We start from the raw sequence: 89,296 nt of genomic DNA, 5'->3' as shown, positions 1-89,296 counted from the left end.
CCGGCTCGTCGAAGGTCAGGCCGTCACGAACTGGAAGCAGGCCCTCGCCCAGCTCGCCGCGGCCTACCCCGACCGGATCAACCCCTACCTGTGACCACCCCGCTTACACAGACAAGTTGACACGCCCCCGGGAGGCGTCGAGTGTGACGTGGCGGGCCTCGGCGGTCGCGAGCAAGGCCTTGGAGGGCACGCACCCGGTGTTCACGCAGGTACCGCCGACGGTGCCACGCTCGATCATCACCACCCATCTGCCGAGGTTGGTGGCGCGGATCGCGGCCGCGAACGCCGCCCCACCGAACCCGATCATTGCCAGGTCATACGACCTGCTGTTAGCCGTTGCCGTCATGAACTCCTCCTTCATCGCCCTCAGGATCGACCTTCCAGTGCACTGGAAGGTCAAGGGGGAGAATGAGTGGCATGCGGATCGGTGAGGTGGCTCGGGCGTCGGGCACGACGAGCAAGACCCTGCGGTACTACGAGGAGGTCGGGCTGCTACCCGCCGCGGACCGCACCCCGGCGGGCTACCGGGACTACGGCGCCGAGGTGCTCGACCGGCTGGACTTCATCCGCCGGGGGCAAGCGGCCGGGCTGACCCTGGCCCAGATCGGTCAGGTGCTGGACATCCGCGACCGGGGGCAGGCCCCCTGCCGGCACGTCACCGACCTGCTCGACACCCGCCTTGATGTGATCGACCGGCAACTCGCCGAGCTCGCGCAGCTACGCACCACGATCGCCGACCTGCGCGAGGACGCCGCCGCCGGCGACCCGGCCACGTGCTCCCCCGAGGATGTCTGCCGCTACCTGTGACACCGAAGTTCACGGGCCCGTGGCAGCGCATGGCGGCCCACTCTGTTGCGTTGGGGTGTTAGACCTTTCGCAACGGTTCTGTTGCGCGGGGTGCACCCTATCGCGACGCCTATTCCTCCGGCCTGCCGTCGGCCGCTGTCCCGGTGAAGGATCGGCTTGCGGAACGTGAGCCTCACTCGCAGCGCCCTCTTGCCCGCGTGCTTGGAGGCCGCCACTGAGCTCCGACAGAACCCCGCCATATAGCGGCGCAAGCCACACATGACACCGGGCGGCACACCGAGCAGCCGCCACAAACGACCGATTTAGCCGTTACACGCCCGTGAGTCGGAGCATGACTGAGCCCATTGAGGCCGGAATGGGGGGCGAGGCCACTGTGCCGATTCTGATTCTTTGTCCACACCACCGCGGGGGCCGTTTCAGCGGCCCCCGCGGTGGTGTTGCCGAGGTGTGGACTCAAGCCGCGCGGGGCAACACTCCGCGCAAGACGTCGGTGAGGGTGACGACCCCAGTGAACCGGTTGTCCTGGGTTACTGCGGCCAGCTGGCGGCTGTTGCGGCGCATGGAGGCAAGTGCTTCGTGCAACGGTGTGGTGGAGGGCAGCGTCAGAGCCTGCTGGATAAGCGGCTGGATTGGCGCAGAAGGCTCCATCGTGAGGGTGTCCCGCACGTGGACGACGCCCGGAACGCTCTCAGGGGTATGGTCCGGCTGGACCAGGATACGCAAGTGCCCTGAGCACGCAGCGGCATTCTGGACCGCCTCGACGTCGGCGTCGGGGGCGACCTTGACCGGGTGCTGACCCTGGGGGAGGAGGTCCCCGAGAGTGAGGGTCTGAAGGTCCAGGGCACCGGCCAAGGCTTCATGGTTCTGCCGGTCCAGGGTGCCGGCGGCGGCGGAGTGCTCAACCAGCTGACGAATGGCCGCTGCGTCGTAGCCGCCCACGGCGGCTTGGTCCACGGGGGTGACGCCGCTGAGGGTCACCAGGCGGTTGGCCAGCCGGTTGGCCAGCAGCAGCAGGGGGCGAACGGTCCAGACGAAGGCGCGTGCGGGCACGGCCACGGCTTTGGCTGCGGTCTCGGGGTGGGCAATGGCCCAGGACTTGGGGGCCATCTCCCCGATGACCAGGTGAAGGAAGGTCACGGCCAGCAAGGACAGGACGAAGGAGGCGGTTCCGGCTGCCGCTGCGGGGATGCCCCAGTCCTCCAGGACGGGGCCGAGCCATGCGTCGACGGCCGGCTTGGTGATCGCCCCCAGGGCGAAGGTGCACAAGGTGATGCCCAACTGGGCTGCGGCGAGCATGAGGGTCAGCTCGTCGACTCCCTTGAGAGCGGCCCGCGCGGCGCGGCTGCGTCCTGCCTCGGCCTCTAGCCGGTGCCGGCGGGCGCCCAGCAGGGAGAACTCCATGATGACGAAGATCGCGCTGAGCACGATCAGCGCTGTGGTCACGAGCATGACGATCAGTGGACCGTGCATCATCGCTCCTCGTCCGTGGTGGCGTCGGGCTGGGCCTCGTGGGCGGCATGGCTGCCGGCGGTGTCAGAGCGGGGCACCTCGATGAGGTGGATCCGCAGTCGAGCTGGGACCCTGCGTTGGATGGAGAGGACCTCGACCTGCAGGTGGCGGTCGTAGACCTCCTCAGCCCCGAAGTCTCGTGGGTCCTCGGGCAGGTCGATCGTGATGACCTCGCCTTCCCGGGGCAGACGGCCCAGAGCGTCGATGGTCAGACCGGCGGCGGACTCGGCCTCGGTCACGGGCAGGGGGTGCCCGACGAGGCGCTCGAGCTCGTCCAGGTGGGCCTCTGCGCTCAGGACCCAGGAGTGCAGGCCTGTGGCGGTGATCTCCTCCTGGGGGTGCAGGTCGTGCTCGTCCGTGAGCTCGCCCACGAGCTCCTCCGCGAGGTCTTCCACTGTGAGCACGCCGACGAAGCCGCCGAACTCGTCCACGATGCACGCCATCTGCTGCCCTGAGCCGTCGAGCTCCCGGGCTGCGTCGGGCAGGGACATCATCGTGGGCAGCACCAGTGCAGGGCGCATCAGGGCGGACACGGGGGTGTCCGGGGCCATCCGGGTCTCACCGAGCAGGTCGGTGAGGTGGACTACCCCGAGCGGTTCGTGTTCGTTCGAGATCACCGGGTAGCGGGTGTGGCCGGTGGCCATCAGGTCGCGCACCTGAGCCAGGGAGGTCTGGGGCTGAACCTCGTCCACACGCGAGCGGGGCACCATCGCGTGCTGCACGTCCTGGTCTGGGAAGTCCAGCACCCGGTCGATCAGGACGGAGACCTCCGCGGGCAAGGATCCGGAAGCTCTGGAGTCCAGGGCAATGCGGTCCAGGTCCTCGGCGGAGGCGGTGCTGTCGACGTCGTGCACTGGCTCGATGCGCAGGAGCTTGAGCAGCACCTCGGCCGCCTTGTCGAAGACCCAGATGAGCCAGCCGAACAGGCCGAGGTAGATCTGTGTGGGCCGGGCCAGAGCGCGGGCCAGGGGCTCGGGGTTGGCGATGGCCAAATTCTTGGGGTACAGCTCGCCGATGATCATCTGCACCAGGGTGGCCACCACCAATACGCCCAGCGTGGAGATGGCGATGACCACTTCAGAAGGCAGTGCGGTGCCGCCGAGCAACTCGGTCAGGGCCGCACCCACCATCGGCTCTGCCACGTAGCCCACCATGAGGCCTGTGACCGTGATCCCCAGCTGCGCGCCGGAGAGCATGAAGGAGGTGCGGCGAGTGACCTGCAGTGCGCGGGCGGCGGCGCGGTCGCCGGCCTTGGCGGCGGTCTGCAGGCGGACGCGGTCTACAGACATGTACGCGAATTCCTGGGCCACGAAGAAGCCGTTGGCGGCGATGATCGCCAGGATGATGAGGGATCCGAGGATCAGTGTCAGGACTGGATCCATGCCTGAGTCACCTCCCCACGAGGTGCAGGCGACCCCGCCAGCTGCGGGGTGGGGTGGGGGTGACGCTCGGACTGTCACCAGGGCAGGCGGCTGGGCCGTCGCTCATGTATTCAGGGGCTCCATAAGGGGTCGAATGAATAATGGCGGCACATTACCACCGGTAACCGGTCGCAGGGCAAGGTGGGGTGTGGCCTCGCCGCCGACATCGGGCATCTGCCCGCCAGGATGTCCAGCCGGGTATACCCCTTTACACGCCCCGTCCGCCCACGAGAGCATCACGTCAGAAACGGTCCCAAACCGAGCTGTTGGACAGAAGTGTCGGAGGGTTTGAGACGTGGTGGGACAGACCGTCGGGTGCGTGTGAGGCCACCCCCGTGGGAGTCGGCCGACGCCCCGCACCCACGAACGTCGGCTCACGTCAGGGCGAGCATGGCGACGCGCCGAGGGGACGGGCGCCGAAGCCTTCTCCCGATAGAACGAGCACGTGGCGAGCCGGTGGTTGAGGGGGCCCGGCACCAGGTCTGCGACGAAGGCCCATGAGGATCTCCAGCCCCGGAAGCCAGGCTCCAGCGCTGGGCAGCTCGGCACTGCTGGGCAGCCGAGCCATCTCCACGAGCTGCGCATCACCGGGATCCCGCTCCCATTCCATGCCTTCCACCGCATTGCCCGTGGCCACCCGCCAGCGGGAGAGGATCTTCTGCGCTCGCTGCAACCGGGCGCTCACTCGGTGTGCGGGACGGGATGGGTCGCCTTCATCGTGGTGGGTCATGCTCCAGTTCGCGGGTCCGAGCGCGGGGCTCTGCTCCTCGTCCGGGAAGGGGAGGAGGGCCACGACGGCTACCCCCAGATCCTCTCGCCGCATCATTCCTGTTCCCCGTCGGCGACGTGGGCGCGGCCGCGCCGCCCGCCGGTGACCTCCAGGGCCTGGACCCGAGGCCCGGACGCGTGGACAGTCGACGAGATGGATGTGTGCGTCGCGGAAGAGATCTGGTGCGGTGGGCCCGGGCGGGGTTCGGGGCAGTGATCGACCTGGTGGTGTCTCAGGTGTGCAAGGAGCGGTGTCGTCGCTGGGGTCAGAAACGAGCGTGTCGTGCCCACCTGTCGGAGGTCGCCCGGGCCATGCGTGCGGACCGGACGGGCACGTTCAGCCCGTCATCCCCACGTCCACGGCCGCCTCGCGCGCGTGCCCCGATGGGAGTGAAGGAACGTGCAGACATGGGAGGGGGAGGACGCTGAGCGGCCGGCACGTCCCACGTGGGCCCGTAGGTGCAGCGCGTGGCGAAGACCCCGCCGTCCCGTACGTCACAATGACCGACTCCGGTCTGGGCTGGAGGGGCAGGGTCGCTAGGGTGGTCACGTGAAGACCTTCGACGAGCTGTACGCGGAACTGACGCGCAAGGTGCAAGAGCGCCCCGAGGGCTCCGGCACCGTGGCCCAGATCGACGCCGGCGTCCATGCGATCGGCAAGAAGGTCGTCGAGGAGGCGGCCGAGGTCTGGATGGCCGCCGAGTACGAGTCGGATGAGGCCGCCGCCGAGGAGATCTCTCAGCTGCTGTACCACGTGCAGACCATGATGATCGCCCGCGGCATCAGCCTCGAGGACGTCTACCGCCACCTCTGAGGCCGCCGGCCCCGTTCCCCGCCCACCGCACCCCGAGGAGACCGACGCGTGCTGCGCATCGCCGTTCCGAACAAGGGCGCCCTCGCCGAGGCCGCCCGTGAGATCCTGCAGGAAGCCGGCTACCGCCAGCGCCGGGACTCCCGCGAGCTCGTCCTCGTGGACCCCGAGAACCAGGTGGAGTTCTTCTACCTGCGTCCCCGAGACATCGCGGTGTACGTGGGCAAGGGCACCCTCGACGTCGGCCTCACCGGGCGGGACCTGTTCCGCGACGCCCAGGTCGAGGGCACAGCGGAGGAGATCATGGCGCTCGGCTTCGGCCGGTCCGTGTTCCGACTGGCCGCGCCCGTGGGCACGTTCTCCTCCGAGTCCGAGCTGGCCGGCAGGCGCATCGCCACCAGCTACGACGGGCTGCTGCACGCCTACCTGGAGCGCACCGGCCTCGACGCGGAGGTGGTCCACCTCGACGGCGCCGTGGAGTCCTCCGTCAAGCTCGGCGTGGCGGACGCGATCGCCGACGTCGTGGAGACCGGCAGCACTCTGCGCGCCGCCGGCATGGAGGTCTTCGGCGAGCCCATCCTCGACTCGGAGGCCGTGCTGATCGGCCGCGCGGGGGAGCGCCCCGAGGGCCTCGACGTGCTGCTGCGCCGCCTCAAGGGCGTGCTCGTGGCCCGCCGCTGGGTCATGATCGACTACGACATCCGCCGTGACCTGCTGGAGGCGGCCACCGCGGTCACCCCGGGGCTGGAGTCACCGACGGTCTCCCCGCTGCGGGACGAGACGATGGTCGCCGTGCGCTCCATGGTCCGCAAACCGGACGCCAACCGCGTCATGGACGAGCTGTACGCCCTGGGCGCCCGCGGCATCCTGATCTCCGCGATCCACGCGATCCGCCTCTGACGGCCCGCGCCGTCCCGCCCGAGCCCCCCCCCGAGACGAAGGAGCCGACGTGAGCCTCGCCGTGCGTGTCATCCCCTGCCTGGACGTGGACGCCGGGCGCGTGGTCAAGGGCGTGAACTTCGAGAACCTGCGGGACGCGGGCGACCCGGTCGAGCTCGCCCGCCGCTACAACGCCGCGGGTGCCGACGAGATCACGTTCCTCGACGTCACCGCCTCCACCTCGGACCGCGCCACGACCTACGACGTCGTGACCCGCACGGCCGAGGAGGTCTTCATCCCGCTGACCGTGGGCGGCGGCGTACGCACCGTCGAGGACGTGGACCGGCTGCTGCGCACGGGGGCGGACAAGGTCTCCGTCAACACCGCCGCCGTGGCCCGGCCCGAGCTGATCACGGAGATCACCCGCCGCTTCGGGTCCCAGGTCCTCGTGCTCTCCCTCGACGCCCGGCGCACGGAGGACCCGGGCTGCGCCTCCGGCTATGAGGTCACCACCCACGGCGGACGCCGCGGCACCGGCATCGACGCCGTCGCCTGGTGCCGTGAGGCCTCCGAGCGCGGCGTGGGGGAGATCCTGCTCAACTCGATCGACGCGGACGGCACGCGCGAGGGCTTCGACCTGGAGATGATCCGGGACGTGCGCGCCGTGACGCGCGTGCCGCTGATCGCCTCCGGCGGCGCCGGCGAGCCCGAGCACTTCCCACCCGCCGTCGCGGCCGGTGCGGACGCGGTGCTCGCCGCCTCCCTGTTCCACTTCGGCCCGGACGACATGCTCACCCGCGTCAAGGACGCCCTGCGGCAGGCGGGGCACACCGTCCGCTGACCCCGTCGGCCACGCCCATCTCCGGCTCCCTAGACTGGACCTCCATGAGCATCTCCCCGCCCGATGACCTCGTGGCCTCCGTGACCTTCGACGACCGGGGCCTGGTGCCCGCCATCGCCCAGCAGGAGGGCACCGGCGAGGTGCTCATGATGGCGTGGATGAACGAGGAGTCCCTGCGCGCGACGCTCGAGACCGGCTGGGCCACCTACTGGTCCCGCTCGCGCGGCGAGCTGTGGCGCAAGGGGGAGACCTCGGGCCACCTGCAGCGGGTGCGCGCGGTCCACGCGGACTGCGACGCCGACACCCTGCTGCTCACCGTGGACCAGACCGGCCCCGCCTGCCACACGGGCACCCGCACCTGCTTCACCGGCCGCGAGCTCGTCATGCCGCCGGCCGCCGTCGACCCCGAGGAGGCCGCCCGATGACCGCCGCCACCACTCCCTCCCGTGCGGAGTTCCTGCGTCTGGCGGACACCGCCCGCGTGATCCCCGTGGTCCGCACGGTGCTGGCGGACGGCCTCACGCCGCTGGCGATCCATCGGCGCCTGGCCGGCTCCCGCCCCGGCACCTTCCTGATGGAGTCCGCCACCCCGGGCGCGGCCTGGTCCCGGTACAGCTTCATCGGGGCCGGCTCCGCCGTCACCCTGACCTCGCGAGACGGCGAGGCGCATTGGCAGGGCACCCCGCCCGAGGGGCTGCCCACGCAGGGCCGAGCCCTGGACGTGCTCGCGGCGTGCCTGCGCCTGCTGCGCACGGACGTGCGCGCCGAGGTCGGAGGCGTTCTGCCGCACCTCGTCTCCGGCATGGCCGGCTTCCTGGGGTGGAACACGGTCCGCGCGTGGGAGCGCCTGCCGCACCCGCCCGAGGACCACCTCGGCCTGCCCGACCTCGCGATGAACCTCGTCACCGACCTGGCCGTGCACGATGCCCTCGACGGCACCGTGACGCTGATCGCCAACGCGGTGAACGGCAACGGCCTGGCCACCGGCGCGGACCGCGCCTACGACGACGCGCTCGCCCGCCTGGACGCCATGGTGGAGCGCCTGGCCGCCCCGGCCGCGGACCCGGTCAGCGACGTCCCGCGCCGCTGGCTCGAGGCGGACGCGGACGGGGTCGCCGCCCAGGCCGAGGACCGGTGGGGTGCCGAAGGCTTCCGCGAGGCTGTCGCGAAGGCCCAGCGGGCGATCCGCGACGGCGACGTGTTCCAGGCCGTCGTCTCCCGCCGTCTCTCGGTCACCACGGACGCCACCGGTCTGGACGTGTACCGCGTCCTGCGCACGGTGAACCCGAGCCCCTACATGTACCTCTTCTCCTTCGAGACCCCGGACGGGGAGCCGTACGAGATCGTGGGCTCCTCGCCCGAGGCGCTCGTCACCGTGCGGGACCGCCGCGTGGTCACCCATCCGATCGCCGGCTCACGGCGGCGCGGGGCCACCGAGAAGGACGACCGCCTCCTCGGCAAGGACCTGCTGGAGGACGAGAAGGAGCGGGCCGAACACCTCATGCTCGTGGACCTCTCCCGCAACGACCTCTCGCGCGTGTGCCGCCCCGGCACCGTCGAGGTCACCCAGTTCATGGAGCTCGAGGCGTTCAGCCACATCCTCCACCTGGTCTCGCATGTGGAGGGCCGCATGCGCGACGACGTCGACGCGCTCGACGTCCTCCGCGCCGCCTTCCCCGCCGGCACGCTGTCCGGCGCCCCGAAGCCCCGCGCCCTGCAGCTGCTGGACGAGTGGGAGCCGACCGAGCGCGGGCCCTACGGCGGCGTCGTCGGCTACTTCGACCTGGCGGGCAACATGGACATGGCGATCAACATCCGCTCGGCCACGCTGCACCGCGGCCAGGCGCACGTGCAGGCCGGCGCCGGCATCGTCGCCGACTCCGATCCCGACGCCGAGACCGCCGAGACCGTCACCAAGGCGACGGCGCCGCTGCGGTCCGTGCTGACCGCGGGCGAACTGGGGCAGGCATGATGCGCCGCCGCACCGTGGTCCTCGCCGCGCTGGCCGCCGGCGCGCTCGTCCTGCTCACGGCGGGCCGCACCTGGGTGACCGCCACGGGCCTGTCCGGCGGGATCGCCTCCGAGGCGACGACGTCGGGCGGCGCCGCCGCGCCCGTCGCCACCGCCATGGCCCTGGTCGTGATGGCCGGTGCCCTCGCCCTGACCACCGCCCGGCGCCTCGGCGCCGTGATCGTCGGCGTGCTCATGGCGCTGGCCGGGGTCGTGATCGCCTCGACCTCGGTCACCGCCGCCCTGGATCCGGCGACGACGGCGGCCGCCGCGGTCGCCGACGCGACCGGGACCACCGCGCTCGCGCAGGACTACGCACTGACGGCGTGGCCGTGGGTCGCGGCGGCCGGCGGCGTGCTCGCGGCGCTGTGCGGCGTCGTGGCGGCACTGGCGGGCCGTGGCTGGCGTTCGTCCCGGCGCTACGAGAAGGCGCCTGCGGCCTCCGAGCCCGGCCCGGCCGCCGCCGGGGAGCAGCCCGCGCAGTCCGCCCGCGAGGCGGCCCAGCGCCGGCGCGTGGACCAGATGGACGCGTGGGACGAGCTGTCCCGCGGCAACGACCCCACGTGAGTGCCCGTCTCTCGGACCGCCCCGCACCGCCCGGGTCGTCCCGGGTCACGCGGGCCCGGCCCCGTGCCCGCATGGCACAATGAGGGACAGTCGTCATGTACACCACGCACCAGTGAGGGACAGCCATGAGCCACACCGCGAACACCGCGCACACCGAGCCCACCACCCGTCGCGCCGCCCGCCGCGGCGCCGTCGAGGACGTCGTCGTCACCGAGGACGGCCTGGTGCTCAACGACCCGACCCACCTCGAGCTGCCCGGCCACGGCAACTCGCCCGGCGCGTGGGCCATGGTGGCGCTCGTGCTCGTCGGCTTCGTGGCCGGCTGCGTCGGCCTGCTCGCCGACTGGAGCGTCGTCGTGTGGATCGGCGTGGCCCTGATGGCCGTGGGCGTCGTCGTGGGCATCGTCGCCGGCAAGGCCGGCGCGGGTCGCGGCCAGCACGGTCACTGATCCGCGTGTCCGTCCTCCAGGAGATCATCGACGGCGTCCGCGAGGACCTCGAGCCTCGTCGCCGTGCTGTGCCCGAGGCGCGCCTGGCCGAGCTGGTGGCCGCCGCCCCCGCGCCGCGTGACGCCCACGCGGCCCTGCTCGGCGGACGCACCGACCCCGCGGGGATCCGGGTGATCTCCGAGGTGAAGCGGGCGAGCCCCTCCAAGGGCGCGCTCGCCGAGATCCCCGAGCCGGCCACCCTGGCCCGCGCGTACGAGCGCGGCGGCGCCAGCGCCGTCTCCGTGCTCACCGAGGCCCGCCGCTTCGGCGGCAGCCTGGCCGACCTGGACGCCGTGCGCGCCGCCGTCGATCTGCCGGTCCTGCGCAAGGACTTCACCGTCACCGAGTACCAGATCCACGAGGCCCGCGCCCACGGGGCCGACCTCGTCCTGCTGATCGTGGCCGCCCTCGATGACGCCGAGCTGGCCGGCTTCCTGCAGCTCACCGAGTCCCTGGGCATGCACGCCCTCGTGGAGGCCCACACGCCCGAGGAGATCGAGCGCGGCGTCGCCGCCGGCGCCCGCATCCTCGGCGTCAACGTGCGCAACCTCAAGACCCTGGACGTCGACCCGGCCCGCTACGCCGCGCTGGCCGACGGGCTGCCCGAGGACGTCGTCCGGGTCGCCGAGTCGGGCGTCGAGTCCGAGGCGCAGATCAAGGCCTACGCCGCCGCGGGCGCCGACGTCGTGCTCGTGGGTGAGGCCCTCGTGCGCCACGGCGCCCCCGAGGAGGCGCTGCGCGCGTTCCGCGCCGCGTCCCTCACCGTCCGCTGACCGAACCAGACCCGAGGAGCGTGGTCGCCATGAGCACCGACCGTCCGAGCACCGAGCCCGCGATCGAGTTCGAGGGGCCCTATCAGGGTCAGGCCGGGCCCTACTTCGGCGACTACGGCGGGCAGTGGATGCCCGAGTCCCTCATGGCGGCGCTGCAGGAGCTCACCCGCACCTACGAGCAGGCGCGGCAGGACCCCGCCTTCGAGGCCGAGCTGCGGACCCTGTTCCGGGACTACGTGAACCGGCCCTCCCTGCTGAGCGAGGTGCCGCGGTTCGCCGCGGGCACCCCCGGCGTGCGCATCTTCCTCAAGCGCGAGGACCTCAACCACACCGGCTCGCACAAGATCAACAACGTGATCGGCCAGGCGCTGCTCGCCCGCCGCATGGGCAAGACGCGCCTGATCGCGGAGACCGGCGCCGGCCAGCACGGCGTGGCCACGGCGACGGCGGCCGCGCTGTTCGGCATGGAGTGCACCGTGTACATGGGGGAGGAGGACACCCGCCGCCAGGCCCTGAACGTGGCCCGGATGCAGATGCTCGGCGCCGAGGTGGTGCCCGTGGCGATCGGTGCCCGCACCCTCAAGGACGCGATCAACGAGGCCCTGCGGGACTGGGTCGCCTCCGTGGACACCACGCATTACCTGATGGGCACGGTCACGGGCCCGCACCCGTTCCCCGCCATGGTGCGCTACTTCCACTCCGTGATCGGCGAAGAGGCCCGCGAGCAGATCCTGGCCCAGGCCGGCCGCCTGCCCGACGCCGTCGCGGCGTGCGTGGGCGGCGGGTCCAACGCGATGGGCCTGTTCCACGGCTTCCTCGACGACCCTGGGGTGGAGCTCTACGGCTTCGAGGCCGGCGGCGAGGGCCTGGAGACCGGCCGCCACGCCGCGTCCATCACGCTCGGACGCACCGGCGTGTTGCACGGCGCCCGCACGTATCTGATGCAGGACGAGGACGGGCAGACCATCGACTCCCACTCGATCTCCGCCGGCCTGGACTACCCGGCCGTCGGCCCGGAGCACGCCTTCCTGCACGACACGGGCCGCGCCGCCTACGAGCCGGTCTCGGACACCGAGTGCATGGACGCCTTCCTCCGGCTCACGCGCACCGAGGGCATCACGCCCGCCATCGAGTCGGCCCACGCCCTGGCCGGCGCGCTGCGCCTGGCCCGCCGCTGGGCGGACGAGGGCCTCGTGGGGCCCGACGCCCCGGAGGGGGAGGAGCGGATCATCATCGTGAACCTCTCCGGCCGCGGGGACAAGGACGTCGCCACCGCGGCGGCCTGGTTCGGCCTCGGCACGGCCGCGGAGGAGAAGGACCCGCTCGAGGAGATGACCCCCGGAGAGGAGCAGTGACCGGCATGACCGTGCACTCCAAGACCGCCGCGGCCCTGGACGCCGCGAAGGCGGCCGGCCGCACCGGCCTCGTCGCCTTCCTGCCGGCCGGCTACCCGTCCGTGGACGAGTGCGTCGAGGCCGTCGTCGCCGTTGCGGAGAACGGCGCCGACGTCATCGAGCTGGGCCTGCCCTACACGGACCCCGTGATGGACGGCCCCGTGATCCAGGCCGCGACCCAGGCGGCGCTGCAGGCCGGTTTCCGCGTGGCCGACGTCTTCGACATCATCCGACGGGTGACGGAGCGCACCGACGCCGCGGTGCTGGTGATGACGTACTGGAACCTGGTGGACCGCATGGGCGTCGACGAGTTCGCGCGCCGTCTCGCCGAGGCCGGGGGCGCCGGTCTCGTCACCCCTGACCTCGTGCCCGAGGAGGCCGGTGCCTGGATGGAGGCCGCGGACCGTCACGGCCTGGACCGCGTGTTCCTCACCGCGCCCTCGTCCACGGACGAGCGGGTGCGCCTCACCGTCGAGTCCTCCCGCGGCTTCGTGTACGCCGTGTCGGTCATGGGTGTCACCGGCGCCCGCGACGCGGTGTCCACCGTCGCCGAGACCGTGGTCCGCCGGGCCCAGGATGCCGGGGCGGAGCACGTGTGCGTCGGCCTCGGCGTCTCCCAGGCCGCGCACGTCCGCGAGATCGGCGCCTACGCCGACGGCGCGATCGTCGGCACGGCCCTGGTGCGCGCGCTGACGGACGGCGGGCCGCAGGCCGTCGGCGCCCTCGCCCGCGAGCTGGCCGCCGGCGCCGTCCGGGAGGGCTGAGGGTGACCGCCGCCCTGGCCCCGCTCGCCGCCTTCCCCGCCCCCGGGTGGGACGGGTTCCAGCTGGGCCCGGTGAAGATCCACGCGTACGCGCTGTGCATCATCCTGGGCATCGTCCTGGCGCTGTGGCTCGCCGAGCGTCGGTGGCGCGCCCGCGGCGGCCCCGAGGACCGTGTGCTCGACATCGCCCTGTGGGCCATCCCGTTCGGCTTCGTGGGCGGTCGGCTCTACCACGTGTTCTCCTCACCGGACCGGTACTTCGGGCCCGGCTTCGACGGCACGGGCGACCCGATCCAGATCCTGTACGTGTGGAACGGTGGACTGGGCATCTGGGGCGCGATCGCCCTCGGCGCCGTGGGCGCGTGGATCGCGTGCCGCCGCTACGGGCTGCGGCTGACGGCCTTCGGCGACGTCGTCGCGCCGGGCATCCTGCTGGCCCAGGCCATCGGCCGGTGGGGCAACTGGTTCAACCAGGAGCTCTTCGGCGGCCCGACGACCCTGCCCTGGGGGCTCGAGGTCGACCCGGCCAGCCCGAACTTCCCGGCCGGCTACGCCCCGGACACGCTGTTCCACCCCACGTTCCTCTACGAGTGCCTGTGGAACCTGGCCGGGGTCGCGCTGCTGCTCCTCGTGGACCGCGCGCTGCACCTGCGCCACGGCCTCATGCTGTGGTCCTACGTCGCCTGGTACACTGCGGGCCGCACGTGGATCGAGATGCTGCGCATCGACGACGCCGAGATGGTCACGCTCTTCGGCGTCACCCAGCGGCTCAACGTGTGGACGTCCCTGCTGGTGTTCGTCATCGCCCTCGCGTTCATCGTCGGGATCCTGCTGCGCCATCGCGGCGCGGCCGCCGGCCCCCACGCCCACCAGAGCGTGTGGCGCGCCGGGCACGCCCCCGAGGGCGACGACGGCGCCGCCGTCGCCGCGGGCCGCTCCGGGTCCCACGCCGTGGGCGCGGCGGAGGACGACGCCGTCCGGCGCTGACCCGCTCCCCGGCGCGCCCGCGAGGGGCGCCCGGGGCCCCGGTGTCCCACATGGTGGACATTCGGCGTGTCACAGAACGTCCGGTTCCGCACAGTGGGACGTCGCGCCCGGTAGCGTCTCTTCCACCTCGGGGCCGTCGGCCCCGAGCGTCGGGGCCAGCGCCGTCCCCGTCCGAGCCCCTGCTCTCCGGAAAGGACGGCACCATGCCCGTGGCATCCTCGCCCGCCTCGGCCCCCCGCGCGGGGGGACCGGTGGATCCCTTCGTCCGCTATGCGGACGTCCCCGCCGCCCAGGGCCTCTACGACCCGTCCCGGGAGACCGAGAACTGCGGCCTCGCCGTCATCGCCACCCTGCGGGGCACCCCGGGCCACGACATCGTCCAGCACGCGCTGACCGCCCTGCGCGCGCTCGAGCACCGCGGGGCGGTGGGCGCCGACGAGGGCACCGGCGACGGCGCCGGCCTGCTGACCCAGATCCCCGACGAGCTGTTCCGTGCCGTCGTCGACGCCGAGCTGCCCCCCGTGGGCGAGTACGTCGCCGGCACCGCCTTCCTGCCGCCCGTCGACGGCGAGCGCGCCGAGGCGAAGGAGGCCGTCGAGCGGCTGGCCGAGGAGGAGGGGCTGCAGGTCCTGGCGTGGCGCGAGGTGCCCACCGACCCCTCGGCCCTGGGCGTCGGCTCCCGGGCGGCCATGCCCGCGTTCGAGCAGCTGTTCCTGTCCCTGGCGGACGGTCAGGACGGCACCGAGCCGGGGCAGTCGCTGGACGTGCGGGCGTGGCGGGTGCGCCGCCGCGCCCAGTCCCGCGCCGGCGTCTACTTCCCCTCGCTCTCGTCCCAGACGATCGTCTACAAGGGCATGCTGACGACGGCCCAGCTGGAGCCGTTCTACCCGGACCTCTCCGACGAGCGGTTCACCACCCGGCTGGGCGTGGTCCACTCGCGGTTCTCCACCAACACGTTCCCCTCGTGGCCGCTGGCCCAGCCGTTCCGCACCATCGCGCACAACGGCGAGATCAACACGGTCAAGGGCAACCGCAACTGGATGCGCGCCCGTCAGGGCCAGCTCAAGCACCCGATGCTCGGCGAGGTCCCCGAGGACCTGTTCCCGCTGATCAGCCCCATCGGCTCGGACTCGGCCTCCTTCGACGAGGTCGCGGAGCTGCTCATGCTCTCCGGGCGCCCGCTCACCCAGGCGATCATGATGATTATCCCGGAGGCGTGGGAGAACCACGCGACCATGGACCCGGCCCGCCGCGCCTTCTACCAGTACCACTCCATGCTCATGGAGCCCTGGGACGGACCGGCCGCCGTCGCCTTCTCCGACGGCACCCAGGTGGGCGCCGTGCTGGACCGCAACGGCCTGCGCCCCGCCCGCTGGTGGGTCACCGACGACGGCCTCGTCGTCCTGGCCTCCGAGGTCGGCGTCGTGCCGATCGAGCCCTCGGCGGTGGTGCGCAAGGGGCGCGTGGCCCCGGGGCGCATGTTCCTCGTGGACACCGAGCAGGGCCGGATCATCGGCGACGACGAGATCAAGGCCGAGGTCGCCTCCGCCCAGCCGTGGGAGGACTGGGTGCGCCAGAACCTCCTGGACCTGGAGTCGCTCCCCGAGCGCGAGCACGTCCGCCACACCTCCGAGTCGATCCTGCAGCGTCAGCGCATCTTCGGGTACACCTCGGAGGAGCTGCGCATCCTCGTCGGGCCGATGGCCCAGACGGGCGCCGAGCCGCTCGGTGCGATGGGCACGGACACGCCCATCGCCGTCCTCGCCAAGCGGCCCCGGCTGCTCTTCGACTACTTCGTGCAGTCCTTCGCCCAGGTGACGAACCCGCCGCTCGACGCGATCCGCGAGGAGCAGGTGACCTCGATGCGCACCGCGATCGGCCCGCAGGGCAACGTGCTCTCCCTCGAGCAGGTGCGCACCCGCCAGGTCGACGTCCCGTTCCCCGTGATCGACAACGACCAGCTGGCCCGCATCCAGCACCTGCGCGACGCCGACGGCACCCGCCTGACCCTCAAGGTGAACGGCGTGTACCGGGTGGCCGGAGGCGTCGAGGAGCTCCGCGCCCAGCTGAAGGCGATCTGCGAGCAGGTCTCGGCCGCCGTCAACCGCGGCGTGGAGTACGTGGTGCTGTCCGACCGCGGCGCCACCGCCCAGTGGGCGCCGATCCCGTCCCTGCTGCTGACCTCCGCCGTGCACCACCACCTGCTGGCCTCGGCCAACCGCACCAAGAGCTCGCTGATCGTCGAGGCGGGCGACGTGCGCGAGGTCCACCATGTGGCCGTCCTGCTCGGCTACGGGGCCTCCGCGGTCAACCCGTACCTGGCCATGGAGTCCGCCGAGGAGCTCGTGCGCACGGGGGAGGTCTCGGGCGTCACCGCCGAGCAGGCCGTGGCGAACCTGATCAAGGCGCTCGGCAAGGGCGTCCAGAAGATCATGTCCAAAATGGGCATCTCCACGGTCGCCTCCTACACCGGCGCCCAGACGTTCGAGGCGCTCGGCCTGTCCCGGCGCTTCGTGGACCGCTACTTCGTGGGCACCACGAGCCCGCTCGACGGCGTGGGCATCGACGTCGTCGCCGCCGAGATCCAGGCGCGCCACGAGTTCGCGTATCCGCCGGACGGCAACGACATCAACCCGTACCGCGAGCTCGAGGTGGGCGGCGAGTACCAGTGGCGGCGCGAGGGCGCGCCGCACCTGTTCAACCCCGAGACCGTGTTCCGCCTCCAGCACTCCACGCGGGAGCGGCGCTACGACGTCTTCAAGGACTACACGCGTCGCGTGGACGACCAGGCGGAGGAGCTCATGACCCTGCGCGGGCTCATGCGCCTGCGCACGGGCAAGCGGCCGCCGGTGCCCGTCTCCGAGGTGGAGCCCGTCGAGTCGATCGTGCGCCGCTTCTCCACCGGCGCGATGTCCTACGGCTCCATCTCGCAGGAGGCCCACGAGACGCTCGCGGTGGCCATGAACCGCCTCGGCGCCCGCTCGAACTCGGGCGAGGGCGGCGAGGACCCCGAGCGCCTGCTGGACCCGGAGCGCCGCTCGAAGATCAAGCAGATCGCCTCGGGCCGGTTCGGCGTCACCAGCCTGTACCTGGCCACCGCGACCGACCTGCAGATCAAGATGGCCCAGGGCGCCAAACCCGGCGAGGGCGGCCAGCTGATGGGGACCAAGGTGTACCCGTGGGTCGCCCGCACGCGGCACTCGACCCCGGGCGTCTCCCTGGTGTCGCCGCCGCCGCACCACGACATCTACTCGATCGAGGACCTGGCGCAGCTGATCCACGACCTCAAGCGGGCCAACCCGACCGCGCGGGTCCACGTCAAGCTCGTCTCCGAGTCCGGCGTGGGCACGGTGGCCGCGGGCGTCGCCAAGGCGCGCGCCGACGTCGTGCTCATCTCCGGCCACGACGGCGGAACGGGCGCCTCCCCGCTGAACTCCCTCAAGCACGCGGGCACCCCGTGGGAGATCGGCCTGGCCGAGGCGCAGCAGACGCTCATGCTCAACGGCCTGCGCGAGCGCGTCACCGTCCAGGTGGACGGGCAGCTCAAGACCGGCCGGGACGTCGTGATCGCCGCACTGCTCGGGGCCGAGGAGTTCGGCTTCGCGACCGCCCCGCTCGTGGTCTCCGGCTGCATCATGATGCGCGTGTGCCACCTGGACACGTGCCCCGTGGGCGTGGCCACCCAGAACCCCGAGCTGCGCGCGCGCTTCACGGGCAAGCCCGAGTTCGTCGTCAACTTCTTCGAGTTCATCGCGCAGGAGGTCCGCGAGCTGCTCTCGCAGCTGGGCTTCCGCACGCTCGACGAGGCGATCGGCCACCGCGAGCTGCTCGACGTGGACGCGGCCCTGCACCACTGGAAGTCCGAGGGCCTGGACCTCTCGGGCATCCTCGCGGACCCCTCCGTCGGCCGGCGTCCGGGCCACGAGGACGCGCCCATGCGCCGCACCACCGAGCAGGACCACGACCTCGCCTCCCATATCGACCACCGGTTCATCGCCCGGCTGGGGGACACGCTCACGACGGGCACGCCCGTCGTGATGGACGAGGCCGTCGTAAACACGGACCGGTCCGTGGGCACGCTGCTGGGCTACCACGTCACGAGCACGCGGCTCGCCGACGAGCTGGACGACGACACGATCACCGTGCGCCTGACGGGCGAGGCCGGCCAGTCCCTCGGCGCCTTCCTGCCCGCCGGCGTCACCCTGCGGCTCTCGGGCGACGCCAACGACTACGTCGGCAAGGGCCTGTCGGGGGGACGCGTGATCGTCCGCCCCGACGCCGAGGCCCCGTTCGTGGCCGAGGAGAACACCGTGGCCGGCAACGTGATCGGCTACGGCGCCACCTCGGGCCAGCTGTTCCTGCGCGGCCGCGTGGGGGAGCGGTTCCTCGTGCGCAACTCCGGCGCCACCGCGGTGGCCGAGGGCATCGGCGACCACGGCCTGGAGTACATGACCGGCGGTGAGGCGCTGATCCTCGGCGAGACCGGCCGCAACCTCGCCGCCGGCATGTCCGGCGGGCGGGCCTGGGTGCTGGACCTGGACCGGGAGGACCTGAACCCACTCGCCGTCCGCGAGGACGCCCTGATCCTCGAGGCGCCGTCCGCGCAGGACCGGCTGCGGATCGCCGAGCTGCTGGAGCTGCACCGCGCGGAGACGGGCTCCGCCGTCGCCGCCGCGCTGCTCGCCGACCTGCGGGCCGGCGGGGACGCCGCCGACGCCGCGTGGGACCGCTTCACGACCGTCCTGCCCCGGCAGTACGACCTCGTGCTGCGCACCCGTCAGGCCGCGACGGCCGAGGGACTCGACCCGGACGGGGAGGCCGTCTGGGACCGACTGCTGGAGGTGACCCGTGGCTGATCCGCGCGGATTCCTGAAGAACCGGGAGCGCGTCGAGCGCCCCACGCGTCCGGTGCCGGTGCGCATCATGGACTTCAAGGACGTGTACGTCCGCCAGGACGAGGCGATCGTGCGCACCCAGGCCGGCCGGTGCATGGACTGCGGCATCCCGTTCTGCCACTCCGGGTGCCCGCTGGGCAACCTCATCCCGGAGTGGAACGACCTGGTCCGGCGGGGACGCTGGGACGAGGCCGCCGCGCGACTGCACTCGACCAACAACTTCCCCGAGGTCACCGGGCGGATCTGCCCCGCCCCGTGCGAGGACTCCTGCACCCTGGGCATCAACCAGCCCGCGGTCACCATCAAGCAGACCGAGGTGGCGATCGCGGAGCAGATCTTCGACAACGACTGGCTCGAGCCGGTCGTGCCGGCCCGCCTGAACGGCCACACCGTGGCCGTCGTCGGCTCGGGCCCGGCGGGACTGGCCGCGGCGCAGCAGCTCACCCGCGCCGGCTTCACCGTGGTGGTCTACGAGCGCGACGAGCGCCTCGGCGGCCTGCTGCGGCTGGGCATCCCGGACTTCAAGCTGGAGAAGGACGTCCTGGACCGGCGCCTGGCGCAGATGGAGGCCGAGGGCACCCGGTTCCGCACCGGCGTGGAGATCGGCGTCGACCTGCCCTGGGACCAGCTCAAGGCCCGCTTCGACGCCGTGATCGTGGCGACCGGCGCCCCCGTGGCCCGCGAGCTGCCCGTCCCCGGCCGCGGCCTCGACGGGATCCACCTCGCCATGGACTACCTCGTGCAGTCCAACCGCGCGGTCGCCGGCGACGAGGTCCCGGACCAGATCTCCGCCGAGGGGCGCCACGTGGTGATCCTCGGCGGCGGCGACACTGGCGCGGACTGCATCGGCACCGCGCACCGCCAGGGGGCGGCGTCCGTGACGACGCTGGCGATCGGCCAGCAGCTGCCGGTCGAGCGCCCCGTCCACCAGCCGTGGCCCACGATCCCCAAGGTCCACCAGCAGACCACGGCCGACGCCGAGGGCGGCGCCCGCGCGCACCTTGCCTCCACGGTCGAGTTCCTCGGCGACGAGCACGGCCGCGTGCGCGCCCTGCGCGTGGCGGAGACCGAGTACCGCGAGGACGGCACGCGCGGGCCCAAGGCGGGCACCGAGCGCGAGGTCCAGGCGGACCTGGTGCTGCTGGCGCTGGGCTTCACCGGCATCGAGGAGGGGCTGCTCACGCAGCAGCTCGGCGTGCACGTGACACGCGGGCTCGTGGCCCGGAAGGACGGGTACGAGACCGACGAGCCGGGCGTGTTCGCGTGCGGCGACGCCGGGCGCGGCGCCTCCCTGGTGGTCTGGGCCATCGCCGAGGGGCGTGCGTGCGCGCAGGAGGTCGACGAGTCGCTCGAGCGCTGGTCCCGACTGCCGCACCCCGTGGACCCGGACGACCGCGGCCTCGTCCTCGGCTGAGTCCTCCGTCTCATCTTCCGACGCCACGCGGGCCCGCCCTCCACCGAGGGCGGGCCCGCCCCCTATCGTGGGTCGCATGCGACACGCCAAGATCATCGCCACCTTCGGGCCCGCCACCGACTCCGACGAGACCACCCGCTCGATCATCCGGGCGGGGGCGGACGTGGTCCGCCTCAACATGAGCCACGGGGACCACGAGGTGCACGCGGCCTCCTTCGAGCGGGTGCGCCGGCTCAGCGTGGAGGAGCGGCGCCCGGTCGCGATCTTCGCGGACCTCCAGGGCCCCAAGATCCGCCTCGGCCGCTTCACCGACGGCCCGCATCTGCTCGAGAGGGGCGATCGGATCACCATCACCACCCGGGACGTGCCCGGGACCCGCGAGCTGGTCGGCACCACCCACAAGGGGCTGCCCGGGGACGTCGCCCCCGGTGACGTGCTCCTGGTGGACGACGGCAAGGTGCGCCTGCGCGCCGTCGAGGTCACGGACACGGACGTGCTGGCCGAGGTCGAGGTGCCGGGCATGGTCTCGGACAACAAGGGGATCAACCTGCCCGGCGTGGCGGTGAACGTGCCCGCCCTGTCCGAGAAGGACGAGCGGGACCTGCGCTGGGCGCTGCGCACCGGCGTGGACATGGTGGCGCTGTCCTTCGTGCGGGACGCCGCGGACGTGGACCGGGTGCACGAGATCATGGACGAGGAGGAGCGCCGGGTCCCGGTCATCGCCAAGATCGAGAAGCCCCAGGCGGTGGAGAACCTCGAGGCCATCGTGGACGCGTTCGACGCCATCATGGTGGCCCGCGGCGACCTCGGTGTGGAGCTGCCGCTCGAGGACGTGCCCGTGGTGCAGAAGCGTGCGGTGGACCTCGCCCGCCGGTGGGCGAAGCCGGTCATCGTGGCCACCCAGGTGCTCGAGTCGATGATCGACAGCCCGCGCCCGACGCGCGCCGAGGCCTCGGACTGCGCCAACGCCGTGCTCGACGGCGCGGACGCCGTCATGCTCTCGGGCGAGACCTCAGTGGGCGCGTATCCGGTCGAGACGGTCCAGACGATGGCCCGGATCATCGAGTCCACCGAGACCCACGGCCTCGAACTCATCCACCCGCTCGGCTCGCGTCCCCGCACGCGCGGCGGCGCGATCACCCGGGCCGCCGTCGAGGTCGCGAACCAGCTCGAGATCCCGTTCCTCGCCACGTTCACCGAGTCCGGCGACTCGGCCCGTCGGCTCAGCCGCCTGCGGCCGCGTCAGCCGATCTACGCGTTCACCCACCACGAGCACACGCACAACATCCTGTGCCTGACGTGGGGCGTCTACCCGAAGATGGTCCCGTTCCAGGACTCCACGGACAAGATGACCCTCCAGGTCGAGCAGTCGCTCACGTCGGAGGGCATCGCCGAGCACGGCGACCTCGTGGTGATCGCCGCCGGGTCCCCTCCCGGGGCCGTGGGCTCCACGAACACGCTGCGTGTGCACCGCGTGGGCGACGACGCCGCGGGCGGCTCGTCCGCCGCCTCGCCGCAGACGCGCGAGCCGGTCGGCTTCTGGCCGGCCCGCTCCCCGCTCTGACGAGCGCGCGGGCGCCGCTCAGCCGACCTGGTCGATGACGGCCTGCGCGACCTCCCGCATGGTCAGGCGCCGGTCCATGGAGGTCTTCTGGATCCAGCGGAAGGACTCGGCCTCGGTCAGGCGCATCCGCTCCTGGAGCAGCGCCTTGGCCCGGTCCACGATCTTGCGGGTCTCCAGGCGGTCGCCCAGGTCCCGCACCTCGGCCTCGAGGCTGCGCAGCTCGTCGAAGCGGGCCACGGCCAGTTCGATGGCGGGGACCAGGTCGGCCTCGGTGAAGGGCTTGACCACGTAGGCCATGGCCCCGGCGGTCCGGGCGCGCTCCACCAGCTCGCGCTGGCTGAAGGCGGTCAGCATGACCACGGGGGCGAGCCGTTCCCCGGCGATCTCGCCCGCAGCCGCGATGCCGTCCATCACGGGCATCTTCACGTCCATCACCACGATGTCCGGGCGGTGCTCGCGCACGGCCTCGACGGCGGCGCGGCCGTCGCCGGCCTCGGCGACCACCCGGTAGCCCGCCCCGGTGAGCACCTCCACCAGGTCGAGGCGGATGAGGGTCTCGTCCTCGGCGACGACGGCCCGCAGGCCGGTCTCCTCGGGAGGCGTCAGCGTGGACACGGCAGCTCCTTCGCGCGGGCCGGGACGGCGTCGGTGCGGCGCCGCTGGTGGTCCACCAGGCTACCGTGCGCGATGAGTGCGGCGCGGGCGCGGCGGCGGTGACCCCCCGCCGGAAGGCCGGGGACGCCGGGTCGGGGCGCTGATAGGGTGATCGAGTCCCGCCTCCGGGCGGCACTGCCCGAATGGTGGAATCGGTAGACACGCCGCACTCAAAATGCGGTGCCGAGAGGCGTGTGGGTTCGAGTCCCACTTCGGGCACCGTCGGCGCGCGGCCACCCGCCGTGGGCGCCGTGTCCGTGACCGATCGACCCGAGATGAGTGGTGTCCTGTGCTCCTGACCAGCCTCCTGCTGACCCTCCTCTCGGTGGTGGCGGCCGTCCCGGCCTCCCGGGCGCTGGGCAGGGACGCGGGCTGGGTCCTGGCCGCACCCCTGCTGGCCGCGGCCGGCGTGCTGATCGCGGCGTGGACGGGCGACGTCCGGACGGAGCACCATCCGTGGATCCCCGCGGTCGGGGTGGACCTCGACCTCCGGCTGAACGGCCTGGCCCTGGTGTTCGCCATGATCGTCCTCGTCATCGGCGCCGCGATCCTCGCCTACTCCAGCCGGTACCTCAGTCGGGACCGCACGGAGAGCCGACCCGGCTCCTTCTACCTGCTGATGACCGCGTTCGCGGCGTCGATGCTGCTGCTGGTGCTCGCCGACAACATCGTGGTCCTCTTCGTCGCGTGGGAGTTCACCTCCTTCACCTCCTTCTTCCTCATCGGGCGCTCGGGGGACCATGCCCGCGACCCCGCGATCCGGACCCTGCTCGTGACCGTGGGCGGCGGCCTCGCGCTGCTGGCCGCCGTCGCCCTCATGGCCGTGCGGACCGGCACTGCCTCGCTGTCCGGGGTGTTGGCCTCGGACGTGTGGTCCGAGGCGGGCTTCACCACCACGGTCGCCGTCCTGCTGGCGGTGGCCGCGTTCACCAAGTCCGCCCAGTTCCCGTTCCAGGCGTGGCTGCCGGACTCCATGGTGGCCATCTCCCCGGTCTCCGCCTACCTGCACGCCGCGGCGATGGTCAAGGCCGGCATCTTCCTGCTGCTGGTGTTCAGCCCGGTCCTGGCCGGGAACCCGGTGTGGTCCGCGCTGTTGATCGGCTCGGGCCTCATCACGGCCCTGCTGGGCGCCGTCTCCGCGATCCGTCGCCACGACCTCAAGGGTCTGCTGGCCTACTCCACGATGAGCCAGTTGGGCCTGCTGGTGACCGCCATCGGCATCGGCACCCCCGTCGCGCTTACCGCGGCGATCGTGCACACCGTGGCGCACGCGCTGTTCAAGTCGGCGCTGTTCATGCTGATCGGCGTGGTCGACCACGAGGCCGGCACCCGCGACCTGCGAGAGCTCGCGGCCCGCCACGTGCGCATGCCGGTCACCGGCACGGCGATCGCCGTCGCCGCCCTGTCGATGGCGGGCATCCCGCCGCTGTTCGGCTTCATCTCCAAGGAGGGCCTGGTCGAGGCCGCTCTCGGGACCCCCGGTCCCGCATGGCTCCCCGTCCTCGTCACCGCCGGCATCGCCCTGACCTCCGTGTTCACCGTGGCCTACTCCGGCCGTCTCGTGCTCGGCGCCCTGGGCCTCTGGGGTCCAAGCCCGGACGGGGCCGCCCATTCGTGGCCGACCGGCCGGGAGGACGAGGTCCACGAGGCTCCTGCCACCTTCTGGGGCGTGCCCGTGCTGGCCGCGGCCGCGGGCGTGGCCCTGGGCCTGCTGCCCGGTGTGCTGGACACCCCCGTCTCCTACGCGGCCGAGGCCGCCTCCGGCGCGGAGGTGCACGCGCACCTGGCGCTGTGGCACGGCGTGAACACGGCCCTGCTCGTCTCCGCCGCCATCATCGTGCTCGGTCTGCTGCTGGTGGCCTTGCGCCGCCCGGTGGAGCGCGTGGCCTCCCACGCCGCCCTGCCGTTCTCCGCCCTGGATGCGGTGGACGAGGTTCGGCACCGGCTGATCGGCGTCGGCGCGGTCGTCTCGCGCGCCTCCGGCACCCTGGCTCCCCGCCCCCACCTCCTCATCCCCGCCCTGGTCCTGGGGCTCCTCGCCGTGGCCGGTGTCGCCACGATCGAGGATTTGCCCGCCGTCGTCGGCCAGCCCTCGCGCTGGCACGACTGGGTGCTGGTCGTCCTGGTGGGTGCCGGCGTGATCGCCACCATCCGCGCCAAGACGCGCATCGCCGCCATGGTGGTGGTCGGCGTCGTAGGGTTCGGCATGACCCTGTGGTTCCTCACCCTCGGCGCCGTGGACGTGGCCCTGACCCAGCTGATGGTCGAGGTGCTCACGGTGTGCGTCATGGTGCTGCTGCTGCGCCGCCTGCCCGCCCGCTTCAGCGACGAGCCGACCCCGCGCAGGATGCAGGCGGTCCTCGCCGCCTCCGTCGCCGGCGTCGCCGCGACCCTGGGCGTGCTCGCGTTCACCGGCCGCTCCAGCATGTCGGAGATCGCCCACTTCTACCTGACCCAGAGCTATGCCCAGGCTGGGGGGACCAACGTGGTGAACGTGATCCTCGTGGACTTCCGCGCCGTGGACACGTGGGGCGAGATGACCGTGCTCGGGGCGACGGCGCTGACCATCGCGGCCCTGTTGCTCAACCGTCGGCCGACGCCTCCACAGCCCTCCGCCGTGGACATGCGCTCCCCACTCGCCCACGTGCGCGAGAACCTCGTCCACATCCGGGTGTTCGGCCGTGTCTTCGGCGTGCTGATCATCCTGCTGTCCGCGTTCCTGCTGCTGCGCGGGCACTACGAGCCCGGCGGCGGCTTCATCGCCGCACTGGTCGCCGGTGCCGGCTACGCCCTGCTCTACCTGGCCGCCGACTCGGACACGGCCCCGGAGTTGCGGTGGCCGTACCTGGCCTTCATCGGCTCGGGCATCGCCGTCGGCACCGCGACGGGGATCGTCGGTTACCTCACCGGCAAGGGCTTCCTCGGAGCCGCGGGAGTGAAGGTCCTGGACTACGGGCTCTCCACCACGCTCGCGTTCGACATGGGCGTGTACCTGGCCGTGATCGGCCTGATCGTGGCCGCGTTCTCCCTGCTCGGCCCCGAGCGGCCGGGTGAGGACCCGCTCCGCGCCTCGAGCCGTGACCCCGGCGTCGCGCCGGCGGCCCCGTCCTCCGATCCCTCGGCCCCGACCACCACGACTGCACGAGAGGAGGTCACCCGATGACCGTCGCCCTTACCGTGGGACTTCTGACCTTCGGCGCGTTCTACCTGTTCTCCAAGCGCGAGCTGCTGCGCGTGATCCTCGGCATGGTCCTGCTGGGCCACGCCGCCAACCTGGCCATCATCGCCGCGGGCGGCACCGACCGCCGCGGGCTGCCCTTCGCGGGGACCTCAGACGTCGAGGTGCAGGCCGATGCCCTGCCGCAGGCCTTCGTCCTGACCGCTATCGTGATCGCCTTCGCGATCACCGTGCTGCTGCTCGCGCTGGCCGTCACCGGGCGCGCGGACGACGCGGTGGCCTCGCCGGGGGAGACCCGCGACTCCCTGGAGCAGGCCGCCGCCGACGCACGCTTCCCGCGCGAGGAGCGGCACGCCGCGGCCGGCCGGATCGCGCAGCACTACGCCGGCCAGGGCCCGGAGGTGCGTCGATGAGCGCCGTCCCGCTGGGCCAGCTGCTGCCCCTCTTCGCCGCCGTCCCGCTGCTGTCCGCCGGTCTGCTCGTGCTGGCGGGGGAGCGTCCCCGCCTCCACCGGGCAGTCCTGTTCGCGGTGCTCGGACTCGTCACCACCGGCGGGCTGGCCCTGGGCGTCCACGCCCTCGACGGGTCCGTGCTCGCCACCTCGCTGGGCGGCTGGCCCGGGGGCATCGGGATCGGCTTCGCAGCGGACATGCTGTCCGCCCTGATGCTCGTGCTCACGAGCGCCCTCACGATCGTGGGCGCGGCGTTCGCCTACGGCTCCCGCGTCGCTAACTCCCAGTTCTTCGCCCCGCTGCTCCTGATCCTCATCGGCGGAGTCAACGGCGCCCTGCTGACGGCGGACCTGTTCAACCTGTTCGTGTTCATCGAGGTCATGTTGGTGCCCAGCTACGGCCTCTACGTCCTCTCCGCCAACCGCCGTGAGCCCCTGCGCCGAGTGGACGGGGCGCGGCTGTACGTCACCCTCAACCTGCTAACCTCCACGATCCTCCTGGTCGGCGTCGGCTTCGTCTACGGGCTGACCGGCTCGGTGAACCTCGCGATGCTCGCCGGGTCCGCCGCGGCGGACCCACGCATCGCGATCGCCGCGGGCATGGTGCTGTTCGCACTGTCCATCAAGGCCTCGGTGGCCCCGCTGCACGGCTGGCTGGCCTGGGCGTACTCCTCGACCTCCCCGGCGGTGACGGCCCTCTTCGCCGCCCTGCACACCAAGGTCGCCGTGTACGGGCTCTACCGGATCTACTCCGTCATGTACGACGGCGATGCGCGTCTGCTGCCGCTCATCCTGGTCCTGTCCCTCGCCACCCTCGTGGTGGGTGCGCTCGCCTCGGTCGGTGAGCACGGTGTGCGCGCCGTGTTGTCGTGGCAGATGGTGAGCGGCATCGGCGGCATCCTCGTCGGACTCGGGCTCTCCACGCGCCTGGGTCTCGCGGCGGGCCTGTTCTACCTCGTGCACCACATGGTGGCGATGGGCTGCCTCCTGATGGCGGCCGGCGCGATCGAGGTGCGCTACGGCACCGGCCGTCTCGCGGACCTGCAGGGCCTGGCCCGGCGCGAGCCGCTGATCGCCGTCGCCTTCTTCGTGGGCCTGCTCTCCCTGGTCGGCATCCCGCCCTTCTCCGGGTTCGTGGGCAAGCTCATGCTCGTCAGCGCCGGCCTGGACGCCGGCCGCGGTGTCACCGCTGCGCTGGTGCTGGGCGCCTCCCTGGTGAGCCTGTGGGCTCTGCTGCGGGTGTGGGACGCCTGGTTCTGGGGCGCTCCGACGGCCCCACACGGGCACCGCGAGCGCCTGGCCACCGCGGCCATGCCCATCGTGGGCCGGGCGGGCTCCGTGCCGTCGCCCTCCGGCCGCGGCTCGAGCACCGACCACGAGCGCACCGAGTCGTGGGCCTCGCAGGAAACCCTCGATCCGCCCACGGGCGTGCTGCCGGTGACCGTGGATCCGGACGAGGACGTCACGCGCTCCCGCATCCCAGGCCGGCTGGCCGCCCCCGCCGTCGTCCTAGCTATGGCCACCCTCGCCCTCGGGCTCGGCGGTCAGGCCCTGTGGACCGTCACCGACCTCGCGGCTCAGGGCCTGATGGACCCCAGCAGGTACATCGAGGCGGTGCTCAACCCATGAGCACCGCACTCCCGCAGCCTCCGGAAGGAGACGCCCCCATGCACACCGTCGCCCCCGCCGACGGGACCGTCGACCTGGCGCCCGGCACGGCCTCCGCCGTGTCCTGGCCTTGGCGGTGGCTTGTGTTCTGGTGCTGGTACGCGTGGGCCCTGGTGACCTCTTCGAAGGCGGTCATCAAGGACCTCGTCACCCCCGGCGTCCAGGCGCGCTCGGGCATCGCCCGCGTGCGCAGCAACTGCCGCACGGACGCCGAGGTCACCCTGCTCTCGGCGCTGATCACCCTGACGCCCGGCACGTTGACGCTGGGCACCCGGCGTGCCGGCGCCGTCGGTGACGAGGACGGTGACCCGGACGCGCGGCGCCTGCTCTACGTGCACGGCCTGTACGCTGACGACGCCGACGCCCTGCGCGCGGAGATCCACGACATGGAGGCGCGCATGCTCCACGCGATGCGGAAGACGGGGGTGGCATGATGCCCTTCGCCTACGACTGGTCCCTGGTGGGGATCGACCTGGCCATCGCGCTGCTGACCGTGTCGGCGCTCGTGTCCGCGTACAGGATCGTGGTGGGCCCGCTCGACGCGGACCGCGCGGTCTCGGGCGACCTGCTCACGTTCAGCGTGCTCGGGATGCTCGTGCTGTTCGGCGTCCGGGCGGACAACCCGTGGACGTTCGACTTGGTCCTGATCGCCGCGGTCGTGGCCTTCCTGTCCGGCATGTCCCTGGCCCGCGCGCTCACGCGCGGCAAGCGTTGAGGAGGTCGCACCCGTGGACGTCGTCCTGACCGCCGCCGGCTCCGTGCTCGTGGTGATCGGAGCCCTTGCGTTCGTCACCGCGGGACTCGGTCTGATCCGGTTCCCCGACCCCTACACCCGCGTCTCCGCCGTGGGCACCGCCGGCGGCGTCGGGATGATCCTGATCGTGGTGGGCGCCCTGCTACTGGCCCCGGGGGTGGCCGCGTTCGTGAAGGTGGCCCTGATCGTGGTGCTGCAGCTGGGCTCGGCCTCGGTGGCCACCATGGCCCTGGGCCGCTCGGCCTACCTCACTGGGGTGCCCATGAATCCGGGGCACTACGACGAGCTCGCCGAGGATACCCCCGGCCGCGAGGGTGGCCGAGCGGCCCCGCGCCTTCCGGACATGGACTGAGGCACGGGCCGGCCCGCCCGGGCGGCGTGCCTCAGCGCGCGTCGAGGAGCATGTTCGTCATGCGCACGGTCGAGAGCCGCCGGCCCTGCTCGTCCGTCATCACCACCTCATGGGTGACGAGGGTGCCGCCCAGGTGGACGGCGGTCGCGGTGCCGGTCACGAGGCCCGAGCGGACGGCCCGGTGGTGCGTGGCGCTGATCTCGACCCCGACGACGTTGCGGTCCGGCCCGGCGTGGATCTTCGCGGCCATCGAGCCCAGGGACTCGGCGAGGACGAGGTGGGCGCCGCCGTGCAGCAGCCCGACGGGCTGCTCGTTGCCTGCCACGGGCAGGGTGGCGACGGCGCGCTCGGCCGTGAGCTCGAGGAAGCGCAGGCCCATCTTCTGGGCCAGGGGGCTGATCGCCGCGCCGCCGAGCGCGGCGACGAGCTCGGGCGTCAGACCGGCCTCGGCGCAGGCCGCCGCCAGCTCGGCGGGGCTCAGCTCGGGGGTGACGCCGGGGCGGTACACGCGGTCGGAGGCGGCGGGGGTGGTCGCGGTGTGCTCACTCATGAGCACTAGGCTGGCACACGCGACCGGTGCGCCCCGCGCCGCGCGCCGAGAGGAGACGTGAGCACCCATGGCGGCAGATCCGACCCCAGAGGCCCCACAGCGGCTGCTGGTCCTGGACGGGCACTCGATGGCGTTCCGCGCGTTCTACGCGCTGCCCGCCGAGAACTTCGCCACGGACACGGGCCAGCACACGAACGCCGTGTACGGCTTCACCGCCATGCTCCTGACCATGATCCGGCAGCAGCGGCCCACGCACGTGGCCGTGGCGTTCGACCTCTCCGGGCCCACGTTCCGCTCCGAGGAGTACGGTGAGTACAAGGCGGGCCGCTCCGAGACGCCCGCGGAGTTCGCGGGCCAGATCGAGCTGACCGTGAAGGTCATGGAGGCCCTGGGCATCCCCACGCTCACGCTGGAGGGCTACGAGGCCGACGACATCGTGGCCACGCTGTCCGCGCGCGCCGAGGAGGCGGGGTGGGAGGCCGTCGTCGTCTCCGGTGACAGGGACGCGTTCCAGCTCATCTCCGAGCGCACCACCGTGCTCTACCCCAAGAAGGGCGTCTCCGACATCCCGCCGATGGACGCGGACGCCGTCATGGCCAAGTACGGGGTCGCCCCCGCCCAGTACCCCGAGCTCGCGGCCCTCGTCGGCGAGGCCGCGGACAACCTGCCCGGCGTCCCCGGCGTCGGTCCCGGGTTCGCCGCGAAATGGCTGAAGCAGTACGGGGACCTCGACGGCGTGCTCGCACACGCGCACGAGATCACGGGCAAGAAGGGGGAGGCGCTGCGCGAGCATCTCGAGGACGTGCGCCGCAACCGCCGCCTCAACGCCCTCGTGCGCGACCTCGACCTGCCGATCGGGCTCGAGGCGATGCGGCTCGAGATGCCCGAGCGCGAGCCCGTGGAGGAGCTGTTCGACGCGCTGCAGTTCAACCGCATCCGGGAGCGCGTGTTCGAGGTGTTCGGCGAGCGGGTGGGCGAGGACGCGCCGCCCCCCGAGGTCGAGGCCGCCCCGGAGTTCACCGAGGCGACGACGGCCGAGGACGTGCGATCCTTCCTCGCCGCCGAGGCCGGCAACCTGCTCGGCGTCCACGTGGACGTCGAGGGCCCGGCCCTGCTGCCCCGCCGCAAGGTGCCCGTGCCCGGCACGTTCGGCACGCCCGTCGGCGTCGCGCTGGTGGGCGAGCACGCGGGCCTGCACGTCACCCTCGACGGCGACGCCCCGGACCCGGCGCTGGTCGGCGCCGTGCGCGAGGCCCTCGGCGAGGGCGGACTCGCCAAGGCCGTGCACGACCTCAAGCGCACGCTCAAGGCGCTGGCCGCGCCCACCGAGGGGGACGGGCTCGGCCGGGACGCGGCCCTGGACGGCGTGGTGGACGACGTGCTGCTTTCGGCCTACCTGATCCAGCCGGACCGGCGGGACACCTCGCTCGAGGCGCTGGCGGAGGCGCATCTGCACACCCCCCTCACCGCCCCGCGCGAGCCCGCTCAGCAGCGGGCGCAGGGGACGTTCGACCTCGACGGGGGTCAGGCCGCCGCCGAACGCGCGGACCGCGCCGCGGACGCCGTGCGGGCCGCCTGGGTGGTGCGCCGTCTCTCGACCCAGTTCACGCCCCAGGTGCTCGACCGCGGGGCCCAGCGGCTGCTGCAGGAGCTCGAGATCCCGCTCTCGCGGCTGCTCGCCCGCATGGAGCTGACCGGCATCGCCGTCGACGTCGACGCCCTGACCGGACTGCGCGAGGACTTCACCGTCGCCGCCGACGCCGCCAAGGAGTCCGCGTGGGCGTCCGTCGCGGAGGAGACCGGCGGGATGCAGGTCAACCTCGGCTCTCCCAAGCAGCTGCAGGAGGTGCTGTTCGAGCGGCTCAACATGCCGCGCACGCGCAAGACGAAGACCGGCTACTCCACGGACGTGGACTCGCTGCAGGACCTGCTCGAGCAGATCCGGCACCCGTTCCTCGAGAACCTGATGGCCCACCGCGACGCCACGAAGCTGCGGCAGACCGTGGAGGGGCTGCTCGAGACCGTCGCCCCGGACGGCCGCATCCACACCACCTACTCGCAGACCGCCGCCGCCACGGGCCGGCTGTCCTCGCTGCACCCGAACCTCCAGAACATCCCGGTGCGCACCGAGGCGGGCCGCCGCATCCGTGAGGTGTTCGTGGCGGACGAGGTGGCCGGCGAGCAGGCCGTGCTGCTCTCCGCGGACTACTCCCAGATCGAGATGCGCATCATGGCGCACCTGTCCGAGGACGAGGGGCTGATCCAGGCCTTCCGCGAGGGCGAGGACCTGCACTCGTTCGTCGGCTCGCAGGTGTTCGGCGTGGACCCGGACGACGTCACCGCCGAGCAGCGTGCCAAGGTGAAGGCGATGAGCTACGGCCTGGCCTACGGGCTGTCCTCCTTCGGGCTGTCCAAGCAGCTGAAGATCTCGGTGGATGAGGCGCGCGGCCTCATGAAGGGCTACTTCGACCGCTTCGGCGGCGTGCGCGACTACCTGCGCGACGTCGTCGCGCAGGCCCGGCAGGACGGGTACACCTCGACGATCGAGGGGCGCCGCCGCTACCTGCCGGACCTCAGCTCGGACAACCGTCAGCTGCGGGACATGGCCGAGCGCGCCGCGCTCAACGCCCCCATCCAGGGCTCGGCCGCGGACATCATCAAGCGCGCGATGCTCGACGTGCAGGCCGGCCTCGAGGAGCACGGGCTGGCCTCGCGGCTGCTGCTGCAGGTCCATGACGAGCTCATCCTCGAGGTCCCGGCCGCCGAGCTCGAGCAGGCCACGGCGCTCCTGAAGGAGCGGATGGGCCGGGCGGCCGAGCTCTCCGTGCCGCTCGACGTGCACGTCGGCCGGGGAAGGAGCTGGCATGACGCCGCACACTGACACACCGGAGGGTCCGTCGCTGCGGCGGCTGGCCGACGCCGCCGAGGCCCGGCTCGGCGAGCACGGCCTCGCGCTGCGCGACCTCGGGGTCCTCGGGCCCGAGGACCCTGCCGCATCGCACTTCGTGGCCGCGGTCGAACGGGGCTTCTACGAGACGGTGCCCACGGGCGCCGCGCTCCGCCAGCAGCTCGAGGCCCACGCGGCCGACGGACGGCGCCGGCTCGGCGTCTACGCGCCGGGGGACGACCCGGCGGCCCGCCGCCCCGCCGCCACCTTCGAGGACTTCGTGCAGCCGCTGACCACGTGGCCCGGCCGCACCGTCGACGCGTGGCTGATCACCGACGTGACCGTCTCGCCGGACGCCCGCCGGCGCGGCGTGCTGCGGGCCATGATGCTCAGGTCCCTCGCGGACGCCCGCGACGCCGGCCTGTGCGCGGCCGCCCTGACCGCGACCGAGGCCGCCATCTACGGCCGCTTCGGCTTCGGGGCCGCCACCCGGTGGCACGCCGTGCGGATCGACGTCTCGGGCGCCCCCGCGTTCACGGGCGCCCCGGCCGGCGGGCGGGTCACGGTCGAGGAGCCGCGCGAGATCCCCGGCCTCGTGGACGAGCTGTACGGGCGGGTGCTGCCGGCCACCCCGGGCTCGGTCCAGCGGACCTCGTTCAGCGTGCATCGCTGGGAGGACCGCGAGGCGAGTCGGAACGAGGGGCGCGGCTCGGGGCTGTACGCGGCGGTCCACCGCGACGACGACGGGCGGGTCCAGGGCGTCGCGCTGTATCGGTTCGAGGGCTGGGAGAAGGAGCCGCCCACGATCACCGTCACCGCGTTCCTCGCGGCGACCGCCGACGCGCGGCGCGGGCTCGTCCACCACCTGGCCCGACTGGACCTGGTCGAGCGGATCGAGTGGGGCCGCGCGCCCGAGCCCGGTTGGCTCGAGGCGCTCTTCGTCGACGAGCGGCGGGTGAGTCGGCACCGCGGCTCCGACGACCTGTACCTGCGGGTCCTGAACCTGCCCGCCGCCATGGCGGCCCGTGGCTGGGCGGGCGACGGGGAGGTCGTCGTCGCCGTCGAGGACGCGCTCGGCGCGATCGACGGGACGTGGCGGCTCACCGTCCGCCAGGGGCGCGGCGCCGCCGAGCGGTTGGGCCCCGCGGCCGACGCCGTGGGCCTGGGCGCGGGACTCCGGCTCGACGCGGCCCGGTTCTCCGCGCTCTGGCTCGGCGGGCACTCCCGCGGGGCCGGCGCCGCGGTGCTGGCGGAGGCCGGTGTCGTGGCGGAGCTGCGGGCCGGCGCGGCTGAGGCGTTCGACGGGCTTGTGCGACCCAGCCGACCCCTGCACACCCTCGTCGGCTTCTGATACGCTGGACGAGCACATTCGTGCGCATTTGATACATGTCCATCACGACCCACGCCGGGTGGGGCCCCTCTGGTGCCCGGATGCCGCCCACCGGCGGCATTGATCCCGACGTGACCCCCGATCCCAACGGAGTCCCTCCTACATGACCACCACTTCCAACGCCCCGCAGGTCGCCATCAACGACATCGGCTCTGCCGAGGACCTGCTCGCCGCCATCGACGCGACCATCAAGTACTTCAACGATGGCGACCTCGTCGAGGGCACCGTCGTCAAGGTGGACCGCGACGAGGTCCTGCTCGACATCGGCTACAAGACCGAGGGCGTCATCCCGTCCCGCGAGCTGTCCATCAAGCACGACGTGGACCCGGACGAGGTCGTGGCCGTGGGCGACACCGTCGAGGCCCTGGTCCTCACCAAGGAGGACAAGGAGGGTCGCCTGATCCTCTCGAAGAAGCGCGCCCAGTACGAGCGCGCCTGGGGCGACATCGAGAAGATCAAGGAGGAGGACGGCGTCGTCGAGGGCACCGTCATCGAGGTGGTCAAGGGCGGCCTCATCCTCGACATCGGCCTGCGCGGCTTCCTCCCGGCCTCCCTCGTGGAGATGCGCCGCGTGCGCGACCTGGCCCCCTACATCGGCCAGAAGCTCGAGGCGAAGATCATCGAGCTGGACAAGAACCGCAACAACGTGGTCCTGTCCCGCCGCGCCTGGCTCGAGCAGACCCAGTCCGAGGTCCGCTCCAACTTCCTCCACAAGCTGGAGAAGGGCCAGGTCCGCAACGGCACCGTGTCCTCCATCGTCAACTTCGGCGCCTTCGTGGACCTGGGCGGCGTGGACGGCCTCGTGCACGTCTCCGAGCTGTCCTGGAAGCACATCGACCACCCGTCCGAGGTCGTCGAGGTGGGCCAGGAGGTCACCGTCGAGGTCCTCGAGGTGGACATGGACCGCGAGCGTGTCTCCCTGTCGCTGAAGGCGACCCAGGAGGACCCGTGGCAGCTCTTCGCCCGCACCCACGCCCTCGGCCAGGTCGTGCCGGGCAAGGTCACCAAGCTCGTGCCGTTCGGTGCGTTCGTCCGCGTGGAGGACGGCATCGAGGGCCTCGTGCACATCTCGGAGCTGGCCTCGCGCCACATCGACACCGCCGAGCAGGTCGTGTCGGTCAACGACGAGCTGTTCGTCAAGGTCATCGACATCGACCTCGAGCGTCGCCGCATCTCCCTGTCCCTCAAGCAGGCCAACGAGGGCGTGGACCCCGAGGGCACCGAGTTCGACCCGGCGCTCTACGGCATGGCCGCGGAGTACGACGAGGAGGGCAACTACAAGTACCCCGAGGGCTTCGACGTCGAGACCAACGAGTGGATGGAGGGCTTCGAGACCGAGCGCGCCGCCTGGGAGCAGCAGTACGCCGACGCTCAGGCCCGCTGGGAGGCCCACAAGGAGCAGGTGCGCCGCTCCCTCCAGGAGGAGGCCACCGCCGGCGCCGACGCCGGTGCGGGCCTGGGCGGCTCGTCCTACTCCTCCGAGGCCCCGTCCTCGGACGGAGGCACCCTGGCCTCCGACGAGGCCCTCGCCGCCCTGCGCGAGAAGCTCACCGGCAACTGATCACCGCGGTGCGTGACCGTCCCTGACGGCCCGCGCCGAGCACCCGACGCCCCGTCCCTCCCTCCGGAGGGGCGGGGCGTCGTCGCGTCCCGGGGGGCTGGCCGTGGGGGAGCGGACGGGACCCGACGGCCGCGCTCAGCGGCGCTCGGAGACCGTCACGGTGAACGTGCGGTCGCGCGCCGTCTGCCGGGTCGGCCCGACGAGGTCCTCCAGCACCGGCCGGTACCGCAGGTGCGAGTTCCAGACGCACCACAGCCGGCCGCCCGGCTCCAGCACCCGCGCCGCGGCCGCCACCAGCCGGTGGGCCACGGAGGGGTCCACGGCGTTGCCGTCGTGGAACGGGGGATTCAGGAGCACGCACTCCTCCGTCCCGTCCGGCCACGTGGTCAGGGCGTCGTCGCGCACGGCCCGGACGCGGTCCGCCACGCGGTTCGCGCGGGCCGTGGCGAGCGTCGAGGCGACCGCCACGGCGGACTGGTCGGTGGCCAGCACGGTGACGTGCGGCCACAGCCGCGCCGCCCCGACCGAGAGCAACCCGTTGCCGCAGCCCAGGTCCACGAGGCGCCCCGGCGGGCGCGGGTCGTCGGCGAGCGAGGTGAGCAGCAGACGGGAGCCCGGGTCGGCGGCGGCTCCGCCGAAGGTGCCGGCGTGGGCTACCAGGTGCAGGCGCCCCACGCCGGGGACGTCGCGGTCGGCCCCCTCCGGCGGCCGGGGGGTCACGCCGGGACGCGGGCCCCGGGCCGTGAGCACGCGCGCCTTGCGGCGTCCCCGTCCGGCGACGACGTCCTCGAACGCCGCGCCGAGCACCGCGTTCATGCGCGGACTCATGTGCTTGTCGCGGCCGCCGGCCAGCAGGACCACGCCGGGGTCGGCCGCGCCCGCCGCGATCCGGGACAGCCGGTCGAGCTCGTCGAGCGAGCGGGGCAGCGGCAGCAGGACCGTCCGGGCGCCCCGGGCCGCCTCCTCGGGCGTGGCCGACCGCTCGAGCTCGCCCGTCTCCCCGCCGAGGCGACCGGCGGCGCGCCACGCGGCGAGGTTCGCGTCCAGCGAGCGCTCGGCGGAGGCGTCGTCCTGGTGGATCCGCACGTCGTGGCCGGCCGTGAGCAGGGGCAGGGTCAGCGCGCCGTGCCGGTCCTCCAGGACGGCCACCGGGCCGGGGACGTGCCCGCTCGCGATCCACCCGGCCAGGGTGTCGAGCAGGAGCAGGTCCGCCGCGTCGTGGGCCTGGCGGTCGGGCTCGGTCGGCAGCGGCCACCGATCCAGCGCCGCGAAGTCCACGCCCGCGGTGAGGTCGTCCGGCAGCCCGCCACGGGCGACATCGGAGGTGACCCCCCGGGGCAACGGTTCACTCATGGTCCACCCAGTCCTCTCCGATCCGCTCCGCATGCCCCGCGCCGGCCGTGACGTCCGCGAGCCGCGCCGCGAACGCCGCGCGGGCCTCCTCGGTGTCCGGCACGCCGACCGTCAGGCGGACCCCCGCGGCGCCGTAGCTCGCCTCCAGCACGGACACGCCCGCCGCGCGCAGCTCGTTCTCCCACCGGCCGGCGTCGGTGTGGGGCGCCTCCACCGCGAGCAGGGCCAGCCGGGAGCGGGTGCGCAGCGGGGCGGCGTCGAGTGCCCCGGACACCGAGTCCGAGTAGGCGCGCACCAGGCCCCCGGCGCCCAGCTTGATCCCCCCGAACCAGCGCACGACGACGGCGCACGCGTCCGTCAGGTCGGTCCGGCCCGGCGCGGTCTCGCGCTGGAGGACGGCCTCGAGCATGGGGACGCCGGCCGTGCCGGCGGGCTCGCCGTCGTCGCTGGAGCGCATCCGGTCCCGGGCGGGGCCGAGGACGAACGCGCTGCACACGTGCCGCGCGTCGTGGTGCCGGCGCCGCAGGACGGCGACCATCTCGCGGGCCTGCGCCTCGTCCTCGACGCGCCCGAGGTAGGTGAGGAAGCGGCTGCGGCGGATCTCCACCTCCCGTTCCAGCCAGCCGTCGGGGTCGCGGGCGGACGCCGGCAGGACCGTGCAGCGCGCGGTCGGGGCGGGGGCGGGATCGGGCATGACCCCACCCTAGGGGCTGGCCGAGGACGGGCACGCCGTCGAGCCCGGACGTGAGCTTCGGTACAGTGGAAGACCGTGCCACCCGGCACCGGCCCACCGGTGAGCGTGCACGCGTGCCGCCGCGGGCCTCCCACGACCCTGTCCCGGGAGACTCATGACTTCCCCGCTCACTCGCCTGCACGACACGTTGGGGCTCCGCACGAGTCCGGCGATCTTCTTCGGATCGGCCGCCGCGGTCGTCCTCTTCACCGCCGCGATGGGCCTGTTCCCGGGCCCGGTCCAGGCGGCCTTCGGCGTGGTCTCGAGCTGGCTGCGCTACGACGTCGGCTGGATCTACACCCTCAGCCTGACCCTGCTGGTGGCGTTCCTGTTCATCCTCGCCGTGACCCGGTACGGCCGGGTCAAGCTCGGCGACGACGACGCGGTGCCGGAGTACTCCGGCCTGACCTGGTTCGGCATGATGTTCGCCGCCGGCGTCGGCGCGGTGCTGATGTTCTGGGGCATCGCGGAGCCGATGAACCACTACGCCAACCCGCCCATGGCGGGGACGGAGCCGTTCTCCGACCGCGCGGCCTCGGAGGCCATGGCGATCGCGAACTTCCACTTCGGCATCCACATGTGGGCGATCCTGCTCGTCCCGGGCCTGTGCTTCGGCTACTTCACGTACAAGCGCAAGCTGCCCCCGCGCGTGTCCTCCGCCTTCCAGCCCCTCCTCGGCGATCGCATCCACGGCCCCATCGGCAAGACGATCGACATCATCGCCGTGGTCTCCACCGTGTTCGGCCTCGGCGTGTCCGTGGGCCTGGGCGCCCTGCAGATCAACGCGGGCATGAACTACGTGCTGGGCACCCCCGTGGCCGGCTGGGTCCAGGCGCTCATCCTGGCCGTCGTCACCGCCGTGGGCACGGCCTCCGTGCTGGCCGGCATGGACAAGGGCGTCAAGCGGCTGTCCTACGGCAACATCCTGCTGGCGATCGCCCTGCTCGTGTACGTCCTGATGTGGGCCGTCTCCAGCATGGACGTCATCCGCGGCACCGTGCAGGCGATCGGCGAGTACGCGTCGATGCTGCCCGTGCTCTCCACCTACAACGACACGTACAACTCGGGCCAGTGGTCCGGTGACTGGACCGTCTTCTACTGGGCCTGGACCGTCACATGGGCGCCCTTCGTGGGGATGTTCTTCGCCCGCATCTCGCGCGGCCGCACCATCCGCTCCTTCATCGCGGCCGGCCTCGGCCTGCCCACCGCGTTCGTCATCATCTGGATGGGCATCTACGGCTACTCCGCGTTCCAGTCGGACCGCGCCACCGCGCCGGCGCCGGGCCAGGGCGGTGACCTCACGCAGACGATCGTCACCGACGGCAACGTCCAGGCCGCCCTGTTCCAGCACCTGCAGGGCACGCCGCTCTACACGGTGGTCGCGGTCGTGGCGCTCGTGGTCATTACGCTGTTCTTCATCACCTCGATCGACTCGGGCGCGCTCGTGATGGACGCGATGGCCAATGGCCACGAGGATGCCGCGCCCCGCCGCCAGTCCGTGTTCTGGGCCGTGTCCATCGGCGCGGTCTGCGCGGCCATCATCCTCACCGCGGGCGAGAACGGCCTGGCGGCGCTGCAGGAGGTCATCATCGTGATCGGCCTGCCCATCCTGCTCATCACCGTCACGCAGGCCGCACTGCTGCTGCAGGCCCTGCGCGAGGACGCGGGTGCCGCGCGGCCCATGCGGACCCGCCAGTGGAAGCAGGTGCTGCCGGTCGAGGAGTACCGCCGCCGCGCCACCGAGGACGGCATGGACGTCTCGGACTTCGTGATCCGCCCCGAGTTCGAGGTCGGCACCGAGCCGGAGAACGACACGCACACCCCGAAGACGTGGCACCAGCAGCGCATCGACGCGGCCAAGGCCCTCGTCACCGTCGGCCTGACCGGCGGCATCGCCTCGGGCCGCACCGAGGTCGGCGCGGAGCTCGAGCGGCTGGGGGCCGTCGTCGTGGAGTTCGATGACCTGATGGGGGAAATCCTCGTGCCCGGCAGCCCCGTGCTCGAGGAGCTCCGCTCGGTCTTCGGCGAGGACATCGTCCGCGCGGACGGCACCCTGGACGCGCGCACCCTCAACCGGCTCACCGCCGAGAGCTCGACCGCCCGGACGCGCATGTACGAGATCGTCGCCCCGGCGGTGCGCGACGAGGCGAACCGCCGGGCTCGCGAGGTCGGCGAGGACTCCGTGCTGGTGGTCGACCTGGCCCTGCTGGCCGAGACCGGCTCCGAGCACGACTTCGACCAGGTGCTGGCCGTCTCTGCTCCCGCCGAGGTGCGTGTCGCCCGGCTCATGGAGTCCCACGACATGACCCGCGAGCAGGCCTGGGCCTTCATCGATGAGGAGGCGGCGGACGAGGAGCGGGCCGAGATCGCGGACACCGTGATCGAGAACGACGGCTCGCTCGAGGACCTGAAGGAGGCCGTCCGGGCATACTGGGAGGCCAAGATCCAGCCTCAGCTCGAGGCTGCCCGAGGAGAGCGCGTATGACCGAGACCGACCCGGTGGCCGAACGGCCGCGCGTCCATGTGGGCCTGACCGGCGGGATCGCCGCCGGCAAGTCCGCGGTGGCCCGCGTCCTGCAGGAGCGTGGCGCGCTCCTGGTGGACTCGGACGCCCTCGCCCGGTTGGTCCTCGAGAAGGGCACCGATGGGCTGGCCGCCGTCCAGGACGAGTTCGGGGACCGCGTCATCACCGCGGACGGTGAGCTCGACCGCGTCGAGATGGCCCGCATCGTCTTCGGGGACGAGGGCGCCCGACAGCGCCTGAACCGCATCGTGCACCCCCGGATCAGGGCTGCGGCCCGGCGCATCGTCGCCGAGGCCGGGCCGGACGCCGTCGTGGTCCAGGACGTGCCGCTGCTGGTGGAGACCGGGCAGGCGGACGCGTTCGATCTCGTGATCGTGGTGGAGGCTCCGCTCGAGGAGCGCCTGCGCCGGATGGTGGAGGACCGCGGCATGAGCCGCGCGGACGCCGAGGCGCGGATCGCGGCCCAGGCCACGGACGAGCAGCGGCGCGCCGTCGCGGACGTGGTCATCGTCAACGACGCCGACCTCGAGCGGCTCGCGTCCGTGGCGAACCAGGTGTGGGACCGGTTCCTCGCGCCCGGCGCGGCTGAGCCCTCGGCGGACTGACCGCCGGGGTGTCCGGGGCGCGACGTAGGGTTGTGCCATGAGCCTGGCCCAGAAGATCAACCGCGTCGTCGCCCCGTTCGAGGTCATCTCCCCGTACCAGCCCTCCGGTGACCAGCCGAAGGCCATCGCCGAGCTCGCCGAGCGCGTGGAGGCGGGGGAGAAGGACGTCGTCCTGATGGGCGCCACCGGCACGGGCAAGTCGGCGACGACGGCGTGGCTCGTCGAGCGCCTCCAGCGGCCCACGCTGGTGATGGTGCAGAACAAGACGCTCGCGGCGCAGCTGGCCAACGAGTTCCGCGAGCTGCTGCCCAACAATGCGGTCGAGTACTTCGTCTCCTACTACGACTACTACCAGCCCGAGGCGTACGTCCCGCAGACGGACACCTTCATCGAGAAGGACTCCTCCATCAACGAGGAGGTCGAGCGGCTGCGCCACTCGGCCACGAACGCGCTGCTGACCCGGCGGGACGTGATCGTGGTGGCCACCGTCTCCTGCATCTACGGCCTCGGCACGCCCGAGGAGTACATCGAGCAGATGGTCACCCTGCGCCGCGGTGCGGAGATGGACCGGGACGTGCTCCTGCGGCGGTTCGTGCAGATGCAGTACGTGCGCAATGACGTCGACTTCCACCGCGGCACCTTCCGGGTGCGGGGGGACACCGTGGAGATCATCCCCATGTACGAGGAGCTCGCGGTGCGCATCGAGTTCTTCGGGGACGAGATCGAGTCCATCCAGACCCTGCACCCGCTCACCGGCCAGGTGGTGCGCGAGGAGGAGGAGATGTACATCTTCCCAGCCTCGCACTACGTGGCCGGCGACGAGCGCATGGGCCGGGCGATCACCACCATCGAGGACGAGCTGCGGGAGCGGCTGCAGGAGCTGGAGTCCCAGGACAGGCTCCTCGAGGCGCAGCGGCTGCGCATGCGCACCACGTACGACCTCGAGATGATGCAGCAGATGGGCTACTGCAACGGCATCGAGAACTACTCGCGCCACATCGACGGCCGTCCCGCCGGCTCCGCCCCGCACTGCCTGCTGGACTACTTCCCGGACGACTTCCTGCTCGTGGTGGACGAGTCCCACGTGACCATCCCGCAGATCGGCGCGATGTACGAGGGGGACATGTCCCGCAAGCGCACCCTCGTGGAGCACGGCTTCCGCCTGCCCTCGGCCATGGACAACCGCCCGCTGAAGTGGGATGAGTTCCTCGAACGGATCGGGCAGACCGTGTACCTCTCCGCGACGCCGGGCGCCTACGAGCTCGGCCAGGCGGACGGCTACGTCGAGCAGATCATCCGGCCCACCGGGCTGGTGGACCCGCAGGTGGTGGTCAAGCCGACCGAGGGCCAGATCGACGACCTGCTCGAGCAGATCCGGGTGCGCACGGCCAAGGACGAGCGCGTCCTGGTGACCACGCTGACCAAGCGCATGGCCGAGGACCTCACGGACTACCTGCTCGAGGCGGGGGTGAAGGTCGAGTACCTCCACTCGGATGTGGACACGCTGCGCCGCGTGGAGCTGCTGCGGGAGCTGCGCAAGGGCACCTTCGACGTGCTGGTGGGCATCAACCTGCTGCGCGAGGGCCTGGACCTGCCCGAGGTCTCGCTCGTGGCGATCCTGGACGCGGACAAGGAGGGCTTCCTGCGCTCCACCACCTCCCTCATCCAGACCATCGGCCGCGCCGCCCGCAACGTCTCCGGCGAGGTCCACATGTACGCCGACAACGTCACGGACTCCATGCGGCGGGCGATCGACGAGACCGAGCGGCGCCGGGCCGTGCAGATCGCGTACAACGAGGAGCACGGGATCGACCCCCAGCCGCTGCGCAAGCGCATCGCGGACATCACGGACCAGCTGGCCCGGGAGGACGCGGACACCGCCGACTTCCTCAAGGGCATGGGGGGCGTGAAGTCCGGGTTCGACTTCGGCATGGGCCACCGCGGCCTCAGCTCACTGGACCGGGCCCCGGCCACGGGGGAGGGTGCCGAGGCCCCGGCGGTGGACCCGGCGTCGCTGCCCGCCAAGGACCTGGCCGATCTGATCGAGCAGATGTCGCAGCAGATGCACCAGGCGGCGGCGGACCTGCAGTTCGAGCTCGCGGCCCGCCTGCGCGATGAGGTCGGCGAGCTCAAGAAGGAGCTGCGGCAGATGAAGCGGGAGCAGTGACCGCCCGGCGCGTTCCGCGCCCCGGGGTGTTATGAAAACACTGATGAATATATTCATATCAGTGATAGTGTGACGCCATGAGCGCAGCACCCCCGGTCGCGGCCGTGATCGCGGACATCGTCGGCTCCCGCGCCCTCCCGGACCGGGAGCGCGCGCAGGAGCAGATCCTGGCCGCCTTCGCGGCCGCGGAACAGGACGTCCCGCCGCTGCGCCCCGCCTGGGCCAGCGTCGGCGACGAGTTCCAGGCGCTGCACCGCACCTGGCCGGACGCGCTCCGGCTGACCGTCCGCGTCACGCTCGCCCTGCCCCCGGGCCTCGACCTGCGCTTCGGGATCGGCCTGGGGCAGCGGCGGGCCCTGGACGCCGGCGGAGACGGCATCGAGGACGGCACGGCCTGGTATCGGGCCCGCGAGGCCGTCGAGCACGCGCACGAGCGGGCCGCCGGCGCCGCGACCGCCTTCCGTGCCGCGGACCCGTCCCTCACCGCCGCCGTGGACGGGCTCGCCCTGCTGCGCGACCACGTCCTCGGCCGGCTCAAGGCCCGCGAACGCCGGATCGCCGCAGCCCTGCTGGGCGGGGCGACCCAGGCGGAGGCCGCACGGGCGGAGCGGATCACGCAGTCCGCGGTGTCGCAGACCGTCGCGCGGTCCGGGATCGGCCGGCTGCTCGAGCTGGACGCCGAGCTCGCCGCCGCGGCGACGGAGGTCGCGCCGTGACCGCCCTCGCACTGCTCGCCCTGGGGCTGCACGACCTGCTCGACGCCGTCCTGCCCGGCGCCTGGCCCGCCCCCCGGCGGCGGTGGCTCGCCCGGGCCGGCGCGGCCGTGGCCGCCGTCCTCGCCGCGGTGCTGGTGGCCGTGCTGGCGCCGACCGGCGTGGCCGTCGCGGTGGGCGGCGGCCTGGTGTCCCTCGGCCTACTGATGGGCTGGACGTGGCTGCACCCGGACCGGCCGCTCGGGGTGGTCGCGGTGGTGGCCACGGTCGGCCTGGTGGCCGTGCTCGAGTCGACCCTGGCGCCCGCGGGCCTGCGCTCCGCGCCACCGGCCCTCACGCTGCCGGCGGTGGCGGTGGCGCTGACCGAGACCGGCAACCGGGTCACCCGCGCGGTCCTCGCCCTGGCGGGCCGGTCCGCCGACGGGGGCGACGAGGAGGCGGAGGACCCCGCGGCGGAGCCCACGACCGTGCCGTCCGCCGCGCCCACGGACCCCGCGGCCGACGGCCTGCGCGGCGGTCGCTACATCGGGCCCATGGAGCGACTGCTCATGGTCGTCCTGGGGCTCGCGCAGGCCTATCCGGTGATCGCGGCCCTGATGGCGGCCAAGGGCATCGTGCGCTTCCCGGAGATCTCGGCGGACCGCGGAGCCGGCTCGCGCGCGGAGGAGTTCCTCATCGGCTCCCTCGCCAGCTGGGGCCTGGCCGCCGCCGGCGCCGTCGTCGTCTGGCTCGCCCTCGGCTTGACCGCCCCCGGCGCAGCCTGAGACCGGGCCCACCCGCATCCGCGCGCGGGACCGCACCCGTCTAGACTGGCGCGGCCCCCACGAGCCCTCCATGAAGGAGGCCGGCCTGTGGATCGGGTTCTACGTGGCGCTGGCGCTGGTCTTCGCGGGGCTGCTCTTCGCGGGGCTGCTCTTCGCCCTGGGCGATGCGCAGCACGGCACCGAGTTCCTCGCCGGCTGGGTCACCGAGTACAGCCTCAGCGTGGACAACCTGTTCGTGTTCCTCATCATCATGGCCAAGTTCCAGGTGCCCCGCCGCTACCAGCAGGAGGTGCTGATGGTGGGCATCATCATCGCGCTGATCGCCCGCGCGGTGTTCATCGCGGTCGGCGCCGTCGCCATCGAGCACCTGACGTGGGAGTTCTACATCTTCGGCGCCTTCCTGCTCTGGACCGCCTGGCAGCAGCTCAAGGACGACGGCGGGGACGAGGAGTCCGAGCCGGGCGTCGTGGCCCGCCTGACCCGCCGCCTCAACGTGGCGCCGGACTACGACGGCAACCGACTGCGCACCACCGTGGACGGCCGGCGCATGTTCACCCCCATGGTGGTCGTGTTCATCACGATCGGCCTGACGGACGTGATGTTCGCGGTGGACTCCATCCCGGCGATCTTCGGCCTCACCCAGAACTGGTTCATCGTCCTGACCGCCAATATCTTCGCCCTCATGGGCCTGCGCCAGCGGGCCCGACGACGCCCCGCTCCGCCCGCCGCGGGTCGGGGCGTCGTCGTGCGACCGGGTAGACTGACCGGCGACGTAGGGGAGTATCCCGAACACTGTGGACGTCAGCACGCCGCGGCCGCCGAGAGCGCGCCGCCGGCCGGACACAGGGGCCCGGGCCGCGGCCGCGGCGGGCGGAGAGACTTGCGGCACCGTCCTGACCCCTGACGCCGAGAGGTGACCCGTGGAAATCAACGGCCTGACCTGGGGCCTGACGATCGCGCTGATCGTCGGGCTCCTCGCGTTCGACTACTTCGCCCATGTCCGCAAGGCGCACACGCCGTCGATCCGGGAGGCCGCGATCTGGTCCGGCGTCTACGTCGGCCTCGCGCTCGTCTTCGGCCTCGTGTTCTTCGCCTTCGGCGACACCCAGCACGCGGTCGAGTACTACACCGGCTACCTGCTGGAGAAGGCGCTCAGCGTCGACAACCTGTTCGTCTTCCTGGTCATCATGGCCAGCTTTCGGGTGCCGCGCGAGTACCAGCAGAAGGTGCTGCTGTTCGGCATCACGTTCGCGCTGATCTCGCGCACCCTGTTCATCCTGCTGGGCGCCGCCGTCATCGCCGCGTGGTCGGACGTGTTCTACCTCTTCGGCCTGTTCCTGCTGATCATCGCCGGCGGCCAGCTCAAGGGCGAGATGTCCGGCGACGCCGAGGGCGCCCAGGACGAGGCGGACAACGTGATGGTCCGCCTCGTCAAGCGGTTCCTGCCCGCCTCCGAGCAGTTCGACGGCGACCGCCTCTTCACGACGGTGGACGGCAAGCGCCTCATGACGCCGATGCTCCTCGTGATGATCGCGATCGGCGCCACGGACATCCTCTTCGCCTTCGACTCCATCCCCGCGATCTTCGGCGTGACCCAGGAGGCGTACATCGTCTTCACCGCCACGGCGTTCTCGCTCATGGGCCTGCGCCAGCTGTACTTCCTGATCGACGGCCTGCTCGACCGCCTCGTCTACCTGGCCTACGGGCTCTCCGCGCTGCTGGCGTTCATCGGCGTGAAGCTGATCCTGCACGCCCTGCACGAGAACAACCTGCCGTTCATCAACGGCGGCGAGAACGTGCCCGTCGTCGAGATCCCCACGACGCTGTCCCTCGTGGTCGTCGTCGTGATCCTGGCGATCACCGTGGCGATCTCCCTGGCCTCGCCGAAGGGCCAGGCCCTGCGGGCGCTGCAGAACGCCGAGAAGTACTCGTACCGGTACTCGAAGCTGCCCGAGGACGCCGACCCGGCCGAGCGCGAGCGCGCCGCCGCCCTGATGGATCGCTGGACGGCCCGGGCCGAGGCCGTGGACCAGCGCTGGCGCGACCAGCTGCTCGAGCACAAGGACGCGTGGTCGGCCATCATCCGCACGGCCCACGAGACCCGGCTCGCCGATCCCCGTGACGACGACGCGCGCGGGGTCTCCGAGCAGATCGTGCGGCAGGACGGGCCCACCGTCTGAGCCGATCACGGCGCCGGGGAGCCCTCCGCCGGCGCCCGGGCCCCCGGGCCGGTCAGTCGACCGGGTCGGGGGCCGTCGTCGTCCCGGCGCCGTCCGGCGCGGTCATCGCCAGGAGCCGCTCGAGGATCGCCGGTCCGTCGTCGGCGATGCCGTCGTGGTGGAAGGCGTCGGTCTCCCACACCTGCAGGCCGCGGACGCGCCGCGCCGTCTCGAGCGAGAGGTCCCGGTCCACGTACACGTCGTCGGCGTAGACCGCGGCGGCCACGGGGACGGTGTTCTGCGCCAGGGCAGCCACGTCGTAGAGCGGGCCCCACTGCGTGCGCTCGGCGAGCAGCCGCGCCGTGCCGGCCAGGGGCCGCAGCCGGGGGTCGACCTCGACGGACCAGGGCATGACGTGTTCGCCCGTGGGCAGCGGGACCGTGGTCGCCTCCGGGTCGAAGTCCGGGTGCTCGGCGAGCATCCGGGACGCCGACCAGCCGGTGTCCGCCCGGCCGCCGGCCAGGTCCGCCGGCTGCGCGTAGATCGCCTCGTGCAGCACGGTGTAGAGCGGGTTGACGAGGCGGTCGTCCTGGTCGGCGACGGCGGCCAGGAACGTCTCGGACAGGCGCGGCGCGGGTCCGGTGCGGTCCACGGCCTCGGCGAGGACCCAGTGCAGGCGGTCCACGCGGGTGTTGCCGCCCAGCAGCATGCCCAGACCCTGGGCCCGTCCCACGGTGAGCGGCCCGCCGCCGGGCAGGGGGATCGGGGCGCCCGCGGCCTCGGCGGCGCGGATCAGCCCCACGGCCTCCGACCACGCGTCGCGGTCGGCCGGGTGCCGGTCGAAGAACTCCTCGGTGCGGGCGCGCATCCGGGCGTAGGTGGCCCGGTAGACCCGGTCGGCGTGGCCGGTGAGCGGGGCGAGGCCGCCGGTCACCAGGCTGCGCTGCAGGCCCTCCGGGTGGAAGGAGAGATAGCTCAGCGTGCAGAACCCGCCGAAGCTCTGGCCCAGTGTGGTCCACGGCCCGGCGCCGAGGGCGAGGCGCAGCATCTCGGCGTCCCGCACGATCGAGGGCGCCCGCAGGTGCACCAGGTGCTCGGCGCGCGCCTCGTCCGTGGCGAAGGCGCCCGGGGCGGTCAGGGTCGCCACAGTGGCCGGGGTCGAACGCCCCGTGCCGCGCTGGTCCAGCAGCAGCACGCGGTGGCTCTCGGCCAGCGCGCCGAGCCAGCCGCTCAGGCGCGCCGGGCGGGGCCCGGCACTGCCGGGGCCACCCTGGAGGTACAGGGCCCAGGGGCGCTCGCCCTCGGGGTCGTCCTTCGCCCGGATCTCGCGGGCGAAGACGGTCAGCGTGCCGCGCCCGTGCGGCCCGACGCCGGTGCCCGCCGCGTCCTGCGCCTCGGCCTCGGCGAGGCCCAGCGCGTGGTCGATCGGCACCGAGAACCAGTGGTCCACCGTGACGGTGCCGTCGTAGAGCTCGGTGCGCTCGCCCACGCGGTGGCGGGCCGGCTCGAGGGGAGCGAAGCCGCGCGGGTCGCCCGCCACGGGCCGTCCTGCCGCCCGAGCGTCCCCGGCGCTCACAGGCCCCACCCGGACTCGGGCGCGCCCACGGAGACCACCCGGATCACGGGATGGCCCGCCTCGTCGGAGGCGTCCAGGTCGACCACGGCGTTGATCCCGTGGTCCAGGTCCCCGTCCGGGTCCTTCAGGACCTGCCGCACCGCCCACCAGCGCGGGCCGGCCAGCTCCAGCGGGGCGGCGACGTCGGGGGCCGCGGCCACGCGGAACAGCTCGGGGCCGCGCGCGGCGGGGCCGTCGTCGATGTCCTCGTGGTCGTCGAAGTAGGCGTCGAGGGCGTCGGCCCAGTCGTCGGCGGACAGCTCGCCGGACAGGCGCGCGAGCGCCTCGTCCCGCTCGTCGCCGAACAGGCGCACCCGCTGGAACATCGCGTTGCGGACCATCACCCGGAACACGGGCTCGTTGTCCGTCAGGCGAGGCGGGGCCGGCGGCTCGAGCGCCTCCATGTCCCGGCGCAGCTCGTCGATGTCCCCGGCCACCAGGTCCTCCCACTCCTCCAGGAGGGACGAGTCGGTCTGCTTCACCATCTCGTCGAGCCAGTCCAGCAGCACCTGGAGCTCCTCGGTGCGGGCCGCCTCGGGGACGGTGTGGCGCAGTGCCTTGACCGCGTCCGTGAGGTAGCGCAGCAGCACGCCCTCGGACCGGGCGATCCCGTAGAACCGCACGTAGTCGCCGAAGCCCATGGCCCGCTCGAACATGTCGCGCACCACGGACTTGGGGGTCAGCTCGAACTCCGCGAGCCACGGGGCGTCCTGCCGGTAGAGCTCGAACTGCTGCTCGAGGAGCTCGGCCAGCGGCCGCGGGTGGGTGATCTCGTCGAGGGCCCGCATGCGGTCGTTGTAGTCCATGCCCTCGGCCTTCATGGCGGCCACGGCCTCGCCCTTGGCGTGCTTGACCTGGGCGGAGAGCACCTGGCGCGGCGGGTCGAGGGTCGCCTCGATCACGGAGACGACGTCGAGCGCGTGGTCGGGATCGGCCGGGTCCAGCAGGTCGAGCGCGGCGAGGGCGAAGGGGGAGAGCGGCTGGTTGAGCGCGAAGTCCGGCTGCAGGTCCACCGTGAGGTCCACGGTGCGGCCCTCGGCGTCCGGCTCGGGCAGACGCTCGACGACGCCCGTGGCCAGCAGCTCCCGGAAGATCCCGAGCGCGCGGCGCATGAGCACCGCCTGGCGGGCCGGGGTCTCGTGGGTGCCGCGCAGCAGGCGCCGGACCGCGATGACCGGGTCGCCGGGCCGGTCGAGGATGTTCAGCAGCATGGAGTGCGTGATCCGCATGCGGGAGACCAGCGGCTCCGGCTCGGCGGAGACGAGGCGCTCGAACGTCGCCGGCCCCCACGAGACGAAGCCGGCCGGCGGGGTCTTGCGCTTGCCGGACTTCACGGACTGCTTCATGCGCTTGGCCCGCTCGGCCTCGTCCTTGACGTTCGCGAACTTCGCCGCGGCCTTGCGCTCGGCCGCCTTGTTCTCGATCACGTGCTCGGGGGCCTGGACCACCACGGTGCCGGAGGTGTCGAAGCCGGCCCGGCCCGCCCGGCCGGCGATCTGGTGGAACTCGCGGGCCTGGAGCAGGCGGGTCTTCTCCCCGTCGAACTTGGACAGCGCGGTGAGCAGCACGGTGCGGATCGGCACGTTGATCCCGACGCCGAGCGTGTCCGTGCCGCAGATGACCTTGAGCAGCCCGTCCTGGGCCAGCTTCTCCACGAGGCGGCGGTACTTGGGCAGCATGCCCGCGTGGTGCACGCCGATGCCCGCCCGGACGAGGCGGTTGAGCGTGTGCCCGAAGCCCGCGGAGAAGCGGAAGCCGGCGATCCGCGCGGCGATCGCCTCCTTCTCCTCCCTGGACGTCACCGAGATCGAGGACAGCCCCTGGGCCGTCTCCACGGCGTCCAGCTGCGAGAAGTGCACGATGTACACCGGTGCCTGGCGGGTGCTCACGAGCTCCTCGACCTTCTCCTGCAGCGGCACCTCGGACCACTCGAACGTCAGCGGGATGGGGCGCTCCGCGTGGGCGACGACGGCGACCTCGCGCCCGGTGCGCTCGGTCAGGTCCGCCTCGAGGCGGGTCGTGTCGCCGAGGGTGGCCGACATCAGGAGGAACCGGGCCTGCGGCAGCTCGAGGAGGGGCACCTGCCAGGCCCAGCCGCGGGAGGGGTCCGCGTAGTAGTGGAACTCGTCCATCACCACCGTGCCGATCTCCATGCCCGAGCCCTCGCGCAGCGCGCGGTTGGCGAGGATCTCGGCCGTGCAGCAGATGATGGGCGCGTCACCGTTGACGGTGGAGTCGCCCGTGACCATGCCGACGTTCTCCGCGCCGAACACGTCCACCAGCGCGAAGAACTTCTCCGAGACGAGCGCCTTGATCGGCGCCGTGTAGTAGGAGACGGCGTCGTGGGCGAGCGCGTCGGCGTGCGCGGCCAGCGCCACCAGGGACTTGCCGGAGCCGGTGGGCGTCGCCAGGATCACGTGCCGGCCCTGGACCAGCTCGAGGGCGGCCTCCTCCTGGGCGGGGTAGAGCGAGATGCCGCGGTCCTCGGTCCAGGCAGCGAAGGCCCCGAAGACGTCGTCGGCGTCCGGGGTCGGCGGGAGCGCGTCGATGCGGTCGGTCAGCGAGGGCGGGTTCGTGGCGGCAGAAGTCATCGCCCCCAGGGTATCGGCCGCTCCGCGCGATACGGTGCCGCCATGAGTCAGATCGCGCCCGAGAGCCCGCACCCGGACACCGACGCCGTCGTGGGGGACGTGACCGGCCGACAGGGCGGGGGGTTCACCTGGGATCCCGCGCAGTACGAGGGCTTCGCCGAGCACCGCGCCCGCCCCTTCCACGACCTGGTGGGGCGCGTGCGCGCCGAGGCCCCGCGCATCGTGGTGGACCTGGGCTGCGGCCCGGGGACCCTGACCCGGACGCTGGCCGAGCGCTGGCCGGACGCTGAGGTGATCGGTCTGGACGACTCGCCCGCCATGCTGGAGCGGGCCCGGGAGCAGGCGGCCCGCACGGGCGCCCCCGCCAACCTGCGCTTCGAGGCGGTCGACGCCTCGCAGTGGCGCCCGTCGAGGGCGACGGACGTCGTGGTGTCCAACGCGATGCTCCAGTGGATCCCGACGCACCGTCGCCTGATCCGGCGCTGGCTCGGGGACCTCACGCCGGGGGCCTGGTTCGCGGCGCAGATCCCGCGGCCCTACGAGCAGCCCTCCCATGCGGCGATCGTGGCGCTGGCGGAGGACCCGGCCTTCTCCGAGCCGCTGCACGGGGTGGCGACGACCCGCACCGTGGCGCCGCCCGAGGAGTACACGCGGCTGTTCCTCGAGGCGGGGTGGTCCCCGGTCGTCTGGGAGACGGAGTACCAGCAGGTGCTGACGGGCGAGGACCCGGTGTTCCGGTGGACCTCCGGCGCGGCCCTGCGACCGAGCCTGCAGGCCCTGGCCCGCTGGGACGCCGAGGAGGGCGCCGCCGAGGGCGCCGGGCTGCTCGAGGCGTTCGTGGACCGGTACCGCGCCGCCATGCGCGAGGCGTACCCGCCGGTGCCCGGCATCACGGCCGACGACGGCGGCCCGGTCACGATCTTCCCGGCCCGGCGCCTGTTCATGGTGGGGCAGAAGCCGGCCTGACGCCGGGCCCGGGACCGCCCGGGCGCACCGTCACCAGCCGCGGTCGGCCCACTCCGGCAGGTGGGGGCGTTCGGCGCCCAGGGTCGTGGACGCGCCGTGGCCGGGGTGGACCACCACGTCGTCGTCGAACGCGTCGAAGATCCGTTCCGTGACGTCCGTGAACAGCTGACGGAACCGGCCGTCGTCGCCCTCGGTGTTGCCCACCCCGCCCGGGAAGAGGGAGTCGCCGGTGAAGAGCACGGCCGGCTCGTCCGCCTCGGGGCGGCACACCAGCGCGATGGACCCGGGCGTGTGGCCGCGCAGGGCCACCACCTCGAGGCGGAGCCCGTCCGCCCCCACGGTGTCCCCGTGGCGCAGGCGCACGTCGGGGGCGACCCCCGTGGCCTCGGCGATCGCGTCGGCGTCGTCCTCGCCGGCCGCCGTGCGGGCCCCGGTCAGGGAGGCCAGCGCCGGCAGCGCGCGCACGTGGTCCCAGTGCCGGTGCGTGGTGACGATCATCTCGAGGCGCGGCTCGCACGGGGTGTCGTCCGCGGCCGAGGCGATGAGGTCGCGGATGGCCTCGGCGTCGTCGGCGGCGTCGATCAGCACCTGCGCCCCCGTGGTCTTGGAGGTGAGCAGGTACACGTTGTTGTCCATCTCCGACACGGAGCAGGTGCGCACCGTGACGGCGGGCAGATCGTGCAGGAGGCGGTTCCGGGCGGTCTCGGGCATGCGCAACAGTGTACGGACGGGGCGGCGAGGCGCCAGGGCGGGCCCAGCCCGCGGTGGGTTCGCCCATAGGCGAGACCCCGGTGTCGTGTCCGTGCCGCCCCTATGCTGGCCGCGTGCCCAAGAACTCCTCCACCACCGTCTCCTCCGCCGTCGAGACCCACGCCGGCGGCCTCGCCTCCGGCCCCGGCGGCGCGCGCTCGGGCGAGCGGGACCGCATCGTCGTCCAGGGCGCCCGCGAGCACAACCTGAAGGACGTGGACGTCAGCTTCCCGCGGGACGCCATGGTCGTGTTCACGGGTCTGTCCGGCTCGGGCAAGTCCTCCCTGGCCTTCGACACGATCTTCGCCGAGGGCCAGCGACGCTACGTCGAGTCGCTCTCCTCCTACGCCCGCATGTTCCTGGGCCGGGTGGACAAGCCGGACGTGGACTTCATCGAGGGCCTGTCCCCGGCCGTGTCCATCGACCAGAAGTCCACCAACCGCAACCCGCGCTCCACGGTGGGGACCATCACCGAGATCTACGACTACATGCGCCTGCTCTGGGCGCGCGTCGGGGTGCCGCACTGCCCGCAGTGCGGGGAGCCGGTGAGCCGGCAGACCCCGCAGCAGATCGTGGACCAGCTCGAGGAGCTGCCCGAGCGCACCCGCTTCCAGGTGCTCGCGCCCGTGGTCCGCGGCCGCAAGGGCGAGTTCGTGGACCTGTTCCAGGACCTGTCCACGCAGGGCTTCGCCCGCGCCGTCGTGGACGGGGAGACCGTCCAGCTCTCGGACCTGCCCGTGCTGAAGAAGCAGGTCAAGCACACCATCGCCGTCGTCGTGGACCGCCTCGCCATGAAGGAGGGCATCCGCCAGCGCCTCACCGACTCGGTGGAGACCGCCCTGAAGCTGGCGGACGGCCTCGTCGTGGCCGAGTTCGTGGACGTGGAGCCGGTCGCCGAGAAGGCCAAGAAGAACACCGCGGAGTTCGGCGGGCGGGACGCCGAGGGCAACCCCCGGTACCGCTCGTTCTCCGAGAAGCTCTCCTGCCCCAACGGGCACGAGCAGACCGTGGACGAGATCGAGCCGCGCTCGTTCTCCTTCAACAACCCGTTCGGCGCGTGCCCCGAGTGCACCGGCATCGGCTCCCGCCTGCAGGTGGACCCGGACCTCGTCGTCGCCAACGACGAGCTGTCCCTGCGTGAGGGCGCCGTGGTGCCGTGGTCGCTGGGCAAGTCCACCTCGGACTACTGGCTGCGCGTGCTCGGCGGGCTGGGCAAGGAGATGGGCTTCTCCCTGGACACCCCGTGGAAGGACCTGACGGAGGCGGAGCGCGACGCCGTCCTGAACGGCAAGGACTTCAAGGTGGAGGTGACGTTCCGCAACCGGTTCGGGCGCGAGCGCCGCTACACCACGGGCTTCGAGGGCGTCATCCCCTACGTGATGCGCAAGCACGGGGAGACCGAGTCGGACGGCGCCCGCGAGCGCTACGAGTCGTTCATGCGGGAGATCCCGTGCCCGGCGTGCCACGGGGCCCGCCTCAACCCCACGGTCCTGAACGTGCTCGTGGGCGGCCTGTCCATCGCGGACGCCACCCGCCTGCCCATGCGGGAGGCCATGGAGTTCTTCTCGGGGCTGCGGCTGACGGACCGGGAGCGGCAGATCGCGGACCAGGTGCTCAAGGAGATCCTGGCCCGGCTGGCGTTCCTGCTGGACGTCGGCCTGGAGTACCTCAACCTGGAGCGGCCGGCCGGCACCCTCTCCGGAGGCGAGGCCCAGCGCATCCGCCTGGCCACGCAGATCGGCTCCGGGCTGGTCGGCGTCCTCTACGTGCTCGACGAGCCGTCCATCGGCCTGCACCAGCGGGACAACCGCCGCCTCATCGAGACCCTCCTGCGCCTGCGGGACCTCGGCAACACCCTCATCGTCGTCGAGCACGACGAGGACACGATCGCCGAGGCGGACTGGATCGTGGACATCGGTCCTCGCGCGGGCGAGCACGGCGGCGAGGTCGTGCACTCGGGCTCCCTGGCGGATCTCAAGGCGAACACGCGGTCCGTCACCGGCGACTACCTCTCCGGGCGCCGCTCCATCGCGGTGCCGGAGCGGCGTCGCGTCCCGGAGAAGGGGCGCGTGCTGACGGTCCGCGGCGCCCAGGAGAACAACCTGAAGGACGTCTCGGTGGAGGTCCCGCTCGGGGTCCTCACGGCCGTGACGGGCGTGTCCGGCTCGGGCAAGTCCACGCTGATCAACGAGATCCTCTACAAGGTCCTGGCCAACCGGCTCAACGGCGCCAAGCTCGTGCCCGGCCGGCACCGGTCCGTGGAGGGGCTCGAGCACCTGGACAAGGTGGTCCACGTGGACCAGAGCCCCATCGGGCGCACGCCGCGCTCCAACCCCGCCACCTACACGGGCGTGTTCGACGCGATCCGCAAGCTCTTCGCGGAGACCCCCGAGGCGAAGGTCCGGGGCTACCAGCAGGGCCGGTTCTCCTTCAACATCAAGGGCGGGCGCTGCGAGGCGTGCGCGGGGGACGGCACGCTGAAGATCGAGATGAACTTCCTGCCGGACGTCTACGTGCCGTGCGAGGTGTGCCACGGGGCCCGGTACAACCGGGAGACGCTCGAGGTCACCTACAAGGGCAAGAACATCGCCGAGGTCCTCGACATGCCGATCGAGGAGGCCGCGGACTTCTTCAGCGCGTACACCCGCATCTCGCGGTACCTGGACACGCTCGTCGACGTCGGTCTGGGCTACGTCCGCCTGGGCCAGCCCGCCACCACGCTCTCGGGCGGCGAGGCCCAGCGCGTGAAGCTGGCGGCCGAGCTCCAGAAGCGCTCCAACGGCCGCACCATCTACGTGCTGGACGAGCCGACCACGGGGCTGCACTTCGACGACATCCGCAAGCTCCTGCACGTGCTCCAGTCCCTCGTGGACAAGGGCAACACGGTGCTCACCATCGAGCACAACCTCGACGTGATCAAGAGCGCCGACCACGTGATCGACCTCGGCCCCGAGGGCGGCTCCGGGGGCGGCACGATCGTGGCCGCGGGCACGCCGGAGGAGGTCGCACACGTCGCGGAGAGCCACACGGGCCGGTTCCTCGCGGAACTGCTCGCGTAGCATGGACCCCGCCCACGCAGGACGCGGACGAAGGAGAGCCATGGCGACGTCGGAGCCCGTGCGCAGGAGCGCCGCCGCGCTCCTGCGGCTCACCTGCCGCCCCGAGGTCGTCGGCATGGAGCACGTCCCTGCGCGGGGCCCCTTCGTCATGGCCTCCAACCACCTGTCCTTCGTCGACTCGGTGATCCTCCAGGCCCTCGCCCCCCGCCCGGTCCACTTCTTCGCCAAGGAGGAGTACTTCACGGGCACGGGCCTGCGGGGCCGCGTCCGGCGGCGGTTCTTCGAGTCCGTGGGCTCCGTCCCCGTCCGCCGGGGCGAGCAGGCCGCCTCCGTGGCCGCGCTCGAGTCCCTCGTGGGCCTGCTCGAGTCCGGCCAGGGCGTCGGCATCTACCCGGAGGGCACCCGCAGCCGCGACGGCCGCCTCTACCGCGGCCGCACCGGTGCGGCCTGGCTGGCCCTGGCCACCGGCGCACCCGTCGTGCCCGTGGGCCTCGTCGGCACGCAGCACCTCCAGCCGCCTGACACCAACGGCTTCCGTCCCCACCGGTTCTCCGTGCGCGTGGGCGCGCCCCTGGACTTCGGCCACCCCGGGCGTCGACACACCCTGCCGCAGCGCCGCGACGCGACGGCGGCGATCATGGACGCCATCGGCGCGCTCTCGGGGCAGGAGCGCGTGGACGCGTACAACGCCGCCCCGGGTGCCCGTGGCTGATCCGGCCTTCTACCGCCCGGCTCCGGGCGAGATCTCCACGTCCCCCGGCGTCTACCGCTTCCGCGACGCGGACGGACGCGTCGTCTACGTCGGCAAGGCGAAGAACCTGCGCGCCCGCCTGAGCTCCTATTTCCAGGACCCGGCTCGGCTGGCCACCAAGACCCGGACCATGGTGTTCACGGCGGCCGCGGTCGAGTGGACCGTCGTCGGCTCCGAGCTGGAGGCGCTCCAGCTCGAGTACACGTGGATCAAGGAGTACCGCCCCCGGTTCAACATCATGTACCGGGACGACAAGTCGTACCCGTACCTGGCCGTGACCATGAACGAGCAGTTCCCGCGCGTCCAGGTGATGCGCGGCGACCGGAAGCCCGGCGTGAAGTACTTCGGCCCGTTCCACCCGGCCAAGGCGATCCGGGAGACCGTGGACCTGATGCTGCGCGTCTTCCCGGTCCGCACGTGCTCGGCGGGCGTGTTCAAGCGGGCCCGCGCCCAGGACCGGCCGTGCCTGCTCGGCTACATCGGCAAGTGCTCGGCGCCCTGCGTGGGCCGGATCAGCCCGGCGGACCATCGCGCGCTGGCCCAGGACTTCTGCGACTTCATGGCCGGGGACGCGAACCGGTTCATCCGCGAGCTGGAGAAGGCCATGGCCCGTGCCGTCGAGGAGCTGCGCTACGAGGACGCGGCCCGGCTGAGGGACGACATCGCCGCGCTGCGCCGCGTGTTCGAGCGCAACGCCGTGGTGCTGCCGGAGAACACGGAGGCGGACATCTTCGCCCTGCACGCGGACGAGCTGGAGGTCGCGGTGCAGGTGTTCCACGTCCGGCAGGGACGCATCCGCGGCCAGCGCGGCTGGGTCATGGAGCGCGTGGAGGACGTCGCCGAGCCGGAGATGGTCGCGCACCTGCTCCAGCAGGTCTACGGCGACCTCGAGGGGCCGGAGCGCATCCCGCACGAGATCCTCGTCCCGGTCGAGCCCGACGACGCCGCACAGCTCACCGAGTGGCTCTCGGGCCTGCGCGGGTCACGGGTCGCCGTGCGCGTGCCCCGGCGGGGCTCGAAGGCGGACCTCATGGAGACCGTCCGGGAGAACGCGGCGATGGCCCTCAAGCTGCACAAGTCGCGGCGGTCCGGGGACCTCACCACCCGCTCCGCCGCCCTGCGGGAGCTGCAGGAGGCCCTGGAGATCACCGAGCCTCTGCTGCGCATCGAGTGCTACGACATCTCCCACTCCCAGGGCACCAACGTGGTCGGCTCGATGGTCGTCATGGAGGACGGGCTGCCGAAGAAGAAGGACTACCGCCGCTTCAACGTCACGGGGGAGGCCGCCCGGGACGACACGGCGTCCCTGCGCGACGTCCTGCGGCGCCGCTTCGCCCGCCTGGCCAAGGAGCGCGCGGAGGGCGCCCCGCTCTCCGGTCAGGTCGAGGGGGACGATCAGGAGTCGGGGCGCCGCTTCGCGTACCCGCCCTCGCTCGTGGTGGTCGACGGCGGCCCGCCCCAGGTGGCCGCGGCCGCGGCGGTCCTCGAGGAGCTCGGCCTGGACGACCTGCCCGTGGTCGGGCTGGCCAAGCGGCTCGAGGAGGTGTGGCTGCCGGGCGACGAGTTCCCGGTGGTCCTGCCGCGCACCTCGGAGGGCCTGTACCTGCTCCAGCGCATCCGCGACGAGTCGCACCGGTTCGCGATCGCCGGCCACCGCAGCCGGCGGTCCAAGGCGATGACCGTCTCCGCCCTGGACGGGATCCCGGGCCTGGGCCCGGCCAAGCGCACCGCGCTGCTGAACCACTTCGGCTCCGTCGCCGAGATCCGGGCCGCCGGCGTGGACCGGCTGACCGAGGTCGCCGGCATCGGGCCGCGGCTGGCCGAGGCCGTCCACACGGCGCTCACGGCCGACACGCCCGCGGATACAGTGGAGTCATGACCGAGGAGACCCTCCAGCCGGAGAAGCCGCCGACATCCGAGGTGCTCGTGATCGCCGGGATGTCCGGCGCCGGACGGACCACCGCCGCGCACGCGCTCGAGGACCACGGCTGGGACGTGGTGGAGAACATGCCGCCGGCCCTGTTCGGCACGCTGGCCGAGCTCATCGCCCGCTCGCCGGAGGCGTTCCCGCGCCTGGCGATCGTGGTGGACGTGCGCTCGCGCTCCTACTTCGAGGAGCTGTACGCCGCCCTGCAGCACCTGGCCAACAGCGGAGTGGAGTATCGCACCGTGTTCCTCGATGCGGAGGACCACGTCCTCCTGCAACGCTTCGAGGCCGGCCGCCGCCCCCACCCGATGCAGGGCAACGCCCGGCTGCTGGACGGCATCCGCGCGGAGCGGGACGTCGTCGAGCCGCTCAAGGCGCGTGCCGACGTCGTGGTGGACACCACCGAGCTGAACGTGCACGGCCTGGCCACGGAGATCACCGAGCTGTTCTCGGAGTCCGGCCCCGTCACGCTGCGCCTGACCATCATGAGCTTCGGGTTCAAGTACGGCGTCCCGGCGGACGCGAACTTCGTGGCGGACATGCGCTTCATCCCCAACCCCCACTGGGTGCCGGCGCTGCGTCCGCACACGGGCACGGAGGCCGCGGTCGCGGACTACGTGCTCTCCCGCCCCGGTGTCGAGGACTTCCTGCGCGCGTACGTCGCCATGCTGGGGCCGGTGTTCGAGGGCTACCGGCGGGAGAACAAGCACTACGCTACGCTCGCCATCGGCTGCACGGGCGGCAAGCACCGCTCCGTGGCCGTCGCCGAGGAGCTGGCCCGGCGCCTGGCCCAGGTGCCCCACGTGACGGTGCACGTCCAGCACCGGGACATGGGGCGCGAATGACGTCCCCGCTCACCGGCCAACTGCCCCTGCCGCCCGGGATGGGTTCGGAAGGGCGCGGGGTGGGCGCCGGCATGTCCCGCCCCACGGCCCGCGTCACCGCCCTCGGCGGCGGCCACGGCCTCTCCGCGTCCCTCGCGGCCCTGCGGCACGTGGCCGGGCACCTCACGGCCATCGTCACGGTGGCGGACGACGGCGGCTCCTCCGGCACCATCCGCCGGGAGATGGCGGTGCTGCCGCCCGGCGACCTCCGCATGGCGCTGGCCGCCCTGTGCGACGACACCGACTGGGGTCGGACCTGGGCCCACGTCATGCAGCACCGCTTCCGCTCCACCGAGGTGCCCGCCGACCAGGCCACCCTGGACAACCACGCGCTCGGGAACCTCCTGATCGTCGCCCTCTGGGAGCTGCTGGGCGACCCGGTGGACGGGCTGCGCTGGGCCGGCGCCCTGCTGCGGGCGCACGGTGAGGTCCTGCCGGTCTCGCGGGTGCCGCTGACCATCGGCGGGGACGTGCTCAGCGCCGGCCCGGACGGCCGCCTGCGCACCCGATGCGTGGAGGGCCAGGTGGCCCTCGCGGTCGCCGCGTTCGAGGGGCGCGTCACCGACGTCCGCCTGAGCCCGTCCGACGCCCCCGCCACCCCGGAGGCGCTCTCGGCGATCGAGCTGGCCGACTGGGTGGTGCTCGGACCCGGCTCGCTGTACACGTCGGTGCTGCCGCACCTGCTGATGCCGGACGTGCGCGCGGCCCTCGCCGCCACCACCGCCCGGCGCCTCATGGTGCTGAACCTGCGCACGGGAGACCAGGAGACCACCGGCCTCACCCACGCCGACCACCTCAAGGTGCTGCGCTCCTATGCGCCGGACCTCCGGCTGGACGTGGTGATCGCCGACGTGGACGCGGTCACCGACCGGGCGGCGGTGGAGGCCGAGGCGGCCCGGATGGGCGCGCGCGTGGCGTTCAGTAGAGTGAGCAGTGCCCAGGATCCCCAGGTCCACGACCCGCTGCGCCTGGCCGTCGCGATCGACGAGGCGATGACCCACTGACGCGCGCACCTCGCCGAGAAGGAGCACTAGCATGGCGCTGACCATGACCCTCAAGGAGGAGCTGGCCCGTGTGCCGGTCGCCGCGACCCCGGAGCGGCGGGCGGAGACCGCGGCGATGCTGCGGTTCGCCGGGGGGTTGCACCTCGTGGCCGGCCGCGTCGTCGTGGAGGCGGAGCTGGACCACGGCGCCAGTGCGCGCCGCCTGCGCGCCGCCATCACCGACCTGTACGGCCTGGCCCCGGAGATCGTGGTGGTCTCCGGCGGCAACCTGCGCCGTGGTCAGCGGTACGTGCTCCGGGTCGTGCGCGGGGGAGAGGACCTCGCCCGGCAGACCGGGCTCATCGACCAGCGGGGACGGCCCGTGCGTGGCCTCGCGCCGGTCCTCGTCAGCGGGACGACGGCGGCCACCGCCGCCGTGTGGCGCGGGGCCCTGCTGGCCCACGGCTCCCTCACCGAGCCCGGCCGCTCGGCGGCCCTCGAGGTGACCACGCCGGGCCCGGAGGCCGCGCTCGCGCTGGTGGGGGCCGCGCGTCGGCTCCGCGTGGCGGCGAAGGCACGCGAGGTGCGTCAGTCGGACCGCGTCGTGGTCCGCGACGGCGAGGCGATCGCCACGCTGCTCGCCGCCGTCGGCGCGGAGCAGACCGCGACTCTCTGGCGCGAGCGGCGCGAGCGCAAAGAGGTCCGGGCCACCGCCAACCGCCTGGCGAACTTCGACGACGCCAACCTGCGCCGCTCCGCCCAGGCCGCCGTCATGGCCGGGGCGAAGGTGGAGCGGGCCCTCGAGATCCTCGGCGACGAGGTGCCCGACCACCTCCGCTACGCGGGCCGGCTGCGCCTCGAGCACAAGCAGGCCTCCCTCGACGAGCTCGGCCGCCTCGCGGACCCGCCGATGACCAAGGACGCCGTCGCCGGGCGCATCCGCCGGCTGCTGGCCATGGCGGACAAGCGGGCCGCCGAGCGGGGCATCCCCGGGACGGACGCGGCCTCCGAGGGCTGAGCGCGGGATCACCGTCGACGGGATCTGGCCCCGTCGCTCCGCCCCCGACCACAATGGAGACGGACGGAATACGCCGCCGGGACGCGGGGTTGCCCGAGGTGGAGGCCGAGGGCGTCCTGCCCGCAGCCTCGCCTGATCAAGGAGGAAGCATGACCGAATACACCCTTCCGGAGCTGGACTACGACTACGCCGCGCTGGAGCCGCACATCTCGGCCCGCATCATGGAGCTGCACCACTCCAAGCACCACGCCACGTACGTCAAGGGCGCGAACACCGCCCTGGAGAAGCTGGCCGCCGCGCGTGAGGCCGGCGACTTCGGCTCCGTGAACCAGCTGTCGAAGGACCTCGCCTTCAACCTGGGCGGGCACACGAACCACTCGATCTTCTGGAAGAACCTCTCGCCGGAGGGCGGCGACAAGCCGACCGGCGAGCTGGCCGCCGCCATCGACGAGTACTTCGGCTCGTTCGACCAGTTCCAGGCCCACTTCACCGCCGCCGCCCTCGGCATCCAGGGCTCCGGCTGGGCCGTGCTGGCCTACGAGCCCATCGGCGGCAACCTGGTGATCGAGCAGTTCTACGACCAGCAGAACGGCGTGCCGGTCGCCACCATCCCGCTGTTCCAGCTGGACATGTGGGAGCACGCCTTCTACCTCGACTACCAGAACGTCAAGGCGGACTACGTCAAGGCGATCTGGAACATCGTGAACTGGGCCGACGTGCAGGCCCGCTTCGAGGCCGCCCGCGCCGGCGCCTCCGGCCTGATCCTCCCGGCCTGATCCACACCGCGCACCGGGGCGCTGACGTCGTGGCCCCACGACGTCAGCGCCCCGATGCGGGGAGGGGCTCGGCGCTCCGGCCCTGTCCCCACCGAGCGCCCGGACCGGGCGCGACCGCTCGACCGCACCGCCCCGGACCCACCGCCACGGGGACCACGCAACGAGAACTGACGAGAGGGACCACCATGACCAAGATCGCCATCAACGGCTACGGCCGCATCGGACGCAACATCGTGCGCGTGCTCAGGGACCGCGGCCACGAGGGCCTCGAGCTGGTCGCCGTGAACGACCTCGCCGACCCCGAGGACCTGTTCTGGCTCACCAAGTACGACACCATCCTGGGCCGCTACCCGGGCGAGCTGGAGCGGACCGAGAAGGGGTTCCGCATCGACGGCCGCGACGTCGCGTTCTTCCAGGAGGCCGACCCGACGAAGCTGCCGTGGGGTGAGCTCGGCGTGGACCTGGTCATCGAGTGCACCGGCATCTTCACGACCGGCCCCAAGGCGCAGGCCCACCTCGACGCGGGGGCCAAGAAGGTCCTCATCTCGGCCCCCGCCAAGGAGGTCGACGGCACCTTTGTGATGGGCGTGAACGAGCACACCTACGACGCGGAGTCGATGCACATCGTCTCGAACGCCTCGTGCACCACGAACTGCCTGGCCCCGATGGCGAAGGTCCTCAACGACGAGTTCGGCATCGTGGACGGCATCATGACCACGATCCACGCGTACACCGGCGACCAGAACCTGCACGACAACGTGCACAAGAAGGATCGCCGTCGGGCGCGCGCCGCGGCCCAGAACATGGTGCCCACCTCCACGGGCGCGGCGAAGGCCATCGGCGAGGTCATCCCGGAGCTGAAGGGCAAGCTGGACGGCTTCGCCATGCGGGTGCCCACCATCACCGGCTCGGCCACCGACCTGACCGTGGAGCTGACGCGCCACGTGGAGGTCGAGGAGGTCAATGCGGCGTTCAAGAGGGCCGCGGAGTCCGGCCCGCTGCAGGGCCGCCTGGTCTACTCCGAGGATCCGATCGTGTCCTCGGACATCATCACCTCCCCGGCGGCGTGCACCTTCGACGCCCCGCTGACCAAGTCCATCGGCCAGACCGTGAAGGTCATCGGCTGGTACGACAACGAGTACGGCTACACCTCCCAGCTCATGGACTTCGCGGACCTCATCGGTTCGAAGCTCTGAGCCCGCACGGCGCCCGACGGCCCGGGCCGACGGTTCCCCCGTCGGCCCGGGCCGTCCGCCTAGACTGCACCGTGAACCGACCCCGCTCCGGCACCCCAGGAGGCATCATGCCCGCATCGACCCTCAACGATCTGCTCGAGGCCGGCGTCGCCGGCCGCACCGTGCTCATCCGGTCCGACCTGAACGTCCCGCTGGATGGGGACACCGTCACCGACGACGGCCGTATCCGTGCCTCGCTTCCCGCGATTCGGGACCTGGCCGAGGCCGGCGCGCGCGTAATCGTCATGGCCCACCTGGGCCGCCCCAAGGGTGAGCCGGACCCCGCGTACTCCCTCCGCCCCGTCGCCGCGCGCATGGCCGAGCTGCTGGGCGCCGACGTCGCCCTCGCCGCGGACGTGACCGGGGACGACGCGCGCGCGAAGGCCGCCGCCCTGCAGGACGGCCAGGTGCTGCTGCTGGAGAACGTGCGCTTCGACGCCCGCGAGACCTCCAAGGACGATGCCGAGCGCGCCGCCCTCGCCGACGAGATGGCGGCGCTGGCCGGCGAGGACGGCGCCTACGTGGGCGACGCCTTCGGCGCGGTCCACCGCAAGCACGCCTCCGTGTTCGACGTCGCGGCGCAGCTGCCGGCCCACCAGGGCCCGCTGGTCGCCGCCGAGCTCGAGGTGCTCACCCGTCTGACCGAGTCCCCGGAGCGGCCCTACGTCGTCGTGCTGGGCGGGTCCAAGGTCTCGGACAAGCTGGCCGTGATCGACAACCTGCTGGACAAGGCCGACACGCTGCTGATCGGCGGCGGCATGCTCTTCACGTTCCTCAAGGCGCAGGGCCACGAGGTGGGCGCCTCCCTGCTCGAGGAGGACCAGCTCGACACCGTCCGCGAGTACCTGCGCCGCTCCGAGGCCGGGGCCGCCCGCATCGTGCTCCCCACGGACATCGTCATGGCCTCCGGCTTCGCGGCCGACGCCGAGCACGAGGTCCTGGCCGTGGACGCCCTCACCTCGGGCGCGCACGGCGCGTCCGCCATGGGCCTGGACATCGGCCCGGAGACGGCCCGGGCGTTCGCGGAGCAGATCCGCGGCGCCCAGACCGTGTTCTGGAACGGCCCCATGGGCGTGTTCGAGTTCCCGGCCTTCGCGGAGGGCACCCGCGCGGTGGCCCAGGCCCTCACCGAGGCCTCCGCGGCCGGCGGCCTGTCGGTGGTCGGCGGCGGCGACTCCGCGGCGGCCGTGCGCACGCTGGGCTTCGCCGACGACGCGTTCGGCCACATCTCCACCGGCGGCGGCGCCTCCCTCGAATACCTCGAGGGCAAGGAGCTCCCGGGCGTCACCGCCCTGGCCGGCGAGGGGCGGGCGTGAGCATGGCGGAGCAGACCACGCGCGTGCCGCTGATCGCGGGCAACTGGAAGATGAACCTGGACCACCTCGAGGCCGTCACCCTGGTGCAGCGCCTCACGTGGCTCCTCACGGACGCGGACCATGACCAGGAGGCCGTGGAGGTCGCGGTGTTCCCGCCCTTCACGGACCTGCGGTCCGTGCAGACGCTCGTCGCCGGCGACCGTCTGGACCTCGCCTACGGCGCGCAGGACCTCTCGCCCGAGGACGCCGGCGCCTACACGGGCGACGTCTCCGGCGCGTTCCTGGCCGCGCTGGGGTGCCGCTACGCGATCGTGGGCCACTCCGAGCGTCGCACCCTCCACGGGGAGGACGACGCGCTCGTGGCCCGCAAGGCCGCCGCGGCCCTGCGCCACGGCCTCACCCCGGTGATCTGCGTGGGCGAGGGCCTGGAGGTGCGCCAGGCCGGCCGGCACGTCGAGCACACGCTCGCCCAGCTGGAGGGCTCCATCGCGGGCCTGTCGGCGCAGGACGTGGCCGGCGTCGTCGTCGCCTACGAGCCCGTATGGGCGATCGGCACGGGCGAGGTCGCCGGCCCCGAGGACGCACAGCAGATGTGCGCGGCCCTGCGCGCCCGCGTGGCCGCACTGCACGGCGACGACGTCGCCGCCGGACTGCGGATCCTCTACGGCGGCTCCGTGAAGTCCTCCAGCGCGCCGGCGCTGCTGGCGCAGCCGGACGTGGACGGCGCCCTCGTGGGCGGCGCCAGCCTCGACGCGGACGAGTTTGCTAAGATCGTCCGGTTCGACCAGGCCTGATCCGTCCGGCCCGACCGACCGCATTCTCCGTGACGGCCCCGGCGCGCGCCGGGGCCGCACCTCGACCCGAGGAGCCCTCCCGTGGACGTCCTGACCCTGGCCCTGCAGATCCTCGTGGTCGTGCTCAGCGTGGTCATCGTGCTGCTCATCCTGCTGCACAAGGGCCGCGGCGGCGGCGTCTCGGACATGTTCGGCGGCGGCGTGACCAGCTCGATGAGCTCCTCGGGCTCCGCCCAGCGTCTGCTCACCCGCCTGACCGTCGGCTCCGTGGTCGCCTGGGGTGTCGTGATCGCCCTGCTCGGCGTCCTGCCGCGACTGACCATGGAGTCCTGAGGCCGCCCCCGCCGGGCCCCGACGCGAACGCCCCGCACGGAAGATCCGTGCGGGGCGTTCGCGCGTCCCGGGCCGGTGGGGCGCCGGGGGCCCCTCAGCGTTCGGAGGCCTGCACGGGGGAGAGGTCCGTGCGCGGCAGGCCCTGGTGGAGCACGGCGCCGAAGACCTCGTCCGGGTCCAGGCGGCGCAGCTCCTCGGCCAGGCAGTCCTGGATCGTCCGGCGTGGCAGGGAGATGCGCTGCACTGGCCGGCCCTGCTGATAGAGCCGGGCCACCTGTGAGTGCGAGCGGGAGAGCACCACGTCCCCGTCCGTGCACCGCAGGCGCACCGCACGGATCCCGTGGCCGACCTTCGAGTGCGCGATCGTCACGGGCACCTTCAGGGTCAGGGTGAGCCACGCCGCGAGCAGCATGGTGCTGGGGGAGTCCGGCGCCCCGTCCACCGTCACCGAGCGCAGGGTGGCCACGTCGAGCGTGTCGAAGATCCCGGCCACCTGGATCCGCCACAGCGTCAGGCGCGTCCAGGCCAGGTCGGTGTCGCCCTCATGGTGGCCCGCGCGCAGAGCCCACAGGGCGGGCTCGGCCGTGGACGCCGAGGCCGTGTCCGTGATCCGGCGGTGGGCCAGGCGGCCGAGCGCCGTCGCCGAGGGGACCTCGGGCGGCACCCCGGGCCACCACGCGACGATGGGCGCATCGGGCAGGAGCAGCCCGGAGACGAGCGACTCGTCGGCGTGGGCGTTCTCCCCGGCGCACCACAGCACCACGACGTCGGAGGCGCCGGCGTCGCCGCCGACCCGGATCTCGGCGTCCAGGCGGGTGGGGGCCGCGGGGTCGCCCAGGGCCAGGACGACGATGCGGCACGGGTGTTCGAGCGAGGCCGCGTTGGCGGCCTGGACGGCGGACTCGATGCCGGCGTCGTCCGTGCTGATCACGAGGGTCAGGACGCGGCCGAGGGCCACGACCCCGCTCTTCTCGCGCAGCTGCGTGATGCGCTTGGCCACCTGGGAGGTGGTGGTGTCGTGCATGCGGATCTTCACGGGCGCCTCCAGCTTCGTCCGTCGCGGGCCATGAGGGCGTCGGCCGAGGGCGGTCCCCACGTGCCCGGGGCGTAGGGCTCGGGCTGGGTGCCCAGGCTCGCCCAGTGCTCCTCGAACGGGTCCACGATCCGCCAGGACAGCTCCACCTCGGCCTGGCGCGGGAACAGCGGCGGCTCCCCGAGGAGCACATCGAGGATGAGGCGTTCGTACGCCTCGGGGGAGTCCTCGGTGAAGGCGTGGCCGTAGCCGAAGTCCATCGTGACGTCGCGGATCTCGGTCTGCGTGCCGGGCACCTTGGACGCGAAGCGGATGGTGACGCCCTCGTCCGGCTGCACCCGGATGACGATGATGTTCTGCCCGAACTCGTCCCCGTCGTGGACGGGGAACAGCAGGTGCGGGGGCTTCTTGAAGACGACGGCGATCTCCGTCACCCGCCGGCCGAGGCGCTTGCCGGCCCGCAGGTAGAACGGGACGCCCTGCCAGCGGCGCGTGCGGATGCCCACCTTGAGCGCGGCATAGGTCTCCGTGACGGACGCCGGGTTGAAGCCCTCCTCGTCGAGGAATCCCGTGACCCGCTCGCCGCCCTGCCAGCCGGAGGTGTACTGGCCGCGGGCGGAGGCCGCCGCGAGTCCCTCGGGCGTGTCCGGGACGGTCACGGCCTCGAGGACCTTCTCCTTCTCCGCGCGCAGGTGGTCCGCGTCGAACGAGATCGGCTCCTCCATCGCGGTGAACGCGAGCAGCTGCAGGAGGTGGTTCTGGATGACGTCGCGGGCCGCGCCCACGCCGTCGTAGTAGCTCGCCCGTCCGCCGATGCCGATGTCCTCGGCCATCGTGATCTGGACGTGGTCCACGTGCTCCGCGTTCCAGAGCGGCTCGAACATCCGGTTGGCGAACCGGAACGCGAGGATGTTCTGCACCGTCTCCTTGCCGAGGTAGTGGTCGATGCGGAACACGGCGTCCGAGGGGAAGACGCGCTCGATCACGGCGTTGAGCTCCTGCGCGCTGGCCAGGTCGTGGCCGAAGGGCTTCTCGATGACCACGCGGCGCCACGGGCCGTCGGCCGGCTTGGACCGGTCGGCCAGGCCCTGGTCGGCCAGGTGGCGGGAGACGGCCTCGAACCAGTCCGGCGGGATGGAGAGGTAGAACGCCGTGTTCCCGCGCGTGCCGCGTGAGGTCTCGAGCTCGGCGAGCACCTCGTCGAGACGGACATAGGCCGCCTCGTCGTCGAACGCGCCGGAGACGAAGCGCAGGCCGCCCCGGAACTGGTCCCACACGGTCTCGTCGAAGGTGGTTCGGGAGGAGGCCTCCACGGCGGCACGCACGTAGTCGGCGAACTCCTCGTCGGACCAGTCGCGGCGGCCGAAGCCGACGAGGGAGAACGCCGGCGGCAGCAGGCCGCGCTGGGCCAGGTCGTACATGGCCGGCAGGAGCTTCTTCTTCGCCAGGTCGCCCGTCACGCCGAACAGCACGAGGGCCGACGGACCCGCGATGCGGGTCAGGCGCCGGTCACGGGGGTCGCGCAGCGGGTTGCGGGGGACGGTCCGGGACTCACCGGCCACGGACGGCGCTCCTCAGGGCCTCGATGCCCGCGTCGCGGCGGCGCAGGTGCAGGGTGACCACGGGGCGGCCGAGATCGCCGAGCACCCGGGCGTCGCCCGCGGCCTGCGCGGCGATGAGCCTGCCCAGGGAGAACGGGCGTCCGGGCACCTCGAGGTCCAGGCCGGCGTCGCCGGTGATCTGCAGGAACACGCCGACGGCCGGGCCGCCCTTGTGGAACTGCCCGGTGGAGTGCAGGAACCGCGGACCCCAGCCGAACGTGACCGGGCGGCCGACCAGGTCCGCCAGGTCCGCGCGCAGCTCCTCGAGCTCGGCGTCGTCGTGACGGGAGAGGTAGGCGTGGACCGCCAGGTAGCCGTCCTCGGGCACCAGCGGCGCCGTGGCGCGCAGCACGCCGGCCAGGTCCGGGGCAGAGGTCACGGACGCCGGGCCGGAGACCTCGACGCCCTCCACCTCACCGTCGGCCGTCCGCTCGGCGGCAGGGCTGTCCAGCAGGGTGCGGGCGGCGGCCTTGGCGGCCTCCACGTCCGGCTGGTCGAAGGGGTTGATCCCGAGCAGACGACCGGCCACCGCGGTGGCCACCTCCCACAGCAGCAGCTGGGCGCCGAGCGAGCCGGCGACCTGCACGCCGTGGCCCGGGGCCGCGACGTCGTCCTCGCCGACGAGCTGCACCTGCAGCAGGTCGGGGGCGTCCCACGCGGTCTCGGGGTCGCCGGGGGCGACGACGACGGGCAGCAGCCCGGTGCCGTCCTTGCCCGTGGACTCGGCGATCAGCTGCTCGATCCAGGCCGGCAGTCCGGCGATGCCGGACCCGTGGTCGGCGAAGACGAGCTTGTCGCGCAGCGGACGGGTGCCGCCCAGGGCCGCGCCGAGCTGCAGGCCCGGGTTGTCCTCGTCGTCGGCGATCAGCAGGTCGAGCACGGCCTCCGCGTCGTCCAGCAGAGCCGCGACGTCCACGCCGGCCAGGCCGGTGGGGACCAGGCCGAACGCGGTGAGGGCCGAGAAGCGCCCGCCCACGGTCGGGTCCGCGGTGAAGACGGCGCGCCAGCCGGCGGACTCGCACGCGGCGTGCAGCGGTGAGCCCGGGTCCGTGACGGCGACCAGGCGGGTGCGGGGGTCGATCCCGGCGTCGCGGAACGCGGCCTCGAGGACGCGGCGCTGCGAGTCGGTCTCCACGGTGGAGCCGGACTTGGAGGAGACCACCAGCACGGTCCGCTCGAGGTCGCGCTCGAGGGCGCGGGAGACCTGGAGCGGGTCCGTGGAGTCCAGGACCTCGAGCTCGACGCCGGCCGTCGCCGCGATCACCTCGGGGGCCAGGGACGAGCCGCCCATGCCCGCCAGGACCACGCGGTCCACGCCCTCGGCGCGCAGCTCCCGGGTCAGCTGGGCGATGTGCGGGACGAGGGCGCGGGAGTCCTCGAACAGGTCGATCCAGCCGAGCCGCTTGGCGGCCTCGTCGCGGGCCGGCGCCCCCCACAGGTCGGCGTCCTGCTCCCCGAGGCGGGAGGCGACGCGGTCCTGGAGGAGAGCGGGCAGATGGCGGTCGATCGCCTCGAGGGCGGCTCCGGTGGCGGTGAGGCCGAGGGTGCTCATGGGGGGTCCTTCCGTGCGCGTGGCGAGCGGGCGGCGGGGTCGGGGGCGGGTGCGGTCAGCGGTGGGCGTCGAGCCCGGAGCGGACCGAGCCGAGCAGCTCGTCCCACGCGGCCTCGAACTTCTCCAGGCCCTCAGTCTCCAGCACGTCCACGACGTCCTGGTAGGACACGCCCGCCGCGCCGACCGCGTCGAGCAGGGCGTCGGCGTCGGCGTAGGCGCCCGTGACGGTGTCCGCCGTGATCACCCCGTGGTCGGCGACCGCCTCGAGGGTCTTCTCCGGCAGGGTGGTCACGGTGTGCGGTGCCACGAGCTCGGTGACGTACAGCGTGTCCGGCAGGGCGGGGTCCTTGACACCGGTGGAGGCCCACAGGGGCCGCTGCACCGGGGCGCCGGCCGCCTCGAGCAGGCGCCAGCGCTCCGAGTCCAGGGCCTGCTCGAAGGCGCGGTAGGCCAGGCGGGCGTTGGCGACGGCGGCCCGGCCGGTCAGCGCCTCGGCCTCGGGGGTGCCGATCGCGCGCAGGCGCGCGTCGACCTCGGTGTCCACACGGGAGACGAAGAAGGAGGCCACCGAGTGGAGGCGACGGACGTCGTGCCCGTTCGCCCGGGCCTTCTCCAGGCCGGTGAGCCACGCGTTGAGCACCTGGCGGTAGCGGGGCAGCGAGAAGACCAGGGTCACGTTCACGCTGATGCCCTCGCCGAGCACGTCCGCGATGGCGGACAGGCCCTCCACGGTCGCGGGGATCTTCACCATGAGGTTGGGCCGGTCGACGGCCGCCGCCAGCTCGCGGGCCTGGGCCACGGTGCCGGCGGCGTCGCGGGCCAGGCGCGGATCGACCTCGAGGGAGACGAACCCGTCCGCCCCGCCGGTGCGCTCGTGGACGGGTGCGAGCACGTCGGCGGCGCGGCGCACGTCCTCGGTCGTCAGGGCGACGACGGCCTCGTCCACCGAGGCGCCGGCCGCGGCGAGGTCGCGCAGCTGGCCCTGGTAGGCGCCCGCGTCCGCGAGGGCGACGGCGAAGATGGACGGGTTCGTGGTGACGCCGGTGACCGAGTGGGTGGCGATCAGCTTCTCGAGCGTGCCCTCGTCCAGCCGCGTGCGGGAGAGGTCGTCGAGCCAGATCGACACACCGGCCTGGGCCAGCGCGGCGGTGTTCGGGTTCTGCGGGGTGCTCATGGTCTGCGGGTGCCTTCCCTTCGGGGGTGGACGTGCTCGGGGCGTCGCGGGCGCCGGGCCTCAGAGGAGGCCGCGGGTCACCTCGGCGACGTGCTCACCGGTGAATCCGTACTTCTCCATCAGGCGGGCGCCGTCGGCCGACTCGCCGTAGTGCTCGAGGCTCACGCGGGCGCCCGGGGAGGAGGCCGTCACCGTGTGCTCGAACCACGGCATCGCGACGCCGGCCTCGACGGAGACGCGGACCGGGGCGTCGGGGCCGTCGGGCAGGACCTCGGCCCGGTAGGCCGCGTCCTGCTCGGCGAACCACTCGAGGCACGGGGCGGAGACGACGCGGGTCGGGACGCCGTCGGCCTGCAGCAGCTCGCGGGCCCGCACGGCCACGGAGACCTCGGAGCCGGTCGCGATCAGCAGCGCGCGGGCCGGCGTCGGCGCGCCGTCGGCATCCGTGGCGTCGACGAGGACGTAGGCGCCGCGTGCCACGCCCGAGGCGGGGGCGAAGCCGTCCGTGCCCCGGGGGAGCACGGGCAGGTTCTGCCGGGACAGGATGAGTCCGGCCGGGCGGTCCCGGAGCTCGAGCACCGTCCGCCACGCCCACGCGGTCTCGTTCGCGTCGGCCGGGCGGACGACGTCGAGCCCGGGGATGGCCCGCAGTGCGGCCAGGTGCTCCACCGGCTGGTGCGTGGGGCCGTCCTCGCCGAGGCCGATGGAGTCGTGCGTCCACACGTACGTGCTCGGGGTGCCCATGAGGGCGGCCAGGCGGACGGCGGGGCGCATGTAGTCGGAGAACGTCAGGAACGTGCCCATGTACGCACGGGTCAGGCCGCCGATCGTGATGCCGTTGACGATCGCCCCGGCCGCGAACTCGCGGATGCCGAAGTGCAGGGTGCGGCCGTGCTCGTCGCCCCGCCAGGTGGCGGTGGAGCGGTGGGCCGGGATGAAGGAGGGCTCGCCCTTCATGGTCGTGTTGTTCGACCCGGCGAGGTCGGCCGAGCCGCCCCAGAGCTCGGGCATGACCGGCGCGAGGGCCGTGAGCACCTCACCGGAGGCCGCGCGCGTGGCCAGGCCCTTCTCGTCCGCGTCCCAGGACGGGAACGCGTCCGCGAAGCCGGCGGGCAGCTCTCGACCGGCCAGTCGGTCGTACAGCCGCGCGTTCTCCGGGTTCGCCTCGCGCCAGGCCTGGAACGCCGCCTCCCACCCGCGGCGGTACTCGGCCGAGCGCTCGGCGATGGACCGGGCACCGGCCAGGAGCTCGGGGTCCACGTCGAAGGTCGTGGTCGGGTCCAGCCCGAGGCCTTCCTTGAGGCCGGCGACCTCGTCCGTGCCGAGCTTGGAGCCGTGGATGCCGCCGGTGTTCTGCTTCGTGGGGGAGGGCCAGCCGATCACGGTGCGCAGCTTGATCAGCGAGGGCCGGCCGGTCTCGGCCTTGGCCGCCACGAGGGCATCGTACAAGGCCTCCACGTCCTCCGTGTACTCGGTCACGGCGTGGCCCTGGGCGCCGTTGGTCCAGTCGACCTCCTGCACGTGCCAGCCGTAGGCCTCGTAGCGGCGCACCACGTCCTCGGTGAACGCGACGTCCGTGTCGTCCTCGATCGAGATGCGGTTCGCGTCGTAGACGACCACCAGGTTCCCGAGCTCCTGGTGCCCGGCCAGCGAGGAGGCCTCGGCGGCGACGCCCTCCTGGATGTCCCCGTCGGAGGCGAGCACGAACACGTGGTGGTCGAACGGGGAGGTGCCGGGGGCGGCGTCGGGGTCCATCAGCCCGCGCACGCGGCGCTGCTCGTACGCGAAGCCGACGCCCATCGCCAGGCCCTGGCCCAGCGGACCCGTGGTCACCTCGACGCCGTGGGTGTGGCCGTACTCCGGGTGGCCCGGGGTCCTGGATCCCTCGGTGCGCAGCGCCTGGATGTCCTCGATCTCGAGCCCGGCGCCCGCGGCGAACAGCTGCAGGTACTGGATGAGCGAGGCGTGGCCCGCGGAGAGGATGAAGCGGTCCCGGCCCTCCCAGCGGTCGTCCGTGGGGTCCAGGTGCATGACGTTCTGGTACAGCTGCCACGCCACGGGGGCCAGCGAGATCGCGGTGCCGGGGTGGCCGTGCCCGGCCTTCTCCACGGCGTCCGCCGAGAGCGCCTTGAGCGTGTCCACCATCCGGCGGTCCTGCTCCGAGTAGACGAACCCGCGGGCCGGGGCCACCCGGTCCAGGGTCGCGGGGGGGAACGGCTGCGCGGCGTCGGTCACGGGTTCTCTCCTGGCGGATCGGGAGTGTCGGGGTGCGACCCCGGCCGACGCCGGGGCGTCGCGGCGCGGGGCCGTCGTCCCAGCCTAGCCGCGCGACGGCGGGGCGGGCCCGACCGGGCGCCCCATGACATGGTTCGCCCCCGGGCGAACAGCCGTTGACACGAGTAGACTGGGCCAAGGCCTGCCCGCAGGCGGACCGCCCGAGTGGCCGATCCGAACCCCGGGACGGGCACGCCCACCGTCCCCTCACCGTGAGAAGCAGATGTCATCCTCCCTGGAGTCGCCGTCCGCCGCCCGCGTCGCCGCCGCCCGCGTCGCCGCCGCCGAGCCCGGCGTCGTCGACCGGTCCCCGCTGCCCCTGCGCCGCAAGGTCCGGGCGTACGTCGAGCTGACGAAGCCCCGGGTGATCGAGCTGCTGCTGGTGACCACGCTGCCGACCATGATCTTCGCGCAGCGCGGCTTCCCGGACGTGCTCACCATGATCGCCACGCTCGTCGGCGGTGCGCTCGCCGCCGGCGCCTCCGGCACCTTCAACTGCTACATCGACCGCGACATCGACCGGGTCATGAAGCGCACCGAGAACCGGCCGCTCGTCACCGGCGAGGTCACCCCCCGCGAGGCCCTCGTGTTCGCGTGGGTGCAGACGGTCGTGTCCATCCTGATCCTCGGGTTCGGCGCCAACTGGCTGGCGGCCGGCCTGGGTGTGGCCGCCATCTTCTTCTACGTGGTCGTGTACTCGCTCGTGCTCAAGCGCCGCACGGAGCAGAACATCGTGTGGGGCGGCATCGCCGGCTGCTTCCCCGTGCTGATCGGCTGGGCGGCCGTGCGCGGGACCGTCGAGTGGCCGGCCATCGTGCTGTTCCTCGTGGTCTTCCTGTGGACGCCCCCGCACTACTGGCCGCTGTCCATGAAGTACAAGCGCGACTACCAGCAGGCCGACGTGCCGATGCTCGGCGCCATCGCCTCCGCGCGCCACGTCTCCAACCAGGTCGTGCTCTACGCGTGGGCCACCGTGGCGTGCTCCCTCCTGCTCGTGCCGATGGGCTGGGCCGGCATCGTCTACACCGCGGTCGCGCTCGTCGTCGGAGCCTGGTTCATCTGGGAGTCCCATGTGCTGCAGGTGCAGGCCCAGCGCGAGGACTTCGAGGACCGCAAGGCCATGAAGGTCTTCCACCTCTCCATCACCTATCTGACGCTGCTGTTCATCGCCCTGGCCGTGGACCCGTTCGTGGGCGCGCCGCTGATGCACTTCGGCGCCTGAGCGCCGGTCCGCCCCCAGCGCTCCCCGGGACGCAGACGACGACGGCCCCGCACCAGCCGGTGCGGGGCCGTTCGCGTGCGCGGGGCGTCAGCCCGCGGCGACGGTGCGCGTGGGGGCGGCGGCCTCGACCGGGACACCCGGCCCGGCCGTGACGTAGCGGGCGACCTGGCGGTCCCAGGTCTCCGTCGCGGCGGCCACGAGCAGGGCAGAGCCCAGCATGTGCAGCAGGACCACGCCGATCGGCAGGCCCGTGAAGTGCTGGGTGTAGCCCACGACGGCCTGGAACACGAGGGCGAGCAGGAGCCGCAGCACGGCGGCGCGCTGCAGGCGGGAAGCACCGGCCGCGCGGCGCACCGTGAAGAACAGGACGAGGGCGGCCGCCAGGAGCAGGTACACCGGGACCACGTGGGCACGCGTGACCAGCAGCGGGTCGAACTCGTGGCGCGGCGAGCCGGGGTCGCCGGAGTGCGGGCCCGTGCCGGTCACCACGGTGCCCAGGTACACGGCGGCCCACGTCAGCGCGAACGCCGCCCAGGCGGCGGCACGGGACCGGCCGGTGGTGGCGCCGTCCACGAGGGGCACCCCCGCCCGGCCGGCACGGCGCTCGGCGGCGATGCGCACCACGAGCAGGGTCGCCACGGCCACCATGATCGAGGACACGATGAAGTGGCCGGCCACCCACCACGGGTTCAGATTCGTCAGGACCACGACGCCGCCCACGAGGGCCTGCGCGGGAATGCCGGCCAGCAGGCCCACGGAGAGCCAGAAGGGGCTCCGGTGGGTGCCGCGCAGGTTCCACAGGGACAGGAACATGGCGGCGGCGATGACCACCAGGACGAACGTCAGCATCCGGTTGCCGAATTCGATGTAGCCGTGGATGCCCATCTCCGGGGTGTTGGTGAGGGACTCGGGCGAGCACTTGGGCCACGTGGGGCAGCCCAGGCCGGAGCCGGTGAGGCGCACGGCGCCGCCGGTGACGATGATGCCGATCTCGGACGCCAGGGACGCCACGGCGAGGGCCATGGTGGCCTTCGAGAGGCGCTGCGGCAGACGGGCGGCGAGCCCGGCCGGGGCGGTCCGGGCCGCGGGGGTGGTGGTGGACACGGTGTCCTTCCGATCGTTCGATGCAGGGGGACGGGGAACGGCTCAGGGCCGCCAGCGGAACCAGCGGAGCGCGGCCGCGACGGCCACGGCGCCCCACAGGGTGAGCACGAGCAGGGGGACGGGCGACCAGGCCCCGTCCAGGAGGGCGGCCCGCAGGGCCGTGCCCAGCGCGCCGGAGGGGAGCAGGCCCACGCCGGGGACCCGGGCGGGGAACACCGTGCCGCCGACGGCGCCGAACAGCACCCACAGCAGGTTGGCGACGGCGAGGGTCGCCTCCGGCCGGGCCGTGCCGGCGAGCAGCAGCCCGAGGGCCGTGAAGGCGGCGGCCCCCAGTGCGAGGGCGACCAGGGCCGGCAGGATCCCCTCGGGGTCCGGACGCCACCCGAGCGCCAGGCCGACGCCGCCGATCACGCTCACCTGCACCAGCAGGAGGGCCACCACCGCCAGGGCCTTGCCGGCGACGAGGCCGAGCGTGCCCAGCGGGGTGGTGGCCAGGGCGGCGAGCACGTCGTAGCGACGCTCGAAGCCCGTGGCGATCGCGGTGGCCGTGAACGCGGAGCTGATCACGGCCAAGGCGAGCACGCCGGGCACGGCCACGTCCAGGCCCGATCGGCCCGGGGCGTCGAGCAGGCCGGTGACGTGCACGCCCACGAGCGCGAGCAGGGGCAGCACCACGGTCACGAGCAGCTGCTCGCCGTTGCGCAGCGCGGTGCCGGTCTCGTAGCCGGCCTGACGCAGGACGCGGGCGGCCAGCGGGGCGGCGCCCGCGTGGGCTCCGGTGCCGGCCGGGGCGCGGTGGTCGACGACGGGCGTGCTCATGCGGCGGTCTCCCGGAGGATCTGCTCGAGGCGCAGTCCGGCGCGCTCGAATCGGGTGGGCATCAGGGCGTGCTCCCGCCAGCTCGCCGCGAGGACGGCCAGGTCGTCCGGGCCGCGGACGCCGGCCACGCGCAGGCGGGCGGACTCGCCGAGGCCGGCCGCGCGCAGCGGCGCGGGCAGGGTGTCCGCCCAGGCGCGGACGGCGTCGGGGGAGGCGTCGCCGAAGTCCACGTCGACGACGTCGCCCTCGGCCACGCGCGTGAGCTCGGACAGCGGGCCGGAGCGCACCACGCGGCCGGCGCGCAGGATGGCGACGTCGTCCGCGAGCCGCTCGGCGTCGTCGAGCAGGTGCGTGGTCAGCAGCACGGCGGCGCCGCGGTCGGTCTGCTCCCGCACGACGTCGTGCACGACGGGCCGGGTCTCCGGGTCGAGGCCCGCGGTGGGCTCGTCGAGGAACAGCATGTCCGGCCGGCCGACGAGGGCGGCCGCGAGCGCGACGCGCTGGCGCTGGCCGCCGGAGAGGCGGCGCAGGGGGCGGCCGGCGACCTCGGCGATCAGCAGGCGCTCCAGCAGCGGCTCGACGGGCAGCGGGTCGCGGTACAGGGACGCCACGTGGCCGACGAAGCGCCGGGCGGGGATCGCGGGCGGCAGGCCGCCCTCCTGCCACATCACGCCGATGCGGGCGCGCAGGTCGGCGGAGGCCCGCCACGGGTCTGCGCCGAAGACGCGCACGGTGCCGGCGTCGGGCCGGTCCATGCCGTGGCAGAGGCCGAGGGTGGTGGACTTGCCGGCCCCGTTGGGGCCGAGCAGCACCGTGACGGCGCCGGCACGGGCGGTGAGGTCGACGCCCCGCAGGACGGGGGTGCGGGACCGGCCGCGGCCGAGGCTCCGGTGGACGTCGCTCAGGCGCAGGACTGGCTCGTCGCGCGGCACGGGATCCGGGGTCAGGGGAGGTCGGGGCACTGTGCCAGTCTAGTCCTCGGGCCCTGCGACCCCGGCTCGTGGGGCCGGGGGTGCCCGGGCCTGCGGCGGGTTCCGCCGTGGGCGTCATCAAGCCAGGTGAGCCTCACTTGAACCGTTCCAGATCAATAGGTCATGATGGCGTGGTGTATTCGGATCAGTCTGCGTCGCCCCCCGCTCCGGCCCCGGCCGAGGGCACGCGCGAGCGTGTGCTGCAGCTGGTCCTGACGCGTGGACCCGTGAGCGCGGCCGAGATCGGCCGCGAGCTGGAGCTGACCGCGGCCGCCGTGCGCCGCCATCTGGACGCGCTCGAGGAGGACTCGCTCGTCGAGGTCAAGCGGGTCACCGCGGCCCGCGGCGCGGGACGGCCTTCCCGCCGCTACGTGGTCACCTCGCACGCGCAGGAGCACCTGCCCAAGGACCACCTCGCCGTCGCCCTGGACACCCTGGCCCGCCTCGAGGAGCTCGGCGGGGAGGAGGAGGTGCGCCGCACCGCGCGCCACGCCTTCCGGGAGATCGAGGAGCGCTTCACGGCCGCCGTCGACGGCCGGGAGACCGCGCTGCAGGACCGCACCCGGATCCTCGCGCGGGTCCTCGACGAGGCCGGCTACGCCGGCACGCTGCGCCACTTCGGCGCGGGCCTGGCGCCCACCCTCCGCGCGGACCAGGTCTGCCAGGGGCACTGCCCGTTCCAGGGAATTCCCGCCCGCCATCCGGAGTTCTGTGAAGAGGAGACCGCGCTGTTCGCCCGCCTGCTCGAGGTGGACGTGCGCCGGCTCTCGACCCTCGCCGCCGGCGCCCACGTGTGCACCACACACGTGCCGCTGGGCCGCGACTGAGCCGCGCGGGCCACGCCCCGGCTCCCGCCGACCACCCGACCGACCCCGACCGCAGTGACTAGTGAGAGAGGCTGAGATGACCGACCAGATCGTCCAGCGGGACTCCGCGGAGACCGCCGACCCCGGCGTGATCCAGGAGATCCTCGACAAGAACCCCGAGCTCAACGCCATCGGCGCCTACCAGTACGGCTGGGCCGACTCCGACGCGGCCGGCGAGAAGGCCGTCCGCGGTCTGAACGAGGACGTCGTGCGCGACATCTCCGGCAAGAAGGACGAGCCGGAGTGGATGCGCGACCTGCGCCTCAAGGCCCTCAAGTACTTCGAGCGCAAGCCGATGCCGGCGTGGGGCCCGGACCTGTCCGGCATCGACTTCGACAACATCAAGTACTTCGTGCGCTCCACCGAGGGCCAGGCCAAGACCTGGGAGGACCTGCCCGAGGACATCCGCAACACCTACGAGCGCCTGGGCATCCCCGAGGCCGAGCGCGAGCGTCTCGTGGCCGGCGTCGCCGCCCAGTACGAGTCCGAGGTCGTCTACCACCAGATCCGCGAGGACCTGGAGGAGCAGGGCGTCGTGTTCCTCGACACCGACACCGCGCTCAAGGAGCACCCGGAGATCTTCGAGGAGTACTTCGGCACCGTGATCCCGGTCGGCGACAACAAGTTCGCCTCCCTGAACACGGCCGTGTGGTCCGGCGGCTCCTTCGTGTACGTGCCCAAGGGCGTGCACGTGGAGATCCCGCTGCAGGCCTACTTCCGCATCAACACGGAGAACATGGGCCAGTTCGAGCGGACGCTGATCATCGCGGACGAGGACTCGTACGTGCACTACATCGAGGGCTGCACCGCCCCGATCTACCAGTCCGACTCGCTGCACTCGGCCGTCGTGGAGATCGTGGTGAAGAAGAACGCCCGCGTGCGCTACACCACCATCCAGAACTGGTCCACGAACGTGTACAACCTCGTGACCAAGCGCGCCGTGGTCGAGGCCGGCGGCACCATGGAGTGGATCGACGGCAACATCGGCTCCAAGGTGACCATGAAGTACCCGGCCGTGTACCTGACCGGCGAGCACGCCACCGGCGAGACCCTCTCCGTCGCGTTCGCGGGCAAGGACCAGCACCAGGACACCGGCTCCAAGATGGTGCACATGGCCCCGCACACGAACTCCTCGATCGTGTCCAAGTCCGTGGCCCGCAGCGGCGGCCGCGCCGCCTATCGCGGCCTGGTGCAGATCGCCGAGGGCGCGAACGGCTCCGCGAACTCGGTGGTGTGCGACGCCCTGCTCGTGGACACGGTCTCCCGCTCCGACACGTACCCGTACATCGACATCCGCGAGGACGACGTGACCCTCGGCCACGAGGCGACCGTCTCGAAGGTGTCCGAGGAGCAGCTCTTCTACCTCATGAGCCGCGGCATGTCCGAGGACGAGGCCATGGCCATGATCGTGCGCGGCTTCATCGAGCCGATCGCCCGCGAGCTGCCCATGGAGTACGCGCTCGAGCTCAACAAGCTGATCGAACTGCAGATGGAAGGATCGGTGGGCTGACATGACCGACACCGTGGAGAACACCCAGCGGACCATGATCCCGGGCATGGGCGAGGAAGGCGAGAAGCTCACCGTCGCGCAGAACCCGGCCGCCCGGGCCGGGGGCCGGGAGCGCAACGCCGCGGGCTCGCGCGCCGATCGCCTCAGCTCCTTCGAGCTGTCCGACTTCCCCGTGCTCACGGGGCGCGAGGAGGACTGGCGCTTCACCCCGCTCAAGCGCCTGGGCGGGCTGCACCTGCCCGAGGGCGACGACGCGCGCCTGACCGGTGCCGCGCCCGCCGTGGCCGTGGCCGAGCAGGCCGGCGTCACGGTGGAGACCGTGGCCCGCGACGACGCCCGCGTCGGCTCCGTCCTGACCCCCGACGACCGCGTGTCCGCCGCGGCCTGGAACTCGGTCTCCGAGGCCACCGTCGTCACGATCTCCGGCGAGGTCGCCGAGCCGGTGCGCATCGACGTCGTCGGCTCCTCCGCCGACCCGGCCGCGATGCACCTGACCGTGCTCGTGGAGGAGAACGCGCAGGCCGACGTCGTGATCGCCCACCGCGGCACCGCCGTGCTGGCCCAGAACGTCGAGTTCGACGTGCGCCGCGACGCCCGCCTGAACGTGGTCGCGCTGCAGGCATGGGAGGGCGATGCCGTGCACGTCTCGGCCCAGCAGGCCTCGGTCGCCACGAACGCGCACTTCAAGCACGTGGCCGTGTCCTACGGCGGCGGCGTGGTGCGGCTGACCCCGACCGCGCGGTTCGCCGCCGAGCGCGGCGAGGCCGAGATGTACGGCCTGTACTTCGCCGACGCCGGGCAGCACCTCGAGAACCGCCTGTTCGTGGACCACAACCAGCCGGACTGCGTCTCGAACGTGCTCTACAAGGGCGCCCTGCAGGGCACGGACGCGCGCACCGTGTGGGTGGGCGACGTGCTGATCCGCAAGGAGGCCGAGGGCACGGACACGTACGAGAAGAACCAGAACCTGCTGCTCTCCGACGGGGCGCGCGCGGACTCGGTGCCGAACCTGGAGATCGAGACCGGCGTGATCGAGGGTGCGGGCCACGCGTCCGCGACCGGCCGCTTCGACGAGACCCAGCTGTTCTACCTGATGGCCCGCGGCATCCCCGAGACCGAGGCCCGCCGCCTGATCGTGCGCGGCTTCCTCAACGAGATCATCCAGAAGATCGGTGTCGGCGACGTCGAGGACGAGCTGACCGCCGTCATGGAGGACGAGCTCCGCATCGCGCAGCTCTGACCGACGCCCCGCAGACCCCACCGCCTTCCACCCGAGGAGAACCACCATGGCAACCCTGCAGATCACCGACCTGCACGTGCAGATCGCGACCGAGAACGGCCCCAAGGAGATCCTGAAGGGCCTCTCCCTGACCATCGAGACGGGCGAGACCCACGCGATCATGGGCCCGAACGGCTCCGGCAAGTCCACCCTGGCCTCGACCATCGCCGGCCACCCGCGCTACGAGGTCACCTCCGGCTCCATCACCCTCGACGGCGAGGATGTGCTGGAGATGAGCGTCGACGAGCGCGCCCAGGCCGGCCTCTTCCTGGCCATGCAGTACCCCGTGGAGATCCCGGGCGTCACCATGACCAACTTCCTGCGCACCGCGAAGACCGCGCTCGACGGCCAGGCCCCCTCGCTGCGCACCTGGACCAAGGACGTCAAGGGCGCCTTCGAGGCCCTGCAGATCGACCCGGCGTTCATGAACCGCAACGTCAACGAGGGCTTCTCCGGCGGCGAGAAGAAGCGCGCCGAGATCCTCCAGCTCGAGCTGTTCAAGCCCAAGTTCGCGATCCTCGACGAGACCGACTCCGGCCTCGACGTCGACGCGCTGCGCATCGTCTCCGAGGGCGTCAACCGCGCCCAGGCGCAGAACGAGATGGGCACCCTGCTGATCACCCACTACACGCGGATCCTCAACTACATCAAGCCGGACCACGTGCACGTGCTGGTGGACGGCCGCGTCGCCGAGTCCGGCGGCCCGGAGCTCGCCGAGCAGCTCGAGGCCGAGGGCTACGCCCGCTTCGAGAAGGCCGCGGCGGGGGCCTGAGATGACGGAGACCACGAACCAGGCGCCCACGGAGGACATCCGTGAGGCCCTCAAGGACGTGATCGACCCGGAGCTGGGCGTCAACGTCGTGGACCTGGGCCTGCTCTACGGGCTGCACTACGCCGACGACGGCGCGCTGCTCGTGGACATGACCCTGACCACCGCGGCCTGCCCGCTCACCGACGAGATCGAGGACCAGGTCTCCCGCGCGATCGGCACCATGGTGGACGAGTGGCGGCTGAACTGGGTCTGGATGCCCCCGTGGGGCCCCGAGCGGATCACCGAGGACGGGCGCGACCAGATGCGCGCCCTCGGCTTCAACATCTGATCCGGTCCGGACGACGACGGCGGCCCGTCACCTTAGCGCAGAAGGTGACGGGCCGCCGTCGTGGTGGGGGAGTGCGGACGGGCCGGCAGGCGCCCCGGGGCTCCCGGCTCAGATGTCCAGGGAGGAGGCCCGGAACGTGTCGCACTGACGGATGTCCGGCTCCTGCTGGGAGCTCTGGTAGCCGCGCATGAACCAGGCCATGCGCTGCTCGGAGGTGCCGTGGGTGAACGCCTCGGGGTCCACCCGGCCGGTGTGGGTGGACTGGATGCGGTCATCGCCCACGGCGGAGGCCGCGTCGATGGCCTGGCGCAGCTGGCCCTGCGAGATCGGCTTCAGGAACGGCGCACCGGACTCGGGGTCCACGGTGGAGGCGGCGTGCCCGGCCCACATGCCGGCGAAGCAGTCGGCCTGCAGCTCCGCGCGCACGGCGCCGGAGGTCGGGCCGGTGGTCCCGTCCTTCGAGTGCTGCAGGTACCCGGTGACCTGCTGGACGTGGTGGCCGTACTCGTGCGCCACGATGTACTCCTCCGCCAGCGGTCCGCCCTCGGCGCCGAAGTCGGTCTGCAGCGTCTCGAAGAACGCGGTGTCGAAGTACATGGACTCGTCTGCCGGGCAGTAGAACGGGCCCGTGGCCGAGGAGGCGCTGCCGCAGCCGGTGCTCACGCCGCCCTGGAACAGGGTCAGCTGCGGCTGGCGCCACTGGATGTCCGAGAACTGGGCGAGGTACTCGCCCCAGAACTCGTCCGCGGCCTCGGTGGTCGCGATGACGCGGCAGTCGGTGTTCTGGTTGGCGTCCGCACCGCTGGCGCACTCCTCGTCCGAGAGGGGCTGGCTCTGGCCGCCCGAGCCCGTCTGCTGCTGGTACTGGCTCTGGCCGACGGACCCGCCGCCCGTGTCGATCCCGAGCTGCTCGGCCAGCCCGGGGGCGAAGATCGCGAGCAGCACCGCGAGCAGGCCGCCGCCACCGCCGATGGCGATGCCCCGGCCCCCCAGCCCGCCGCCACCGCCCGATCGGGCCCGGCCGGCGTCGATCTGCACGTTCTCGTTGAAGCTCATGGGGCCAGAGTGTAGACGGACTAGACTGGCCCGGCACCGCACTGGCCCCCGCCCGTCGAGATCGGCCGGGCCCCGCCGGTGCACCCCTGTTCTTCCCTCGACCCCTGGAGTCTGACACCCCCATGCTGACCGTCACCGATGTCGAACTGCGCGTGGGCGCCCGTCTCCTCATGGACGAGGTGAACTTCCGCGTGGACAAGGGGGACAAGGTCGGCCTCGTGGGGCGCAACGGCGCCGGCAAGACGACGTTGACCAAGGTCCTGGCCGGCGGCGGGCAGCCCACGGCGGGCACGGTGACCCGGACCGGGCGCATCGGCTACCTGCCCCAGGACCCCAAGGTCGAGGACATGGACCAGTCCGGCCGCGACCGCATCCTCTCCGCCCGCGACCTGGACCAGACGATCCGCCGCATGCGGGAGGCCGAAGCCGGCATGGCCGCCGTCGACGACGCCGAGCGGGAGCGGGCGATGAACCGCTACTCCCGCCTGGAGGCGGAGTTCGAGGCCCGCGGCGGCTACGCGGCCGAGTCCGAGGCCGCCCGGATCACGTCCAACCTCGGCCTGCCGGACCGCGTGCTGGACCAGCCGCTGCACACCCTCTCCGGCGGCCAGCGCCGCCGCGTGGAGCTCGCCCGCATCCTCTTCTCCGACGCGGACATCCTGCTGCTGGACGAGCCCACCAACCACCTCGACCACGACTCGATCGTGTGGCTGCGCGACTACCTGAAGACCTACTCCGGCGGCCTCCTGATGATCTCGCACGACGTGGAGCTCATGGAGATGACCGTGAACAAGGTCCTCTACCTGGACGCGAACCGGCAGACCATGGACGTCTACAACATGACGTGGAAGAACTACCTCGCCCAGCGCCAGCAGGACGAGGCGCGCCGCCGCCGGGAGTTCGCCAACGCGGAGAAGAAGGCCTCGGCCCTCATGGCCCAGGCCGAGAAGATGCGTGCCAAGGCGACCAAGGCCACCGCCGCGCAGAACATGATCAAGCGCGCCGAGCGGCTCATGCGCGGCGTCGAGGGCGAGCGCGCGGTCGATCGCGTGGCCGCAATCCGCTTCCCCACCCCGCAGGCCTCCGGCAAGACGCCGCTGCGCGCCGAGAACCTCTCCAAGTCCTACGGCTCGCTCGAGATCTTCACGGGAGTGGACCTGGCGATCGACCGCGGCTCGCGCGTGGTGATCCTGGGCTACAACGGCGCCGGCAAGACGACGCTGCTGCGCACGCTCGCCGGGGAGGAGACCCCGGACACCGGGGAGGTGCAGGCGGGCCACGGGCTCAAGCTGGGCTACTTCGCCCAGGAGCACGACACCCTGGACCAGGACGCGTCCGTCCTGGACAACATGCGCCACGCCGCCCCGCAGCTCGGCGACACCCAGGCGCGCACGCTGCTCGGCTCGTTCCTCTTCCAGGGCGACGACGTCGACAAGCCCGCCCGCGTCCTCTCCGGCGGCGAGAAGACCCGCCTGGCGCTGGCCACGCTCGTGGCCTCGAGCGCGAACGTGCTGCTGCTGGACGAGCCCACGAACAACCTCGACCCCGCCAGCCGTGAGGAGATCCTCCACGCACTGCGCCAGTACGAGGGCGCCGTGGTGCTCGTGACCCACGACGAGGGCGCCGTCGAGGCGCTCGACCCCGAGCGCGTGGTGCTGCTGCCGGACGGGGTCGAGGACCTCTGGAACGACGACTACAGGGACCTCATCACCCTCGCCTGAGTCCGCGGGCCGCCGAGGCGGAGGGCCGGCTCAGTCGAAGAGCGCGTCCTCGGCCTCCTCGTCCGTGAGCCGCCCGTCGCGCCGCCGGACCGGCTTGGCGCGGGGGACCCGGTGCGCGGAGAGCAGCCCGTCGTCCGCGGCGTCGTCGAGGGCGTCGGCCCGGTCGTTGCGCGCGCGCATCCACGCGGAGTACCCCCACACCCCGAAGCCCATGGCCGCGAACAGGTACCACTGGATCGCGTAGGACAGGTGCGGGCCCTCGTCGAGGGTGGGCTCGACGAGCTTCTGCGGCATCGACTCCACCGCCGGGTCCTCCGTGACCATGATCCCGTAGGCCGTCCCGGCCACGGGCCCGCCCACGGTGTCGGCGATCTCGGTGAGGTCGATCGAGGGCACCTGGCCGTCCGGGGCGTCGCGGTCCAGGGCCGGCTCCCCGGGCTTGACCCGCACCACGACCTCGGCGTGGCCGGCGGGCGGGGCCGGCACGGCGTCCGGCTGACCCGGGGTGTTGCCCACCGGGAGCCAGCCGCGGTCCACCACGACGACGGGGCCCTCGTCCGTCCGGAACGGCACGAGCACCTCGTAGCCGGGCTGGCCGGCGCGGGGACGGTTGCGGACGATGAGCGTCTCGTCGACGAGGTACTCGCCGGTCAGTGTCACAGGCGTCCACTCGTCCTCGGTCTGGAACGCGGTGAACAGCCGGGAGGCCTCGGCGAACGGGACCGGGTCGTCGTCGTAGTTCTCCAGGACGCGGTTGACGCGGTGCTGGACCTCCACGCGGCGGTCCCACTGCCACTGGGCGAGCGCGTGGCACAGGAACGCGAAGAGGATGCACACCACGAAGCCGAGGATCCACGGGCCGGTGGCGAGGAAGCCGAAGCGCAGGGGAGGCAGGCGTTCGGCGTCGTGGGCGGTCGGGGCCGTCATGGGGGCGGGGGTGCTCATGGGCGCGGGGGCTCCTGCGGGGTCTCGGGCGTCTCGACCTCGGGCGCCTCCGTGGCGGGCGGGTCGAGTGGGCGGGAGCGCCGCAGGAAGCCGCGGGCGCTCAGGAAGTCGTCCAGGAAGGGCCGATGGTCCGCGCAGGCCAGCCAGGTCTTCACCCGGTCCGGGGCGTGGACGCGCGGGTTGTTCCACTCCAGGGCCCAGGCGGCCTCCGCGGTGCAGCCGCGACGCGAGCAGACCGGCCGCTCGGGCCCGTCCGCGGCGGCGTGCGGGGATCGGGTGGCGGAGGCACCCGCGGCGGGGTCGAGGCGGCCGGCCGCGAGGGCGCCCAGCAGGTCCATGTCCGGCTCGCCCGGGCCCGCCCCGATCACGCGGCGCCCCGTCCGGGCAGGCCGGGACCGCCGGCGGACGAGGACCCTCGGCCCAGCGCCCGGGGCGCACGGTCGCGCGGGTCGTCCACGAGGTCGCCGGTGAGCACGACCGGCTCGGGCGCCGCCGTGTCGTCGGGGCGGGGGGCCAGGGCCGGTCCCTGGGCGGGCACGGCGCGCAGGGTGCCGGCCTGCTGCGGGCCGGTGTTGTTCACGCGCACGACGGCGACGTAGGGCAGCACGACCGCGCCGAGGATGAACCCGAGCTGCCACCAGCCGTGGGTGAAGAGCGCGGCGACGAAGCAGGCGGTGCGGAGCAGCATCTGGACCAGGTAGACCTTCATGCGCGCCTCCCGGTCCGCGCTGCGGCCGGCGGCGGCGGTGGTGACCCCCTGGACCTCCGGTGTCGTCCCGCGCCCGGCGCGGGCGGGACGGCCGGCTCGGGAGCTGGCGGCGGAGCTGGTCATGGCGCATCCTCCTGTCACGTCGCGCCCTGCGGAGGGCCCCCGCGCGGCCGCGGACGTAGAGTGGTGGTTCACATGCCGGCGCGCCCGCCCTCGGCGGCGTCCCGCAGGACGGCGTCGACGGCGCCGCGCCGGTGCTCCAGTCTAGTCCCGTCCCGTCCGGAAGGTGTTCCCATGGCCGATCAGACCACCACGCCCGCAGCGGACGCACAGGCCGCCGGCCGCAGCGTCCTCGTCACGGGGGGCAATCGCGGCATCGGCCTGGCCATCGCCCGGGCGTTCGCCGCGAACGGCGACCGGGTGGCCATCACCTCCCGCTCGGGGGAGGGGCCGGAGGGGGTCCGCGCGGTCCGGGCCGACGTGACGGACGCGGCCTCCGTGGACGCGGCCTTCCGCGAGGTCGAGGAGGCCCACGGCCCGGTCGAGGTGCTCGTGGCCAACGCCGGCATCACCCACGACCAGCTGCTGCTGCGCATGTCCGAGGACGACTTCACCTCGGTGATCGACACGAACCTCACCGGCGCCTTCCGCGTGGTGCAGCGCGCCACCAAGGGCATGATGCGCCTGAAGCGCGGACGCATCGTCCTGGTCTCCTCCGTGGTGGGCCTGCTCGGCTCGCCCGGCCAGGTCAACTACGCCGCCTCCAAGTCCGGCCTCGTCGGGATGGCCCGCTCGATCACGCGCGAGCTCGGCGCGCGCGGCGTGACCGCGAACGTCGTGGCCCCCGGCTACATCGACACCGAGATGACGCAGTCCCTCGACGACGAGCTCAAGGCCCAGTACAAGACGTCCATCCCGGCCGGCCGCTTCGCCGCCCCGGAGGAGGTAGCCGGCGTCGTGCGCTGGCTGGCCTCGGACGAGGCCGCGTACATCTCCGGGGCCGTGATCCCCGTGGACGGCGGCCTGGGCATGGGCCACTGACGACCACCGACCGCTGAGCAGACAGGAAGCACAGAACATGACCGAGCAGGACCTGGCCGGACGCGGCGTCGTCGTCACCGGCTCCTCCCGCGGCATCGGAGCCGCCACCGCCGAGCTGCTGGCCGCCCGCGGCGCGGGCGTCGTGGTGAACTACCGCCAGAAGGCGCCGCGCGCGAACAAGGTGGTGCAGAGGATCGAGGACGCCGGCGGCCGCGCCGTGGCCGTGGGCGGCGACGTGACCGTCGCCGAGGATCGGGCCGCGCTGCTGGACGTCGCCGTGGAGCACTTCGGCTCACTCGACGTGCTCGTGCTCAACGCCTCGGGCGGCATGGAGTCCCAGTTCGGCGAGGACTACGCCCTGAAGCTCAACCGTGACGCCCAGGCCGCGCTGGCCGACGCCGCGCTCGAGCGCATGGGTGCCGGCGGGCAGATCGTGTTCGTGACCTCCCACCAGGCGCATTTCATCGACGAGGTCGCCACGATGGACTCCTACGAGCCCGTGGCCCGCTCCAAGCGCGCCGGCGAGGACGCCCTGCGCGAGCGCATCCCCGCGTTCGCAGAGAAGGGCGTGGGCTTCGTGGTGGTCTCCGGCGACATGATCGAGGGCACCATCACCGCCACCCTGCTCGACCGCGCCGAGCCCGGTGCCATCGAGGCCCGCCGCGAGGCCGCCGGCAAGCTCTACTCCGTGGAGGAGTTCGCCGCCGAGATCGCCTCCCTCGTGGGCCGCGACGACCTCGAGGTCGGCCACACCGAGCTCGTGGGCGGCGCCGAGGACTTCCTCGGGCAGGACTGAACCGCACCACACCCCTGACGACGTGGGCCGGATCCGTGGGATCCGGCCCTCGTGACCTCCGGGCGCGGGCGCCTCAGAGACCCAGGAGCCACCGCAGGGGGGTGAAGGAGGGCACGTCGACGACGACGTCCGCGTGCTCCCGGAGGATCGGCTTTGCGCACAGCGCCACGCCGCAGCCGGCCGCCTCGAGCAGGTCGATGTCGTTGGCGCCGTCGCCCACGCCGACGGCCTGCTCGGGGGTGAGCCCTGCGTCCTCGGCCCAGGCGCGCAGCATGGCGGCCTTCGCCGCGCGGTCCACGACGTCGCCGAGCACCCTCCCGGTCAAGTGCCCGTCCCGCACCTCGAGCTCGTTGGCGCAGTAGGCGTGCACGCCCCACGCCTCGGCCAGCGGGGCGAGCACCTGGGTGAAGCCACCGGAGACCGCGCACACCCGGCCGCCGGCCGCGGTGACGGCCTCGATCAGCGCGAGGGCTCCGTCGGTGGGCCGGATGGCCCGCACCACATCCGCCACGACGCCCACGGGCAGCCCCGCGAGCGCCTCGACGCGCGCGTGCAGCGAGGCGGCGAAGTCGAGCTCACCGCGCATCGCCCGCTCCGTCACCTCGGCGACCTCGGCCTCGCGGCCGGCGTGGGCGGCGAGCAGCTCGATGACCTCCTGCCGGATCAGCGTGGAGTCCACGTCCGTCACCACGAGGGGCACCGGCGCGGCGGCGACCGCCGCCGGCAGCGTGAGCACGTCCCACCCGGAGCTCGGCTCCGGGGCCGCCGCCCACTCGTCCGCGGCGAAGCGCCAGCCCAGCAGGCCGTCGTCGATGAGCCGTTCGGCGTCGTCCGGCACGCCGACCGGGGGCGCGTCCGTGACGAGGAGGGCGGGGTCGGCGGTGACGACGAGGCGACGCAGGGTGCTCATGCGCGGCATCCTAGGTGTTGTGGGTCATGAGGTTCTTGGCACGAGGCCCGGGCTGAGATGAGACGAGCGGGCCCCGCCCGGCAGGATGGAAGTTCCTCAACAACCCCTCCGCTGGAAAGAGCCCGCTCATGACCCACGCTAACGCACCCCTGACCCCCACCGGCCGTCTCAGGATGGTCCACCGCCACCTGAACGACGGGATCCCCCAAGCCCATGTCGCCGCCGAGTTCCGCGTCAGCCGCCCCACGGTGGCCACCTGGG

The 89,296-nt window shown here is 72.8% G+C and carries 73 protein-coding genes, 1 tRNA gene and 3 pseudogenes; 54 read left to right on the top strand and 23 right to left on the bottom strand.

Annotated features, from left to right (window positions below):
* Positions 1-130: 130 nt before the first annotated feature.
* Positions 131-361, bottom strand: a pseudogene (locus tag MF605_RS06715) (FAD-dependent oxidoreductase); the annotation flags it as partial.
* A gap of 56 nt (positions 362-417) precedes the next feature.
* Here MF605_RS06715 and MF605_RS06710 point away from each other — a divergent pair.
* Positions 418-807 carry a heavy metal-responsive transcriptional regulator gene (locus MF605_RS06710; RefSeq protein ID WP_036382791.1) on the top strand — a complete coding sequence of 130 codons (390 nt, stop codon included), beginning with the start codon at positions 418-420 and terminating at the stop codon, positions 805-807.
* A gap of 453 nt (positions 808-1,260) precedes the next feature.
* Here MF605_RS06710 and MF605_RS06705 read toward each other — a convergent pair whose 3' ends face one another.
* Both MF605_RS06705 and MF605_RS06700 read right to left on the bottom strand, forming a co-directional pair.
* On the bottom strand, positions 1,261-2,277 hold the full coding sequence (locus MF605_RS06705; RefSeq protein WP_036337237.1) for a CNNM domain-containing protein: 1,017 nt from the start codon (positions 2,275-2,277) through the stop codon (positions 1,261-1,263).
* On the bottom strand, positions 2,277-3,698 hold the full coding sequence (locus tag MF605_RS06700) for a hemolysin family protein (RefSeq protein ID WP_036337238.1): 1,422 nt from the start codon (positions 3,696-3,698) through the stop codon (positions 2,277-2,279). The genes MF605_RS06705 and MF605_RS06700 overlap by 1 nt, the downstream gene beginning before the upstream one ends.
* 1,357 nt (positions 3,699-5,055) lie before the next feature.
* Between MF605_RS06700 and MF605_RS06695 the strand changes: the two genes are divergently transcribed.
* The 14 genes from MF605_RS06695 to pyk all read left to right on the top strand — a co-directional run bounded on the left by MF605_RS06695 (position 5,056) and on the right by pyk (position 21,891).
* The gene (locus tag MF605_RS06695) at positions 5,056-5,319 is read left to right on the top strand and encodes a phosphoribosyl-ATP diphosphatase (protein WP_010078767.1); all 264 of its coding nucleotides are present in this window, start codon (positions 5,056-5,058) and stop codon (positions 5,317-5,319) included.
* 48 nt (positions 5,320-5,367) lie between these two features.
* Entirely contained in the window at positions 5,368-6,216 is an 849-nt protein-coding gene (gene hisG, locus MF605_RS06690; protein ID WP_134416986.1) for an ATP phosphoribosyltransferase, read from the top strand.
* A gap of 49 nt (positions 6,217-6,265) precedes the next feature.
* The gene (gene hisF, locus MF605_RS06685; RefSeq protein WP_134416985.1) at positions 6,266-7,036 is read left to right on the top strand and encodes an imidazole glycerol phosphate synthase subunit HisF; all 771 of its coding nucleotides are present in this window, start codon (positions 6,266-6,268) and stop codon (positions 7,034-7,036) included.
* 44 nt (positions 7,037-7,080) lie between these two features.
* Entirely contained in the window at positions 7,081-7,461 is a 381-nt protein-coding gene (gene hisI, locus MF605_RS06680; RefSeq protein ID WP_134416984.1) for a phosphoribosyl-AMP cyclohydrolase, read from the top strand.
* Positions 7,458-9,008: a chorismate-binding protein gene (locus tag MF605_RS06675; protein WP_134416983.1), complete on the top strand. Its 1,551-nt coding sequence runs from the start codon at positions 7,458-7,460 to the stop codon at positions 9,006-9,008. The genes hisI and MF605_RS06675 overlap by 4 nt, the downstream gene beginning before the upstream one ends.
* Positions 9,005-9,613, top strand: a complete 609-nt coding sequence (locus tag MF605_RS06670) for a Trp biosynthesis-associated membrane protein (RefSeq protein ID WP_225348469.1) — start codon at positions 9,005-9,007, stop codon at positions 9,611-9,613. Before MF605_RS06675 ends, MF605_RS06670 begins: the two co-directional genes overlap by 4 nt.
* 125 nt (positions 9,614-9,738) lie before the next feature.
* Positions 9,739-10,062: an HGxxPAAW family protein gene (locus MF605_RS06665; protein ID WP_036338645.1), complete on the top strand. Its 324-nt coding sequence runs from the start codon at positions 9,739-9,741 to the stop codon at positions 10,060-10,062.
* A 5-nt stretch (positions 10,063-10,067) separates the two neighbouring features.
* On the top strand, positions 10,068-10,874 hold the full coding sequence (trpC, locus tag MF605_RS06660; RefSeq protein WP_134416982.1) for an indole-3-glycerol phosphate synthase TrpC: 807 nt from the start codon (positions 10,068-10,070) through the stop codon (positions 10,872-10,874).
* Between the two features lie 29 nt (positions 10,875-10,903).
* Positions 10,904-12,229 (top strand): tryptophan synthase subunit beta, encoded by a 1,326-nt coding sequence (gene trpB, locus MF605_RS06655; RefSeq protein ID WP_134416981.1) that lies wholly within the window; start codon positions 10,904-10,906, stop codon positions 12,227-12,229.
* Complete coding sequence (gene trpA, locus MF605_RS06650; protein ID WP_134416980.1) at positions 12,226-13,032, top strand: tryptophan synthase subunit alpha; 807 nt, start codon at positions 12,226-12,228, stop codon at positions 13,030-13,032. The genes trpB and trpA overlap by 4 nt, the downstream gene beginning before the upstream one ends.
* 2 nt (positions 13,033-13,034) lie before the next feature.
* The gene (gene lgt / locus MF605_RS06645) at positions 13,035-14,018 is read left to right on the top strand and encodes a prolipoprotein diacylglyceryl transferase (protein WP_010078757.1); all 984 of its coding nucleotides are present in this window, start codon (positions 13,035-13,037) and stop codon (positions 14,016-14,018) included.
* Between the two features lie 203 nt (positions 14,019-14,221).
* The gene (gene gltB, locus MF605_RS06640; RefSeq protein ID WP_134416979.1) at positions 14,222-18,874 is read left to right on the top strand and encodes a glutamate synthase large subunit; all 4,653 of its coding nucleotides are present in this window, start codon (positions 14,222-14,224) and stop codon (positions 18,872-18,874) included.
* Positions 18,867-20,327, top strand: a complete 1,461-nt coding sequence (locus MF605_RS06635; RefSeq protein WP_010078754.1) for a glutamate synthase subunit beta — start codon at positions 18,867-18,869, stop codon at positions 20,325-20,327. Before gltB ends, MF605_RS06635 begins: the two co-directional genes overlap by 8 nt.
* Positions 20,328-20,403: 76 nt before the next feature.
* On the top strand, positions 20,404-21,891 hold the full coding sequence (pyk, locus tag MF605_RS06630; RefSeq protein WP_036338629.1) for a pyruvate kinase: 1,488 nt from the start codon (positions 20,404-20,406) through the stop codon (positions 21,889-21,891).
* 18 nt (positions 21,892-21,909) lie between these two features.
* Here pyk and MF605_RS06625 read toward each other — a convergent pair whose 3' ends face one another.
* Positions 21,910-22,506 (bottom strand): ANTAR domain-containing response regulator, encoded by a 597-nt coding sequence (locus MF605_RS06625; RefSeq protein WP_010078752.1) that lies wholly within the window; start codon positions 22,504-22,506, stop codon positions 21,910-21,912.
* Between the two features lie 176 nt (positions 22,507-22,682).
* On the opposite strand from MF605_RS06625, the gene MF605_RS06620 reads away from it, so the two are divergent.
* The 7 genes from MF605_RS06620 to MF605_RS06590 all read left to right on the top strand — a co-directional run bounded on the left by MF605_RS06620 (position 22,683) and on the right by MF605_RS06590 (position 28,948).
* Positions 22,683-22,764, top strand: a tRNA-Leu gene (locus MF605_RS06620).
* Positions 22,765-22,834: 70 nt separating this feature from the next.
* On the top strand, positions 22,835-25,708 hold the full coding sequence (locus MF605_RS06615) for a DUF4040 family protein (protein ID WP_044658966.1): 2,874 nt from the start codon (positions 22,835-22,837) through the stop codon (positions 25,706-25,708).
* The gene (locus MF605_RS06610) at positions 25,705-26,136 is read left to right on the top strand and encodes a cation:proton antiporter subunit C (protein WP_010078750.1); all 432 of its coding nucleotides are present in this window, start codon (positions 25,705-25,707) and stop codon (positions 26,134-26,136) included. Before MF605_RS06615 ends, MF605_RS06610 begins: the two co-directional genes overlap by 4 nt.
* Positions 26,133-27,803, top strand: coding sequence for a monovalent cation/H+ antiporter subunit D family protein (locus MF605_RS06605; protein ID WP_010078749.1), 1,671 nt, complete (start codon positions 26,133-26,135; stop codon positions 27,801-27,803). The genes MF605_RS06610 and MF605_RS06605 overlap by 4 nt, the downstream gene beginning before the upstream one ends.
* A gap of 38 nt (positions 27,804-27,841) precedes the next feature.
* On the top strand, positions 27,842-28,276 hold the full coding sequence (locus tag MF605_RS06600) for a Na+/H+ antiporter subunit E (RefSeq protein ID WP_010078748.1): 435 nt from the start codon (positions 27,842-27,844) through the stop codon (positions 28,274-28,276).
* The gene (locus MF605_RS06595) at positions 28,273-28,557 is read left to right on the top strand and encodes an MrpF/PhaF family protein (protein ID WP_010078747.1); all 285 of its coding nucleotides are present in this window, start codon (positions 28,273-28,275) and stop codon (positions 28,555-28,557) included. Before MF605_RS06600 ends, MF605_RS06595 begins: the two co-directional genes overlap by 4 nt.
* A 13-nt stretch (positions 28,558-28,570) precedes the next feature.
* Positions 28,571-28,948, top strand: a complete 378-nt coding sequence (locus MF605_RS06590; protein ID WP_010078746.1) for a cation:proton antiporter — start codon at positions 28,571-28,573, stop codon at positions 28,946-28,948.
* Positions 28,949-28,979: 31 nt separating this feature from the next.
* Here MF605_RS06590 and MF605_RS06585 read toward each other — a convergent pair whose 3' ends face one another.
* Positions 28,980-29,498: a PaaI family thioesterase gene (locus MF605_RS06585; RefSeq protein ID WP_010078745.1), complete on the bottom strand. Its 519-nt coding sequence runs from the start codon at positions 29,496-29,498 to the stop codon at positions 28,980-28,982.
* Positions 29,499-29,565: 67 nt separating this feature from the next.
* Between MF605_RS06585 and polA the strand changes: the two genes are divergently transcribed.
* The 3 genes from polA to rpsA all read left to right on the top strand — a co-directional run bounded on the left by polA (position 29,566) and on the right by rpsA (position 35,336).
* Positions 29,566-32,379 carry a DNA polymerase I gene (gene polA / locus MF605_RS06580; protein ID WP_134416978.1) on the top strand — a complete coding sequence of 938 codons (2,814 nt, stop codon included), beginning with the start codon at positions 29,566-29,568 and terminating at the stop codon, positions 32,377-32,379.
* Complete coding sequence (locus tag MF605_RS06575; RefSeq protein ID WP_134416977.1) at positions 32,363-33,736, top strand: GNAT family N-acetyltransferase; 1,374 nt, start codon at positions 32,363-32,365, stop codon at positions 33,734-33,736. Before polA ends, MF605_RS06575 begins: the two co-directional genes overlap by 17 nt.
* A gap of 142 nt (positions 33,737-33,878) precedes the next feature.
* Complete coding sequence (gene rpsA, locus MF605_RS06570) at positions 33,879-35,336, top strand: 30S ribosomal protein S1 (RefSeq protein ID WP_036315338.1); 1,458 nt, start codon at positions 33,879-33,881, stop codon at positions 35,334-35,336.
* A 135-nt stretch (positions 35,337-35,471) separates the two neighbouring features.
* On the opposite strand, the gene MF605_RS06565 is transcribed toward rpsA, so the two are convergent.
* Both MF605_RS06565 and MF605_RS06560 read right to left on the bottom strand, forming a co-directional pair.
* A complete protein-coding gene (locus tag MF605_RS06565; protein WP_242821252.1) occupies positions 35,472-36,689 on the bottom strand; it encodes a class I SAM-dependent methyltransferase in 1,218 nt (405 codons plus the stop codon).
* The gene (locus MF605_RS06560; protein ID WP_095695692.1) at positions 36,682-37,383 is read right to left on the bottom strand and encodes an IMPACT family protein; all 702 of its coding nucleotides are present in this window, start codon (positions 37,381-37,383) and stop codon (positions 36,682-36,684) included. The genes MF605_RS06565 and MF605_RS06560 overlap by 8 nt, the downstream gene beginning before the upstream one ends.
* Positions 37,384-37,537: 154 nt before the next feature.
* Between MF605_RS06560 and coaE (MF605_RS06555) the strand changes: the two genes are divergently transcribed.
* The 7 genes and pseudogenes from coaE (MF605_RS06555) to MF605_RS06525 all read left to right on the top strand — a co-directional run bounded on the left by coaE (MF605_RS06555) (position 37,538) and on the right by MF605_RS06525 (position 46,375).
* Positions 37,538-39,907 (top strand): dephospho-CoA kinase, encoded by a 2,370-nt coding sequence (gene coaE, locus MF605_RS06555; protein WP_134416976.1) that lies wholly within the window; start codon positions 37,538-37,540, stop codon positions 39,905-39,907.
* Positions 39,904-40,551 carry a dephospho-CoA kinase gene (gene coaE, locus MF605_RS06550; RefSeq protein ID WP_036315330.1) on the top strand — a complete coding sequence of 216 codons (648 nt, stop codon included), beginning with the start codon at positions 39,904-39,906 and terminating at the stop codon, positions 40,549-40,551. The genes coaE (MF605_RS06555) and coaE (MF605_RS06550) overlap by 4 nt, the downstream gene beginning before the upstream one ends.
* 37 nt (positions 40,552-40,588) lie before the next feature.
* Positions 40,589-42,718: an excinuclease ABC subunit UvrB gene (uvrB, locus tag MF605_RS06545; protein WP_036315328.1), complete on the top strand. Its 2,130-nt coding sequence runs from the start codon at positions 40,589-40,591 to the stop codon at positions 42,716-42,718.
* A gap of 77 nt (positions 42,719-42,795) precedes the next feature.
* Positions 42,796-43,434 (top strand): SatD family protein, encoded by a 639-nt coding sequence (locus tag MF605_RS06540; protein ID WP_044658956.1) that lies wholly within the window; start codon positions 42,796-42,798, stop codon positions 43,432-43,434.
* Positions 43,431-44,195, top strand: coding sequence for a hypothetical protein (locus MF605_RS06535; RefSeq protein WP_061867947.1), 765 nt, complete (start codon positions 43,431-43,433; stop codon positions 44,193-44,195). The genes MF605_RS06540 and MF605_RS06535 overlap by 4 nt, the downstream gene beginning before the upstream one ends.
* A 49-nt stretch (positions 44,196-44,244) precedes the next feature.
* A pseudogene (locus MF605_RS06530) lies at positions 44,245-45,099 on the top strand (TerC/Alx family metal homeostasis membrane protein); the annotation flags it as partial.
* A gap of 16 nt (positions 45,100-45,115) precedes the next feature.
* On the top strand, positions 45,116-46,375 hold the full coding sequence (locus MF605_RS06525) for a TerC family protein (RefSeq protein ID WP_049147868.1): 1,260 nt from the start codon (positions 45,116-45,118) through the stop codon (positions 46,373-46,375).
* Between the two features lie 52 nt (positions 46,376-46,427).
* Here the strand turns inward: MF605_RS06525 and MF605_RS06520 are convergent, their stop codons facing one another.
* Together MF605_RS06520 and MF605_RS06515 are read right to left on the bottom strand one after the other, a co-directional pair.
* Positions 46,428-47,894, bottom strand: coding sequence for an alpha/beta fold hydrolase (locus tag MF605_RS06520; protein WP_063189259.1), 1,467 nt, complete (start codon positions 47,892-47,894; stop codon positions 46,428-46,430).
* A 32-nt stretch (positions 47,895-47,926) separates the two neighbouring features.
* Entirely contained in the window at positions 47,927-50,560 is a 2,634-nt protein-coding gene (locus MF605_RS06515; RefSeq protein WP_134416975.1) for a DEAD/DEAH box helicase, read from the bottom strand.
* Between the two features lie 42 nt (positions 50,561-50,602).
* Between MF605_RS06515 and MF605_RS06510 the strand changes: the two genes are divergently transcribed.
* Positions 50,603-51,526, top strand: coding sequence for a methyltransferase domain-containing protein (locus MF605_RS06510; protein ID WP_134416974.1), 924 nt, complete (start codon positions 50,603-50,605; stop codon positions 51,524-51,526).
* Positions 51,527-51,556: 30 nt separating this feature from the next.
* Here MF605_RS06510 and MF605_RS06505 read toward each other — a convergent pair whose 3' ends face one another.
* Positions 51,557-52,237, bottom strand: coding sequence for an MBL fold metallo-hydrolase (locus MF605_RS06505; RefSeq protein ID WP_134416973.1), 681 nt, complete (start codon positions 52,235-52,237; stop codon positions 51,557-51,559).
* 113 nt (positions 52,238-52,350) lie between these two features.
* On the opposite strand from MF605_RS06505, the gene uvrA reads away from it, so the two are divergent.
* From uvrA to secG, 11 genes are all read left to right on the top strand, one after another.
* Positions 52,351-55,335 carry an excinuclease ABC subunit UvrA gene (uvrA, locus tag MF605_RS06500; protein WP_134416972.1) on the top strand — a complete coding sequence of 995 codons (2,985 nt, stop codon included), beginning with the start codon at positions 52,351-52,353 and terminating at the stop codon, positions 55,333-55,335.
* Between the two features lie 40 nt (positions 55,336-55,375).
* Positions 55,376-56,047 carry a lysophospholipid acyltransferase family protein gene (locus MF605_RS06495; protein ID WP_036315306.1) on the top strand — a complete coding sequence of 224 codons (672 nt, stop codon included), beginning with the start codon at positions 55,376-55,378 and terminating at the stop codon, positions 56,045-56,047.
* Positions 56,040-57,965, top strand: a complete 1,926-nt coding sequence (gene uvrC, locus MF605_RS06490) for an excinuclease ABC subunit UvrC (RefSeq protein WP_208857726.1) — start codon at positions 56,040-56,042, stop codon at positions 57,963-57,965. The genes MF605_RS06495 and uvrC overlap by 8 nt, the downstream gene beginning before the upstream one ends.
* Positions 57,962-58,858 carry an RNase adapter RapZ gene (gene rapZ, locus MF605_RS06485; RefSeq protein ID WP_036338578.1) on the top strand — a complete coding sequence of 299 codons (897 nt, stop codon included), beginning with the start codon at positions 57,962-57,964 and terminating at the stop codon, positions 58,856-58,858. Before uvrC ends, rapZ begins: the two co-directional genes overlap by 4 nt.
* A complete protein-coding gene (locus tag MF605_RS06480; protein ID WP_036315301.1) occupies positions 58,855-59,901 on the top strand; it encodes a gluconeogenesis factor YvcK family protein in 1,047 nt (348 codons plus the stop codon). The genes rapZ and MF605_RS06480 overlap by 4 nt, the downstream gene beginning before the upstream one ends.
* Before the next feature lie 31 nt (positions 59,902-59,932).
* Positions 59,933-60,898: a DNA-binding protein WhiA gene (gene whiA, locus MF605_RS06475; RefSeq protein ID WP_061867952.1), complete on the top strand. Its 966-nt coding sequence runs from the start codon at positions 59,933-59,935 to the stop codon at positions 60,896-60,898.
* A gap of 149 nt (positions 60,899-61,047) precedes the next feature.
* Positions 61,048-61,674 carry a superoxide dismutase gene (locus MF605_RS06470; RefSeq protein ID WP_036315296.1) on the top strand — a complete coding sequence of 209 codons (627 nt, stop codon included), beginning with the start codon at positions 61,048-61,050 and terminating at the stop codon, positions 61,672-61,674.
* Positions 61,675-61,859: 185 nt separating this feature from the next.
* Positions 61,860-62,870, top strand: coding sequence for a type I glyceraldehyde-3-phosphate dehydrogenase (gap, locus tag MF605_RS06465; protein WP_073116869.1), 1,011 nt, complete (start codon positions 61,860-61,862; stop codon positions 62,868-62,870).
* Between the two features lie 107 nt (positions 62,871-62,977).
* Complete coding sequence (locus tag MF605_RS06460; RefSeq protein WP_134416970.1) at positions 62,978-64,225, top strand: phosphoglycerate kinase; 1,248 nt, start codon at positions 62,978-62,980, stop codon at positions 64,223-64,225.
* A 2-nt stretch (positions 64,226-64,227) separates the two neighbouring features.
* Positions 64,228-65,019 (top strand): triose-phosphate isomerase, encoded by a 792-nt coding sequence (tpiA, locus tag MF605_RS06455; protein ID WP_134416969.1) that lies wholly within the window; start codon positions 64,228-64,230, stop codon positions 65,017-65,019.
* An 81-nt stretch (positions 65,020-65,100) separates the two neighbouring features.
* Positions 65,101-65,352 carry a preprotein translocase subunit SecG gene (gene secG, locus MF605_RS06450; RefSeq protein ID WP_036315286.1) on the top strand — a complete coding sequence of 84 codons (252 nt, stop codon included), beginning with the start codon at positions 65,101-65,103 and terminating at the stop codon, positions 65,350-65,352.
* 94 nt (positions 65,353-65,446) lie between these two features.
* Here secG and MF605_RS06445 read toward each other — a convergent pair whose 3' ends face one another.
* From MF605_RS06445 to tkt, 5 genes are read right to left on the bottom strand one after another with little or no spacing between them, the layout of a single operon-like run.
* Complete coding sequence (locus MF605_RS06445) at positions 65,447-66,388, bottom strand: glucose-6-phosphate dehydrogenase assembly protein OpcA (RefSeq protein ID WP_134416968.1); 942 nt, start codon at positions 66,386-66,388, stop codon at positions 65,447-65,449.
* The gene (gene zwf, locus MF605_RS06440) at positions 66,385-67,947 is read right to left on the bottom strand and encodes a glucose-6-phosphate dehydrogenase (protein ID WP_134416967.1); all 1,563 of its coding nucleotides are present in this window, start codon (positions 67,945-67,947) and stop codon (positions 66,385-66,387) included. The genes MF605_RS06445 and zwf overlap by 4 nt, the downstream gene beginning before the upstream one ends.
* Complete coding sequence (locus MF605_RS06435) at positions 67,937-69,538, bottom strand: phosphoglucose isomerase-related protein (RefSeq protein WP_134416966.1); 1,602 nt, start codon at positions 69,536-69,538, stop codon at positions 67,937-67,939. The genes zwf and MF605_RS06435 overlap by 11 nt, the downstream gene beginning before the upstream one ends.
* A gap of 55 nt (positions 69,539-69,593) precedes the next feature.
* A complete protein-coding gene (tal, locus tag MF605_RS06430; RefSeq protein ID WP_134416965.1) occupies positions 69,594-70,712 on the bottom strand; it encodes a transaldolase in 1,119 nt (372 codons plus the stop codon).
* A gap of 60 nt (positions 70,713-70,772) precedes the next feature.
* The gene (gene tkt / locus MF605_RS06425) at positions 70,773-72,947 is read right to left on the bottom strand and encodes a transketolase (protein ID WP_134416964.1); all 2,175 of its coding nucleotides are present in this window, start codon (positions 72,945-72,947) and stop codon (positions 70,773-70,775) included.
* A gap of 262 nt (positions 72,948-73,209) precedes the next feature.
* Between tkt and MF605_RS06420 the strand changes: the two genes are divergently transcribed.
* Entirely contained in the window at positions 73,210-74,208 is a 999-nt protein-coding gene (locus MF605_RS06420) for a heme o synthase (RefSeq protein ID WP_134416963.1), read from the top strand.
* Positions 74,209-74,295: 87 nt separating this feature from the next.
* On the opposite strand, the gene MF605_RS06415 is transcribed toward MF605_RS06420, so the two are convergent.
* The 3 genes from MF605_RS06415 to MF605_RS06405 are packed head-to-tail and all read right to left on the bottom strand — an operon-like array spanning position 74,296 to position 77,093.
* Complete coding sequence (locus MF605_RS06415) at positions 74,296-75,312, bottom strand: COX15/CtaA family protein (RefSeq protein WP_060973633.1); 1,017 nt, start codon at positions 75,310-75,312, stop codon at positions 74,296-74,298.
* Positions 75,313-75,354: 42 nt separating this feature from the next.
* Positions 75,355-76,131 carry an ABC transporter permease gene (locus MF605_RS06410; protein WP_134377164.1) on the bottom strand — a complete coding sequence of 259 codons (777 nt, stop codon included), beginning with the start codon at positions 76,129-76,131 and terminating at the stop codon, positions 75,355-75,357.
* On the bottom strand, positions 76,128-77,093 hold the full coding sequence (locus tag MF605_RS06405) for an ABC transporter ATP-binding protein (protein WP_230277980.1): 966 nt from the start codon (positions 77,091-77,093) through the stop codon (positions 76,128-76,130). The genes MF605_RS06410 and MF605_RS06405 overlap by 4 nt, the downstream gene beginning before the upstream one ends.
* A gap of 140 nt (positions 77,094-77,233) precedes the next feature.
* On the opposite strand from MF605_RS06405, the gene MF605_RS06400 reads away from it, so the two are divergent.
* The 5 genes from MF605_RS06400 (at position 77,234) to MF605_RS06380 (ending at position 81,857) form a co-directional block, all read left to right on the top strand.
* Complete coding sequence (locus MF605_RS06400; RefSeq protein WP_230297443.1) at positions 77,234-77,929, top strand: helix-turn-helix transcriptional regulator; 696 nt, start codon at positions 77,234-77,236, stop codon at positions 77,927-77,929.
* A gap of 76 nt (positions 77,930-78,005) precedes the next feature.
* Positions 78,006-79,478 carry a Fe-S cluster assembly protein SufB gene (gene sufB / locus MF605_RS06395; protein ID WP_036315257.1) on the top strand — a complete coding sequence of 491 codons (1,473 nt, stop codon included), beginning with the start codon at positions 78,006-78,008 and terminating at the stop codon, positions 79,476-79,478.
* Position 79,479: 1 nt separating this feature from the next.
* Complete coding sequence (gene sufD, locus MF605_RS06390; RefSeq protein ID WP_095695708.1) at positions 79,480-80,718, top strand: Fe-S cluster assembly protein SufD; 1,239 nt, start codon at positions 79,480-79,482, stop codon at positions 80,716-80,718.
* 46 nt (positions 80,719-80,764) lie between these two features.
* The gene (gene sufC, locus MF605_RS06385; protein WP_010078702.1) at positions 80,765-81,529 is read left to right on the top strand and encodes a Fe-S cluster assembly ATPase SufC; all 765 of its coding nucleotides are present in this window, start codon (positions 80,765-80,767) and stop codon (positions 81,527-81,529) included.
* Position 81,530: 1 nt separating this feature from the next.
* Positions 81,531-81,857 carry a metal-sulfur cluster assembly factor gene (locus tag MF605_RS06380; protein ID WP_002855327.1) on the top strand — a complete coding sequence of 109 codons (327 nt, stop codon included), beginning with the start codon at positions 81,531-81,533 and terminating at the stop codon, positions 81,855-81,857.
* A 108-nt stretch (positions 81,858-81,965) separates the two neighbouring features.
* Here the strand turns inward: MF605_RS06380 and ypfJ are convergent, their stop codons facing one another.
* Complete coding sequence (gene ypfJ / locus MF605_RS06375; protein ID WP_134416962.1) at positions 81,966-82,913, bottom strand: KPN_02809 family neutral zinc metallopeptidase; 948 nt, start codon at positions 82,911-82,913, stop codon at positions 81,966-81,968.
* Positions 82,914-83,035: 122 nt separating this feature from the next.
* On the opposite strand from ypfJ, the gene abc-f reads away from it, so the two are divergent.
* Positions 83,036-84,634, top strand: a complete 1,599-nt coding sequence (gene abc-f / locus MF605_RS06370) for a ribosomal protection-like ABC-F family protein (RefSeq protein ID WP_134416961.1) — start codon at positions 83,036-83,038, stop codon at positions 84,632-84,634.
* Positions 84,635-84,664: 30 nt separating this feature from the next.
* On the opposite strand, the gene MF605_RS06365 is transcribed toward abc-f, so the two are convergent.
* From MF605_RS06365 to MF605_RS06355, 3 genes are read right to left on the bottom strand one after another with little or no spacing between them, the layout of a single operon-like run.
* Positions 84,665-85,579 (bottom strand): SURF1 family cytochrome oxidase biogenesis protein, encoded by a 915-nt coding sequence (locus MF605_RS06365; RefSeq protein ID WP_134416960.1) that lies wholly within the window; start codon positions 85,577-85,579, stop codon positions 84,665-84,667.
* Entirely contained in the window at positions 85,576-85,947 is a 372-nt protein-coding gene (locus tag MF605_RS06360; RefSeq protein WP_134416959.1) for a hypothetical protein, read from the bottom strand. The genes MF605_RS06365 and MF605_RS06360 overlap by 4 nt, the downstream gene beginning before the upstream one ends.
* On the bottom strand, positions 85,944-86,411 hold the full coding sequence (locus tag MF605_RS06355) for a DUF3099 domain-containing protein (RefSeq protein ID WP_134416958.1): 468 nt from the start codon (positions 86,409-86,411) through the stop codon (positions 85,944-85,946). The genes MF605_RS06360 and MF605_RS06355 overlap by 4 nt, the downstream gene beginning before the upstream one ends.
* A gap of 171 nt (positions 86,412-86,582) precedes the next feature.
* On the opposite strand from MF605_RS06355, the gene MF605_RS06350 reads away from it, so the two are divergent.
* Positions 86,583-87,329: a beta-ketoacyl-ACP reductase gene (locus MF605_RS06350; RefSeq protein ID WP_123243848.1), complete on the top strand. Its 747-nt coding sequence runs from the start codon at positions 86,583-86,585 to the stop codon at positions 87,327-87,329.
* A 37-nt stretch (positions 87,330-87,366) separates the two neighbouring features.
* Positions 87,367-88,125 carry an SDR family oxidoreductase gene (locus tag MF605_RS06345; protein ID WP_134416957.1) on the top strand — a complete coding sequence of 253 codons (759 nt, stop codon included), beginning with the start codon at positions 87,367-87,369 and terminating at the stop codon, positions 88,123-88,125.
* Positions 88,126-88,198: 73 nt separating this feature from the next.
* Here the strand turns inward: MF605_RS06345 and serB are convergent, their stop codons facing one another.
* Positions 88,199-89,035 carry a phosphoserine phosphatase SerB gene (gene serB, locus MF605_RS06340; protein WP_061867251.1) on the bottom strand — a complete coding sequence of 279 codons (837 nt, stop codon included), beginning with the start codon at positions 89,033-89,035 and terminating at the stop codon, positions 88,199-88,201.
* A 128-nt stretch (positions 89,036-89,163) separates the two neighbouring features.
* Here serB and MF605_RS06335 point away from each other — a divergent pair.
* Positions 89,164-89,296, top strand: a pseudogene (locus MF605_RS06335) (helix-turn-helix domain-containing protein); the annotation flags it as partial.

Source organism: Micrococcus luteus (assembly GCF_022664405.1).
Lineage (GTDB): Bacteria > Actinomycetota > Actinomycetes > Actinomycetales > Micrococcaceae > Micrococcus > Micrococcus luteus.
Note: the sequence above shows the minus strand (reverse complement) of the source record. Positions and strands in the feature narration are given on the sequence as shown.

Excerpts from the sequence above, each read along its gene's own strand:
- MF605_RS06710 (WP_036382791.1), top strand. The coding sequence starts at position 418 with ATGCGGATCGGTGAGGTGGCTCGGGCGTCGGGCACGACGAGCAAGACC.
- MF605_RS06705 (WP_036337237.1), bottom strand. The coding sequence starts at position 2,277 with ATGCACGGTCCACTGATCGTCATGCTCGTGACCACAGCGCTGATCGTG.
- MF605_RS06700 (WP_036337238.1), bottom strand. The coding sequence starts at position 3,698 with ATGGATCCAGTCCTGACACTGATCCTCGGATCCCTCATCATCCTGGCG.
- hisI (WP_134416984.1), top strand. The coding sequence starts at position 7,081 with ATGAGCATCTCCCCGCCCGATGACCTCGTGGCCTCCGTGACCTTCGAC.
- MF605_RS06675 (WP_134416983.1), top strand. The coding sequence starts at position 7,458 with ATGACCGCCGCCACCACTCCCTCCCGTGCGGAGTTCCTGCGTCTGGCG.
- MF605_RS06670 (WP_225348469.1), top strand. The coding sequence starts at position 9,005 with ATGATGCGCCGCCGCACCGTGGTCCTCGCCGCGCTGGCCGCCGGCGCG.
- MF605_RS06665 (WP_036338645.1), top strand. The coding sequence starts at position 9,739 with ATGAGCCACACCGCGAACACCGCGCACACCGAGCCCACCACCCGTCGC.
- trpB (WP_134416981.1), top strand. The coding sequence starts at position 10,904 with ATGAGCACCGACCGTCCGAGCACCGAGCCCGCGATCGAGTTCGAGGGG.
- gltB (WP_134416979.1), top strand. The coding sequence starts at position 14,222 with ATGCCCGTGGCATCCTCGCCCGCCTCGGCCCCCCGCGCGGGGGGACCG.
- pyk (WP_036338629.1), top strand. The coding sequence starts at position 20,404 with ATGCGACACGCCAAGATCATCGCCACCTTCGGGCCCGCCACCGACTCC.
- MF605_RS06610 (WP_010078750.1), top strand. The coding sequence starts at position 25,705 with ATGACCGTCGCCCTTACCGTGGGACTTCTGACCTTCGGCGCGTTCTAC.
- MF605_RS06605 (WP_010078749.1), top strand. The coding sequence starts at position 26,133 with ATGAGCGCCGTCCCGCTGGGCCAGCTGCTGCCCCTCTTCGCCGCCGTC.
- MF605_RS06600 (WP_010078748.1), top strand. The coding sequence starts at position 27,842 with ATGCACACCGTCGCCCCCGCCGACGGGACCGTCGACCTGGCGCCCGGC.
- MF605_RS06595 (WP_010078747.1), top strand. The coding sequence starts at position 28,273 with ATGATGCCCTTCGCCTACGACTGGTCCCTGGTGGGGATCGACCTGGCC.
- MF605_RS06585 (WP_010078745.1), bottom strand. The coding sequence starts at position 29,498 with ATGAGTGAGCACACCGCGACCACCCCCGCCGCCTCCGACCGCGTGTAC.
- polA (WP_134416978.1), top strand. The coding sequence starts at position 29,566 with ATGGCGGCAGATCCGACCCCAGAGGCCCCACAGCGGCTGCTGGTCCTG.
- MF605_RS06575 (WP_134416977.1), top strand. The coding sequence starts at position 32,363 with ATGACGCCGCACACTGACACACCGGAGGGTCCGTCGCTGCGGCGGCTG.
- rpsA (WP_036315338.1), top strand. The coding sequence starts at position 33,879 with ATGACCACCACTTCCAACGCCCCGCAGGTCGCCATCAACGACATCGGC.
- MF605_RS06565 (WP_242821252.1), bottom strand. The coding sequence starts at position 36,689 with ATGAGTGAACCGTTGCCCCGGGGGGTCACCTCCGATGTCGCCCGTGGC.
- MF605_RS06560 (WP_095695692.1), bottom strand. The coding sequence starts at position 37,383 with ATGCCCGATCCCGCCCCCGCCCCGACCGCGCGCTGCACGGTCCTGCCG.
- coaE (WP_134416976.1), top strand. The coding sequence starts at position 37,538 with ATGACTTCCCCGCTCACTCGCCTGCACGACACGTTGGGGCTCCGCACG.
- coaE (WP_036315330.1), top strand. The coding sequence starts at position 39,904 with ATGACCGAGACCGACCCGGTGGCCGAACGGCCGCGCGTCCATGTGGGC.
- uvrB (WP_036315328.1), top strand. The coding sequence starts at position 40,589 with ATGAGCCTGGCCCAGAAGATCAACCGCGTCGTCGCCCCGTTCGAGGTC.
- MF605_RS06540 (WP_044658956.1), top strand. The coding sequence starts at position 42,796 with ATGAGCGCAGCACCCCCGGTCGCGGCCGTGATCGCGGACATCGTCGGC.
- MF605_RS06515 (WP_134416975.1), bottom strand. The coding sequence starts at position 50,560 with ATGACTTCTGCCGCCACGAACCCGCCCTCGCTGACCGACCGCATCGAC.
- MF605_RS06510 (WP_134416974.1), top strand. The coding sequence starts at position 50,603 with ATGAGTCAGATCGCGCCCGAGAGCCCGCACCCGGACACCGACGCCGTC.
- MF605_RS06505 (WP_134416973.1), bottom strand. The coding sequence starts at position 52,237 with ATGCCCGAGACCGCCCGGAACCGCCTCCTGCACGATCTGCCCGCCGTC.
- MF605_RS06495 (WP_036315306.1), top strand. The coding sequence starts at position 55,376 with ATGGCGACGTCGGAGCCCGTGCGCAGGAGCGCCGCCGCGCTCCTGCGG.
- rapZ (WP_036338578.1), top strand. The coding sequence starts at position 57,962 with ATGACCGAGGAGACCCTCCAGCCGGAGAAGCCGCCGACATCCGAGGTG.
- MF605_RS06480 (WP_036315301.1), top strand. The coding sequence starts at position 58,855 with ATGACGTCCCCGCTCACCGGCCAACTGCCCCTGCCGCCCGGGATGGGT.
- whiA (WP_061867952.1), top strand. The coding sequence starts at position 59,933 with ATGGCGCTGACCATGACCCTCAAGGAGGAGCTGGCCCGTGTGCCGGTC.
- MF605_RS06470 (WP_036315296.1), top strand. The coding sequence starts at position 61,048 with ATGACCGAATACACCCTTCCGGAGCTGGACTACGACTACGCCGCGCTG.
- gap (WP_073116869.1), top strand. The coding sequence starts at position 61,860 with ATGACCAAGATCGCCATCAACGGCTACGGCCGCATCGGACGCAACATC.
- MF605_RS06460 (WP_134416970.1), top strand. The coding sequence starts at position 62,978 with ATGCCCGCATCGACCCTCAACGATCTGCTCGAGGCCGGCGTCGCCGGC.
- tpiA (WP_134416969.1), top strand. The coding sequence starts at position 64,228 with ATGGCGGAGCAGACCACGCGCGTGCCGCTGATCGCGGGCAACTGGAAG.
- MF605_RS06435 (WP_134416966.1), bottom strand. The coding sequence starts at position 69,538 with ATGAGCACCCTCGGCCTCACCGCCACCGGAGCCGCCCTCGAGGCGATC.
- tal (WP_134416965.1), bottom strand. The coding sequence starts at position 70,712 with ATGAGCACCCCGCAGAACCCGAACACCGCCGCGCTGGCCCAGGCCGGT.
- MF605_RS06420 (WP_134416963.1), top strand. The coding sequence starts at position 73,210 with ATGTCATCCTCCCTGGAGTCGCCGTCCGCCGCCCGCGTCGCCGCCGCC.
- MF605_RS06410 (WP_134377164.1), bottom strand. The coding sequence starts at position 76,131 with ATGAGCACGCCCGTCGTCGACCACCGCGCCCCGGCCGGCACCGGAGCC.
- sufB (WP_036315257.1), top strand. The coding sequence starts at position 78,006 with ATGACCGACCAGATCGTCCAGCGGGACTCCGCGGAGACCGCCGACCCC.
- sufD (WP_095695708.1), top strand. The coding sequence starts at position 79,480 with ATGACCGACACCGTGGAGAACACCCAGCGGACCATGATCCCGGGCATG.
- sufC (WP_010078702.1), top strand. The coding sequence starts at position 80,765 with ATGGCAACCCTGCAGATCACCGACCTGCACGTGCAGATCGCGACCGAG.
- MF605_RS06380 (WP_002855327.1), top strand. The coding sequence starts at position 81,531 with ATGACGGAGACCACGAACCAGGCGCCCACGGAGGACATCCGTGAGGCC.
- ypfJ (WP_134416962.1), bottom strand. The coding sequence starts at position 82,913 with ATGAGCTTCAACGAGAACGTGCAGATCGACGCCGGCCGGGCCCGATCG.
- abc-f (WP_134416961.1), top strand. The coding sequence starts at position 83,036 with ATGCTGACCGTCACCGATGTCGAACTGCGCGTGGGCGCCCGTCTCCTC.
- MF605_RS06365 (WP_134416960.1), bottom strand. The coding sequence starts at position 85,579 with ATGAGCACCCCCGCCCCCATGACGGCCCCGACCGCCCACGACGCCGAA.
- MF605_RS06355 (WP_134416958.1), bottom strand. The coding sequence starts at position 86,411 with ATGACCAGCTCCGCCGCCAGCTCCCGAGCCGGCCGTCCCGCCCGCGCC.
- MF605_RS06350 (WP_123243848.1), top strand. The coding sequence starts at position 86,583 with ATGGCCGATCAGACCACCACGCCCGCAGCGGACGCACAGGCCGCCGGC.
- MF605_RS06345 (WP_134416957.1), top strand. The coding sequence starts at position 87,367 with ATGACCGAGCAGGACCTGGCCGGACGCGGCGTCGTCGTCACCGGCTCC.
- serB (WP_061867251.1), bottom strand. The coding sequence starts at position 89,035 with ATGAGCACCCTGCGTCGCCTCGTCGTCACCGCCGACCCCGCCCTCCTC.